A 114,602-nucleotide genomic window follows, 5' to 3' on the forward strand; every position below is an offset into this window, starting at 1 on the left:
ACGCCACGGGCCTTGAGGATCTGGATGGCGTTGAAGTTGCCTGGGCTGATGTCGATCTGGCCTTGCTGGAACAGCGACGCCAGCTGACCGGGGTTGGCGGCGACGGCGGCCAGGTTGGGCTTGAGTTTGGCCAGCAGTTCAAAGGCCGGTTCGATGTTGCTGTCCGAGCCGCCATGCAGTTTGGCCAGCTCGACCATGAAGCCGGTGCCCAGGGAGGAGTTCATGTTGGTGATGCCTACCCGGCCCTTGTACTCGGGCTTCCACAGGTCCATCCAGGAGTCGGGAGGGGTCTGGATAGTGTCAGGGTTATAGGTCAGGCCAACGATCTGATAGAAGATGCTCGGCCCCATCGGGTCTTGGGCTTCGGGCATCAACTGCTGATAGTAGGCGCTGTCCGCCACCGGGTAGGGCTCGATCAAGCCCTGTTCGATGGCGGTCAGGGCAGGGCCCGGATCGTGCAACATGACGTCGATGGGCGGATGTTCACGGGAGGCCATGACCTTGGAGATCTGGTCGACAGAGATCATCGGGTCGAGAATGATGTTCGCGTCTTTCATGTGTTCCAGCGCGGCAGGCACCAGCACGGCCTTGTGTGCTTCTTCCCAGCTGCCGGTAAACGTCGCGAACACCAGATTGCGCGCCTGCGCCATGGTCAACTGCGGGAACAGCTGCAGTGCACCCAGAGCCAGGGCGGATTGCATGATGCGTCTGCGGGAAATATCCATCGTCGATTCCTCGTGCGGGTCAGTTCAGGGCTACAGGCTGGGCGCGGTAAACGTGGTGATCGCATGGGCGCTGATAGGCCGCAGGCCCACCTGAGTGCCGGGCTTCAATGGCTCGGCACCCAGGCCGCGCGGCGAAGCAATCTTGATCCGCTGTCCGCCGGGCGTGAGCATTTCGTGGACGATCGAAGGGCCCAGCGGCAGGCCGAGTTCGACCTGTGCGGGGAATCCGTCGCCTGCCTCCGTCAGCTCCAGATTCTCCGGACGAATGCACGCCACCACGGCGCTGCCGGGCTGGGCGTCGCGCGGCGTACGGCAGGCCAGCAGGCTGCCGTCGGCCAGGCGTATCCGGGCCGACTCCCCGGCGTAGCTTTCCAGGGTCCCGGGCAGCACGTTGGCGCTGCCGACGAAGGTATTGACGAACAGGCTGCTGGGCGAATCGTAGATCTTCGATGGCGCGGCGAACTGCTCCAGCCGGCCGGCGTTGAGCACCGCCACGCGGTCGGCCATCGACAGCGCTTCCTCCTGGTCGTGGGTGACCATCACGCAGGTCACGCCCGACTGGCGCTGGAGCCGCTTGATCTCGATCTGCATGTCCATGCGCAGGCTTTTGTCCAGGGCCGAAAACGGTTCGTCGAGCAACAGGATGCGCGGTTCCACGGCCAATGCCCGGGCCAGCGCCACGCGCTGCTGCTGGCCACCGGAAAGCTGGCGCGGATAGCGGTCGGCCAGATGACCCAGCTGGATCATCTCGAGCATTTCATCGATGCGCTGCTTGCGCCGCGAGCGTGGCACGCCGCGCGCATCCAGACCGTAGGCGATGTTTTCGGCCACGCTCAGGTGAGGAAACAAGGCGTAGTTCTGGAACACGATGCCGATGTCGCGGTGATGCGGGGGCAGGTGGTCGATGAGCTTGCCGCCGATCACCACCTTGCCCGAGGTCTGCGGCTGGAACCCGCCGATGATGCGCAGCAGGGTGGTTTTGCCACAGCCGGAGGGGCCCAGCAGCGCCACCAGTTCGCCGGCGGCTACTTCCAGGGTGATGTGGTCGACCGCCGGAGCTGCACCGGCGTACTGATGGAAGATGTCGTCCAGGGTAAGGTCGAAACCGGCGGTGGCAGTCGTCATGCGGTGGCTCGCAGTGCTGAACTAGGTTATCTGGCTCGAAGCAATGCATGTGCCAAGCAGGACAGAGCCGGTCATCCCACGGTTTAACTCGTTGTTTTAAATGAACCGATAGCTGGATGCGGGTTACCTTGGTATCAGGATTGTACACAAAATAGTTAACTAAATATTGCACTGAATCAGTGCTCTATCTAATCATGTTCACCATTATGTCGCTCGCCAGCCGCCTTGACCTGCTTGCCCGCACCCGCTGTTACGGGCCCTGCGTCCGGCGGCGCGGATCTTGCTGAAACAGCGGTATCAGCCTTTCGCAGTGGAGTGACCCATGGATATTCATCGTCTCAAGGCGCAGCAGATCGCTCACCTGGTCAACACCCGTCAGCTGAGCGCGGTCGAGGTGGCGACAGCGGTGTGCGATCGTCTCGAGCGGTTGAATCCGTCGCTCAATGCGTTCATCGATTACCAGCGGGCCGACGTGCTGGCTCGAGCGCGTACCAGCGACCAGCGGGTCGCCGCCATGCAATACCTGCCTTTGGCCGGCGTACCGTTCAGCGTCAAGGACAACCTCTGGTTGGGCGGCCGACCGGCGAGTTTCGGTTCCAGGGTGTTTGCCGACTTCGTGGCGCCGCGCGATTCGTGGTGCGTGCAACGCCTTGGCGAACTGGGCGGCGTGGCGCTCGGGATGACCAACTGTTCCGAGTTTGCCTGCAAGGGCATCACCACCAATCCGCTGCACGGCACCACCCGCAACCCGTGGAACCTCGAGCTGACCCCCGGCGGGTCGTCGGGCGGCGCGGTGGCTGCAGTGGCGGCCGGGTTGGGACCATTGGCCCTGGCCACCGACGCCGGCGGCTCCACCCGGCGACCGGCCGCGCACACCGGGCTGGTCGGCTTCAAGCCGAGCCTGGGTGCCGTGCCCAATCCCTGGGGGTTCGCCGACCCGAACCATCTGCTCTCAGTGATCGGCCAACTGGGACGCGATGTCGAGGACGTTGCACTCATGGCCCGCAGTTTGTTCGCCTGGTGCCCCTCCGACCCGTTGTCGCAGCCACATTTTAGCGCTCAGTCGCTAGCCCCGACGCCGCGAGCGCCGCGCTCGCTGCGCATTGCCTGGTCGCCAGATCTGGGGCTGGGCCTGCCACTGGACAGCGATGTTGCCAGTGCGATGGTTGCCGCGCTGGCGACGCTGGAGCGCGATGGCTGGTCCATCGAGCTGGCCAGCCCGCGCTGGCCAGGCGGCCTGGAAGGCTATGCGCTGCTGGGCTTGCAGCACACGGCGCTGGCTGCGCAATTCGGTGCGCTGGCGGATGAGCAGTTGCAGCAGCTGGATCCGGATATTCTGGCGCAGATAGAGCTGGGCAGAGCGTTGTCCGGGGTGCAAACCGCGCGTCTGCTAGCGTTGCGCAATGGGTTGTCGATCACCCTGGCCGCGTTTTTCGATGACTACGATCTGCTGTTGTGCCCGACCGCGCCGGTGGAAGCCTGGGCCGTGGGGCAACTGGGCCCCGCGACCATTGGCGGTCAGCCCGCCGGGCCGCGCGGACATGCCGGTTATACCCCGGTGTTCAACTACTGCGGGGTACCCGCACTGTCGTTGCCCTGCGGGTTCGGCAAGCAGGGACTTCCGGTAGGCCTGCAGGTGATCGCCCCGCGCTACATGGACGGGCGCGTGCTTCAGGCCGCCGCGGAAATGGAGCGCGTGCTGGGCCTGTCGTTCGAGGCGCCCATGCTGCGCAACCAAGGTATCCCCCAACCCCTGTAGCAGCGGCGCAAGCCGCGTCGGCGGCACATGCGGTTTGGCAGGCACACCGCGGTGAACCCGGACGCGGCTTGCGCCGCTGCTACAGGAGGGCCTGCAAGCCCGCTGGCAAGCCTTGGTTGGGCTTGGCGGGTGGGCGGGCGAAGCTGCCTTGGGTGGCCCGACCCGCCTGCAGGCGGTGCAACAGCTGCGCCTGGGCCACGCCGCACGACACGCCGTCCACCACCGGAACCGGCAACCGCCCGGCCAACCCACGTGCCAGCCCGGCCAACGGCGCACCGGCGAGGATCAGCACGTCGGCGCCATCTTCGTTCACCGCCAGGTGGCTCAGCTCCAGCAGGCGCTCGGCATGATCCTCCTGCACGCTGCCGGCATCGCGCAGCGGGCGGTCCAGATGGCGAATGCTGGCCAGACGGTCGAGCATGCCGTTCTGTGCCACGCACTCGCGGTACCAACTGGTGATGCGCCGGGAGATGGCGATGATCGAGATCCTCTGGCCCAACTGGGCGGCCGTCATCAGCGCCGCTTCGGTCATGCCCACCACCGGCACGTCCAGTACCTCCTTGAGCGCAAGCAGCCCGGGATCACCGAATGCCGCCACCAGTACTGCGTCGTAGCTGCCCAGACGCTCCCCGGCAATGATCGTCGCTGCGTGCGCGCCGAGCAGGGCTTCGAAGCGGGTTTCGATGTAGGCCACGCCACTGGGTGCCGTGGCCATCTGGATCTGCGTGTCCGTTGCTGCTGTGCGGCGCGCTTCCGTCTCGATCAGGTCGGTGACGCTCTGGGAGATATTGGGGTTGATGATCAGCAGTCTCATGGCGACTCCGGGCGGTCGGGTGGCGTTAGCCGAAAATAGCGTGCAGGTCGACCTCGGCCTCATCTTCCAGCGACAGGTCGAGCGTGGCCTCGATATGGTCGAGGTGGCCCAGCATCAAGCCGATGGCTGCCTCGACCTCACCCTGTTCCATGGCCTCGACGATTTCGGTGTGCTCATGGTTGGGGCAGGCAGGCACGTTCGGCGAGTCGTACAGCAGAATGATCAAGCAGGTCAGCGAGGACAGCTCGCGCATCAGTTTGACCAGGGGCGGGCTGTCGACCATCTGCGCGATCAGCAGATGAAACTCGCCGGACAGGCGAATCACCGCGCGCTTGTCGCCTGTCTCGCGCGCGGCGCGTTCTTCGGCCACATGGGCGTGCAGGCGACGAAACTGCTGGCTGTCGGCCTTGGCCACCAGGCTGCGGATCAGCGCGGGCTCGAGAATGCGTCTGGCCTGGAAAATATGCCGGGCTTCTTCCACCGAGGGGCTGGCGATGAAGGCGCCGCGATTGGGGATAGTGGTGACGATCCCTTCGTGGGCCAACCGCGCGAGCACCTCGCGGATGCGTGTGCGATTGACCTGGAACACCCCGGCCAACTTCTCTTCCACCAGCTTGGTGCCGGGGATCAGGCGATGTTCCATCACGGCGTTGAGGATGCGTTCGTAGATACCGTCGCGCGTGTTCCCAGTGCCCAGGATCTGCCCAGTGCTGCGGGCCTTGCGAGGTGCAGGAGAAAGTGTTTCCGAGTTGAGCACGTGCGCGATCCTCGTCAGCCTGATTACGGTCAATGGTGGATTGTCACAAAATGGTGAGCGATTGTCCAAGCATGCACCGTCGCAACTCATTCGCCGCCACGGACTGCTTTATTGAGCCTGCTCATCTCGTCACCACGGGAGCCGCCGCCGAACGTGAAAGCGCCACCGCGCGATCACACAAGCCCCGCCGTACAGGGCCTGGATACCAAAGGCGCCCATAGAAAGCAATGCGGTTTTCAAGCGATGCCACAAACCTGGCATAACCGTTGCAAACTCTTTGCCACAAAGCCTCAGCCTTTAGTGACAATTGGAGAAGCCCGATGCCAGCTATTCGTTCGTCCACTACCTTGCTCAAGCGTGCCGTTTCGGCCTTGGTGTTGAGCCTCGGCATGATGGCCATGTCCCACGCCGACGAAGCCAAGCCGGTCAAGCTCGGTTATGCCAAATGCGCCCACTGCACGCCGTTGTCCCTGACGCCGCAAAACGCCACCGGGGTGAAACTCGACGCCATTGCCTTCAACACCGGCAACGATGTACTCACAGCGCTGCTGTCCAAGAGCATCGACGTGGCGCAGGTCACCTACCTGCATTACGCCACGGCGCTGGACAAGGGGTTCGACGTGGTGGCCGTGTCCGGGCAGATCAACGGCGGCTCGCAGATTCTGGTGGGCAACGACCTGCCGGTGCAGGCAGGCGACTGGGTCGGCTTGAAGGCGCTCATCGACAAGTACAAGGCCGAAGACAAGCCGTTCCGGGTCGCCGCCTCGCGCGGCAATGCGCAGGATATTCATATGCGTGGGGCGTTTCTCAAGCACGGCATCGATATCAACAAGGATGTGCAATTCATCAACATCCCCAACCCGTCTGACCACGTGCAGGCACTGCGCCGCGGCGAAGTGGAGCTGATCACTTCGGTGGACCCGTTCGCCACCCAGATCCGCGAGGTCAAGGCGGCCAAGTTCTTCGACTTTCCCTACGACCAGGCGGCTGGCAAGTTGACCAACCTGATCGTTACCCGCTCCGATGTGATCGAGGACAACCGCAAGGGCGTCGAGGAAACAGTGCGTTCCATCGTCAAGGTCAATGACCTGATGGCCAACGACAAGCCGCTGTTCATCGACACCATCCAGAAAGTCACCGGCCTGGACAAGGCCATCGCCACCGGCGCAGTCGACAACCTCTACCCCGACTACGCCATGCACCGCGCCTCGGCCGTAGCCATTGCGCAAATGATGCGCGACCTCAAGTACATCAGCACCGATGTCAGCGAGCAGGTAGAGAAGAACCTGGACTACAGCTTTCTGGAAGCGGTGACCGGCAAGCCGAAAACCGAGCTGGGGTATTGAGATGAAAAGTACCGCCATCAAGGCGCACGGGGTCGGGCGAGGGCATGGCCCGTCCCTGGCCCGGCGCCTGTACAAGCGCATCGAACGCGGCATCGTGCCGGTATTGCTGCTGGTCGGCTGGGAGATCTTTTCCCGCTCCGGGATTTTGCCGCGCGCGCTCCTGCCGGCGCCGTCCCAAGTCATCATCGCCTGGGCAGACTGGGTCTTTGCCACCGATGGCAATACGCAAAGCTACAGCGGCCACTGGATTCTCGATGTGGCGGCCAGTTCGTTCCGGGTGTTCGCAGGCTTTGCCCTGGCCGCCTTGCTGGGCATCGGCGCGGGCATGGCCATCGGTTGGTCGCGCACCGCAGAAAACCTGTTCGAGCCGGTGCTGCAGATTCTGCGCCCGATCCCGCCGGTGTCCTGGATTCCCCTGGCGATCATCTGGTTCGGCATTGCCGACAAGCCGGCGATCTTCCTGGTGTTCATGGGCGCATTCTTCCCGGTGCTGTTGAGCACCATTCACGGCGTCAAGAACTGTGACCGCAACCTGTTGCGGGCAGGCGCCATGACCGGTGGTACGCCAAGCAGACTACTGCTTTACATCGTCTTCCCGGCGGCGCTGCCGAGCATCTTCTCCGGCCTGCGCATCGCCATCGGCTCGGCGTGGATGCTCACCGTCACCGCGGAAATGGTCGCGGTTAAAAGCGGCGTCGGTTACGTGCTGTGGGATTCCTATTACTTCCTGCGTTACGACATCGTCATCGCTTCCATGGTCAGCATCGGCCTGCTGGGCTTTCTCAGCGACTATGCGATCAAGCGCGTGGGTGCGTACCTGCTGCGCTGGCAACGTGGTTCCACTTTGCAGAAGGAGGGCTGAGGCATGGCACTGATCACCATCGACCGCGTCTCGCGCGTGTTCGAAGACCCCAAGCGACCCACCGGCATCGTGGCCCTGGACGATGTCAGCCTGACCGTGGCACGCAACGAATTTCTCTGCCTGCTGGGCCCCAGTGGCTGCGGCAAGTCGACCCTGCTGAACATGATCGCCGGCTTCGATCACCCTACCCAGGGCACGGTCAGCGTGGGCGGGCAGTCGATCACCGCACCGGGGGCAGACCGTGGCGTGGTGTTCCAGCAAGCCAACCTGATGCCTTGGTTGCCGGTCTGGGAGAACGTTGCGTTCCACTTGAAGATGCGCGGTGTGGGCAAGGAGATACGCCGGGAGAAGGCGCAGAAATTCATCGAAATGGTGGGCCTGGCCGGCTTCGAGAATCACTTCCCCAGCGAGCTGTCCGGCGGCATGAATCAGCGCGTGGGTATTGCCCGAGCCTTGCTGATGAACCCTGAGGTGATCCTCATGGACGAGCCCTTCGGTGCGTTGGACGAGCAGACCAAGATGGACATGCACGCCGAGCTGATCCGGATCTGGCGCGAAAGTCAGAGCACCATCGTGTTCGTCACCCATGGTATCGATGAGTCGCTGGCCCTGGGTACCCATGTCGCCGTGATGTCGGCACGTCCGGGACGCATTCGCGAGCTGCTGCCGATCGAGCTCGAACGTCCGCGCGACCCGACCAGCAAGGCCTTCAATGACTACAAGCGGCATATCCTGTCGCTGCTGCGGCCGGAACCTGTGCGGGAAAGCGCCTGAGATGAAGACGCTGATCACCGGCAGCAGTGGCTTCGTCGGCCTGGCGTTGAGCGAGCACTTGCTGGCGGCGGGTGAAGAAGTGATCGGTTTCGACCTGGGGCCGATTCCAGACGCCGCGCGAGCGGTTTTCGCCGAGTTGCCGGGACGCTTCATCGAGCATCAGGGCGATGTGCGCGATGCAAGCGACCTGCGTACGCTCATGGGTCGTCATCGCCCCCAGCGAGTGGTGACCCTGGCCGCCATCACCGCCGACGCCGAGCGCGAGCGATTGGCGCCCCAGGCGATCTTCGAAGTGAACGTGGGCGGGGTGCTTGCGGCCATCGGCGCGAGCGCCGAGTGCGGCGTGTCGCGGCTGGTGCACATCAGCTCGGGCTCGGTCTACGGCACCACCGGGCGTCACGCGCCGTTGCTCGACGAAGCACGTTCCGCCTTGGCCCCCGAGGGCCTGTACGGCCAATCCAAGCGCAGCGCCGAGGACGCGGCGCGGCGCCTTGCCCAACTGCATGGGTTGCCCTTGGTTATCGGCCGCCTGGGCACTTGCTTCGGGCCCTGGGAAGCCGACACCGGCGTGCGCGACACCCTCAGCGCACCGCTGCAGTTGTTGCAAGTGGCCCGCCGTGGCGGCACGGCGATCCTGGCGCGCGACAGCCTGCGCGACTGGCTGTATGTCCGCGACGCCGCGCGGGCTATCGGCTGCCTGCTGGACCAGCCGCAGTGGCGATATCCCCTCTATAACCTGGCGGCGGGTTTCCAATGGCCGCTCAGTCAATGGTGCACGCGCCTGGCCACACGCTTCCCGGACTTTCGCTGGCGTCTGGCGGCGCCGGGTGAAACACCGAACATCGAGCTGTACGCCGACTACGACCGGGCGAGCATGGCGCTCGACCGTCTGCGCGAAGACTGCGGTTTCGTTCCGCGATTCGACATCGACGCTGCCGATCACGACTTTCATCACTGGCTTGCCCACGTGGTAGGCCCCCAGACAACGGTGAACCCATGACCCCCACCCTTTTGGCGAACTCATCGAGCATGGCGGGCCAGGTGTGCATCGTCACCGGTGCGGCCTCCGGCATCGGCCGCGCCATTGCCTGGCACCTGGCAAGCCACGGTGCCTGCGTGGTCATCGCCGATGTCACCACGGCTGTCATCGAGGGCGGCGAGCCAACCGCCGACCTGATTCGCGCCGCTGGCCACCAGGCCCTGTTCGTGCAGACTGACGTTGCCGACAGCGCTCAGGTCGAAGCCCTGGTCAAGACCACGGTAGCGCGCTTCGGGCGCCTCGATGTGCTGGTCAACAACGCCTGCATCCGCCACGCCCGGCCCTTGCTCGAGCTCGACGAGGCCGACTGGCAGCGTGTCCTGGACGTTAATCTGGGGGGTGTCTACCGCTGTTGCCGGGCTGCCGTGCGGCAAATGGCCGGCCAGGCGCTGGTGGGCGAAACCCGCGGGCGCATCGTCAACCTGTCTTCGCAACACGGCATGATTGCCGCACCCCAGGACTTGGCCTATGGCGTGAGCAAGGCGGCTGTGGATTACCTCACCCGGCAGGTCGCCAGCGACTATGCCGAGCAGCGCATCGTCTGCAACGCGGTGGCGCCCGGCAAGATCCAGACCGGCGCCGGTGGCCGGGCGGTCGACCCGGCGGTGATGGAGCGGGCCACGCGGCGTACCCCCTGGCCGCGGTTGGGCCATCCCGACGATGTCGCCAAGGCCGTGCTGTTTCTGGCCAGCGCCGAGGCCAGCTTCATCACCGGCACCACGTTGATGGTGGACGGCGGGTGGATGGCCGCATGATCGACAACCCACTGGATCTACTGATTACCGGCGCCGTGCTGCTGGACCCGGTCGACGGCCTTGCGCAGTCCGCAAGCCTGGGCATCCGTGGCCAACGCATCGCCCACGTCGGGCCTGCCGACCAGCCTGCGCCCAAAGCCGTGCGGCATCTGCACTTGCCGGGCCGAGTGGTGGTGCCCGGCTTCGTCAATACCCATTACCATGCCGGCCTGAATTTCGTCCGGGGGGTGGCGCCGGACTGCGGCTTCGCGCCGTCCTACACCCCCGGCCTGCCACAGGCTTCATGGCTCAGCCCGGAAGAAGCACTGGCGTTGTCCCGCCTCGGTGCACTCGAAGCGCTGCGGGCGGGTTGCACCACGCTTGTGGACAGCTTCGTGCATGCCGAGCACACCGTGGCAGGCATGGCCGAAACGGGTATGCGGCTGTTTGCCAGCCAACGTCTGGCCGATGTCGATTTCGCCTCGGTGCTGCAGGGCACGCGGCGCTTCGACCTGAAGCGTGGCCTGGCCCAGCTGGATCACGCCGAGGCCTTCGTCGAACGCTGGGCAGGGCAGGCCGACGGACGTATCCAGGCCCACCTGACCGCTCACGCACCCGACACCTGCTCGCTGGACTTCCTGCGCCAGATCGATGCCTTGGCCCGCCGCCATGGTCTGCAGATCAGCACGCACCTGGCGCAGAGCCAGGACGAACTGGATTGGGTGCGTGCTACCCACGGCCGCTCGCCGGTGCAACTGCTCGATGAGCTGGGCATGCTCGATTCGCGCCTGCTGGCCGGTCACTGCATTCACGTGGATGACGAGGACATCGTACGCATCGGCGCCTCCGGTGCGCATGTCGTGCACATCCCGGTCGGCAACGCCATGTCCGGACGGGTGGCGCCGACGCGCCGCCTGCTGCAGGCCGGCGCGCGCCTGTGCCTGGCGACCGACACCATGCACGGCGACATGATCGAGGTCATGCGCTGGGCGCTGGCGGTAGGGCGGTTGAGTGCCGGGCGGGTGGCCGACGACTGGCAACCACGCGACGTGCTGCGCATGGCCACCGTCAACGGCGCCGCGGCGCTGGGTTGGGGCGAGCATCTGGGTCGATTGGCGGTCGGCCAGTTGGCTGACCTGGCCATCCTCGACTATCGACAGCTCCACCTCACTCCCTGCATCGATGCGTTGGGCAGTTTGGTGCACAACGCCACCGGGGCCGACGTCGAAACCGTGATCGTCGACGGTCGAGTGGTGATCGATCAAGGCCGCTCGACCCAGGTCGACGAAGCCTGTGTACGTGCCGCAGCCGACACCGTTTGCCGCGGCCTGTGGCAACGTTGCGAAAAGCCTTTGCGCGCCTATCCTTCCTCGCACGCGATCACTGGAGGTCCAGCATGACCCGCCGTATTCGCCTGGGCGTGCTTACGCCTTCCTCGAACACCGCACTGGAGCCGCTGACCCAGGCGTTGATAGCCAGCCTGCCGGAAGTCAGCGTGCATTTCTCACGCTTCAGTGTCACCCAGATCGCCCTCAGCGCCGACGCGCTGGGCCAGTTCCAGCGCGAGCGGATTCTGGACGCGGCGCGCTTGCTGGCCGATGCCCATGTCGATGTCATCGGCTGGAGCGGTACCTCTGCCGGATGGCTGGGTTTCGATACCGACGTGGCGCTGTGCCAGGCCATTACCGAGGCCACGGCGATACCGGCGACGACCTCGGTGCTGGCACTGAACAAGGCGCTGCACCGCTTCGGCATTCGCCGCCTGGGCCTGGTCTCGCCGTATCTGGCGGATGTGCAGGCAAGGATCGTTGCCAATTATGCCGCTCTGGGTATCGATGCCAGCGCCGAAAGCCACCTGTCGCTGCAGGACAATTTTTCCTTTGCCGAAGTGGACGAAGCTATCCTGGATCGTCAGGTGGCCGAGGTGGTCGCGGCCGGTGCCGAGGCCATCTCCACCTTCTGCACCAACCTGCACGCCGCCCACCGCGCCGAGTCCTGGGAGCGCCAGCACGGGGTACCGGTGTTCGACACGGTGACGACGGTGCTCTGGGACATGTTGAACATGACCGGCGTGGACACACGTCGCTTGACCGGCTGGGGCCGGCTACTGCTTGAAGAGGCTTGATATGCAACCTTTCGATACGGTTATTCGCAACGCTCGCGTGGTCACTGCCGCAGACACCTTCACCAGTGACATCGGCATTCGCGACGGGCGCATCGTTGCCCTGGCCCTGGAGCTGCCTCCGGGCCTTGCGGAAATCGACGCGGCCGGCCGGCACGTGACCCCGGGCGGCATCGACAGCCATGTGCACCTGGACCAGCCCACCGGCGACGGCTCGGTCATGGCCGACGACTTTTTCAGCGGCACGGTGTCGGCGGCCTGCGGCGGGACCACCACGGTGATTCCTTTCGCCTGTCAGCAGAAGGGTGAAACCCTGCGTGCAGCAGTGGATGACTACCATCGCCGGGCAGGCAACAAGCCGGTGATCGACTACGCCTTTCACCTGATCGTCACCGACCCCACGCCGCAGGTCCTGCGTGAGGAATTGCCGGCACTGATCGCCGAGGGCTATACCTCGTTCAAGATCTACATGACCTACGACGCGCTGAAACTGGGCGATCGAGAGATTCTCGAAACCCTGTCCGTGGCCCGCCGCGAAGGCGCCATGGTCATGTTGCATGCCGAGAACAGCGACTGCATCGCCTGGCTCACCGAGCGGCTGCTGGCGGCCGGGCTCAGCGCGCCGCGCTACCACGCCAGCTCGCGACCGATGCTGGTGGAACGCGAGGCCACGCACCGGGCCATTGCCTTGGCCGAACTGGTGGATGTGCCCATCCTCATCGTCCACGTGTCGGGTCGCGAGGCCGTGGAGCAGATTCGCTGGGCGCAGAACCACGGCTTGAAGGTGTATGCCGAAACCTGCCCGCAATACCTGTTTCTGACCGCCGACTCGCTGGGCTGCGACGACAGCTTCGAAGGCGCCAAATGCATCTGCAGCCCACCGCCTCGGGACGCTGCAAACCAGCAGGTGATCTGGGACGGGCTGGAAAACGGTTCGTTCGAGATCTTCTCGTCCGACCACGCGCCGTTTCGTTACGACGGCCCCGATGGCAAGAAGGCCCACGGCGAAGACGTGTCGTTCGACCAGATCGCCAACGGCATTCCCGGTGTGGAAACACGCATGGCGTTGTTGTGGTCCGAAGGCGTGCGCACCGGGCGCATCACGGCGCAAAGTTTCGTCGCGCTGACGTCGACCAACGCTGCGAAGATGTACGGGCTGTACCCGCGCAAGGGCAGTATCGCCATCGGCGCGGATGCCGATCTGGTGATCTGGGACGAAGGGCAGCCGGTGTCGATCAGCAACGAGATGTTGCACCACAACGTCGACTACACCCCTTACGCCGGCATGCAGCTGAGCGCCTGGCCGGCCATCACCCTGTCGCGCGGCGAAGTGGTATGGGACGGTGAGCCTCGGGGCGAAGCGGGGCGGGGCCAGTTTTTGCCCTGCGAGCGTCCGGCACCGGCGCAGGTGCGTCGGCGCAACACCGAGTTGCCGCTGTGAGCGCGGTCGAGCAGGTGGCGCAGCGGCTCATACGCGCCTGGCGCGAGGGTCGGCGGCAGCCGGTCGAAGGTTTGCGTCTGGACAGCGAGGCGCAGGCGTATGACGTGCAGCGGCGGGTGGCCGAGGCGATGGGCTGGTTCGCCCACGCGCCCGCGCGGGCCTGGAAACTGGGCGGTGCGCCGGGCAGCCTCATCAGTGCGGCAGGCGTGCCGGCCGGTACCGTACGCGCATCCGGGTGGCAGGTGCCGCCCGGGCACTGCCACGCGTTGGGTATCGAAGGCGAGCTGTTCGTGCGCTTGTCCCGGGATCTGGACGAACACACCGACCTGGCCGCCGCCTATGCGGCCATCGACGCCTGGATGCCGGGCATCGAGTTGTGCGATACGCGCTGGGTCGACGGCATCCAGGCCGATACCCTGCTGCGACTGGCCGACCAGCAGCTCAACCGTGAGTTGATCGTTGGCCTGCCTGTAACGCTGGCGTCCATCCCCGACTGGTCGGCCCAGGCCGCAACGCTGCGTATCGACGGCGAACAAGTGGTGCGTGGCCTGGGCAGCCATCCGTTCCGCGAACCGTTGAACTCCCTGCCATGGCTGGCGCGACACGCTGTCGCACTGGGCAACCCGCTGCGCGCGGGCGATCTGATCGCCACCGGAAGCTGGACCGGTATCCACTGGGCGCCCCCAGGCGCCAGCATCGAAGTCGACTTCCCCGGCATCGGCAGCGTAACCCTCGCCACCTGACCCACCGCGTTGCGCCCTTCGCGGCCACGGACCGCTCCTACAGTGGTCATGCGCTGCCACGGGGATCGAGCGCCATCTCCCGTAGGAGCGGTCATCGGCCGCGAAAGGTGCGCCGCGGTATGCTTGCCGCCTGCGCTGGCCCTTTCGCGGCCACGGACCGCTTCTACAGTGGTCATGCGCTGCCACGGGGATCGAGCGTCATCTCCCGTAGGAGCGGTCATCGGCCGCGAAAGGTGCGCCGCGCTATGCTTGCCGCCTGCGCTGGCCCCTTCGCGGCCATGGACTGCTCCTACAGTGGTCATGCGCTGCCACGGGGATCGAGCGCCATCTCCCGTAGGAGCGGTCATCGGCCGCGAAAGGTGCGCCGCGGTGCGCTTGCCGCCTGCGCTGGCCCCTTCGCGGCCACGGACTGCTCCTACAGTGGTCATGCGCTGCCACGGGGATCGAGCGCCATCTCCCGTAGGAGCGGTCATCGGCCGCGAAAGGTGCGCCGCGGTGCGCTTGCCGCCTGCGCTGGCCCCTTCGCGGCCACGGACCGCTCCTACAGTGGTCATGCGCTGCCACGGGGATCGAGCGCCATCTCCCGTAGGAGCGGTCATCGGCCGCGAAAGGTGCGCCGCGCTATGCTTGCCGCCTGCGCTGGCCCCTTCGCGGCCATGGACCGCTCCTACAGTGGTCATGCGCTGCCACGGGGATCGCGCCATCTCCCGTAGGAGCGGTCATCGGCCGCGAAAGGTGCGCCGCGGTGTGCTTGCCGCCTGCGCTGGCCTCTTCGCGGCCACGGACCGCTCCTGCGGGGAGGGGGTGTGGCGCCGGTCATTGCCCCCGCGCATTCGCCGGGAAAAAAGAGTAGAGTGGCGCGCTTTTCCGATCTGCCCAAAGTTTTTTCATGAAAAGTTCCGCACCCGCTGCACCCAAGCGCTTCACCCTCAAGGTCGCCCTCTGGCTGCTCGACAGCCCCCGCCTGGGCCACAAGGTCAACGTCAAGCACCTGGCCGGGCGCATGCTCAAGCAGCCCGCGCGCGAAGGCGTGGTGGTCGCGCAGAGCCGCCTCGGCCAGTTGATGTGCCGCGATTGTGGCAACGCCCGTGACCAGCGCATCGGTCAGCAACTCCTGCGGCAGGCCGCCCGCGCCGGCGATGCGGGCGCACAGAACGCACTGAGCGATCTGCGTCGCGACTGACACTCGGTTTGCCCCAGGCGGCCAATGGCCTCAGACTGCCGCTCATCGAATTCGCATGAGAGCACACCATGGCCCTGGACGTGACCAGCCTGTTGATTGGCCTGCTGGCTGCCGCCTTGCCGTGCCTGGCGCTGGCCTGGCAGCTGCAGCGCAGGAGCACCGCCGCCCTGGCCCAGGTCGCCTTGCTCGACGAGCGCCTGAGTAACGCCCAATTGGCTCAGGACGGCCTGAGCGCGCAGCTCGACGCCTGCCGCGATGAGGTCAGCGATCTGAGCCAGGCCAACTCGGCCAAGCAAGCTGAACTGGCCGGCCTGCGCCGCGAGGTCGAACTGCTGCAGAACGAACGCGACAATGCCCGCGATGCCGCCCACGCCTGGAGCCTGGAGCGCAGCACCCGGGAAACCGAGTTGCGTCGCCTCGATGCCCAGTGCGCCGGACTATCAGCCGAATTGCGCGAACAGCAGGACAGCCACCAGCAACGCCTGAACGACCTGCAGGGTTCACGGGACGAACTGCGCGCGCAGTTCGCCGAACTGGCCGGCAAAATCTTCGACGAGCGCGAGCAACGTTTCGCCGAAAACAGCCAGCAACGCCTGGGCCAGTTGCTCGATCCCCTCAAGGAGCGTATCCAGTCGTTCGAAAAGCGCGTTGAAGAGAGCTACCAGAACGAGGCCCGCGAGCGCTTTTCCCTGGGCAAGGAACTGGAGCGCCTGCAACAGCTCAACCAGCGCCTGAGTACCGAAGCCACCAACCTGACCCAGGCCCTCAAGGGTCAGAAAACCCAGGGCAACTGGGGCGAGCTGATTCTGGAGCGGGTGCTCGAGCATGCCGGGCTGGAGAAGGGCCGCGAGTACCAGACCCAGGTCAGCCTCAAGGGCCCGGATGGCGAGCGCTTCCAGCCCGACGTGCTGATCATGCTGCCCGGCGACAAGCAGGTGGTGGTCGATTCCAAGGTCAGCCTCACTGCCTATCAGCAATACATCGCCGCCGAAGACGGTGCCATTGCCCAGGCGGCCTTGAAGCAGCACGTGCTGTCGCTGCGCAATCACGTCAAGGGCCTTTCCGGCAAGGACTACAGTCGCCTGGACGGTTTGCACAGCCTGGATTTCGTCCTGCTCTTCGTGCCCATCGAGGCGGCATTCTCGGCCGCGTTGCAGGCCGAGCCCAACCTGTTCCAGGAGGCCTTCGACCGGCAGATCGTCATCGTCAGCCCGACCACCCTGTTGGCCACCCTGCGCGTCATCGACAGCCTGTGGAAGCAGGAGCGGCAAAGCCAGAACGCCCGCGAGATCGCCGAGCGCGCCGGATGGCTGTATGACAAGTTCGTGTTGTTCATCCAGGACCTCGACGAAGTCGGCAACCGCCTGCAGCAGTTGGACAAGGCCTACGGCGCGGCGCGCAACAAGCTCACCGAAGGACGTGGCAACCTGGTCAGCCGCAGCGAGCAACTCAAACTGTTGGGCGCCCGCGCCAGCAAGAGCCTGCCGCCTGACCTGCTCGAGCGCGCCATGACCGAGGCCCATCAAGACAGCGGCGCCGAGGCCGACGCCGACGGCGTGTCAGTGCCGGCCCAGGTGCCGGTTGAGTAGCGCTCGCAAGGCCGCAGGCTTCACCGGTTTGGCCAGGTAGTCCAGGCCGGCGGCGTGCACCAGGGCGACGGTTTCGGGGCGCGCGTCGGCGCTGATCACCACGCCCGGCACCGGCTCGGCCAGCGCAGTGCGCAGCCAGGCCATCAGTTGCGTACCGGTTTCTCCCTCGTCCAGGTGGAAATCCACCAGCGCCAATTGCGGCCGCTTGCCGGCGGCCAGCAGTGCTGCGCACTCCTGGCGATTGCGTGCGGTCCATACCTCGCACCCCCAGCGGCTGAGCAAGCTGTGCATGCCCAGCAGGATGCTGTCTTCGTTGTCGACGCAGAGCACCCGTGCACCACCCAGCGGTTGGCTCATGGGCGTCGGGGCGGGCAGGGCGGTTGCCGTGTCTGCGCCGGCCAGGGGCACGGTCACACTGAACACGCTGCCATGGCCAGGCCATGAGCGCACCTGCAGCGGATGGCCGAGCACCCGGCACAGGCCGTCGGCAATTGCCAGGCCCAGCCCCAGGCCTTTCTCGGCACGGGTCTGGTGACTGTCCAGGCGCTTGAATTCTTCGAAAATCATTTCCAGCTTGTCGCGGGCAATGCCCGGGCCTCGGTCCCACACCTCCAGGCTCAGCGCACCTGGCTTGCGCCGCACACCCAGCAGGATCGGACCGCGTCCATAGCGGAAGGCGTTGGTGAGGAAGTTCTGCAGTACACGGCGCAACAGCTTGATATCGCTGTCCACCCGCAGCGCGCTGCCCCGCAGGCGAAAGTCCAGGCCCTGTTCCCGAGCCTGGGCCTTGAACTCAGGGCCCAAGGCGTCGAACAGTTCGTTGAGCGCGAAGCCCTTGCGGTCCGGGCTGATCTTGCCGTTCTCCAGGCGGGAAATATCCAGCAGGTCGCTGATCAGGTCTTCGGCCGAACGCAAGGAGTTGTCCATGTGCTGCACCAGCTGGCTGGCTTCGGCCGACAGGCCCGGCTGATGAGACAGCGCTGCGGAGAACAGCCGCGCCGCGTTGAGCGGCTGCATCAGGTCGTGGCTGACCGCTGCCAGGAAGCGCGTCTTGGACTGGTTCGCCGACTCGGCATGGCCCTTGGCTTCGGTCAGCGCCTGGTTCAGCTGGGACAGCTCATGGGTGCGCTCGGTTACCCGCTGTTCCAGGCCTTCGTTGGCGTCCTTGAGCGCCTGCGCTGCTTCGCGGTAGGCGGTGATGTCGGTGAAACTCATGACGAAGCCACCGCCCGGCATCGGGTTGCCGATCAGCTCGATGACCCGCCCGTTGGGAAACAGGCGCTCGGAGGTGTGCGCGCGACCCTGACGCATCCAGTGCAGGCGCCGGGCAACGTGTACCTGCGCCTCGCCGGGCCCGCACAGGCCGCGCTCGGCGTTGTAGCGGATGATGTCGGCAATCGGCCGGCCCACGCTGATCAAGCCTTCCGGGTAATTGAACAGCTCCAGGTAGCGGTGATTCCAGGCCACCAGGCGCAGCGACTGGTCGATCACGCTGATGCCCTGGGTGATGTTCTCGATCGCGCCCTGCAGCAGGGCACGGTTGAACTGCAGCACTTCGCTGGCTTCGTCGGCGATACGCACCACGTCTTCGAGCTGCATGTCGCGGCCTTCGATGGCCGCCTTCACCACCGCGCGCGTCGACGAGCTGCCCAGCACGCCTGCCAGCAGCCGTTCGGTATGGGCTATCCACTGGCCATCGGCATTCTGGTTGGGGTTGAAACCCTTGCCTTGCCGATAGGCGTAGCGCAGAAAGCTTTGCCGTGCGCGCTCCTCGCCGACGAAGCGTGCCGCCAGGTTGAGCAGGTCATTGATCTGCACCGCCAGCAGCGAGCGGCCATGGGGCCCGGCATTGATCTCCTGGCCGATGAATCGCCCGGCTTGCCAATGTTCGCTGACGCGGGTACGCGAGAGCACCGAAACCCAGGCGAACAGAATGAAATTGCCGGCCAGCGACAGCACCACCCCTTGGGTCATGGGGCTGATGGGCAGGCCGAACGGGTTGCCGTGAATCCAGGCCAGGCCGGGGAACACGTCCAGCGGCAGGTTCAAACTGTGCGCCGCCACCGGCAGCACCAAGGTGTAGAACCAGAGAAAGATGCCCACCGCCAACCCGGCGAAAACCCCGCGACGGTTGGCCTGTTTCCAGTACAGCGCACCGAGCATTGCCGGGGTCAGCTGGGTTACGGCGGCAAAGGCAATCTGGCCGATGGTGGCGAGGCTGGCGGTGGAACCGAGCAGACGGTAGCTGACGTAGGCCAGCAGCAGGATCACCACGATGCTCACTCGGCGGACGCTGAGCATCCACTGGCGAAACACTTCGAAGGGCCGTTCCGCGCTTTGCCGACGCAGCAGCCAGGGCAGCAGCATGTCATTGGAAACCATGGTCGACAGCGCTACGCTGGCGACGATGACCATGCCGGTCGCCGCCGAAGCACCGCCGATGAAGGCCAGCAAGGCCAGGGCCGGGTGGGCTTCGGCCAGTGGCAGGCTGATGACGAACGAGTCGGGAATCACCGAGCTGGGCAGCAGCATCTGCCCGGCCAGGGCAATCGGCACCACGAACAGTCCGGCCAGGATCAGGTAGGCGGGAAACACCCAGCGCGCCAGGCGCAGGTCCTGCGGGTCGGTGTTCTCCACCACGGTGACGTGGAACTGCCGCGGCAGGCAGAGAATGGCCATCATCGCCACGCCGGTCTGCACCACCATCGAGGGCCAATTGATCGTCTCTTGCCAGTACGCCTCCAGGCGCGGCGCCAGCATGGCCTGGTCGAGCAGGTCCTCGAAACCGTCGTACAGCCCATAGGTGACGAAGATGCCCACGGCGAGGAACGCGAACAGCTTGACCAGCGCCTCGAAGGCGATCGCCAGGACCATGCCGCGGTGGTGCTCGGTAACGTCCAGCGTGCGTGTGCCGAACAGGATGGTGAACAGCGCCAGCACCAGCGTGACCACCATGGCGGTGTCCTGTACGCGGGTACCGGTGGCGTCGGCACCGGCGCCGATCAGCAGGTTCACGCCCAGCACGATGCCCTTGAGTTGCAGGGCGATGTAGGGCAGCACGCCGACCAGGCAGATCAGCGCCACCACCACGGCGAGGCTCTGCGACTTGCCATAGCGCGCCGCGATGAAGTCGGCAATCGAGGTGATGTTTTCCTGCTTGCTGATCATCACCATTTTCTGCTGCACCCAGGGGGCCAGCAGCATCAGCAGCACCGGCCCCAGGTAGATCGGCAGGAACGCCCACAACTGCTCGGCCGCCTGGCCCACCGCGCCGAAGAACGTCCAACTGGTGCAGTACACCGCCAGCGACAGGCTGTAGACCCAGGCCCGCACACGGGGCGGCAGCGGCGTGCTGCGGCGGTCGCCATAGAAGGCGATGGCGAACATCACGGCCATGTAGGCCAGGGCGACGGTGGCGATCAATCCGCTGGACAACGACATCGGTGACTCCGGAACGGGGCAGGCGGAAGCCCGGCGAAGCGGGCACCCGCCAGTCTCGCACGGCGCATGCGATGGCGTCAGCGCCGACCATGGTCGCAGCCACTGTCATCGAGTTGGGCGATAGGCGGTATAGCGTTATGCTGTGCGCCGACGATGCCGCCGCTGCCCGCGGCCTCGTCCCCTCGCCAGAGCCCAGTCCACGCGGCATCATTCAGGTACAGGATCGATGAGTCAGCAGTCGCAGTTCGCCTTGCTCGGCAAGCGCCGTTTCCTGCCGTTTTTCGTGACCCAGGCCCTGGGTGCTTTCAACGACAACATCTTCAAGCAATCGCTGATCCTGACGATCCTCTACAAGCTTGCCATCGAGGGCGACCGCAGCGTCTGGGTCAACCTCTGCGCGCTGCTGTTCATCCTGCCGTTCTTTCTGTTCTCGGCGCTGGCCGGGCAGTTCGGCGAAAAGTTCGCCAAGGACCGCCTGATCCGCGCCATCAAGCTGGCCGAGATCGTCATCATGGCGGTGGGTGCGGTCGGGTTGGCATTCGACCAACTGTGGTTGATGCTGGTCGCGCTGTTCGCCATGGGGACCCACTCGGCGCTGTTCGGCCCGGTCAAGTACTCGATCATGCCTCAGGCCCTGCGACCCGAAGAGCTGGTAGGGGGCAATGGCCTGGTGGAGATGGGCACGTTTCTGGCGATCCTGGCCGGCACCATCGGAGCGGGCATGATGATGTCGTCCGCCAACCACGCCGGCGTCGTCGCCACCGCCGTGCTGTCGGTCGCCGTACTGGGCTATGTCGCCAGCCGCAGCATCCCGCCAGTCAGCGCTGCCAATCCGGGGCTGGTGCTGGACTGGAACATCGCCCGGCAAACCTGGTTCACCCTGCGCCTGGGCCTGGGCCAGACCCGCGCGGTGTCGCGCTCGCTGGTCGGCAACTCTTGGTTCTGGTTCGTCGGCGCGGTCTACCTGACCCAGATTCCCGCCTATGCCCAGCAGTGGCTGGACGGCGACGAAACCGTGGTCACCTTGATCCTCACCGTGTTCTCGGTGGGCATCGCGCTGGGTTCGATGCTGTGCGAGCGGCTGTCTCGGCACAAAGTCGAGATGGGCCTGGTGCCGCTGGGTGCGCTCGGCCTGACGCTGTTCGGGCTGCTGCTGTGGTGGCATTCCAACGGCGTCGTGCAGGCCGCGCAGCCACAAGGCTGGCTAACGGTGCTGGGTCATGATCAGACCTGGTGGGTATTGCTGGATATCCTCGGCCTGGGCGTCTTCGGCGGGTTCTACATCGTTCCGCTGTACGCGCTGATCCAGTCACGTACCGCCACCGAGCAGCGCGCGCGGGTCATCGCTGCCAACAACATCCTCAATTCGCTGTTCATGGTGGTGTCGGCCATCGTGTCCATCCTCTTGCTCAGCGTGGCGAAGCTGAGCATTCCCCAGCTGTTCCTGGTGGTGTCGCTGGCCAATCTGGCCGTCAATGCGTACATCTTCAGCGCGGTGCCCGAGTTCGCTTCGCGCTTCCTGCTCTGGCTGCGGGGTGGTTGATCGCTGCGGCGCCGCCGCTGTACCGAGCAGGCCTACAGCGATTCGGGCCGTCCCAGCACCACGCTGAGCGCGTTGCGTGCGTCGTCGAGCTGGACCAGCGTGGCATGCCGGGCACCCAGGGCATCACCGTTCTCGATGGCCGTCAGAATTGCCTTGTGCCGCGGCAGGGCCAACTCATGCAGGTTGGGCCGCTGGTTGGAATGCCGCAAGGCCTCACGCAAGGCCAGCGACAGCATGTTGCACAGGTGCGCGAGCAGGTCATTATGCGTGGCATCGGCGATGCGGCTGTGGAAATCCAGGTCCGGCTGCAGCACGTCATCGACCGACCCGGCCGCCTCCATGCGCTGGTAGGCCTCGCCGATCGAAGCCACTTCGGCCTCGGTGGCGTGCTGGGCGGCCAGCGCCGCCGCTGCCGGCTCGATGATGCTGCGCACGCTGGTCAACAGAGCGAAGAACTCGTTCTGCGGCGTGCTCTGCATCACCCAGTGCAAGACATCGGGGTCGAGCATGTGCCACTCACGGCGCGGCTTCACCACCGAACCCACCCGCGGCCTGGAGTACACCAGGCCCTTGGCCACCAACACACGGGTCGCCTCGCGCAGCACCGGACGACTGACCGCGTATTCTTCACACAGCAGGGCTTCGGCGGGCAGCCGATCGTCAGGCTTGAAGCGGCCGGAGACGATCTGCATCCCCAACTCCTGGACGATCCGCGAGTGCATGCTTTTGCGATCTGAAGGCTTGCGATAATCCATGGGGTGCATTCGGTCCTTGGGGCAGGTAATGCGCGATGATAGCACCTGCGCGCCAAGTCTTCGGACGGGGTGTCAGAGCCCTTGCTGCAGGTTCTTGCGCAGCGACAGCAGGCTGGTCTGCAGCGCGCGCAGTTCGGCACTGCTGTGGCAGCTGGCCTTGACGATGTTGAGCGGCACCGACTCGGCCTTCTCGCGCAGCGCACGACCCTGCGGCGTGAGCTCGACGATGACCACGCGCTCGTCGTCCTTGCTGCGGGTACGGCTGAGCAAGCCTTCGGCTTCCAGGCGCTTGAGCAGCGGCGTCAGCGAGCCGGGGTCGGTCAGCAGGCGAGTACTGATTTCGCCCACGGTCATGCCGTTCTTTTCCCACAACACCATCATGGTCAGGTATTGCGGGTAGGTCAGGCCCAGTGCCTGCAACAAGGGCTTGTACACCTTGGTCATCAGCAGCGATGTCGAGTACAGCGAGAAGCACAGCTGATTATCCAGCAGCAGGCTGTCGTCGACGCTGACTGCCTCGTCGTGAGTGGATTCGGTGTTCATGCTGATCCTTTTTCCAATGGTGCAAGTGCATTAGGCGATCCGCCGTTCGCAGGTTTCGGCGCTTCGCTCGTTCCTTCGTGAAGCTGGTGTTGATTTCGAGCTACAAACACCGTGCATAGTTCGTTCGAGGTTGTGCAGCACTTCTACATCCTTCGGCGGCGGTCACACTGGTAGGATGCACGGCTGGATGAGGCGCGGCGGATAGAGAGAGACAGTATGTTCGAAACATTGCTCTACATTGCCTTGGGTGCGGTGATGGGCACGCTGGGTGGGGTGTTCGGCATCGGCGGGGGCTTGATCGCGATCCCGGCACTCGGCGTGCTGTTCGGCGTGGACCAGCAACTGGCCCAGGGCACGTCGCTGGTGATGGTCGTGCCCAATGTGCTTCTAGCATTATGGCGCTATCACCAGCGTCGTCCCATACCCTGGCGCAATGCCTTGCCATTGGCCAGCGGCGGACTGGTGTTCGCCTGGCTTGCCTCGGTGCTCGCGGCAGGGCTGGACCCGGCGTCGATGCGGGTGGGCTTCGTGGCCTTCCTGTTGGTGCTGGTAGTCTACAACATTGCGCAGATGTTCCTGCGCCCCGTGAACGGTACGGGCGAGATCCGTCATTCCTGGCCGTGGCTGGGCGTACTGGGTGGTTTTTCCGGGGTGATCGGCGGTTTTTTCGGGGTCGGCGGCGCCGTGCTGGCCACGCCCGTGCTGACCAGCGTCTTCGGGACCACCCAGATCATGGCTCAGGGCCTGTCGCTGGCCCTGGCCGCGCCCAGCACCAGTGTGACACTCCTGACCTATGCCGTGCACGATCATGTCGATTGGGCCATGGGCGTGCCGATGGCCATTGGCGGCCTGTTGAGCATCAGCTGGGGGGTGAAGATCGCCTATAGCCTGTCGGAAACGGTCCTGCGCGGCAGCTTCTGCGTGTTTCTGCTGCTGTGCGCCATCTTGCTGCTGTTCAAGGTCTGAGGCCTGGCTCACCACACCAGGTGCCGGCTCGGGTGGATTAATGCCACAATCGGCGCTTTCATACGTCGTGACGAGCCTCCAGGTGGAAGACCAAGACACCCTGCAACCCCGCGAACGCACCGAGCTCATATTGGCCGAGGTGCACGACGCCTGGGGCATGATCCGCGTGCTGGAAGTCGCCGACTACCGCTTCCTCGAATTCGGCGATGCCATCGAACAGAGCTGCACGTTCACGGCCGACCCCAGCTGGCTGGAATACGACTACACCCGCGCCATGCTGGTGGGCGCGCTTTGCCATGCGCAACCTGAAAGTGCGCTGTTCCTGGGTCTGGGCGCCGGTACCCTGACCCAGGCCTGCCTGAAGTTCCTGCCTCTGGAAGACGTCGAGTGCATCGAACTGCGCCCGGACGTGCCTCGCCTGGCCATCGAATACATGGGCCTGGAAGACGATCCGAGGCTGTACATCCGCGTCGGCGACGCGCTTGAACTGCTGCCCACTGCCGAAACCGCCGACCTGATCTTCGTCGACCTGTACACCGACCACGGCCCGGCCCCCGCCCACCTGGCCTGGCGGTTCCTGGAACAGTGCCAGCAACGCCTGAACCCCGATGGCTGGCTGATCATCAACCAGTGGGCCGGTGACGACGGCAAGCCGCTCGGGGCCGCCTTGCTGCGCGGTCTCTACCAGCGTCACTACTGGGAATTGCCAGTCAAGGAGGGCAACGTGATCGTCATGGTGCCGGCCGATGTCGAGCAGGTATTGGACATGGCCGGCCTGTGCCAGCGTGCCGAGGCCCTCGCGCCCCGGCTGGGTTACTCGCTGCAGGGCCTGATCGACCTGGTGCGCCCGGCCAGCTGAGGCAGTGCGGCGCACCACTGGCGACGCTACTGGCCCTGGAACAGGGCAGGGCGCTGCTGCTGCATGGCCGCCAGACCTTCACGCGCGTCCTCGCTGGCGAACAGGCGCCCGCTGGTTGCCGCCAACTGGAGGCTGGCGGCGCCTTCACCTTCGCTCACGGCCAGGCGTGCCGACGCCAGGGTCGCCTGCACGCCCAGCGGTGCCTGTCGGGCAATCCGCTGAGCAAGCTGCAGGGCGTTGGGCAGCAGGTCTTCGCTGGCCATCACTTCCTGCACCAGACCCAGGCGCAAGGCTTCATGGGCATCGAACTCATCGCCGGTCAGCAACCAGCGCATGGCGTTGCCCCAGCCGGCTATCTGCTGCAGGCGCAGCGTGGCGCCGCCGAACGGGAACAAGCCGCGCTGCACTTCCATCTGGGCAAAACGGGTATTGCTCGCGCACAGGTTGATATCGGCCGCGAGCATCAGCTCGATTCCCACGGTCAGGCAATAACCCTGGGCTGCGACGATCACCGGCTTGCTCACCACCGGCCCACCCGAGACTCGCCAGGGATCGCAGCCCCCAGGGGGTACCTGCCAGCCCTGGCTCAGGCGCGTGCTCACCTCGGCCAGGTCCAGCCCCGCAGTGAAGTGCTCGCCATGGCTGAACACCAGGGCCACGCGTGCCGCCGGCTCGCGCTCGAACGCGCCGTAGGCCAGGCTCAGGGCGTCGAGCATGGGCAGGTCGAAGGCGTTGCGCTTGGCAGTACGGTCCAGGCCGATGAGCATGACGTGCTCGCGCAGCTCGCAGCTGACCTTGCCGGGGCAGGGGGTAGGCATGACGGCATCCTCGGAATGGTTTGAGTGAAAGGTTTCAGCTGCCGCACCTGCGCAGGCGCCTCTGCTAAAATAGACTGCGCCGCCGATTCGCGCAAAGCCCGTGTGGCTCAGGCGTGCACGCGGCACGATGGTTCAAAAAAGTCTCACGTCGCGGCCATTTTCAGGTATAGTGCGCGCCGGTCTTTAACCAGGCCACGTTTAGGTAGCGCAATCCCCCGAAGACAGCTTCGGCTGCATGTCCGTTCCGCGGACTCTCCCTAACGATTCTTTCATTCAATCGTTTTCGCAAATCCCCGCCGACAAAGCTGCCAGGGTGACTCTCGAGTCTTACAAGGCATGCGCAGCTTTGGAGCATGGGTCTTTGCGGATGCACTTAGAGGCAGACCCATGACCCAGGAAATCGGCGGCTTCGCCGCTCTCGAACTTCATCCGAACATTGTTGCTGCTGTAGTCGCTACCGGCTACGAAGAGCCTTCGGCTATCCAGCAACAATCGATCCCGATCATTCTCGCCGGTCATGACATGATCGGCCAGGCGCAGACAGGCACCGGCAAGACCGCGGCCTTCGCTCTGCCGATCCTGCATCGTATCGACCCGAGCAAGCGCGAGCCGCAAGCCCTGATCCTGGCGCCAACCCGTGAGTTGGCGCTACAAGTAGCCACTGCATTCGAAACCTACGCCAAGCAGATGCCTGGCGTTACCGTAGTGGCCGTGTACGGCGGTGCCCCGATGGGCCCGCAGTTGAAAGCAATCCGCAACGGCGCGCAAATCGTCGTCGCTACCCCCGGCCGTCTGTGCGACCACCTGCGCCGTGACGAGAAGGTCCTCGCCACCGTGAACCACCTGGTGCTCGACGAAGCCGACGAAATGCTCAAGCTGGGCTTCATGGATGACCTGGAAGTCATCTTCAAGGCCATGCCCGAGACTCGCCAGACCGTACTGTTCTCGGCCACCTTGCCGCAGTCGATCCGCGCGATCGCCGAGCGTCACCTGCGTGACCCCAAGCACGTCAAGATTCAGACCAAGACTCAGACCGTCACCGCGATCGAGCAGGCTCACCTGCTGGTTCACGCCGACCAGAAGACCTCGGCTGTCCTGCGCCTGCTGGAAGTCGAAGAATTCGACGCCCTGATCGCCTTCGTGCGCACCAAGCAAGCCACGCTCGACCTGGCCAGCGCCCTGGAAGCCAAAGGCTACAAGGCCGCGGCACTCAACGGTGACATTGCCCAGAACCAGCGTGAGCGTGTCATCGAGTCGCTCAAGGATGGCCGCCTGGATATCGTCGTCGCCACCGACGTCGCTGCCCGTGGCCTGGACGTACCGCGCATCACTCACGTGTTCAACGTCGACATGCCGTACGACCCCGAGTCCTACGTGCACCGTATCGGTCGTACCGGCCGTGCCGGTCGCGAAGGCCGTGCGCTGCTGCTGGTCACCCCGCGTGAACGCCGCATGCTGCAGGTGATCGAGCGCGTGACCGGGCAGAAGGTTGCCGAGGTTCGCCTGCCCAACGGCCAGGCCGTGCTGGATGCGCGCATCAAGAAGCTGACCAACAGCCTGGCTCCGCTGGTCGCAGACGCCGAAAGCACTCATGGCGAGTTGCTCGATCGCCTGACCGCTGACATCGGTTGCACCCCGCGCGCCCTGGCCGCAGCCCTGCTGCGCAAGGCCACCAATGGCCAGGCGTTGACTCTGGATGCGGTCGAGAAGGAGCAGCCTCTGGTTCCGACCAGCGCTCCGCGCGAACGCACCAGCAGTGGTGATCGCCCTGAGCGCAGTGACCGTGAGCGCCGCGCGCCAATGCCCCTGGGCGAAGGCCGCGCACGCTGCCGTACGGCCCTGGGTGCTCGCGACGGCATCGCCGCGAAGAACCTGCTGGGCGCCATCCTCAACGAAGGCGGGCTGGCCCGTGAAGCCATCGGTCGCATCCAGGTGCGTGACAGCTTCAGCCTGGTCGAGCTGCCGGAAGATGGCCTGGAGAATCTGTTGAGCAAGCTCAAGGACACCCGTGTCGCTGGCAAGCAGCTGAAACTGCGTCGCTATCGCGAAGACTGATTGCCCATAGTCTTCAGGCATAAAAAATCCCCGACTGGTTCGGGGATTTTTTTGTCTCGATCGCGGCTCGTTCATCGCCAGCTCGAGCTCGCTCCTGTGGGAGCGGGCTCTGCCCGCGAAGCGGACACCGCCGATCAATCAGTTCTTGGCTGGCGGCACTTGGGTAGCCGGAGTGGTACCTGGTGCGACCGGCATGCTCGAATCGGACTTGGTAGCTTCCTGAGCTGCAGCCTTGTTCGATTCCATGGCCGCTTCGTTGGCCTTGGCGTTTTCTTTGGCGGCGTCATTCATCTTGTCTTGAGCCGAATCCATTTTCTCTTGCGCTTCCTGACGGTGCTCGGCAGCGTCCTGGGCCTTGTCTTCGGATTTCTTGTCGCAGGCAGCCAGACCAAGGGTGGCAGCCAGCATCAGGGAGTAAGCGAGTGTCTTGCGCATGATGTTTCTCCTTATTGGGTATCTACGAGGCTAAGAGGGTGTGCGCCGGATATAAGTTCCGTCACTGCGGTTATATATAAGTATCGGATCGCAATGAGGTTTTTCCATGACCTTGCTGTACCGTTCAAGCATCCACCCGGTTTTCACGGCGGCCTTGGGTGAAAAGGTCGATGCACGAGCCCTGGCGGGCTCGCCTGTCGAAGCCACCCTTGAAATCCCGATCGGCGGCCCCATCTCCTTGTCATCCCGCCGCTCATCGGCGGCACCTGCCATCTGATTGGAGTTTGATGACCATGAGTGTGGAAACTCAAAAGGAAACCCTGGGCTTCCAGACCGAGGTGAAGCAACTGCTGCACCTCATGATCCATTCGCTGTATTCCAACAAGGAAATCTTCCTTCGCGAATTGATCTCGAACGCCTCCGACGCTGTCGACAAGCTGCGTTTCGAAGCGCTGGCCAAGCCTGAGCTGCTCGAAGGTGGCGGCGAGCTGAAAATTCGCATCAGCTTCGACAAGGACGCCAAGACCGTCACCCTGGAAGACAACGGTATCGGCATGAACCGTGACGATGTAGTGACCCACCTGGGCACCATCGCCAAGTCCGGCACTGCGGACTTCATGAAGAACCTCACCGGCGACCAGAAGAAGGACTCGCACCTGATCGGTCAGTTCGGCGTGGGCTTCTATTCGGCCTTCATCGTCGCCGACCAGGTTGACGTGTACAGCCGCCGCGCCGGCAGCCCTGCCAGCGAAGGCGTGCATTGGTCCTCCAAGGGCGAGGGCGACTTCGAGGTTGCCAACGTCGAGAAGGCCGAACGCGGCACGCGCATCGTTCTGCACCTGAAAAGCGCCGAAGATGAATTCGCCGATGGCTACCGTCTGCGCAACATCATCAAGAAGTACTCCGACCACATCGCCCTGCCGATCGAGCTGCCCCAGGAAAGCTCGCCCGCCGAAGGCGACGAGGCACCGGCGCAGGAGTGGGAAACCGTCAACCGCGCCAGCGCCCTGTGGACCCGTCCGCGTACCGACATCAAGGACGAGGAATACCAGGAGTTCTACAAGCACGTCGGTCACGACTACGAAAACCCGCTGAGCTGGAGCCACAACAAGGTCGAAGGCAAGCTGGAATACACCTCGCTGCTGTACGTACCTGCGCGCGCGCCGTTCGATCTGTACCAGCGCGAAGCACCGCGTGGCCTCAAGCTGTACGTGCAGCGCGTGTTCGTCATGGACCAGGCCGAATCCTTCCTGCCGCTGTACCTGCGCTTCATCAAGGGTGTGGTCGACTCCAACGACCTGTCCCTGAACGTTTCGCGCGAGATCCTGCAGAAAGACCCGATCATCGACTCGATGAAGACGGCGCTGACCAAGCGTGTGCTCGACATGCTCGAGAAGTTGGCCAAGAACGAACCCGAGCAGTACAAGGGCTTCTGGAAGAACTTCGGTCAGGTCCTCAAGGAAGGTCCTGCGGAAGATTTCGCCAACAAGGAAAAGATCGCCGGCCTGCTGCGCTTCGCTTCCACCAGCGACGACAGCGGCGAGCAGAGCGTTGGCCTGGCTGACTACCTGGCACGGGTCAAGGAAGGTCAGGACAAGGTCTACTACCTGTCCGGCGAGTCCTACGCACAAGTCAAGAACAGCCCGCACCTGGAAGTCTTCCGCAAGAAAGGCATCGAAGTGCTGCTGTTGACCGATCGTATCGACGAGTGGCTGATGAGCTACCTGACCGAATTCGACGGCAAGGGCTTCGTCGACGTTGCCCGTGGCGACCTCGACCTGGGCAAGCTGGATTCCGAGGAAGACAAGAAAGCCCAGGAAGAAATCGCCAAGGACAAGGAAGGCCTGGTCGAGCGCCTGAAAGCGGCGCTGGGCGATTCGGTCAGTGAAGTGCGGGTTTCCCATCGCCTCACCGATTCGCCGGCGATCCTGGCCATCGGCGAGCAGGACCTGGGCATGCAGATGCGCCAGATCCTCGAAGCCAGTGGGCAGAAGGTGCCTGACTCCAAGCCGATCTTCGAATTCAACCCCAACCACCCGCTGATCGCCAAGCTGGATGTGGAGCAGAGCGAAGATCGTTTCGCCGACTTCTCCCATATCCTGTTCGATCAGGCGGCCCTGGCGGCCGGTGACAGCCTCAAAGATCCTGCCGGTTACGTTCGGCGCCTGAACAAGCTGCTGGTCGAGTTGTCCGTTTAAACAGTCCAGGTAAAAAGCCCGCTTCGGCGGGCTTTTTCGTTTTCAGTCATGACCTTTTGGAGATGCAAGCGTGAGCACATTGACCGTTCAATCCGTTGTCTACCAAATCGACGGGCAGGCGTACGAAAGCCGCCTGGTCTACGACACCGATATCGTGTCGCCACGTCCGGGCCTGGTGATGGCGCCGAACTGGATGGGCGTCAGCGAAGGTGCCGAACGCATTGCCCAGTCGGTGGCTGCCAAAGGCTATGTGGTGTTGCTGGTCGACTTGTATGGCCAGGGCGTGCACCCGGGCAACAACGATGAAGCAGCGGCTGCCATGATGCCGCTGAAGAACGACCGTGCCTTGCTGCGCAAGCGCATGCAGGTTGCGCTGCAGCAACTGCACGAGCAGACGCATGCCGCTGTCGATCCGGCGCAATCGGCGGCCTTCGGTTTCTGCTTTGGCGGGTGCTGTGCGCTGGAGCTGGCACGTACGGGCGCGGCGCTCAAGGCAACCGTCTCGTTCCATGGCACACTCGACACGCCCAACCCGGCCGATGCCCATGACATCAAGGGTTCGGTCCTGGTGCTGCACGGTGACGCCGATCCCCTGGTGCCTGCCGAACAGCTGCCGGCCTTCCGTTCCGAGATGAACTCGGCGGGTGTGGATTGGCAGTTGACCAGCTACGGCGGAGCCTACCATTCGTTCACCGACACCGAGGCCAACAACCCGGGTGTGCAGATGTACGATGCGAAAGTCTCGGCTCGCGCCTTTCAGGCCATGCACAACCTGCTCGAGGAAGTGTTTCAGGCCTGATTCGCAGGCCCATGGGGGCGGTACGTGGCCGCGAAGAGGGGCGAACCGCCACCCATGTGCCTGGCTGCTAAGCCTCGGCCAGGTACGTCTCGATATCGATCACTGCACTGGTCATCAGCTTGTGCACCGGGCAGTGGTCGGCCACTCGGTCCAGGTCATGACGCTGCGCTTCCGTCAGGTTGCCGAGCAAGGTGAGCTTGACCTGCAGGCGGTATTTGCCAGTGGGCTCCTCGCTCGCATCGCGTTTGACCTCCACATTCACACCCGTGAGCGGGATGTTCTTGCGCTGGGCATAGAGCTTCAGGGTCAGGGCCTTGCAGGCACCCAGTGCGGCGTCGAAATAGTCATGGGGAGAGGGCGCCGAACCTGCCCCACCCAGGGCTTCCGGCAAGTCGGTGTGAAAAGAGTGGCGGCCATCGATGTCGATGCTGTGGCGAAATCCGTCGCCAGGTTCGGTAGTCACGGTGATAGCCATGGAAATCCCTTCGTTGGAGTGCTCGAGTCACACTGTATAGAGGGTTGCGCCATCCGGGGGGTTCAACCGCAGTCAATCGACCGATTTCAGGCAAAAAAAACGGCGCCCGCAGGCGCCGTCCTTCAGTAGGGCTGCGAGCCTTACTGACCCTGCCAACGCTTGAGTACCAGCGTGGCATTGGTACCGCCGAAGCCGAAGCTGTTGCTCATCACCGTATTGATTTCGACGTTTTCCTGGGTGACGGTCTGCACTGGCAGATCGGCCACGGCAGGGTCCAGTTCGTCGATGTTGGCTGACCCGGCAATGAAGTTGCCTTCCATCATCAGCATGCAGTAGATGGCTTCGTGCACGCCAGCGGCGCCCAGCGAGTGCCCGGACAGGCTCTTGGTCGAGCTGATGGCCGGATACTTGCCGGCGAAGACTTCCCGCACACCCTTCATCTCGGCCACGTCGCCCACCGGTGTGGAGGTGCCGTGAGTGTTCAGGTAGTCGATCGGGGTATCGACGGTGGACAGCGCCTGCTGCATGCAGCGGATGGCGCCTTCGCCGCTTGGCGCGACCATGTCGTAGCCATCCGAGGTGGCACCGTAGCCAACGATCTCGGCATAGATGTGGGCACCACGGGCCAGAGCGTGTTCCAGCTCCTCGACCACTACCATGCCGCCGCCGCCGGCGATGACGAAGCCATCGCGGTCGCTGTCGTAGGCACGCGACGCTTTTTCAGGCGTGTCGTTGCGCTTGCTGGAAAGGGCACCCATGGCGTCGAACAGGAACGACTGGCTCCAGTGTTCCTCTTCGCCGCCGCCGGCGAACACCACGTCCTGCTTGCCCATCTGGATCTGCTCCATGGCCGTACCGATGCAGTGCGCGCTGGTGGCACACGCCGAGGCGATGGAGTAGTTCAGGCCCTTGATCTTGAAAGGGGTGGCCAGGCAGGCCGAGACGGTGCTGCTCATGGTGCGGGTGACCCGGTACGGACCGACGCGCTTGACGCCTTTCTCGCGCAGGATGTCCAGCGCTTCCATCTGGTTCAAGGTAGAGGCGCCGCCCGAACCGGCGATCAGGCCGGTACGCGGGTTGGAAACCTGCTCGTCGGTGAGGCCGGAATCCTTGATGGCATCCTGCATTGCAAGGTACGCGTAGGCGGCGGCATGGCCGACGAAACGGTACACCTTGCGGTCGATCAGCTCTTCCAGGTTGAGGTCGATGGAACCGGAAACCTGGCTACGCAGACCCATTTCGGCATATTCCGGGTTGAAGCGGATGCCAGGGCGGCTTGCACGCAGGTTTGCGGAGACGGTGTCTTTGTCATTGCCCAGGCACGAAACGATGCCCAGACCAGTGATAACAACGCGGCGCATGCGGATAACCCTTAGAAATTTTCGGTGGATGTAAAGACGCCGACCCGAAGGCCGTCGGCGGTGTAGATCTCGCGGCCGTCGACGCTGACCGAGCCATCGGCGATGGCCATGTTCAGCTTGCCCTTGAGCACGCGCTTGATATGAATGTTGTACGTGACCTTCTTGGCCGTCGGCAGCACCTGGCCGAAGAACTTCACTTCACCCGAACCCAGCGCACGGCCACGGCCGGGTAGGTCCTGCCAGCCGAGGAAGAAACCCACCAGCTGCCACATGGCATCCAGGCCGAGGCAGCCCGGCATCACCGGATCGCCCTCGAAGTGGCAAGCGAAGAACCACAGGTCCGGATTGATATCCAGCTCGGCGACCAATTCACCCTTGCCGTACTTGCCACCTTCGGCGCTGATATGGGTGATGCGGTCCACCATCAGCATATTCGGGGCGGGCAGTTGCGCGTTACCTGGGCCGAACAGCTCGCCACGACTGCAGCGCAGCAGATCTTCCCGAGTAAAGGCGTTTTGTTTGGTCATGCGAGCTCCTCAATAGTCCCTGGTGGCAGGGGGCAGATCTTCCCGACCGACCAGAAGAATCAACGCCTGGGTCGGCAGCCTACACATAGACTATTGCGTTGTAGTGAAAGTCACAGCGCAAGCGATACGGAAGTACACTTGTTCACTGAAATTATAATGCCAGACAGCAGGCTTTGTCCGAATGGATGTACAAGACTGCCGCACTTTAGCATTTCTTGCCAGCAACTGGCGCTGTCACGAGGACATCCGGCATCCCTTCCACGGCGCTGGTTCAGCTCGTCCAGCGCAGCAGAACCTGTTGCAGATCTGCCCGTTTGAACGGTTTCGCCAGGTAATCGTTCATTCCGGCATCCAGGCAGGTGGCGCGGTCGCCCAGCAGCGCGTTGGCGGTCAGGGCGATGATCGGCAGCTCTGCGCGGCCAGCAATCTGGCGAATCTGCCGCGACGCCTCGTAGCCGTCGAGGACCGGCAGGCGGCAGTCCATCAGCACCGCCGAATAGAGGTGCGCACGCACCTGGCTGACCGCTGCTGCTCCGTCGCTGACGACATCGACGGCGTAGCCCAGGCTGCGCAGCATGGCTTCGATCACGGTCTGGTTGACCGCGTTGTCTTCCACCAGCAAGACACTGTGGCCGACGCCGTCGTCGTTGCCGGACAGGTTGGGCGCCGCTGCGGGGCGGGCCAGGCTCTGCTGGCTCAGCGCCAGCGGCATTTCCAGGGTGAACAGCGAGCCTTGCCTTTCCTTGCTTTGCGCACGCAGCGTGCCCCCCATGCGTTCGGCCAGCGTACGCGCGATCGGCAGCCCCAGGCCGGTGCCGCCGTAACGGCGCGAAATCGAACTGTCGGCCTGGGCGAACGCGTCGAACATGCTTTCCAGTCGATCTTCGCCGATGCCGATGCCAGTATCGCGCACGGTGCAGGTCAGCCAGATCAATTGATGATCCAGCACCTGCCAGCGCACACCGATGTCCACACCGCCTTCATCGGTGAATTTCAGCGCATTGCCGATCAGATTGACCAGGATCTGCCGGATGCGCGTCGGATCGCCCTCGACCTGCAACCCCTCGATGCCCTCGGCCAGCGTCAATTCCAGCGCCAGCTTGCGTTGCCTGGCGGTGTGCTGGAAGGCCTGCACGCAACTGGTGATCAGCTCGTGCAGGCTGAAACCGATGTGCTCCAGTTCCATCGCCGCCCGCTCGATGCGGGAAAAATCCAGAATGTCGTTGATGACCTTGAGCAGGTGTTCGGTGGACTCGGTGGCCACCTGAGCGTAATCGCGCTGTTCATGGCTCAGCACGGTGGTTTCGAGCAGCTGCAGCATGCCCAGCACGCCATTCATGGGGGTGCGCAGCTCGTGGCTCATCATCGCCAGGAAATCCGACTTGGCGCTGTTGGCGCGCTCGGCCTCCTCGCGGGTCTGGATCAGTTGCTGCATGGCCTGATGCTGTTCGTGGCTGGCCTTGGCCAGGGCGCTGGCAAGGTTGTTGATATGCCCGGCCAGATGCCCCAGCTCGCTGTCGTCGACGATGGGCAGCGGCCGGTCGAACTCGCCCTGGCCTATGGCCTTGACTACGCGGCTCATTTCACTGATGGGCTGGGCCAGGCTGCGCGCCAGCCGCCGGGCCAGCAGATAGGTGAACAACAGTGCAAACAAAGCCAGCACGCCGGCCTTGAGGACGATTTCCTGCTGGCGCTCGCTGAAGGCGTCGTCGGACATGCCGACGATCACCCGGCCCAGGTAATCGCCGCTGCTGGCACTGCCCATGTGCTGCTGCACCTGAGCCTGATGGTCTTCCAGGAATGCGCCACGGATCTGGATCGGTGCCTGGAACACTTCGACATGGGCCGACCGGTGCTCGTTTCTGACTCGCTGTTCGACATAGGCCAGGCGCCGGTCGGTCTGGTCCTGAATCTCCAGGAAACGTACGTGAGGGGTAGCCAGGGTTGCGCCGAGCAGCCCTTCGAGTACCGCGGCATTGTCGGTGACCACGCCGTATTCCGCGGCGGGGGCGAGTTGGTTGGCGATCAACTGGCCGGTGTGATTGAGTTCCTGGCGCAGGTCCTGCAAACGCACGAAGGTGAAGAAACCGATCAGTAGCAGGGTCAACAGCAGGGCCGGCCCGACGCTGATGATCTGGGTGCGTGTATGAATGTCGCGGTTCAGGCGCAACTTCATGTCGGGGCGCAGGGCAATGGGAAAGTGGCGGACACGACAGGGCCTGAATCGAGTTGAACAGTCAGGCATGTTAACCGGTCAGAGCGACAATTCCAGTCGTATTGTTACCGGGGCGCAGGTCGGACTGGTCGTGTCGAGGTGGCTCCGTATAATGCCCCTCATCGCCCTCAACTCGACCAAATGGATGGGATATGACTCAAGAGCAGCCGATAGCCGTGCTGGGAGGAGGTAGTTTCGGCACCGCCGTGGCCAACCTGCTGGCCGAGAACGGCCATTCGGTCCGTCAGTGGATGCGCGACCCGGAGCAGGCCGAGTCGATTCGCCTGAACCGGGAAAATCCGCGCTACCTCAAAGGCATCAAGATCCTGCCGGGGGTGATCCCGGTCACCGACCTGCCCGCGACCATCGCCGGCAGTGCGCTGATCTTCGTCGCGCTGCCCTCGAGCGCCCTGCGCAGCGTGCTGGCCCAGCATGCCGATCAGCTGAGCGGCAAGATGCTGGTCAGCCTGACCAAGGGCATCGAGGCGCAGACCTTCAAGCTGATGAGCGAGATTCTCGAAGAGGTTGCGCCAGACGCGCGTATCGGCGTGTTGTCCGGCCCCAACCTGGCCCGCGAGATCGCCGAACATGCCCTGACCGCCACGGTGGTGGCGAGCGCCGACGAAGCCCTCTGCGAGCGCGTCCAGGCCGTGCTGCATGGGCGTACGTTCCGCGTCTATGCCAGCAGCGACCGCTTCGGCGTCGAGTTGGGCGGCGCGCTGAAGAACGTCTATGCGATCATCGCCGGCATGGCTGTGGCATTGGGCATGGGCGAGAACACCAAAAGCATGCTGATTACCCGTGCCCTGGCCGAGATGACGCGTTTTGCCGTCAGCCAGGGCGCCAACCCCATGACCTTTCTCGGTCTGGCCGGTGTGGGCGACCTGATCGTGACCTGCTCGTCGCCCAAGAGCCGCAACTATCAGGTAGGGTTTGCCCTGGGCGAAGGCCTGAGCCTGGAGGACGCCGTGTCGCGCCTGGGCGAGGTGGCCGAAGGGGTCAACACGCTCAAGGTGCTCAAGGCCAAGGCTCAGGAGCTTCAGGTGTACATGCCGCTGGTGGCGGGCTTGCACGCAATCCTGTTCGAAGGGCGTACGCTGAACCAGGTGATCGAGCTGCTGATGCGGGCCGAACCCAAGACCGATGTCGATTTCATTTCCACCAGTGGCTTCAACTGAGGAACATGTCATGAACCGTCCTTTCAACGACCCGGGCCGCGAGGCCATCCTTTTGCGCGTGCTCTGGATGCTGGTGTTCGTGCTGGTCTGGCAGGTTGCCCAGTTCCTGCTCGGCGCGCTGGTGCTGGTGCAACTCATCCATCGCCTGGTCCAGGGCGCGCCGAACGCTGCCATGATGGCCTTCGGCGACAGCCTGAGCCGCTACCTGGCCCAGATCGGTCGCTTCGGCAGCTTTCACACCGAGCAGAAACCCTGGCCGTTTTCCGATTGGCCACAGGCGCGTCCTGCCGACGGCGAAGCAGCCTATGACGCAGGCGCGGCTCGTCCCGTGGCCGACGAGCCCAAGCCATGAAGCTCTGGGTACTGCGCCACGGCGAAGCCGTCAGCCATGCCCGCAGCGATGCCGAGCGGGCCTTGACCTCGGTGGGCGAACGACAGGTGCTGGCCAGCGCGGCGCGCCTGCACGATCAACCTCTGGATGCCATTCTCGCCAGCCCGTATGTACGCGCGCAGCAGACCGCCGCTCTGGTCCACGGCGTGCTGCACGGCGCCCCGGCGGTGCAGACCGTGCCGTGGCTGACGCCTGAAAGCGATCCGCTGGAGGTGGCCGGGCACTTGCAGACGCTGGGTCTGGAGAACGTGCTGCTGGTCAGCCACCAGCCGCTGGTGGGCAATCTGCTGAGCCTGCTGGTTCACGGCAACTTGCGCGAGCCGGAACCCATGCAGACCGCCAGCCTGGCCGAGCTGCACGGCGACTGGCCCCTGGCCGGGCTGATGTCCCTGTACGCCGTTCACCATCCCTAACCTGTCAGGAATCCTCCCATGAGTTTGTGGCGCACCGAACCGGATCTCGAACGCTTGAATGCGGCGCAGAAAAATACCATCGGCGAGTTGCTGGATATCCGCTTCGAAAGCTTCGATGCGCACTCCCTGACTGCCAGCATGGCCGTTGATGCCCGGACTCACCAGCCGTTCGGTCTGCTGCACGGTGGCGCCTCGGTGGTGCTGGCAGAAAGCCTGGGCTCCATGGCCAGTTTTCTGTGCATCGACACCGAGCGTTTCTACTGTGTAGGCCTTGAGGTGAACGCCAACCATCTGCGCGGGTTGCGCAGCGGCCGGGTGACGGGCGTGGCCCGTGCGGTGCACATTGGCCGCAGCACTCACGTCTGGGACATTCGCCTGCAGGGCGACGACGGCAAAGCCAGTTGCATTTCGCGCCTGACGGTGGCCGTGGTGCCGCTGGGGCAGAACCCGCCGGCCCGCTGAGTCATGACTGCGCCGGTCCGCGAAATCCGCCTGTCGCTGCCTCATATCGAGCTGGCCGCCCAGGTCTACGGACCCGAAGACGGCAGGCCGGTGCTGGCGCTGCACGGCTGGCTGGACAACGCCAACAGCTTTGCCCGCCTGGCGCCGAAGCTGACCGGGCTGCGCATCGTCGCCCTCGACCTGGCCGGGCATGGACACTCCGGGCATCGTCCGGTCGGCGCCGGTTATGCCCTGTGGGATTACGCCCACGATGTGCTGCAGGCGGCCGACCAGCTGGGGTGGCAGCGCTTTTCCCTGCTGGGGCACTCGCTGGGCGGGATCGTCGCCACCTTGCTGGCGAGTGCCTTGCCCGAGCGAATAGAGCGCCTGGCGCTGATTGACGGCGTGGTACCGCCGCTGGGCGCTGCCGAGGAGGGACCACAGCGCCTGGGCGAAGCCCTGCATGCGCAGCAGGCGTTGGGTCATAAGCGCAAATCAGTGTATGCCGACATCGATCGGGCCGTGCTTGCGCGCATGCACGGTCGTATCGCCGTCAGCCACGAGGCTGCCGAATTATTGGCGTCGCGAGGGCTTGAAAGGGTGGCAGGTGGATTCAACTGGCGTAGCGACAGCCGTCTGACGCTGCCATCGCCGGTGCGCTTGAGCGAAGAACAGGCACTGGCGTACGTGCAGGCGATTCGTTGCCCGAGCCTGTTGATCCTCGCCGAGCAGGGCCTGCTGGTGAAAAATACTGCGCTGCTGGCCCGATTGGGGCTCCCCCTGCAGGCGCTGCCCGGAGGCCATCACCTGCACCTGAATGACGACACCGGGGCCAGGCTTGTCGCAGACTGTTTCAATCGCTTTTTTGCGATACCTTGACTTGCAGCAGGCAACTGCCGAGGCTTGTCAGGTTGAAACAGGAGAAGACCTTGATGGAACTCGCTGCTACGCTCGTTTACAGCCCTCCGGGCCACCACGCCTTGCTGCCCTCATGAATGCCTCGAAGCGGCTGCTACCGGTACTCGCCGCTCTGCTGGGCAGCGCCGTCCTGAGCACCTCGGCCATGGCCGCCGAGCTGCCCGCGCCGCCGGACGCCAAGGTCGTCGACCAACGTCCTGCGGTCGACAAGGAGCGCATCTATCCGCTGGGGTCGCTGCGCAAGATCAGCGGCAAGCTGCGCATGGACGGCCAGGTCAACGCCAGAGGCCAGGTCAGCGCCACCACGTATGAACTTCCCGAAACCCAGACCGCGCGACAAGCCTTCAACGATGCCCGCGAGGCGCTGCAGCAGGGGGGCGCGCACACGCTGTACTGGTGTCAGGCGCGCGACTGCGGTGAAAGCAGCCTGTGGGTCAACGATGTCTTCGACGGCGCGCGGCTGTCGGGGGCCGACGATCAGCAGGCGTTCGTGCTGCTGCGCCAGGCCGCTCCAGACGACAACACCCTCACCGCCATCTATGCCATTACCCGTGGCAACCGTCGCGCCTATCTGCACGTCGAAAACTTCGTTGCCGATGCGCCACTGGGCGAGTTGTTGCCCACCCCGGCCACGGTGCTGCACGAATTGCGCAGCACCGGCGATCTCGATTACCCAGCCATGGGCGAAACGCCCGACGACACCTGGGTGGCCTTGCTGGCCCGCAGCCTGCAACTCGACAGCTCGATTCGGGTGAGCGTATCCGGGGTATCGAACGCTGCGGCCGCTGCATGGCGCGATGCGCTGGTCGCCAAGGGTGTGCGCGCGGCTCGCTTGGAAACCGGTACCGAAAGCGTCAAGGGGCTGCATCTGGAAATCATTCGTTGAGCCTGCGTCGCCTTTGGAGCATTGATGCCGAGTAACGATCGCCTGCTGGTACAGATTGTCTTGCTGGCACTGCTTGGCGCCTGCCTATGGGTACTGGCGCCGTTTTGTTCAGCCCTGCTGTGGGGTGCGATCCTGGCCTACGCCAGTTGGCCGCTGATGCGGCTGCTGACCCGCTGGCTCAATGGCCGCGAGTCGCTGGCAGCCGGTATTCTCACCGGCTGCTGGATGCTGCTGGTGGTGTTGCCGCTGGTCTGGCTTGGCTTCAACCTGGCCGATCACGTGCGCGATGCGACGGCGTTCATTCGTGACGTGCAGGTCGATGGGCTGCCCGATGCGCCTGGCTGGCTGGCCGGCATTCCTCTGGTCGGTGCGAGCCTGGTCGGTATCTGGGACACCCTCGACGAGCAGGGCGCGGCGTTCCTGGCCAGCGTAAGGCCGTACCTGGGGCAAGTCGGCAATTTCCTGCTGGCGCGCAGCGCGCAGATCGGCGGCGGGATCCTCGAACTCACGCTGAGCCTAGTCTTCGTGTTCTTCTTCTATCGCGACGGGCCGCGCATGGCAGCTTTCGTGCTCCGGCTGCTGGAACGTCTGATCGGAGAGCGTGCCGGGTACTACATCGATCTGGTGGCGGGTACGGTGCAGCGGGTGGTCAACGGGGTGATCGGTACCGCCGCCGCCCAGGCCATCCTGGCCTTGATCGGCTTCCTGATCGCCGGCGTGCCCGGGGCATTGGTCCTCGGCATCGTCACCTTCCTGCTCAGCCTGATTCCCATGGGGCCGCCGCTGGCGTGGATTCCGGCCACCGCCTGGCTGGTGTGGCAGGGCGACTATGGCTACGCGATATTCCTCGGTATCTGGGGCACCTTCGTCATCAGTGGCGTGGACAACGTGCTCAAGCCCTACCTGATCAGCCGCGGCGGCAACTTGCCGTTGGTGATCGTGCTGCTGGGAGTCTTCGGCGGGCTGCTGGCTTTCGGCTTCATCGGCCTGTTCATAGGTCCGACCCTGCTGGCAGTGGCCTACAGCCTGCTGCACGACTGGACCCATACCGAACACAAGCCACTCTAGACGCTTTGCAGGAGCGGCCCGTGGCCGCGAAAAGAGCGGCGCGGTGTGTCAGATAAGCAGGGTTGGCCCTTTCGCGGCCGATGACCGCTCCTACGCGGATTTCGCAACCCTTGCAGGAGCGACCCGTGGCCGCGAAAAGAGCGGCGCGGTGTGTCAGATAAGCAGGGTTGGCCCTTTCGCGGCCGATGACCGCTCCTACGCGGATTTCGCAACCCTTGTAGGAGCGGCTCGTGGCCGCGAAAAGAGCGGCGCGGTGTGTCAGGCGGACCATGCCGCTGCATTCGCGGGCAGAGCCCGCTCCCACAAGGTGCCTGCAGTTCATAGGCTTCCCACAAGGTGACGAGCGCATGGCGGGGATCATTTTGGATACAGCGGGGGTAACCCGGCGTTTTCCGCGGAGGGCTCAAGGGGCGGGTCGGTGCGCAGGAGGCTGCCGATCGCCCGCCACAGCTCTTCGCCTTGCCAGTATTGGCCGCTTTCGCTGTAGAGCGCGCCATTGAGCCCATCCAGAGCGTCGGACAAAGGCACGAAGCGCGCCGTCATGTCGGCCAGCGTCTCCGGCTGCTGCCGGGCCCAGGCATCCAAAGCCTGGCGGGTGGCCTGGGGGTCGTTGGCCTGGCAGGCGCGCTTGAGGTCATCGAGCAGAGTGCGCGGGCTTGGTCCGCTTTGGGCTGCGCGCAGGACCGCCGGCTGCCCACGGGCGCGCCACCACAGGGCGAAGCCGATCATCGTGGTGAACGCCAGCATGACGCTGACCAGCTTCCACGGCCAGGCCACGTCCGGCTCGGCATCACGGTTACCGACCGGCGCATCGACCATCAGCCCGGCGTTGCCGGCAACCTCCAGACTGCGCGCCGGCAGACCGGTACGCTCCAGATGGTCCTCATGGGTGTTCCACCAGACCATCTCGACGCTCGGCAACTGCAGGGTGCCACTGCGCGCCGGCACCAGTGCCTCGCGTTCCTGGCGGCTGCCGATCAAACCTCGTTCACCGATCTGGTTGTTCAACTGGGGCTGATCCGGGTAGCGTCGCAAGCCTTCCACTTCGGTACCGGGCAACGCCGGCAGTTGCGCACTGGACAGCCCCTCGGCCTTTACCTCCAGTGTGCGAGTCAGAGAATCACCAACCTGGCTGCTCGGCGGGTCGGGGTTCCAGCTTTCACTCAGGCTCAGGCTGCGTGCCGGCAACCACGGCGTGTCGGCGGGGTAGGCCGCTGGGACGCCCTTGACCGTCAGGGACATCTGCGCGGACGTCACCTTCATCAGCTTGCCGGGCCGCGGCGTGCTGTTGGCGCTGTCGCCAGGTGCGGTTGGCTCGACGGTGGTGGCGGTGAATGTCAGGGCAGGAATAATCAATTCGCCACTGCGTTGCGGATAAATCGCATAGCGCATCTCGATGACCCCGTGGCGGACGCCGTCGATGATCTTCTCGAAGGTGCGCGATCCGCCCAGCGGCTCGATGCGCGCCTCGGCCAGTTGCAGAGGTGTGAGGCTGCTGTCGTCGTACAGGGGCACCGAGTGATAGATGCGCAAGGTCAATACTGCCTGGGCCTGCACATAGACACTGTCTTCATCCAGGCTGGCGTCGATGAACACCGGGGCCATGTTCGCGCGCGACGGCGGGTCGCTGTGCAGCACCTGCAGGACGATCGGGTGGCTGCGCAGTTCGCCCAGTTGCAGCGCAGCGATGGTAACGCTGCCGGTCTGTCGCGGGAGCAGGGTGATAATCCAGCGGGTGGTGGCCTGGCGGTCGCCGTCCAGGCTGGTCAGGCGATTGACCTGGCGCGTGTCGCGCACATCGAACGAGCCTTCGAGTGGCGTCAGGTCGGGCTTGCCGAATTGCGTGACGTCGGTGGTTTCCAGGGTCAGCTCGACCGTTTCCCCCGAGTTGAGACGCGAGCGATCGACGCTGGCCACCAACGTGGCGGCATGCGCGCATTGGCCAAGCACGGCCAGGGTTGCACTGATGCAGAGGGCGCTGAAGCGACTCATCGAATCTTGTCCTGATGTTGTTGCTGTTCATACCAGAATTTGCGCCGCAACAGCTCGGCCGGGTCGTCCGGGATCTGTCGCAGCCACTGCTCCAGGGCTTGACGCTGTTCGGCATCCAGGGTGGCCTGGGTTGGTCGTGACGGTGGCCGGGTCGTGGATTCGTCGCTCGGTGGCTGCGCCGGTGCCGAGGATTGTGCCTGATTCTGTTCTCCCCCCGCCTGACCCGAGGGGTTTTCCCGGCTGCTCTGCGCGTCGTTGTTGCCTGGGGAAGCGTCGGCGGCCGTGGACGCGTTCGGATCCTCGGCGTCCGGCGCCGTGGCGCCTGGTGCGCGGGGCTGGGCGGCCTGTTCTGCGGAAGCGGCGGGAGGCTCGGCCGGGGCCTGGCGCAGAAGCTGTTCCACCAGCGTGCGGTTGTCCAGCGCCGGCTGCAGGTCCGGCTGGCGCTCCAGCGCCTGCTCATAGGCGTCGAGGGCAGCTTCCAGTTCGCCGCTGCGCGCCAGGGCGTTCCCGCGGTTGTAGTGGTCGCGGGCGCTGTCGCCCTGGGCGAACCGCTCGGCGGCCGCTTCGTAGTCGCCCGCTTCGTACAGCGCCATGCCTTGCCACTGCGCATCGGCGAAGCGCCGCGCGGCCTGGGCCGGACGCTGCTGTTCGAGCAGGGCCTGGCCTTGCTGATCGCGGCGCAGCCAAAGGTCCTGAACATCGAAGGCATAACCTGGCTGCGGCACGATCAGCAGGCATAACGGCAAACAGAACAGCCAGCCGCGGCGGCCAGCCAGCGCCGCCAGCAACAGCAGAGGCAGCAACAGCCAATGACCTTGATCGGCCCAGCTGTCCAACTGCTGCGTCGTGCCGTTGCCGCGCAACAGCGTGGGGCGATCGAGCAAGCCGAGGTTGCGCAGGTCCAGATCATCCAGACGCGCTTGTCGGTACAGGCCGCCGACATCGGCAGCGAAGCTGCGCAGGCCGACACTGTCCAGGCGCGGCAAGCGAATCGCGCCTTGCTCGTCCTTGAGAAACTCACCGTCTTCCTGCTTCACGGGCGCCCCGTCACGGGTGCCGATACCCAGGATCAACAACTGTGGCGAGTGATTGTCCAGTCGCTGGGAAATCCCGCGACGTTCCGCTTCGGACAGCTGCGATGCCAGCAGCAGGATGCGGCCCTGACCCTGTTCGGCCTGGTCGAGCAGTTCCAGTGCGCGCTGCACGCCGAGGTCGGCGCGCTGGCCTTCGACTGGCATGATCGAGGGCTTGATCGCCTCCAGCAGGTTGCGACTGGTTCCCAGGTCGTCGGACAGCGGCACCAGCACGTGCGCGCTGCCGGCGTAGACGATAATGGCCGTCTGCGCATCGCGGCGTGCGTCGAGCAGGTCCAGCAGCTTGCGCCGCGCCTGCTCCAGGCGATTGGGTGCGACATCGGTGGCCAGCATCTCCGGGCTCAGGGCGAGCACCACCACCAACGGGTCGACGACGGTCCTGCCCGGCTGTTCGATACGCTGCCAGCTGGGTCCGAGCAGGGCCACCGCGGTCAACAGCCAGGCCAGGCCCAGTACTATCCAAGGCGCCTTGCTCTGCCTACCGCTGCCACCGTCCAGCAGGACTCCGTGAAAGTGGCGGGGCAGCAGCAATTGCCAGCGACCCGCGCGTTTCTGCCGGTGCCACAATTGCCACAGCAGCCAGACCAAAGCTGGCCAGGCCAGCAGCCACCAGGGGCGGAACCAATGCGGCCATGCGTCGATCATTTGCGCCTCCGCAATTGCAGCCGCTGCAAGCGCTCGCGCCACTGCGGAGCTGTCGGCAGAAAGCGACGCTTGCGCAGGAACAGCTGCAGCGGGTTGTTCGGCCAGTTCTGGCGCACGACCAGCAACACGCTGAGCAGCAACGCAGCGCTCAGCGGCCAGCTATACAGCGCTTGCGCCGGTCGCGCCTGGGTGGGCTTCTGGTCGACCGGTTCGAGGGTGTCTAGGCTGGCGCCGATGGCTTGCAGCTGGTCGCCGTCGCGAGCACGGAAGTACTGGCCGCCGGTGATCTGCGCGATCTCGCGCAACGAGGGCTCGTCCAGATCCAGGCTGGGATTGAGGCCGAGCATGCTCAGCGCGCCATCGGCACTGGGGTCGGCACCGATGCCGATGGTATGGATGCGCACATGCTCCTGGGCCGCCAGGCGGGCGGCAGTGATGGGATGGATCTGACCGCCGTTGTTGGCGCCGTCGGTGACCAGAATGAGCACCCGGCTTTGCGCCGGGCGCAGGCGCAGACGTTTGAGCGCCAGGCCGATGGCGTCGCCGATGGCTGTATTCTTCCCGGCAATGCCGATGCGTGCTTCGTCGAGCCAGGTACGCACGGTGCGTCGATCGAAGGTCAGCGGTGCCTGCACGTAGGCCTTGCTGCCGAACAGGATCAGCCCGACCCGGTCGCCCTGGCGATGTTCGAGAAAGTCACCGAGCAGGCGCTGCACCAGCTCCAGCCGACTGATGTCTTCGTTCTGCCAACGCATGTCGGGGTAGTCCATGGATCCGGACACATCCACGGCCACCAGCAGGTCGCGCCCGCTGGCAGCGATGGGCAGGGGGTCGCCCAGCCATTGCGGGCGCGCCGCCGCGATCAGCAGCAGCAGCCACAGCAGCACGTACGGCGCCTGTTGCTGCCAGGTCGGCAGGCTGATGCGTGCCCGGCGCCCGGCCAGCCCCTCGAGTTCATCGAGGAAGCTGACCTTGAGCGCCGCCTCGCCGCTGTCGGCGGCCGGCAGCAGCACGCGCAGTAGCCACGGCAGCGGCAGCAGGGCGAAGACCCACAGCCAGGCGAACTCAAACATGCTTGCGTATCCAGGTTTCGACCGACTGCTGCAGGCCGGCGATGGCCTTGTCGTCCAGCTTGCACTCAGGCTTGTAGACCCCCTCGACCAGTACCATCCAGCGCGTCAGACCGGCAGCCGGGCAGCGGTTGTCGAGGAAGGCCAGCCACTGGCGGCCATTGAGCACATGGCTGTTGGCGTTCGGGTAGTGGTTGCGGCACAGGCGCTTGAGCAAGCCGTTGATCTGCTGCAGCCACGCTCCGGCAGGGGCGCCATCGTAGGGTCTGGGCAAGCGCGCCAGCTCTTCCAGCGCGCCTTGGCGCACCGGATCCAGGGGTTGCTCGACGGTGGCCGGCATCACGGCTTTGCGCCGCCAGCGGTGACGCCAGTGCCAGGCAGCCCAGCCCAAGGTCGGCAGCAGCACGACCAGCAGCCACCAGCCAGGCGCCGGTGGCCACAGGCCGATAGGCGGCGGCGCGATCAATGGCTGCAACTGCTCAAGGGTACTCATTTGAGTTTGCCCGGCCGCTGCGGGTTGAGGTACTCGCGTAGCTGCTCGATCATCTCGCTCTGCGTGCTCAGGGGCATCAACAGTACACGCAGTTTTTGCCCCAGACGTTCCCATCGGGCGATGCGCGCCTCGCTCAACGCGCGGTAGGCCAGGCGCATCTCCGGGTTCAGTGTATCGATTTCCATCTGCCTGCCGCGCTGGGCGAAACGCAACAGCCCGGCAGCCGGCAGCGCATGATCGAGCGGGTCGGAAACCGGCAGCAACAGCAGGTCGCAGTGGCGCGACAGCAGGCTGAGCTGCTGCTCGGCGCCATCGGTCAGCGCGCGCTCATCACAGATGACGATGGCCAGGCTGCCGGGGCGCAACACTTCGCGCGCCCGACGCAGGGCCATGCCCAGCGCGTCCTTTTCCGGCAGCGCTTCGGTGTGCAGCGACTGGTTCACCCGCACCAGGCGGTTGAGCAACTGCAGCAGGCTTTGCTTGCTGCGCCGGGGCTTGATCTCGTAGTGCTCGCCGTCGCCGAATACCAACCCGCCGACTCGATCGTTGTGCCCCAGCGCGGCCCAGCCTATCAACGCCGCGGCCTGGGCAGCGAGCACCGACTTGAACATCTGGCCCGAACCGAAGAACAACCGCCGGCTCTGCTCGACGAGAATGAAGATGGGCCGCTCGCGCTCCTCGTGGAACAGCTTGGTATGCGGCTCCTGGGTGCGCGCCGTGACCCGCCAGTCGATGCTGCGCACATCGTCACCCGCCTGATACACGCGCACCTGGTCGAAGTCCACGCCGCGGCCGCGCAGTTTGGAGTGGTGCAGGCCGATCAACGGGCTGCGCTGGGCCGGGGTGGAGAACAGCTGCACTTCGCGCACCCGATGGCGCATTTCGATCAGCTCGGCCAGGCTGATGCGAATGCCAGGCTCTGGCCGCGGCTCCTGGGTCATGGGGCTAGGCGACGGCCACGACGTCGAGGATGCGCTGGATCACGCGGTCCTGATCGACCCCGGCGGCTTCCGCCTCGAACGACAGGATGATGCGATGACGCAGCACATCGAACAGCACCGCCTGGATGTCTTCCGGGCTGACGAAATCGCGCCCCGCCAGCCAGGCGTGGGCGCGTGCGCAGCGATCCAGGGAAATGGAGCCCCGCGGGCTGGCGCCATAGGCCAGCCATTCGCCGAGCTCGGCGTCGAATTTGCTCGGGGTGCGCGTCGCCATGACCAGCTGCACCAGGTATTCCTCCACCGCATCGGCCATGTACAGCCCGAGGATCTCCTTGCGTGCGGCAAAGATGGCCTGCTGGCTGACACGCCGCTCGGGCTTGGTTTCGCCGTTGAGCGCCTCACCGCGAGCCTGCTGCAGGATGCGCCGTTCCACGGCTGCATCCGGGAAGCCGATCTTGACGTGCATCAGGAACCGATCGAGCTGTGCCTCGGGCAGCGGGTAGGTGCCTTCCTGCTCGATCGGGTTCTGCGTCGCCATCACCAGAAACAACGGCGACAGGTCGTAGGTACTGCGACCGACACTGACCTGACGTTCGGCCATGGCCTCGAGCAGGGCCGACTGCACCTTGGCCGGCGCACGGTTGATCTCGTCGGCCAGCACCAGGTTGTGGAAGATCGGCCCCTGCTGGAACACGAAGCTGCCGGTCTCGGGTCGATAGATCTCGGTGCCGGTGATGTCGGCCGGCAGCAGGTCCGGGGTGAACTGGATACGGTGGAACTGAGCCTCGACGCCTTCGGCCAGTTCCTTGATGGCTTTGGTCTTGGCCAGCCCCGGCGCGCCCTCGACCAGCATGTGACCGTCCGCCAGCAGCACGATCAGCAGACGCTCGACCAGTTTCTCCTGGCCAAGGATCTGCGTTGAAAGAAAGGTTCGCAGCGCCATCAGCGCTTCACGATGTTCCATCGTCGACGGTTCCTGAAAAAGGGACCGAGTACGCAGGTGAGGGCGTCTTGGCCGGGGGTCACTACTTTAATGCATTGGCGGGTGGCAGAGAAATCGGTGTGTTCGATCGGGCACCTCTGGATCCCGTAGGAGCGGCCAGTGGCCGCGAAGAAGCTTGCACGGCCAGAGAGATCGTTTGGGTTGGCCGGCCATTTCGCGGCCACTGGCCGCTCCTACACGTATACAGATATACAGAGCTGCGGAGAGCGAGGTCAGCCGATTTCCAGCGTACCCACGCCCTCCAGCAGAATCCTCAACGTCTCTTCGATCTGCGCCAGCTCTGCCGCGTCGCTGGCATGCACGATCTCCAGCAGGTCATCCCCACCGAACACCGCGGCATCCCCGGCTGCCACGGCCACCAGCAGGCGGTCGGCGCTCAACGTGACCTTGAGATCGCGCAGCAGGTAAGGGTCGTCGCCGAGGGTGATCTCCAGCTCTTCTTCGTCCGGAAAGCGCGTCATCAGAAACATTTCGTCTGCGCTGCCGTGGCAGCACAGCAGCGCCATGTCGTCTTCTTCCTCGTCACGGGGGTTGGCCAGCAGCAGAGTGGCGGTGATGCGCATACGGGGGGAACCTGTCATATGAATATGCCATGATTATACCCGACTACTGTCCGATCGGCTGGAACGCCCGTACCAGCGGTCTCGTACGACAACTCCTGCATGACCGAATATGTCGCCGCACCGCAAGAGTGCATGCCGGGCTCTGGGTAAGCTAGGTCGTTGGACCTCTTGAAATGTCGCCCCGCAGCGCCGGATTGGCTATGGTTGATCCGAACCGGGGTGACTTGCGACGCTTCACCCAATAACAAAGCCCAAGCGGAGTACCACAGATGGCGTTCTTCACCGCAGCCAGCAAAGCCGACTTCCAGCATCAACTGCAATCGGCCCTGGCTCAGCACATCAGCGAACAGGCACTGCCACAAGTGGCGCTGTTCGCCGATCAGTTCTTCGGCATCATCTCGTTGGACGAGCTCACCCAGCGGCGCCTCAGCGACCTGGCCGGTTGCACCCTGTCGGCCTGGCGCCTGTTGCAGCGCTTCGATCATGCCAAGCCAGAGGTGCGCGTCTACAACCCCGATTACGAACGTCACGGCTGGCAGTCCACCCACACCGCCGTCGAAGTGCTGCATCACGACCTGCCGTTCCTGGTGGACTCGGTGCGCACCGAGCTCAACCGGCGCGGCTACAGCATCCACACCCTGCAGACCACCGTGCTCAGCGTGCGCCGCGGCAGCCAGGGCGAGCTGCTCGAAGTGCTGGCCAAGGGTGCCCAGGGCGAAGACGTCCTGCATGAATCGCTGATGTACCTGGAAATCGACCGTTGCGCCAACGCCGCCGAGCTCAGCGTGCTGGCCCGGGAGCTGGAGCAGGTGCTGGGCGAAGTGCGGATGGCGGTGCAGGACTTCGAGCCGATGAAGGCCAAGGTCCGCGAAATGATCACGTTGGTGGAACAGACCGCGTTCGCCAGCGACGAGCAGGAAAAAGCCGAGATCACGGCGTTCCTCGAATGGTTGACCGACAACCACTTCACCTTCCTGGGCTACGAAGAGTTCGTGGTCGATGCCGATGCGCAGGGTGGCCAGCTGCGCTACGACCCGCAGTCGTTCCTGGGCCTGACCCGGCTGCTGCGTGCCGGCCTGAGCAGCGAAGACCTGCATATCGAAGACTACGCCGTGCAGTACCTGCACGAGCCGATGCTGCTGTCCTTCGCCAAGGCTGCGCACCCCAGCCGTGTGCATCGCCCGGCGTATCCCGACTACGTGTCGATCCGCCAGATCGACAGCGATGGCAAGGTACTCAAGGAATGCCGCTTCATGGGCCTGTACACCTCGTCGGTGTATGGCGAGAGCGTGCGCGAAATCCCCTACATCCGGCGCAAGGTCGCCGAGATCGAACGCCGCTCCGGTTTCCATGCCAAGGCGCACCTGGGCAAGGAACTGGCCCAGGTGGTCGAGGTGCTGCCGCGCGACGACCTGTTCCAGACCCCGATCGACGAGCTGTTCAGCACCGTCATGTCGATCGTGCAGATCCAGGAACGCAACAAGATCCGCGTGTTCCTGCGCAAGGACCCCTACGGGCGCTTCTGCTACTGCCTGGCCTACGTGCCGCGCGACGTGTACTCCACCGAAGTACGGCAGAAGATCCAGCAGGTGCTCATGGAGCGCCTCAAGGCCAGCGACTGCGAGTTCTGGACGTTCTTCTCCGAATCCGTGCTGGCCCGCGTGCAGTTGATCCTGCGCGTGGACCCCAAGAGCCGTCTGGACATCGACCCGCAGCAACTGGAAAACGAAGTGATCCAGGCCTGCCGTTCGTGGCAGGACGACTACGCCAGCCTGACCATCGAAAGCTTCGGCGAGGCCGCCGGCACCAATGTGCTGGCCGATTTCCCGAAAGGCTTCCCGGCCGGTTTCCGCGAGCGCTTCGCCGCGCATTCGGCAGTGGTCGACATGCAGCACCTGCTGGCGCTGTCCGAATCGCGCCCGCTGGTCATGAGTTTCTACCAGCCTCTGGCGCAGGGCGGCGAACGCCAGCTGCATTGCAAGCTGTACCACGCCGACACGCCACTGGCGCTGTCCGACGTGTTGCCGATCCTCGAGAACCTGGGCCTGCGCGTACTGGGCGAATTCCCCTACCGCCTGCGTCATCGCAGTGGTCGCGAGTACTGGATCCACGACTTCGCCTTTACCTACAGCGAAGGCCTGAATCTGGACATCCAGCAGCTCAACGACACGCTGCAGGATGCCTTCGTGCACATCGTGCGCGGCGACGCCGAGAACGATGCGTTCAACCGCCTGGTGCTCACCGCAGGCCTGCCATGGCGCGACGTCGCCTTGCTGCGCGCCTATGCGCGCTATCTCAAGCAGATACGCCTGGGCTTCGACCTCGGCTACATCGCCAGCACCCTGAACAACCACACCGATATCGCCCGGGAACTGACGCGGCTGTTCAAGACCCGCTTCTACCTGGCGCGCAAGCTGGCCGGCGATGACCTGGACGACAAGCAGCAACGCCTGGAACAGGCCATCCTGAGTGCCCTGGACGACGTTCAGGTGCTCAACGAAGACCGCATCCTGCGTCGCTATCTGGACCTGATCAAGGCCACCCTGCGTACCAACTTCTACCAGCCCGATGCCAACGGCCAGGTCAAGTCGTACTTCAGCTTCAAATTCAACCCCAAGCTGATTCCCGAACTGCCCAAGCCGGTGCCCAAGTTCGAGATTTTCGTCTACTCGCCGCGGGTCGAAGGCGTTCACCTGCGCTTCGGCAACGTCGCCCGCGGCGGCCTGCGCTGGTCGGATCGCGAGGAAGACTTCCGCACCGAGGTGTTGGGCCTGGTCAAGGCGCAGCACGTGAAGAACTCGGTGATCGTGCCGGTGGGCGCCAAGGGCGGGTTCGTCCCGCGCCGGTTGCCGCTGGGCGGCAGCCGCGACGAGGTGCAGAACGAGGCGGTGGCCTGCTACCGCATCTTCATCTCCGGTCTGCTCGACATCACCGACAACCTCAAGGATGGCAGCGTGGTGCCGCCGGCCAACGTCGTGCGTCACGACGATGACGACCCGTACCTGGTGGTGGCTGCGGACAAGGGCACCGCGACCTTTTCCGACATCGCCAACGGCATTGCCATCGACTACGGCTTCTGGCTTGGCGATGCGTTCGCCTCCGGCGGCTCGGCGGGCTACGACCACAAGAAGATGGGCATCACCGCCAAGGGTGCCTGGGTCGGCGTGCAGCGCCACTTCCGCGAACGCGGCATCAACGTGCAGAAAGACAGCATCACCGTCATCGGCATCGGCGACATGGCCGGCGACGTGTTCGGCAATGGCTTGTTGATGTCCGACAAGCTGCAACTGGTGGCGGCATTCAACCACCTGCACATCTTCATCGATCCCAACCCCGAGCCGGCCAGCAGCTTCGCCGAGCGTCAGCGCCTGTATGACCTGCCTCGTTCGGCGTGGAGCGACTACGACACCTCGATCATGTCCGCCGGTGGCGGCATCTTCTCGCGCAGTGCCAAGAGCATTGCCATCAGCGCGCAGATGAAAGAGCGCTTCGACATCAAGGCCGACAAGCTGACCCCGACCGAGCTGCTCAACGCGCTGCTCAAGGCACCGGTCGACCTGCTGTGGAACGGCGGTATCGGTACCTACGTCAAGTCCAGTGACGAGAGCCACGCCGATGTCGGCGACAAGGCCAACGACGCCCTGCGCGTGAATGGCAACGAACTGCGCTGCAAAGTGGTGGGCGAGGGCGGCAACCTGGGCATGACCCAGCTGGGCCGTGTCGAGTTCGGCCTCAACGGCGGCGCGACCAACACCGACTTCATCGACAACGCGGCCGGGGTGGATTGCTCCGACCACGAAGTCAACATCAAGATCCTGCTCAACGAAGCCGTGCAGGCCGGGGACATGACCGAGAAGCAGCGCAACCTGCTGCTGGGCAGCATGACCGAGGAAGTCGGCCATCTGGTGCTGGGCAACAACTACAAGCAGACCCAGGCGCTGTCTCTGGCGGCGCGCAAGGCCTACGAGCGACTGGCCGAGTACCGCCGCCTGATGGCCGACCTGGAGGCGCGTGGCAAGCTGGACCGTGCCATCGAATTCCTGCCGACCGAGGAGCAGCTCAACGAGCGCGTCGCGAACAAGCAGGGCCTGACCCGAGCCGAGCTGTCGGTGCTTATCTCCTACAGCAAGATCGACCTCAACGAAGCGCTGCTGGCTTCGGCAGTACCCGACGACGTCTATCTTACCCGCGACATGGAGACGGCCTTCCCGCCGTCGCTGGTCAGCAAGTACGCCGAGGCCATGCGCAGCCATCGCCTCAAGCGCGAGATCGTCAGCACCCAGATCGCCAACGACCTGGTCAACAACATGGGCATCACCTTCGTGCAGCGCTTGAAGGAGTCCACTGGCATGACCCCGGCCAGCGTGGTCGGGGCCTACGCCATCGTGCGCGACATCTTCCACCTGCCGCACTGGTTCCGCCAGATCGAGGCGCTGGACTACCAGGTATCCGCCGATGTCCAGCTGGCTCTGATGGACGAGCTGATGCGCCTGGGTCGACGGGCCACCCGCTGGTTCCTGCGCAGCCGCCGCAACGAGCTGGACGCCGGTCGCGATGTGGCGCATTTCGGTCCCCACATCGCAGCGTTGGGGCTCAAGCTCGACGAACTGCTCGAGGGTCCGACCCGCGAGCGCTGGCAGACCCGCTACCAGGGTTATGTCGAGTCTGGCGTACCGGAGCTGCTGGCGCGCATGGTTGCCGGCACCAGCCACCTGTACACGCTGTTGCCGATCATCGAAGCGTCGGACGTCACCGGCCAGAATGCCGCCGAAGTGGCCAAGGCGTTCTTCGCCGTGGGCAGCAAGCTGGACCTGACCTGGTACCTGCAGCAGATCAGCAGCCTGCCGGTGGAGAACAACTGGCAAGCGCTGGCACGCGAGGCCTTCCGCGACGACATCGACCTGCAGCAGCGTGCAATCACCATTTCCGTGCTGAAAATGCAGGATGCGCCGGGTGACGTCGAAGAGCGTCTGGACCTGTGGCTGGAACAGCACGAGGTGATGGTCAAGCGCTGGCGTGCCATGCTCGACGAGATCAAGGCCGCCACGGGTACCGACTACGCCATGTACGCAGTGGCGAATCGCGAACTGATGGACCTGGCGTTGAGCGGAGGCGTGCAAGTCAGCTGAGGCGAGGTTGGCTTTTTCGCGGCCGATGACCGCTCCTACGGGTTACCCGTAGGCGCGGTCATCGGCCGCGAAGCGCTCAGCGCCCATCTCCGACCCGATCACCGCCCACAAAAAAACCCGTCATTCGACGGGTTTTTTCGTTCAGCTCATTTCAGCGTGGCATCAAGCCTGAACCACCGGAATGTTCGCGTTGGCCGCAGCATCGCGGAACTCGGCGATCTGGTCGAAGCTCAGGTAGCGGTACACATCGGCAGCCATGCTGTCGATGCTGGCCGCGTAGCCCATGTACTCTTCGACCGTCGGCAGCTTGCCCAGAATGGACGCGACAGCGGCCAGCTCGGCGGAGGCCAGGTACACGTTGGCACCATCGCCCAGGCGGTTCGGGAAGTTACGGGTCGAGGTGGACACCACGGTGGAGTTGGGTTCCACGCGTGCCTGGTTACCCATGCACAGCGAGCAGCCCGGCATCTCCATGCGTGCGCCAGCCTTGCCGTAGATGCCGTAGTAGCCTTCTTCGGTCAGCTGATGGGCATCCATCTTGGTCGGCGGCGACAGCCACAGGCGCGTCGGCAGTTGCCCCTTGACCTTGTCGAGCAACTTGCCGGCAGCGCGGAAGTGGCCGATGTTGGTCATGCACGAACCGATGAACACCTCGTCGATCTTCTCGCCCTGAACGGTGGACAGCAGACGTGCATCGTCCGGATCGTTCGGTGCACACAGGACCGGCTCTTTCAAGTTGCTCAGGTCGATCTCGATGATCTCGGCGTATTCGGCGTCGGCATCGGCACTCAGCAGTTCCGGGTTGGCCAGCCACGCTTCCATGGCCTGGGCACGACGTTCCATGGTCCGCGCATCGCCGTAGCCTTCGCTGATCATCCAGCGCAGCAGGGTGATGTTGGACTTCAGGTATTCGGCAATGGCCTTTTCCGGCAGCTTGATGGTGCAACCGGCGGCAGAACGCTCGGCCGAAGCGTCGGACAGTTCGAACGCCTGTTCCACGGTCAGCTCGTTCAAGCCTTCGATTTCCAGGATGCGGCCCGAGAAGGCGTTGATCTTGCCTTTCTTCTCGACGGTCAGCAGGCCTTTCTGAATGGCGTAGTACGGAATCGCGTGGACCAGATCGCGCAGGGTGATGCCTGGTTGCATGGTGCCCTTGAAGCGCACCAGCACCGACTCGGGCATGTCCAGCGGCATGACGCCGGTAGCGGCCGCGAAGGCCACCAGGCCGGAACCGGCCGGGAACGAGATGCCGATCGGGAAGCGGGTGTGCGAGTCACCACCGGTGCCGACGGTGTCCGGCAGCAGCATGCGGTTCAACCAGCTGTGGATGATGCCGTCGCCTGGACGCAGGGATACGCCACCACGGGTGCGGATGAAATCCGGCAGGGTGTGATGGGTGGTCACGTCGATCGGCTTCGGATAGGCCGCGGTGTGGCAGAAGGACTGCATGACCAGGTCGGCGGAGAAGCCCAGGCATGCCAGGTCTTTCAGCTCGTCGCGGGTCATCGGGCCAGTGGTGTCCTGGGAACCGACGGTAGTCATCTTCGGTTCGCAGTAGGTGCCGGGACGCACGCCCTGGTTCTCGGGCAGGCCGCAGGCCTTGCCGACCATCTTCTGCGCCAGGGTAAAGCCCTTGCCGGTGTCGACCGGGGCTTCGGGCAGCTTGAACAGATCGGTTGGGCCCAGGCCGAGTTCGGTACGCGCCTTGTCGGTCAGGCCGCGGCCGACGATCAGCGGGATACGGCCGCCTGCGCGGACTTCGTCGAGCAGTACCGGGGTCTTGAGCTCGAACGTGGTGATCACTTCCTCGCTGTCGTGCTTGCAGACCTTGCCCTGGTGCGGGTACAGGTCGATCACGTCACCCATGTTGATGTTCGACACGTCGAACTCGATCGGCAGGGCGCCGGCGTCTTCCATGGTGTTGTAGAAGATCGGGGCGATCTTGGTGCCGAAGCAGAAACCACCAGCGCGCTTGTTCGGCACGTACGGGATGTCGGTACCGAAGAACCACAGCACCGAGTTGGTCGCCGACTTGCGCGACGAACCGGTACCGACCACGTCACCCACGTAGGCAACCGGGTAACCGTCGGCGTACATCTGGGCAATCTGCTTCATCGGGCCGATCGAGCCCTGCACGTCGGGCACGATGCCTTCGCGGGCCATCTTCAGCATGGCCAGGGCGTGCAACGGGATGTCCGGGCGCGACCAGGCGTCGGGCGCAGGCGAAAGGTCGTCGGTGTTGGTTTCGCCGGTGACCTTGAAGACGCGCAGGCTGATCTTGTCGGCCAGGGTCGGACGCTTCTTGAACCATTCGCCGTCCGCCCAGGATTGCAGTACGCCTTGAGCGTGGGCATTGCCGTTCTTGGCTTTTTCCGCAACGTCGTGGAAGGCATCGAACATCAGCAGGGTGAACTTGAGCTGTTCGGCAGCCACCGGCGCCAGGGTGGCGTCGTCGAGCAGTTCGACCATGGTGGCGATGTTGTAGCCACCCTGCATGGTGCCGAGCAGTTCAACGGCACGCTTGCTGTCGATCAGCGGCGAAGTGACTTCGCCCTTGGCCAGGGCAGAAAGAAAACCGGCCTTGACGTAGGCGGCTTCGTCGACGCCCGGTGGCACGCGGTTGGTGATCAGGTCGACCAGGAAAGACTCTTCGCCGGCGGGAGGGTTTTTCAGCAGCTCGACCAGGCCTGCGGTTTGTTCGGCGTTAAGCGGCTGGGGCACGATACCCTGGGCGGCACGCTCTTCGATGTGTTTGCGATAGGCTTCAAGCACAGTTATTACCCTCATCAGTGGTCCCGGAAGGGACGCTCATCCAGAGAACGCCTGCATCCATGCGTACGGTCTTTTCGGCCGTTCAGTCAGGAGGGCAGGTGTTCCATGCAGAAGCTGTTTTCAAAGTTTTACGCCGGTAGAAGGGAAATCTGATGAGGGCTGGCACCGGACGAGCGGTGCCAACACCCTTCTACTGGATCAACTGTGCTCGTGACGCTTTGAAAACAGCTTCCAATGGACATTGGCGCCTAAAAAGGCTGCATGATTCTACTTTATTTCGCGCAGGAAGTTAAGTTAAGCCCCACGATTTCTGGGGTGACCCCTGTTAGACAAAGGACTAACATGCGCCCGGTGTTCCACCGTCCAGCGTGCCGATCCACCATGTCCAACCATTCCATCAAGACGCCCTGCGTGGGCCTGTGCTCCACCGTCTACGGTGACCTGGTATGCCGGGGCTGCAAGCGCTATCACCATGAAGTCATCCACTGGAACGGCTATGACGAAGCGCAGAAACGCGCAGTGTGGATCCGTCTGGAGCAGTTGCTGGTGCAGGTGATGGTGGCCAAGGTGGAAGTGTTCGACCCATCGAAACTGCGCCAACAACTGGAACAACGCAAGATCCGTTTCGTCGAGCGGCAGTCGGAATACTGCTGGGCCTACCAGTTGATCGCCCGCGGCGCCCGCGTGATCAACAACCTGGAGGCTTACGGTCTGGTGCTGCTGCCCGAGTTCCGCGACTGGGATCTGCCGCAGCTGCGCGATGCCATCGATCGGGAGTTCTTCATTCTGTCCGAGGCGCATTACCAACGTTATATCGCGCCGGCGTTCGTGCGCGAGCTGACCGAACAGCGCATTATCTGAAGTTGACCCTGCGCTGAGGCCTTCGCGGGCAGAGACCCGCTCCCACAGGGTCCGCACCAGTCTCTGTGGGAGCGGGTCTCTGCCCGCGAAGAGGCCCGCCCTGACACACTCACAACCCCGGACACCCCCATGCTCATAGTCGCCGACGAAAACATCCCGCTGCTCGACGCATTCTTCGAAGGCTTCGGTGAAATCCGCCGCTACCCGGGCCGAGCGATCGACCGGACGGCTGTCGCCGATGCCGATGTCCTGCTGGTGCGCTCGGTAACCCAGGTCGATCGCACCCTGCTCGAAGGCAGCAAGGTACGCTTCGTTGGCACCTGCACCATCGGCACCGACCACCTCGACCTCGATTACTTCGCCGCAGCCGGTATCCACTGGGCCAGCGCCCCGGGATGCAATGCCCGAGGCGTGGTCGACTACGTGCTCGGCAGCCTGCTCACCCTGAGCGAAATCGAAGGGCTGGCGTTGCCCCAGCGCTGCTACGGCATCGTCGGCGGCGGCCAGGTGGGCGGGCGGCTGGTACAGCTACTGCGCGGCCTGGGCTGGGATGTGCGGGTGTGCGACCCATTGCGTGCGGCAAGTGAGGGCGGCGACTTCGTCAGCCTGGAACACATCGTCGAGCACTGCGACGTGATCAGCCTGCACACGCCCCTGACCCGCGACGGCGACCACCCCACCTGGCACCTGTTCGACGGCTCGCGCCTGCGCGCGCTCAAGCCGGGTACCTGGCTGATCAATGCCGCGCGCGGCCCGGTGATCGACAACGCTGCATTGCTTGAAGTGCTGCTCGAACGCGAAGACCTGCAGGCGGTGCTCGACGTCTGGGAGCACGAACCCGCAGTCGACCGTGCGCTGGCCGACTGCTGCGTGATCGGCACTCCGCACATCGCCGGCTACAGCCTCGACGGTCGCCGTCGTGGCACGGCGCAGATCCATCAGGCGTTGTGCGGCTTTCTCGGTCGCAGCGTCGATGTCCACCTGGACGACCTGCTGCCCAGACCCTGGCTCGGCGAAGTCAGCCTGAGTGCCGACAGCGACCCGGCCTGGGCGCTGGCCATGCTCTGTCGTGGTGTCTACGACCCGCGACGCGACGATGCCGATTTGCGTCGCAGCCTGGCCGTCGACAGCCCGCAAGACCTTCCTCATGAAGCCGACGATGCCCGGCAGCGGCTGGCCTTCGACCAATTGCGCAAGCACTACCCGCCGCGTCGCGAAATCGAAGGGCTACGCGTGCGCATCGACGGTCCTGCACCGGAGCTCGAACGCATCGTCGTAGCTCTGGGGGCGGTGCTGGTCCGGACCGACACCTGAGACTGGGTGCCAGAACGTCGAAACCCGGCATCAGGGCCGGGTCTCGTGGGCAGCAGGGCGGTTGGGTCGATCAGTCTTTGCCGACCGGCTTGACCACATGCCCTTCCAATTCGCGGCAGGCGTCCTGCACCATGTTTTCAGTGATGGGTACTTCACGCCCCTGTTCATCGATGATCGCGCCCCCAACGGGCTCCTGGGGTTTCACACGTAGCACGTCGATGCGTTTAGGCGTGTCGTCATGCGAGCTCATGGCCTGTCTCCTCTTCAGATGTGTGCGCCGTCTGTTTCGGGCTGCTTCCTAGCTGACTTTGTCCGTTTGCTGGAGTTCCACTGTAGTCGATCGGGCGTCTGGGTGTAGGCTTGCAGATCATCTGAAAACGGATCACCTCCCTTGCAGCTATTGTCTTCGGGTCAGCGTCGCGGTTTGCGCCTGGCCTGGCGCTTCATGCGCCCCTATCGCTGGCAGGCCATCGGCGCGCTGCTGGCACTGCTGGTAACCGCCGGCATCACCCTGTCCATGGGCCAAGGCATTCGCATGCTGGTCGACCAGGGCTTCATGACCCAGTCGGCACACCTGCTCAATCGTTCCATCGCCGTGTTCATGGTGCTGGTACTGGCCCTGGCCACGGGAACGTTCGCGCGCTTCTATCTGGTGTCCTGGATCGGCGAGCGCTGCGTCGCCGACATCCGCAAGCAGGTGTTCGACCATTTGGTCCACTTGCATCCGGCGTTCTACGAAAACAACCGCAGTTCGGAAATCCAGTCAAGGCTGACTACCGACACGGCGTTGCTGCAATCGGTCATCGGCTCGTCGCTGTCGATGTTCCTGCGCAACCTGCTGATGGTGGTCGGCGGGGTGGTGCTGTTGTTCGTCACCAACCCCAAGCTCACCAGTATCGTGGTAGTCGCCCTGCCGCTGGTACTGGCGCCGATCCTGATGTTCGGGCGGCAGGTACGGCGTCTGTCGCGGCAGAGCCAGGACCGCATTGCCAATGTCGGCAGCTACGTGGCCGAAACCCTGACCCAGATCAAGACCGTGCAGGCCTACAACCACCAGGCCGAAGACCAGAAACGCTTCGCCGTCACCGTGGAGCAGGCGTTCGACACGGCCCGGCAACGCATCGTCCAGCGTGCATGGCTGATTGCACTGGTGATCGTGCTGGTGCTGGGTGCCGTCGCGGTGATGCTCTGGGTCGGCGGCATGGACGTGATCGGCGGGCGCATTTCCGCAGGCGAACTGGCCGCGTTCGTGTTCTACAGCCTGATCGTGGGCAGTGCCTTCGGCACCTTGAGCGAAGTGGTCGGTGAGCTGCAGCGCGCCGCCGGTGCCGCGCAGCGCATTGCCGAGCTGCTGCAGGCGCGCAGCGACATCCAGCCGCCCAGCGTCGGTCTGCAACAACTGCCGCCGCGGGTCACGGGGGCGCTGGCGCTCGACGAGGTGATATTTGCCTACCCTGCGCGCGACGCGGCACCCGCCATTCGAGGCCTGAGCCTGCAGGTCAGGCCGGGCGAGACCCTGGCCCTGGTCGGGCCCTCGGGCGCAGGCAAGTCGACGCTGTTCGATCTGCTGCTGCGTTTCTACGACCCGCAGCAGGGCCGCATTCTCATCGACGGGGTGGACCTGCGTCAGTTGGATCCGCAGGACGTGCGTCGGCAGTTCGCCACGGTGTCGCAGACCCCGGCGCTGTTCTTCGGCAGCGTCGAGGACAATATCCGCTATGGCCGGGCCGACGCCACGACCGAGCAGGTCGAGGACGCCGCGCGCATCGCCCATGCCCACGACTTCATCATGCAACTGCCGCAGGGCTACCAGACGCCGCTCGGCGATGCTGGCCTGGGGCTTTCGGGAGGCCAGCGTCAACGCCTGGCGATTGCCCGCGCCTTGCTGGTCGATGCCCCGATCCTGCTCCTGGACGAGGCTACCAGCGCCTTGGATGCGCAAAGCGAACACCTCATCCAGCAGGCCATGCCGACGCTGATGCAGGGTCGCACCACACTGGTCATCGCCCACCGCCTGGCCACGGTACAGAACGCCGACCGTATTGCAGTCATGGATGAGGGGTGTCTGGTGGCGCTGGGAACCCACGCCGAGCTGGTGGCCAGCAATGCGCTCTACGCGCGCCTGGCCCACTTGCAGTTCGGTCGCTAGCGCAAGCGGCCCCCAAGGTTGGGGGCCGCGATCATCAACGGTATTGGCAGAGGTAGGCGGTTTCCACTTCCACGGTCAGTTGGAATTTGCTGTTGGCAGGCACGTTGAACTGGCTGCCGGCGGCGAAGGTTGCCCATTCGCTGGCATCGGGCAGCTTGACCGTGAGGGCGCCGGAAACCACGTGCATGATTTCGCTCTGGGCTGTACCGAATTCATACTCGCCCGGTGCCATGACGCCGATGGTGGCAGGGCCGTCCGTTTCGGAGAAAGCAATGGACTTCACGGTGCCGTCGAAGTACTCGTTGACCTTGAACATGAGGCGGTTCCTTGCGGAGGATTGGAAAGGGCTGGCCAGTATGCCCAAGCCCCGACGGGTCGTCATCCGCTTTACGGCGCGAGCACCATGGGCAGCAGCCGCGCCGTGTTGCGTGCGTCTTCGAGGGCGCGGTGCTGCTGGCCGCAGAACTGCAGTCCGGCCAGTTGCAGGGCACTGGTCAGGCCGAGCGGCCGCGGCAGCTGGCGAGCCTTGGCAAAGCGCTGCTTGAGGTTGATGTGGGGCACTCGCGCCAGTGCGCTTTCCAGGTTGAGCCGCTGCCAGTCCTGCAGCAACTGCAGCCGGTCGTAGTCGCCCCAGCTGACCCAGCCCTGCAGTTGCCCGCGGTGGGGTGACAGCCACTGCTCGAAGCTTTTCCACACCTGGGTCAACACCGCCGCGGCGTCCACGTCCGCTTGCTCGATGTGGGTCAGCGTTCGACAGAACGGGGTCAGGCTGGGGCGTCGCAACGGTTTGACGAATCGCTGGAAGTGATCCACCTCGCGTCCGTCGCGGTTGACCAGGCTTGCACCGATCTCGATGATTTCCATTTCAGTGACCGGCCAACCACCTTCATCGGTGGTGGCTTCCAGGTCGACGACCAGCCAATGCGGCATACCAGGCTCCCAGGCACATGCGCTTAGAGCCTAGAGCACAACCGCAGGCAAAGAGTTCCGATATCCCTGCAACCGCGCAATAGCGCAGTTCGATGCTGCCTGCCGCAGGCGGACGGGGGAGTGCCGGGCACCGGCACAGGGTTTAGCAGTTGTCAGCCCGACGTAAAACCCCTAGCGTACGTGCTTCGCGAAACGGCTGGTGGGGGTTTTCTGTCTTGAAGTACGGTTATGTTAAGGCGGCCCTGCCACGTCTGTTGCTGGCTGCACTGGTTCCATGGGTAGCGGCCCTGTGGGCATCGGGCACGCAAGCGGCCCAGGAAGTACGCATCGGCGCGGCGCATTTTCCGCCGTACGTCGTGCACCCCGAACAGGGTCGCAACGAAGGCCTGTTGCCCTCGCTCATCGAACAGCTCAACCAGGTGCAGACCACCTGGCACTTCGTTCTGGTGCCGACTTCGATCGCGCGCCGCTATCAGGATTTCGAACGCGGCCGGGTCGACATGGCGATCTTCGAGAACCCGCTGTGGGGGTGGCAGCGCATCAAGCACAGTGCGGTCGATCTCGGGCTGGAGGATGCCGAGGTGTTCGTGGCGCTGAAGCAGGGCAATGACCAGGACTTCTTCGCCGATCTGAATGGCAAGCGCATGGCGCTGTTCTACGGTTATCACTACGCGTTCGCGGATTTCGACGCCAACCCGCAGTATCTGCTGCGCAGGTTCAACGCCTTGCTGACGTATTCCCACGAAAGCAACCTGATGATGGTGGTGCGCAAGCGGGCCGATATTGCGATGGTCACCCGGTCATTTCTGAGCGATTTCGTCGCACGCAACCCGGATATCGGCTCGCAGTTGCTGGTTTCGCAACGGCTGGACCAGATCTACCGACACTACGCGCTTATTCGCCCCGGTGCGCCGATCAGTGCCGAGGAGTTCACCACCCTGATGCAGCAGATGCACGCCAGCGGCAGATTGCTGCCTATCTTTGCGCCAGCCAAAGTGGCCGTGCTGGCGCAACCTGCTCGCCGTGTGGTGGTGCGCAACCCTGCAGCCAAGCCCTGAAAGGCCTAGCGATAGGATTGACGCCCCGAGACGCGAGAGACATACGCCCGGCTTTCGCGTTCAGCTTCCTCGCGGGTCGCGAAGGGGCCTTCCAGAGTCTTTTCCCGAGTGCTGAAAAAATAGAAACCGTTGACCGTGCTGAATCGTTCGGCACGAAAGTGCGTGGTTTCAACAAGGTCCTGCGCACGCTTGCCAAACATGATGTGCGTCCTGTGTAGAAATGGATCTTGGAGGTGGATCGGGCGAGTTCGCCGCCGGCATCATCGTTGGCAAACGATGATGCCGGCGGCGAGAGCTTAAAGCATTTCCTCGGGCCGCACCCACTGGTCGAACTCGGCTTCGCTCAAGTAGCCCAGGGCCAGTGCCGATTCGCGCAGTGTCAAGCCTTCAGCGTAGGCCTTCTTGGCGATCTCGGCGGCCTTGTCGTAGCCGATGTGCGGGTTGAGCGCGGTGACCAGCATCAAGCCACGCTCGAGGTGCTCGCCCATCTGCTGCGCATCCGGCACCAGACCGGCGACGCAGTGTTCCTGGAAATTGCGACAGCCATCGGCCAGCAGCTTGATGGACTGCAGCAGGTTGTGAATGATCACCGGCTTGTACACGTTGAGTTGCAGGTGACCCTGGCTTGCGGCGATGCCGATGACCACGTCGTTGCCCATGACCTGGCAAGCCAGCATGGACAGCGCCTCGCACTGGGTCGGATTGACCTTGCCGGGCATGATCGAGCTACCCGGCTCATTGGCCGGCAGTTTGATCTCGGCCAGCCCTGCCCGAGGCCCCGAACCCAACAGGCGGAAATCGTTGGCCAGTTTCATCAAGGCCACGGCGAGGGTCTTGAGTGCTCCCGAGAGGCTGGTCAACGGCTCATGGCCGGCCAATGCCGCGAACTTGTTCGGCGCGGTGACGAACGGCAGCCCGGACAGCGCCGCCAGCTCGGCGGCGATGGCTTCACCGAACCCCTTGGGTGCATTGAGCCCGGTACCCACCGCAGTGCCGCCCTGGGCCAGTTCACACACGGCGGGCAGGGCGTTGCGGATGGCCTTCTGGGCGTATTCGAGCTGCGCCACGTAGGCCGAGACTTCCTGGCCGAAGGTAATCGGTGTGGCGTCCATCATGTGCGTGCGGCCGGTCTTGACCAGCTGCATGTGGCGTCCGGCCAGCTCGGCCAGGCCCTCGCCGAGCACCGCGATTGCCGGCAACAAGTCAGCCTGCACGGCTTGCACTGCGGCGATGTGCATGGCGGTGGGGAAGCAGTCGTTGGAGCTCTGTGAACGATTGACATGATCGTTGGGATGCACTGGCGACTTGCCGCCGCGGCCCTTGCCGGCCAGTTCGTTGGCGCGCCCGGCGATCACCTCGTTGACGTTCATGTTGCTCTGGGTGCCGCTGCCAGTCTGCCAGACCACCAGGGGAAACTGATCGTCATGCTCGCCTGCAAGCACTTCGTTGGCGGCTTGCTCGATCAGTCGGGCGATGTCGGCCGGCAGGTCACCGTTGCGATCGTTGACCCGCGCCGCGGCCTTCTTGACCAGCGCCAGGGCATGCGAAACCGGCAGCGGCATGCGCTCCTCGCCAATGGCGAAGTTCACCAGCGAACGTTGGGTCTGGGCGCCCCAGTAGGCCTCTTCAGGAACTTCGACCTGTCCCAGGCTGTCTGTTTCGATACGACTCATGCGGTTCATGCTCCTTGTTGTCGATCTCGCGTCACACCCTGAAGATGCACGGGCGGGTCTCGCTGCAGTTCATCGGCAGCCTTGCTGTTAGGGTACGTACCTGGCGTCAGGTTCCATGAAACTGCACCTGCAGTTCGCAGTCTGGGGTTGAGAGAGGCACGAGCTTGAGCGCAAAATGATCGTTTCTGGGGTTTTACCTCGCCTGCTAGATAAGGAAACTCGATGACTCGTTTTCGCGCCATCTGCACCGCGGCAGTTCTCGTCTGTGCCAGTGGCCAGGTACTCGCCGACACCGCCAGCCACAACGCCAGCGCCGAAGCCTTCCTGATGATGGCTCATGCGGACAAACTGGGTACGCCGGTGTACATGCAAGTGCAGCAAATGTTCGCTCAGCGCTTCGAGCAGACCAAAGCCCCGGCCAGCAAGCAGGCAACCCTGGAAACCTACCAGGCCAAGGCCAATGCCGCGTTGGACCAGGCCATCGGCTGGCCCAAGCTCAAGCCAGACATGGTCAAGCTCTACACCACCAACTTCTCCGAGCAGGAGCTCAAGGACCTGGTCAAGTTCTACCAGTCGCCGCTGGGCAAGAAAGTCCTGGAAAAAATGCCCGCCGTGACCCAACAGTCCGCCCAGCTCACCCAGCAGAAGCTGGAAAGCGCAGTGCCAGTGGTCAACAACCTGTTGGCTGACATGACCAAGGAACTGGATCCACAGGGCGCTGCCAAGGCTGCGGCCGGTCCGGCCAAGCCAGCGAAGCCGTAACGGAGTCGTTGCTGATGTCTATGAAGGAACGCATCGTATCCACCCTGCAGATGCTGCAACCCGCGCATCTGCAGGTGCTGGACGAAAGCCACATGCACAGCCGGGGCACCGAGACCCACTACAAGGCGGTGCTGGTCAGTGAGCGCTTCGCCGGGCTCAACAGTGTCAAGCGTCACCAGTTGGTGTACGGCACGCTCGGCGAACTGATGGGCGAGTTCCACGCGCTGGCGCTGCACACCTATACGCCCCAGGAATGGGCGCAGGCAGGGGCCGCACCGGCGTCGCCCACCTGCGCTGGCGGTGGGCACTAGGCAACGGAATTTGCTAGAATCTGCAACCCGCCAGCGGCATGCCGTTGGCGGGTTTTTTCATTTCTGTTCACAGACCTGTCGCCTGGCTCGTCCGGTGAACTGTCCCCCAAGAAAATCCGGTCCGGCCCTTGCGCGGTCGACCACCTGGAGCGTTTTACCCATGACCCAAGCGATCGTCGTGGCGGCACTGTACAAGTTCGTCACCCTGGAAGATTACGTCGAAATGCGTGAGCCGCTGCTGCAGGCCATGCTCGACAACGACATCAAAGGCACCCTGCTGATTGCTGCGGAAGGCATCAACGGCACCGTGTCCGGCACCCGCGAAGGCATTGATGGCCTGCTGGCCTGGCTCAAGCTAGACCCACGCATGGACGACATCGACCACAAGGAATCGTACTGCGACGAGCAGCCGTTCTATCGCACCAAGGTCAAGCTGAAGAAGGAAATCGTCACCCTCGGCGTCGCCGGTGTCGACCCCAACCGCACGGTTGGCACCTATGTCGAGCCGCAGGACTGGAATGCGTTGCTCGACGACCCGCAAGTCCTGCTGATCGATACTCGCAACGACTACGAAGTTGCCATCGGCACCTTCCACGGCGCCGTGGATCCCAAGACCGCGTCTTTCCGCGAATTTCCCGATTACATCAAGGCTCATTTCGACCCGGCGGTGCACAAGAAGGTCGCCATGTTCTGCACCGGCGGTATCCGCTGCGAAAAGGCGTCTAGCTACATGCTTGGCGAAGGCTTCGAAGAGGTCTATCACCTCAAGGGCGGCATTCTCAAGTACCTGGAGCAAGTGCCCCAGCAAGAGAGCAAGTGGGAAGGTGATTGCTTCGTCTTCGACAACCGCGTCACGGTGCGCCACGACCTCAGCGAGGGCGATTACGATCAGTGCCATGCCTGCCGCACACCGATCAGTGTCGAAGATCGTGCCAGCGAGCACTACGTGCCCGGCGTCAGTTGCCCGCACTGCTGGAACAGCCTGAGCGAAAAGACCCGCAAGAGCGCCATTGATCGTCAGAAGCAGATCGAACTGGCTCGCGCGCGCAATCTGCCGCACCCTATCGGCCACAACTATCGCAAAGCTGCCCAGGATTGAGCCCATGTCGCGCAACCGCCTGATCTACGTGATGGACCCGATGTGCTCCTGGTGCTGGGGTTTCGCGCCCGTGGCCCAGGCCCTGATCGATCAGGCCGAGGCGGCAGGGGTCAAGACCCATATCGTAATGGGCGGGCTGCGCAGCGGCGGCGCGGCGCTGGAGCCGACCACCCGCAACTACATCATCGAGCACTGGCATGCGGTGCACGAGGCCAGCGGCCAGGCCTTCGAGTTCGAGGGCGCACTGCCGGCAGGCTTCGTCTACGACACCGAGCCGGCTTGCCGAGCGATCGTGGCGGTGCGCGAACTGGCCCCCGATCTGGCCTGGCCGTTGGTCAAGCTGATCCAGCAGGCGTTCTACACCCTGCGCCTGGATGTGACCCAGCCGGTGCAGTTGGCTGCCCTGGCCGAACAGGCCGGTGTGCCGCGCATCGAGTTCGTCGAGGCGTTCGACAGCGATCGCAGGGTACAAACTACCCAGGCCGATTTCGCCTGGGCGCAGGGGCTGGGCATCGCCGGCTTTCCGACCTTGCTCGCCGAGCGCGATGGCCAGCTGGCTTTGCTGACCAATGGTTACCGACCGTTGGCCGATCTTGCGCCGTTGTTGGCGCGCTGGCTGGAACGTGCTGCCGATGCATGAGCGACCGGGCCCCGTCGGGGTGGCAGGGTCGCAAACCACGCCCGTGGCAGACCGCCTGAGTTGGGGCGAAATACGCCGATTGGCATTGCAGCACAAGCGTACGCTGTGGACCGCCAATGGCGTCGCCGTACTCGCTACCTTGTGCAGCGTGCCGATACCCCTGCTGTTGCCGCTGCTGGTCGATGAGGTCTTGCTCGGGCATGCCGGCAGTGCCACGCGCTGGATGAGTCAGGTGTTGCCCGCCGCCTGGCAGATCCCCGTCGGCTTCATAGGGCTGATGCTGGTGATCAGTTTCACCCTGCGTTGTGGGTCATTGCTTTTCAACGTCGTGCAGGCGCGGCTGTTCGCCGGCCTGGCCAAGGACGTGGTCTATCGCCTGCGCCTGCGTCTCATCGAACGGCTCAAGCGCATCTCCCTCAGCGAATACGAAAGCCTGGGCAGTGGGACGGTCACTACCCATCTGGTCACCGACCTGGAAACCCTCGACAAATTCGTCGGCGAAACCCTGAGCCGCTTCCTGGTGGCGATGCTGACCCTGGCCGGCACCGCGGGCATCCTGATGTGGATGCACTGGAAGCTGGCGCTGCTCATCCTGCTGTTCAACCCCCTCGTGGTGTACGCCACGGTGGTGCTGGGCAAGCGCGTCAAACACTTGAAGAAGCTCGAGAACGACAGCACCGCGCGCTTCACCCAGGCGCTCGGCGAAACCCTGGACGCCATCCAGGAAGTCCGCGCCAGCAACCGTCAGGGTTATTTTCTGGGCCGCCTCGGCCTGCGCGCTCGCGAAGTGCGCGACTTTGCGGTCGCCTCGATGTGGAAGAGCGACGCGTCGGGCCGCGCCAGCGCGCTGCTGTTCCAGTTCGGCATCGATATCTTCCGCGCTGCAGCCATGCTCACGGTGCTGTTCTCCGACCTCAGCATTGGCCAGATGCTGGCAGTGTTCAGCTATCTCTGGTTCATGATCACCCCGGTCGAACAGCTGTTGAATCTGCAATACGCCTACTATGCTGCAGGTGGTGCGCTGAAGCGGATTAATGAATTGCTCGCTCGCGCCGATGAACCCAGGTATCCGGGCGGCAGCGATCCGTTCCGCGATCGCGAGACGGTGGGTATCGAGATCCGTGGCCTGACCTTCGCCTATGCCGAGGACAAGGTGCTGGACCGCCTGGACCTGAGCATCGCGCCCGGTGAAAAGGTCGCCATCGTCGGCGCCAGCGGGGGTGGCAAGAGCACGCTGGTGCAATTGCTGCTCGGGCTCTATACGCCACAGGCCGGGGAGGTGCGCTTTGGTGGCACGCTGCAGCAGGCGATGGGCCTGGAGACCCTGCGCGATAATGTCGCGGTGGTATTGCAACATCCATCGCTGTTCAACGATACGATTCGTGCCAACCTGACCATGGGGCGCACTGCCAGCGACCATGCCTGCTGGAATGCACTGCAGATCGCCCAGTTGGACAGCACCGTGCGGGACATGCCCCACGGCCTGGACAGCATTGTCGGCCGGTCCGGCGTACGCCTTTCCGGGGGTCAGCGGCAGCGTCTGGCGATTGCTCGAATGGTGCTGGCCGAGCCCAAGGTGGTCATTCTCGACGAAGCCACCTCTGCGCTCGATGCCGCCACCGAGTACAACCTGCACCAGGCCCTCGCGCGTTTCCTGCGAGGGCGCACTACCTTGATCATTGCCCACCGGCTCTCTGCGGTGAAGCAGGCCGACCGCGTGCTGGTGTTCGACGGCGGCCGGATCGCCGAAGATGGCGATCACCAGCAGCTTATCGCCGAGGGCGGGCTGTATGCGCGTCTGTACGGTTATCTGCAACAGGTCTGAGTCCGCGGCTGGCGGCGCGCCCAGCCATGAAAAAAAAGATTCGGCACCGACGAAAACTGTGCCGGTCCTTTCCGAAACTAGCCTAGAGTGTGCCAGTGGTGATTGAAGTTCTGACTTGGACGTTGCCTGGATCGCTGAAGCAAGGAACCTCATGAAGCACACACAGACTCTCGATACACCGAGATTGCTGGGGATTGTCTGGCCATTCATCGCCGTCGTGGGGTTGATGGCAATGCTGGGTTGCATCAGCCTCTACGCACTGTCCGCGGTGCGCAGCTATGTCGCGGGCGAAAGCTTCTGGTCCAAGGGTCAGAAAGACGCGATCTACTACCTGAACCTGTATGCCGACAGCCGTGACGAGGAAGTCTTCCAGAAGTACCTGCGCGCCATCGCCATTCCCCAGGGCGGTCATCAGCTGCGCCTCGCCCTCGACCAGCCCGAGCCCGATCTGGCGGCTGCACGGGCGGGCATCCTGAAGGGCAACAACCACCCTGACGACATGCAGAACATCATCTGGCTGTACCGTCACTTCAGCGATGTGAGCTACATGTCCAGGGCCATCGCGCACTGGAAGATCGGCGATACCTACCTGGTCGAACTCGACGCCCTGGCGCAGCAGATGCACGCGGCGCAACAGGCCGGCACCGCCAGCGAAGCGGACATGGCGCGCTGGAAGCACCAGATCATGCTCATCAATGACGCGGTGACGCCCGCCGCCATGGCCTTCAGCGCGGCATTGGGCGAGGGCTCGCGCGCGGTGCAGTACCTGCTGGTGGTCAGCAACCTGCTGGTGGCGCTGCTGTTGATCGTGCTGGCGCTGTGGCGCACGCGCAAGCTGCTCAACCAGCGCCATGCCTTCGCCTATGCCCTGCAACTGGAAAAGGACCGCGCCCAGGTAACCCTGGCGTCCATCGGCGATGGGGTGATCACTACCGATGTCGAGGGCGCGATCCTCTACATGAACCCGGCCGCCGAGCGACTGACCCACTGGAGCGCCGATCAGGCCGTGGGGCTGCCGCTGGCGGCGTTGTTCAACCTGCTCGACGAAAACGCCGAGAAGGACAGCTTCACCCTCATCGACCACATCGTCAGTGGCGACCTGCGCGGCGGCAGCGAACACGCCAAGCTGATCCAGCGCCTGGACGGCAGTACGGTCTCGGTGACGCTCGTCGGCGCGCCGATCCAGACCGACCAGCACATCAGCGGTACCGTGCTGGTGCTGCACGACATGACCCAGGAGCGGCAATACATCGCCAACCTGTCGTGGCAGGCCACGCACGATGCATTGACCGGGCTGGCCAACCGCCGCGAGTTCGAGTTCCGTCTCGAGCAGGCGCTGGCCGCGCTGCAGCGTTATCCTGGCTGCCACTCGCTGATGTTCCTCGACCTGGACCAGTTCAAACTGGTCAACGACACCTGCGGTCACGCGGCGGGCGACGAACTGCTTCGCCACATCTGCGCACTGCTGCAGTCCGGGCTGCGCGAGGGTGACACCCTGGCGCGCCTGGGCGGTGACGAGTTCGGCATCCTCATCGAGAACTGCTCGGCCGCCGAATCGGAGAAACTGGCCGAAACACTGCGCCACACCGTGCAGAACCTGCACTTCGTGTGGAAGGGGCGCCCGTTCGTCACCACCGTCAGCGTTGGCATGGTGCACCTGACCCAGGCGCCGATCACCCTCGAAGCCTCGATGCGCGCCGCCGACATGGCCTGCTACCTGGCCAAGGAGCGCGGTCGCAACCGCGTTCAGGTCTACCACGCCGCCGACAGCGAACTGACCGTGCGGGTCGACGAGATGGCATGGGTCCAGCGCCTGCACATGGCCCTGGAGGAAAACCGGTTCTGCCTGTATGCACAGGAGATCGCCGCCCTGGGGATACAGGACGGACCGCCGGGTGGGCACATCGAGATCCTCCTGCGCCTGAGCGATGAAACCGGCCGCATCATCATGCCCGAAGTGTTCATCCCGGCTGCCGAACGGTACGGCCTGATGACCGCCCTGGACCGTTGGGTGGTGCAGAACGTATTCAAGGTGGTGCGCCAGACTCTCGACCAGCCCGACCAGGGGCCGTTGGCAGTGTGTGCGATCAACCTTTCCGGCATCAGCATCGGTGATGACGAGTTCCTCGAGTTCCTGCGTGAACAATTTCGCCTGCACGCCATTCCGGCCGAGCTGATATGTTTCGAGATTACCGAGACCAGCGCCATCGCAAATCTTGGCAGCGCAATCCGTTTTATCAATGAATTGAAGGGCTTGGGTTGTCACTTTGCACTCGACGACTTCTGCGCCGGTATGTCTTCGTTTGCCTATTTGAAACATTTACCTGTCGATTATTTGAAAATCGACGGCAGCTTCGTTAAAGATATGTTGGACGACCCGATCAATCGGGCGATGGTGGAAGTGATCAACCATATTGGCCACGTCATGGGCAAGCGCACCATTGCCGAGTTTGTCGAGACGCCTCTGATAGAACAGGCCTTGCTGGAAATTGGTGTGGACTACGCACAAGGATATTTGATCGAGCGACCGCAGGTTTTCACCTGTGACAGTCTGCGCCGTCACCTGGGCAGACTGCGGCCGTTGCGCTTTGGCGTTCCCGACACTTTCCGATAAGGGCAATTTGCCGCTGTTCTTCACTTAATTAAATGGAGGTTTGCCAGTGAACGATCCTTTTATTCGCCTGGGTCCGCTGATGGACGCAAAAAGTTATCCCGAGTGGGCACAGAAACTGATCGAAGACTGTGCGCCGAACAAGCGTCGGGTCGTCGAGCATGAGGTTTACGCGCGCATGCGCGACAACCAGCTGAGCTCGCGCACCATGCGTCATTACCTGATCGGCGGCTGGCCCGTGGTGGAGCAGTTTTCACTGTACATGGCGCAGAACCTGACCAAGACGCGTTTTGCCCGGCATCCGGGCGAGGACATGGCGCGGCGCTGGTTGATGCGCAACATTCGAGTCGAACTCAATCACGCCGATTATTGGGTGCATTGGAGCCAGGCGCATGGCGTCAGTCTCCAGGATCTCATCACCCAGGACGTGCCGGCCGAGCTGCACGCGCTCAGCCATTGGTGCTGGCAGAGCTGTGCCACCGACTCGCTGGCGGTTGCCATGGCAGCCACCAACTATGCCATCGAGGGTGCAACCGGCGAGTGGTCGGCGGTGGTCTGCGCCGACGACACCTATGCCCAGGCGTTTCCCGAGCAGAACCGCAAGCGCGCCATGCGCTGGCTGAGCCTGCATGCCCAGTACGACGACGAGCATCCGTGGGAAGCCCTGGAGATCATCTGCACCCTGGTTGGCAACCATGCCACCGAACTGCAGCAGGCCGAGCTGCGCAACGCCATCTGCAAGAGCTACGACTTCATGTTCCTGTTCCTGGAACGCTGCATGGCGCTGGAGCTGCAGCGCACCACCACCCTGGACAAAAGGGTCGTGGCTTGAAACAGGGTAGGGGCATGACGCAGGACTAGCAGGATCGCCTCAGGCGGCACCACGGTTGCGCGACAGGCTGGCTGGCCGGTCGTTACAGCGGCGGGTGCCCGCCCTGAGGACACATTTCACTGGGCGTCCAACGCCCGGCCATTGACCCCGATACTGTCGGGTCCCATCAGGTACAGATACACCGGCATGATCTGTTCGGGCAACGGGTTGCGGCCAGGCTCCTCGGCCGGATAGGCCTGCGCGCGCATGGCCGTGCGCGTGGCACCGGGGTTGATGCTGTTGGAACGTACCGCGCTGACACCTTCCAGCTCGTCGGCGAGGGTCTGCATCAGGCCTTCGGTGGCGAACTTCGACACGCCGTAGGCGCCCCAGTGGGCGCGCCCCTTGCGACCGACACTGCTGGAGGTGAACGCCACCGAGCCATCTGCCGCCTGCTTGAGCAGAGGCAGCAGTGCGCGAGTGAGCATGAACGTGGCGTTCACGTTGACCTGCATCACTTGGACGAACTCGTCGTCGGGCAGCACGTCGAGTGGTGTGCGCGGGCCAATGATCGAGGCGTTGTGCAGCAGGCCGTCGAGGCGGCCGAAGGTGGTCTCGATCATCTGTGCCAATTGCGCGTACTGTTCGCTTCGCGCGCTCTGCAGGTCGAAGGTGATGACCACCGGCTGGGCATGCCCGGCGGCTTCGATTTCGTCGTACACGGTGGTCAGGTTGGATTCGGTCTTGCCCAGCAGCAGCACGGTGGCGCCATGGGCGGCGAAGGTTTTCGCGGCGGCAGCGCCAATGCCGCGGCCGGCACCGGTCACCAGGATGATGCGCCCGGCCAGCAGGTCGGGGCGGGCTGAGTAATCGAACATGGAAACTCCTGGAAAGTAGTACGGTTCAGCAGCCGCAAAGGGCCTGGTCGAGCACGCGGCGCAGATCCGACGGGTGATCGACCACCACGTCGGCGCCCCAGTGATCCGGGTTGTCGTCGGGATGGATGTAGCCGTAGCGCACTGCGGCGGTCCTGGTCCCGGCATCGCGGCCCGACTCGATGTCGCGCAGATCATCACCGACGAACAGCACGCTGGCCGGGTCCAGGTCGAGTCTGCTGCAGGCCAGCAGCACGGGTTCGGGGTCCGGCTTGCTGCGCGTTACATGGTCGGGGCAGATCAGCACCGCCGAACGCTGTGCCAACCCCAGTTGCTGCATGATGGGCTCGGCGAAGCGCAACGGCTTGTTGGTCACCACGCCCCAGATCAGCTTGGCCTGCTCGATATCCGCGAGCAGTTGCGCCATGCCTTCGTAGAGATGGCTGTGGACCGCGCAGCCGTGTTGGTAGCGCTCGAGGAACTCCAGGCGCAAGGCTTCGAACTCAGCTGACTCGGGTGCCAGGTCGAACGACGCCTGGATCATGGCCTTGGCGCCACCGGAGATCACGTCGCGCACACGCTGCTGGTCGATTGGCGCCAGGCCGCGTTCGGCGCGCATGGCCTGGCAGATGGCGACGAAGTCCGGCGCGGTATCGAGCAGCGTGCCGTCCATATCGAAAAGTACCGCTCGAAGGCGCATGCTCATTCCTCGCGAAGGGTCTGGATCATGTAGTTGACGTCGACGTCCGAAGCCAGCTTGTAGTGCTTGGTGAGCGGGTTGTAGGTCAGGCCGGTGATGTCCTTGACGGTCAGTCCGGCCTCGCGGCTCCACGCGCCGAGCTCGGAAGGGCGGATGAATTTCTTGAAGTCGTGGGTGCCGCGCGGCAGCAGCTTCATGATGTACTCGGCGCCGATGATCGCGAACAGGTACGCCTTGGGGTTGCGGTTGATGGTCGAGAAGAACACCTGGCCGCCAGGCTTGACCATGCGGAAGCAGGCGCGGATCACCGACGAAGGGTCTGGCACGTGTTCGAGCATTTCCAGACAGGTGACCACATCGAAGCGCTGCGGGCATTCGGCCGACAGGGCTTCGGCGGTGATCTGGCGGTATTCCACTTCCACCCCGGATTCCAGCTGGTGCAGGCGGGCAACCGCCAGCGGCGCCTCGCCCATGTCGATCCCGGTGACCTTGGCGCCGCGCAGGGCCATGGCCTCGCTCAGGATACCGCCGCCGCAACCTACATCCAGGACCTGCTTGCCCGCCAGGTTGACGCGCTCGTCGATCCAGTTGACGCGCAACGGATTGATGTCGTGCAGCGGCTTGAACTCGCTGTTGCGATCCCACCAACGGTGCGCCAGGGCTTCGAACTTGGCGATTTCAGCGTGGTCGACGTTGCTCATTGGGTGTCCTCTAAACGATGTGATTCTTGAATTCTGTAGGGCCGGGCGGCGCAGTCGTCATCGCTCGGCGGCGATACGCTCGCCCCAGGCGCATGCCTTGTCACGCAGCAGGTGCTCGTCCAGGCGGGTCAGGCGACCTTCGTCGAGCAGTTGCCTGCCGGCGACCCAGACATGCCGGACACAATCGCGGCTACTGGCGTAGATCAGTTGCGACACCGGGTCGTAGACCGGCTGCTGAGCCAGTCTGGACAGGTCGAACGACGCCAGGTCCGCAGCCTTGCCAACCTCCAGCGAGCCGATGTGCGTCTCCATGCCCAGGGCTCGGGCGCCATTGAGGGTGGCCATGCGCAGTGCGCGATGGGCATCCAATGCGGTCGCCGAACCGGTCACGGCCTTGGCCAGCAGCGCTGCGATGCGCGTGTCGCCGAGCAGGTCGAGGCTATTGTTGCTCGCCGCCCCATCGGTGCCCACGGCCACATTGACGCCGGCCTGCCAGAGCTTTTCCACCGGACAGAAGCCACTGGCCAGCTTGAGGTTGGACAGCGGGCAGTGCACGACGTTGCTGTTGCTTTCCACCAGCAGCGCGAGGTCGGCGTCGTCTACCTGAGTCATGTGCACCGCCTGGAAGCGCGGCCCCAGCAGGCCGAGGCGAGCCAGCCTGGCCAGCGGACGCTCGCCGCTCTGTTGCAGGGCATCGTGCACTTCGCCTGCGGTTTCGTGAACGTGCATGTGGATGGCGGCGTCCAGCTCGTCCGCCAGCACCCGGATCTTCTCCAGGTTCTCGTCGCTTACCGTGTAGGGCGCATGGGGGCCGAAGGCAATGCTGACGCGTGGATGGTGCTTGAGGTCGTTGAACAGCTCGACACCCTTGTGCAGCGCCTCGTCGGCATCACGCGCGCCGGGAATGGGGAAGTTCAGCACCGGCACGGTGATCTGTGCGCGCATGCCACTGGCGTGCACGCGCTCGGCGGCCACTTCGGGAAAGAAATACATGTCGGAAAAGCAGGTGATGCCGCCTTGCAGTTGCTCGGCAATGGCCAGGTCGGTGCCGTCGCGGACGAACGCCTCGCTGACCCAGCGTGCCTCGGCGGGCCAGATGTGTCGTTCGAGCCAGGTCATCAGCGGCAGGTCGTCGGCCAGGCCGCGGAACAGCGTCATGGCCGCGTGCCCGTGGGCATTGACCAGCCCCGGAGCGAGCAGCTGGCCCGGCAGTTCGCGGGTTTCTCGCGCCTGCAGCCGGGCGGCTGCGCTGCGCGGGCCGATGAATGCAATCTGGCCGTCGCGGATACCCAGGGCATGGTCTTCGAGCACGACACCGGCGGGCTCGACCGGTACCAGCCAGGTGGGCAGTAGTAGCAGGTCCAGGGCGGTATCGACATCGGGCATGGCAAGTTCCGGGGCTTCGGCAGGTGATGGCGAAGTATACCCGAGCGTCTTGGACGGGGGCTCGCTATAATCGAGCGCTTTTGGTGTCTGAGTACGGAGTGGGGCATGCGTGATCGATTGTTGGCGGCGGAACGGGTCAAAGCCGTTGATTGGCGAGGTGACGCGTTGCACCTGCTCGACCAGCGCGCGCTGCCTGCGCAGCAGGTCTGGCGCCCCTGTATCGATGCACCCGGCGTGGCCGACGCGGTCCGCATCGGGGTCGTGGCCGGTGCCTCGGCCGTTGCCATCAGCGTTGCCTATGCGGTAGTGCTGGCGGCACGCCTGCACCGTGCGGCCGGGCCTGACTGGCGCACCGCGCTGGACGAGGACCTGCGCCTGCTGGCGGCGATCCGCCCGGCCACCGCCGACCTGTTCTGGGCGCTGGAGCGCATGCGCGAGCGCCTTGGCCGGGTGCGTGCCGGCGAGGACCCGCTGCCCGCGCTCGAGGCCGAAGCCCTGGCCATTCACGAAAGCGACCGCGAAGCCAACCTGACCATGGCTCAGTTGGGCGTGGAATTGATCCGTCGGCACCAGGGCAATCTGCAGACCGTGCTGACCCACGCCAATCCCGGTGCCCTGGCCAGCGGCGGGTTCGGCACGGCGCTGGGGGTGGTGCGCGCCGCGTTCCACGACGGCATGCTCGAACGTGTCTATGTCGACGAAACCCGGCCGGGCCTGCAAGGCTCGCGGCTGACCGCCTGGGAGCTGTCCAGCGAGGGTGTCCCGGTGACCGTGGCCGCCGACTCGGCAGCTGCGCACCTGATGAAAAGCAAGGGCATCACATGGGTAATCGTCGGTGCCGAGCGGATCGCCGCCAACGGCGATATCGCGGCCCGGATCGGCACCTACCAGCTGGCGGTCTGCGCGATGCACCACGGTGTGCGTTTCATGGTGGTAGCCACCAGTGCGGCGATCGACATGGCGCTGGAGAGCGGCGATGACATTCCCCTGCTCGAACGCGATGGCCGAGAACTTCTGGAAGTGTCCGGGACACGCATCGGCGCGGATGTCGAAGCGTTCAATCCGGTCCACGACGTGACGCCGGCCGACCTGATCGACGTGATCGTCACTGAAAAGGGCATCGTCGAGCGGCCTGATACGGCCAAGCTGGCGCAGCTGATGTGTCGCCGGCGCCTGCATTGAGTCCGTCGCACCGACAAATCGGCCTTTTTTCGATGCGGGCCTGGCCTAGCAGCGCCGCAGCGCCGTGTGAGAGGCTTGATCTCACTCGATCAAGGGTCCTGTCAGGGTTTAAGGGGATAGGTGTCTGACGGCGATTGTGCTACCATCCGGCGGTTTTCGGGGGTGCATCGCGGTGTCCCCCCAACGCCGCAGGTCCAAGGCGTAACTCGTTGATTTGTCGTAAGTCGCCGTTGGCATCGGCCAGCGGTGGCAAGCTTCGTTCTTCTCACAGGGAGGCAACGGAGTTTCACCAGAAAAAGGAATCAGGCTTCTCATGGGCGAACTGGCCAAAGAAATCCTCCCGGTCAATATCGAAGACGAGCTGAGACAGTCCTACCTCGACTACGCCATGAGCGTGATCGTCGGTCGTGCACTGCCTGATGCACGTGATGGCTTGAAGCCCGTGCATCGCCGCGTTCTGTTTGCGATGAGTGAGCTGGGCAACGATTGGAACAAACCCTACAAGAAATCGGCCCGTGTGGTCGGTGACGTGATCGGTAAGTATCACCCGCACGGTGATACCGCGGTCTACGACACCATCGTGCGCATGGCCCAGCCGTTCTCGCTGCGCTACCTGCTGGTCGATGGCCAGGGCAACTTCGGTTCCGTGGACGGCGACAACGCCGCCGCCATGCGCTACACCGAAGTGCGCATGACCAAGCTGGCCCACGAGCTGCTGGCCGACCTGCACAAGGAAACCGTCGACTGGGTGCCCAACTACGACGGCACCGAGTTGATCCCTGCGGTCATGCCGACGCGCATCCCCAACCTGCTGGTCAACGGTTCCAGCGGTATCGCCGTGGGCATGGCGACCAATATCCCGCCGCACAACCTGGGCGAGGTGCTCGACGGCTGCCTGGCGGTCATCGACAACCCGGACGTCACCATCGATGAACTGATGCAGTTCATTCCCGGGCCGGACTTCCCGACTGCCGCCATCATCAACGGTCGCCAGGGCATCATCGAGGCGTACCGCACCGGTCGTGGCCGGATCTACATGCGCGCCCGCTCCCATGTCGAGGACATCGACAAGGTCGGCGGTCGCCAGCAGATCGTCGTCACCGAGCTGCCGTACCAGTTGAACAAGGCCCGCCTGATCGAAAAGATCGCCGAGCTGGTGAAAGAGAAGAAACTCGAAGGCATCTCCGAGTTGCGCGACGAGTCCGACAAGGACGGCATGCGCATCGTCATCGAGCTGCGCCGCGGTGAAGTGCCGGAGGTGATCCTCAACAACCTCTACGCCCAGACCCAGCTGCAGGCCGTGTTCGGGATCAACATCGTTGCCCTGATCGACAACCGTCCGCGCATTCTCAACCTCAAGGACCTGCTCGAAGCCTTCGTTCGCCACCGCCGTGAAGTCGTCACCCGGCGCACCGTGTTCGAACTGCGCAAGGCGCGCGAGCGCGGCCACATTCTCGAAGGCCAGGCGGTTGCGCTGTCCAACATCGATCCGGTCATCGCCCTGATCAAGGCCTCGCCAACGCCGTCCGAGGCCAAGGAAGCGCTGATCAGCACGCCGTGGGAGTCCAGCGCCGTGGTGGCCATGGTCGAGCGTGCCGGTGCCGAGTCCTCGCGTCCGGAAAACCTCGATCCACAGTACGGCCTGCGCGACGGCAAGTATTTCCTCTCGCCGGAACAGGCCCAGGCCATCCTCGAGCTGCGCCTGCATCGCCTGACCGGTCTGGAGCACGAAAAGCTCCTGGCCGAGTACCAGGAGATCCTCAACCAGATCGCCGAGCTGATCCGCATCCTCAACAGCGCCGAGCGCCTGATGGAAGTGATCCGCGAGGAACTGGAACTGATCCGCTCCGAATATGGCGATGTGCGGCGGACCGAGATCCTCGATTCGCGCCTCGACCTGACGCTGGGCGACATGATCCCGGAAGAAGAGCGCGTGGTGACCATTTCCCACAGTGGTTACGCCAAGACCCAGCCGCTGTCGTCCTACCAGGCCCAGCGCCGGGGCGGCAAGGGCAAGTCGGCCACCGGCGTCAAGGACGAGGACTACATCTCGCACCTGCTGGTCGCCAACAGCCATGCCACGCTGCTGCTGTTTTCCAGCAAGGGCAAGGTCTACTGGCTCAAGACCTATGAAATTCCCGAGGCGTCCCGTGCTGCGCGCGGCCGTCCGCTGGTCAACCTGCTGCCGCTGGATGATGGCGAGTACATCACCACCATGCTGCAGATCGACCTCGAGGCCCTGCAGGCCACCGCCGGCGCCGACGAAGACCTCGACGACGCCGACGATACCGTCATCGAAGGCGAAATCGTCGAGGCCGAAGAAGTCGTCGAAGCCGTTGAAGGCGACGAGGGCGACACCCCCGAACTGGTGGCCGAGCCTACCGGTGCCTATATCTTCATGGCGACCGCCTTCGGTACGGTCAAGAAGACTCCATTGGCGCAGTTCGCCCGTCCGCGCTCCAGCGGCTTGATCGCCTTGAAACTCAAGGAAGGCGACACTCTGATCGCTGCAGCCATCACCGACGGCGCCAAGGAAGTCATGCTGTTCTCCGACGCCGGCAAGGTGATCCGCTTCGCCGAAGGCGTGGTGCGGCAGATGGGCCGTGGTGCCCGCGGTATCCGCGGCATGCGCCTGGGCAAGGGCCAGCAGCTGATTTCCATGCTGATCCCCGAATCCGGCGCGCAGATTCTCACCGCCTCCGAACGCGGCTTCGGCAAGCGCACGCCGTTGAGCAAGTTCCCCCGTCGCGGCCGTGGCGGCCAGGGCGTGATCGCCATGGTCACCAAGGAGCGCAACGGCAAGCTGGTCGGCGCGATCCAATCCCAGGAAGGTGAAGAGATCATGCTCATCTCCGACCAGGGCACGCTGGTGCGCACCCGTGTTGGCGAAGTCTCGAGCCTGGGCCGCAACACCCAGGGCGTGACCCTGATCAAGCTGGTCACCGACGAGAAGCTGGTGGGCCTGGAGCGAGTCCAGGAGCCATCGGAAGTCGAGGATGACGAGCTGGAAGAGGGTGTCGAAGGCGTTGAAAGCGCCGAAGGCGGCGATGCGGTCGATTCCGAAGTGGCTCAGGGTGATGTCGAGCCCGATGCCGCCGACGAAGCGCCCGAGGAGTAAGCTGTAGGGCAGGGGATTGGGCGGTGCGCCCTTCGCGGGCAGAGCCGCTCCCACAAGTTCTCCGTTGCATCGGGAGCCTCGTGGGAGCGGTCAGCCGCCGCGAAGACAGCACTGCCGATCTTCCGGCGGACACACCCGGGCCAGGCCCGAATTCAAGCAGAGCGAGAGTGGATGTGAGCAATCGAGCCTTTAACTTCTGCGCAGGCCCCGCTGCGCTTCCCGAAGCTGTGCTGCAGCGCGCCCAGGCGGAAATGCTGAACTGGCGTGGCAAGGGCCTTTCGGTGATGGAGATGAGCCATCGCAGCGAGGACTACACCGCCATCGCCGAAAAGGCCGAACAAGACCTGCGCGACCTGCTTGGCGTCCCGTCCAACTACAAGGTCCTGTTCCTGCAGGGTGGCGCTAGCCAGCAGTTCGCCGAAATCCCTCTGAACCTGCTTCCCGAAAGCGGCACGGCGGACTACGTCGAAACCGGTATCTGGTCGAAGAAGGCCATCGAGGAGGCGCGTCGCTATGGCAACATCAATGTCGCTGCCAGCGCCAAGCCCTACGACTACCTGGCCATCCCCGGCCAGAACGAGTGGAAACTGACGCCCGGCGCGGCCTACGTCCATTACGCTTCCAATGAAACCATCGGTGGCCTGCAGTTCGACTGGGTGCCGCAGACCGGTGATACGCCACTGGTCGTCGACATGTCCTCGGACATTCTCTCGCGCCCTGTCGACGTGTCCCAGTTCGGCTTGATCTATGCCGGCGCGCAGAAGAACATCGGACCCAGCGGCCTGGTCGTGGTGATCGTGCGCGAAGACCTGCTGGGCAAGGCGCGCAGCGCCTGTCCGACCATGCTCGACTACCGGATCGCTGCCGACAACGGTTCGATGTACAACACGCCTGCGACCTACTCCTGGTACCTCTCGGGCCTGGTGTTCGAGTGGCTCAAGGAGCAGGGCGGCGTTGCGGCCATGGAAGCCCGCAGCCGTGCCAAGAAAGACCGCCTGTACGGCTTCATCGATGCCAGCGATTTCTACAGCAACCCGATCTCGGTCAACGCCCGGTCCTGGATGAACGTGCCGTTCCGCCTGGCGGACGAGCGTCTGGACAAGGCATTCCTGGCCGGCGCCGATGCGCGCGGTCTGCTCAACCTCAAGGGTCACCGTTCGGTCGGTGGCATGCGCGCCTCCATCTACAACGCCCTGGGCCTTGACGCCATCGAAGCGCTGGTCGGCTACATGGCGGAGTTCGAAAAGGAAAACGGCTGATGTCCGAACATGAACTCAAGGCCTTGCGGGTACGCATCGACAGCCTCGACGAGAAGATTCTCGAGCTGATCAGTGATCGCGCCCGCTGCGCCGAAGAAGTCGCGCGGGTCAAGATGGCCGCGCTGGCCGAAGGCGAAGTGCCGGTGTTCTATCGGCCCGAACGCGAGGCGCAAGTGCTCAAGCGGGTCATGGAACGCAACAAGGGGCCGCTGAGCAACGAGGAGATGGCGCGCCTGTTCCGCGAGGTCATGTCATCCTGCCTGGCGTTGGAGAACCCGCTCAAGGTCGCCTACCTGGGCCCCGAAGGTACCTTCACCCAGGCAGCTGCCATGAAACACTTCGGCCACGCTGTGATCAGCAAGCCCATGGCGGCGATCGACGAAGTGTTCCGCGAGGTGGTTGCAGGCGCGGTGAACTTCGGTGTGGTGCCGGTGGAAAACTCCACCGAAGGCGCGGTGAACCACACCCTCGACAGCTTCCTCGAACACGACATGGTGATCTGCGGCGAAGTCGAACTGCGCATCCACCACCACCTGCTGATCGGCGACAACACCAAGACCGACAGCATCAGTCGCATCTATTCCCACGCACAGTCGCTGGCGCAATGCCGCAAGTGGCTGGACGCGCACTACCCGAACGTCGAGCGCATCGCGGTCGCCAGCAATGCCGAGGCGGCCAAGCGGGTCAAGGGCGAATGGAACTCGGCGGCCATCGCCGGCGACATGGCTGCCGGCCTGTATGGCCTGGAGCGCCTGGCCGAGAAGATCGAAGACCGTCCGGACAACGCCACACGGTTCCTCATCATCGGCAGCCAGGAAGTGCCGCCTACCGGCGACGACAAGACCTCGATCATCGTGTCCATGAGCAACCGGCCGGGTGCGTTGCACGAGCTGCTGGTGCCGTTTCACGACAACGGCATCGACCTTACCCGAATCGAGACACGGCCATCGCGCAGCGGCAAATGGACCTACGTGTTCTTCATCGACTTCATCGGCCATCACCGCGACCCGTTGATCAAGGGCGTGCTGGAGCAGATCAGTCAGGAAGCCGTGGCACTCAAGGTGCTGGGCTCATACCCCAAAGCGGTTCTTTAACAGAAGGGTTAGTACGCATGACCGATTTCCTTGCCCTGGCCCAGACCGGCGTTCAACAACTGTCCCCCTACGTTCCCGGCAAGCCGGTGGATGAGCTGGCCAGAGAGCTGAACCTGGATCCGGCCAACATCATCAAGTTGGCCAGCAACGAGAACCCGTTGGGTGCAAGCCCCAAGACCCGTGCCGCGATCGAACGCGAACTGGCCGAACTCACACGCTACCCCGACGGCAACGGTTTCGACCTCAAGACCCTGCTGGCGCAGCAGTGCCGCGTACAGCTGGACCAGGTGACCCTGGGCAACGGCTCCAACGACATTCTCGAACTGGTCGCCCGAGCCTACCTGGCACCGGGCTTGAACGCGGTGTTCAGCGAGCACGCCTTTGCCGTCTATCCATTGGTCGTGCAGGCCGTGAATGCCGGTGCGCGGGTCATCCCGGCCAGGCAGTTCGGCCATGACCTGCCGGCGATGCTGGCAGCGATCGACGACAAGACCCGCGTGGTGTTCCTGGCCAACCCGAACAACCCGACCGGTACCTGGTTCGGCCCGCAGGCGCTGGAAGACTTCCTCGCCGCGGTCCCGCCCAGCGTGGTCGTGGTGCTCGACGAGGCCTATATCGAGTACGCCGTCGGTGGCGAGCTGCCGGACGGCCTCGACTACCTGGCGCGCTACCCGAACCTGCTGGTCTCGCGCACCTTTTCCAAGGCCTATGGCCTGGCTGGGCTGCGGGTAGGCTATGGCTTGTCTTCGCCGGTCATTGCCGATGTGCTCAATCGTGTCCGCCAGCCGTTCAACGTGAACAGCCTGGCATTGGCTGCCGCCTGCGCCGCGCTGACGGACACCGACTACCTGCAGCGCAGCCGCGAACTCAACAGTGCCGGCATGCAGCAGCTGGAGGCGGGGTTCGCCGAGCTGGGCCTGGACTGGATTCCTTCCAAGGGCAATTTCATTGCCGTGGACGTGGGTCGCGTTGCCGGGCCGGTCTATCAGGGCCTGCTGCGCGAAGGGGTGATCGTGCGCCCGGTGGCCGGCTACGGCATGCCCAACCACTTGCGCGTGACCATCGGCCTGGCCACGGAAAACAGCCGTTTCCTGGAGGCATTGCGCCTGGTGCTGGCCCGTGTCTGAGTTCACGCAATTGCAACCGGGCGCTGCCAGAATAGGCCGCCTGGTGGTTGTGGGGCTGGGACTGATCGGCGGCTCGTTCGCCAAGGGCATCAAGCAAAGTGGCTTGGCCGACGAAGTGGTGGGGGTCGATCTCGATTCGCGCGCCTGCCTGCGGGCCGTCGAGTTGGGTGTGGTCGACCGCTGCGAAAGCGACCTGGCCCGTGCCTGTGTCGGCGCCGACGTGATCCAGTTGGCGGTGCCGATCCTGGGCATGGAAAAACTGCTGGCGGCCCTGGCCCGGCTTGACCTGGGCCGAGCCGTGATCACCGATGTCGGCAGCGCCAAGGGCAATGTGGTACGGGCCTTTCGCGACGCTTTTGGCGGGGACCTGTCACGCTTCGTTCCGGGCCATCCGATCGCCGGTTCAGAGCAGAGCGGGGTAGAGGCGGCCAATGCCGAGCTGTTCAAGCGGCACAAGGTGATCCTCACGCCGTTGGCCGAAACCGCGCCCGATGCGTTGCAATGCGTCGATGGCCTGTGGCGCGCCCTGGGTGCGGACGTCGAGCACATGCAGGTCGAGCGTCACGACGAGGTGCTTGCCGCCACCAGTCACCTGCCGCACCTGCTGGCGTTCGGCCTGGTCGATTCGCTGGCCAAGCGCAGTGAAAACCTGGAAATCTTCCGCTACGCTGCGGGCGGTTTCCGTGATTTCACGAGGATCGCCGGCAGTGACCCGGTCATGTGGCACGACATCTTCCTCGCCAACCGCGAGGCTGTACTGCGCACACTCGATACATTTCGCAGTGATCTCGACGCCCTGCGCGACGCGGTCGATGCAGGGGATGGGCATCACCTGCTGGGCGTGTTCACACGCGCCAAGGTGGCCCGCGAGCATTTCAGTAAAATCCTGGCCCGTCGGGCCTATGTGGACGCTATGAACTCCAACGACGACCTGATCTTCCTGGGCAAACCCGGTGGCAGCCTCAAGGGCCGCATTCGCGTACCGGGTGACAAATCCATTTCGCACCGCTCGATCATGCTCGGCTCCCTGGCCGAGGGCACTACCGAAGTCGAAGGCTTCCTCGAAGGCGAGGACGCCCTGGCGACCCTGCAGGCCTTCCGCGACATGGGCGTTGTCATCGAAGGTCCCAACCAGGGCCGGGTGACCATCCATGGTGTCGGTCTGCACGGCCTGCAGGCCCCGCCCGGGCCGATCTACCTGGGCAACTCCGGGACCTCGATGCGCCTGCTCGCCGGCATTCTTGCGGCGCAGAGCTTCGACACCACGTTGACCGGCGACGCCTCGCTGTCCAAGCGCCCGATGAACCGCGTGGCCAATCCACTGCGGGAAATGGGCGCGGTCATCGAGACGGCTGCCGAGGGTCGTCCGCCGATGGTCATTCGCGGCGGGCAGCGGCTCAAGGCGCTCGACTACACCTTGCCGATGGCCTCCGCACAGGTCAAATCCTGCCTGCTGCTGGCCGGATTGTGGGCCGAAGGCAGGACGACCACCACCGAGCCGGCACCGACCCGCGACCACACCGAGCGGATGCTGCGCGGCTTCGGTTATCCGGTCGAGGTCAATGGCCCGCAGGCGTCGGTCGAGTCCGGCCACACGCTGAAGGCGACCCACATCGAAGTGCCCGGCGATATCTCGTCTTCCGCATTCTTCCTGGTGGCCGCCTCGATCGCCGAAGGCTCGGACCTGACCCTCGAGCACGTGGGTATCAACCCGACGCGCACCGGTGTCATCGATATCCTGCGCCTGATGGGTGCCGACATCACCCTGGAAAATCAGCGTGAAGTGGGTGGCGAGCCGGTTGCCGACCTGCACGTGCGGGCGGCTCGACTCAAGGGTATCGAGATCCCCGAGGCGCTGGTCCCCCTGGCAATCGACGAGTTCCCGGTGCTGTTCGTGGCTGCGGCCTGCGCCGAAGGGCGCACCGTGCTGCGCGGCGCCGAAGAGCTGCGCGTCAAGGAATCCGACCGTATCCAGGTCATGGCCGACGGCCTGCAGGCGCTCGGTGTGAAATGCGAGCCGACCGCAGACGGCATCATCATCGACGGCGTCGGTCATGGGCTGCCGGCCATGGGCGGCGGCGAGGTTCACGGCCACGGCGATCACCGCATCGCCATGGCCTTCAGTGTTGCCTCGCTGCGCGCCAGTGCGCCGATCCGCATCCACGACTGCGCCAACGTCGCCACTTCGTTCCCCAACTTCCTCGGTCTCTGCGCCCAGGTGGGTATCCACGTGGCCGAAGAGGGCGCGTCGTGAACCAGGCGCCGGTCATCACCATCGACGGGCCAAGCGGTTCGGGCAAGGGCACCATCGCCGGTATCCTCGCCAAGCGCCTGGGCTGGAAGCTGCTCGATTCAGGCGCGTTGTATCGCTTGCTGGCCTATGCGGCACGCAACCATGGCGTCGATCTGAGCAACGAAGCGTCGCTGATGGTGATGGCAGCCCATCTCGATGTGCAGTTCATCGCCGCCGCCGACGGCCAGCCCCAGCGCATCGTGCTGGAAGGCGACGACGTCACCCGCGACATCCGCAACGAGCAGGTGGGTGCCGGCGCCTCCCAGGTTGCTGCCCTGCCAGCAGTGCGCGACGCGCTGTTGCAGCGCCAGCGAGCATTCCAGGAGTCACCGGGCCTGGTGGCCGACGGTCGCGACATGGGCACGGTGGTATTCCCCGAAGCGGCATTGAAGGTGTTCCTCACCGCCAGCGCGGAGGAACGTGCCCGCAGGCGTTACTTGCAGTTGAAGGCAGCGGGCAACGATGTTAGTCTGTCGAGTCTGCTAGATGAGATACGTGCACGCGATGAGCGTGACACCCAGCGCGCAGTGGCCCCGCTCAAGCCGGCGGCCGATGCCATACAGCTGGATTCCACGGAGTTGTCCATCGAGCAGGTGTTGGAACGCATCATGAGCGAGATCGCACTACGCGACATCGCCGGGTGACGAAGAAGCCATACGGGAACCCAGTCAACATCCCGGTGGCTTTCTTTTACTTGAACGAAACCCACGTTGTCTGGAGCGTGGCTGATGGGCGTATGTTTCGCCCAAATCTACAGGAATTAAAATGAGCGAAAGCTTTGCAGAACTCTTTGAAGAAAGCCTAAAAACTCTCAATCTTCAGCCAGGCGCAATCATCACCGGTATCGTTGTCGATATCGACGGTGACTGGGTTACTGTCCACGCCGGCCTGAAGTCCGAGGGTGTCATCCCGCTCGAGCAGTTCTACAACGACGCTGGCGAACTGACCATCAAGGTCGGTGACGAAGTTCACGTTGCGCTGGACGCGGTAGAAGACGGCTTTGGCGAAACCAAGCTGTCCCGCGAAAAAGCCAAGCGTGCCGAGTGCTGGATCGTTCTGGAAGCAGCTTTCGCCGCCGAGGAAGTGGTCAAGGGCGTTATCAACGGTAAGGTTAAGGGCGGCTTCACTGTCGACGTTAACGGCATCCGTGCGTTCCTGCCTGGTTCCCTGGTCGATGTCCGCCCTGTGCGCGACACCACCCACCTGGAAGGTAAAGAGCTCGAATTCAAGGTCATCAAGCTGGACCAGAAGCGCAACAACGTTGTCGTTTCCCGTCGCAGTGTCCTGGAAGCCGAGAACTCCGCCGAGCGCGAAGCTCTGCTGGAATCCCTGCAGGAAGGTCAGCAAGTCAAGGGTATCGTCAAGAACCTCACGGATTACGGCGCATTTGTCGATCTGGGTGGCGTCGATGGCCTGCTGCACATCACCGACATGGCCTGGAAGCGCATCAAGCATCCATCGGAAATCGTCAACGTTGGCGACGAGATCGATGTCAAGGTCCTGAAGTACGACCGCGAGCGCAACCGTGTTTCCCTGGGCTTGAAGCAGCTGGGCGAAGATCCATGGGTTGCCATCAAGGCACGTTACCCAGAGAGCACCCGCGTCATGGCGCGCGTCACCAACCTGACCGACTACGGCTGCTTCGCAGAGCTGGAAGAAGGCGTGGAAGGCCTGGTACACGTTTCCGAAATGGACTGGACCAACAAGAACATCCACCCTTCGAAAGTCGTACAAGTCGGCGACGAAGTGGAAGTCATGGTTCTGGACATCGACGAAGAGCGTCGTCGTATCTCCCTGGGCATCAAGCAGTGCAAGTCGAACCCGTGGGAAGACTTCTCTGGCCAGTTCAACAAGGGTGACAAGATCTCCGGCACCATCAAGTCGATCACCGATTTCGGTATCTTCATTGGTCTGGACGGCGGCATCGACGGTCTGGTTCACCTGTCCGACATCTCCTGGAACGAAGTGGGCGAAGAAGCCGTACGTCGTTTCAAGAAGGGCGACGAGCTCGACACCGTCATCCTGTCGGTAGATCCAGAGCGCGAGCGCATCTCCCTGGGCATCAAGCAGCTGGAAGAAGATCCGTTCTCCGACTACGTGTCTGCCAATGACAAGGGCGCCATCGTTCGCGGTATCGTCAAGGAAGTTGACGCCAAGGGCGCTGTCATCACCCTGGCCGACGACATCGAAGCCACTTTGAAAGCTTCCGAAATCAGCCGTGACCGCGTTGAAGACGCGCGCAACGTTCTGAAGGAAGGCGAAGAAGTCGAAGCCAAGATCATCAGCGTCGACCGCAAGTCCCGCGTCATCCAACTGTCGATCAAATCGAAAGACGTTGAAGACGAGAAAGAAGCTATCCAGAGCCTGCGCGAGAAGCCAGCCACTTCGGATATCGCTGCTGGTCCGACCACTCTGGGCGACCTGCTGCGTGCTCAGATGGAAAAGCAGAACTAAGTTCTGTTTGACCTGTAGAAAAAGGGCGACTTTGGTCGCCCTTTTTTGTGCCTGCGATTCGTGCCGTGTCGAGAGTTGAACGCGGCGGGCGCCGAACTAACCCCGACCTCGGATGCTCAAAGGGATAAGTGAATACCCAAGGATCTCCAGGGATGAAAACCGTAGTAACCGCAGTGCTGTTCGTCGTAGTGGGTCTGACATCCGCATGCTCCACCACGTCGGTGGTCAAACGAGATTATCGGGGCATGCAGGCATTGCAGATCAATTGCAGTGGCCTGGGCTCGTCCTGGGGCAAGTGCTATGACAAAGCGCAGCATGCCTGCCGCGCGATGGGCTACAAAGTCCTGGCGAAGACTTCCGATATCAAGGAAGAGCCCGAAGACGGCTTCCTTGGCTGGAATCCGGGCATGGCCAGCCGAACCATGTTCGTGCGCTGCAACGGTCAAGGTTGAGTAGCCCTTGAAGTTGCTCCAGCTGACCTGCGGCTGGTAAATGACATACGAATGGTTACAAACTTTTCCGTCACGTCTCTGACACCCGCCTGAAGTAAATTAGCAATCGGCCATCTACTTGGATAGGGTAGGTGGTGTATTGCCAGTCATCGTTTTCGATTGAATTCCTGCTCCTTGAACCCGTGTCCCTCCCAGAAGTAGACAAGGCCCGAGTCATGAAATTTACCCTGCTCATCGCAGCATTGCTGCTGGTGACCGCCTGCGCCGCCACCTCCACGTCCCATGGCAAGCGCGGCAGTCGTGGAATGCACATCACCTGTTCCGGGCTGACCTCGTCCTGGGCCCAGTGCGAGAAAGAGGCCGAATCGGCCTGCGGGCCTGCCGGTTACCGTACCCTCGCCAAGTCCAGCGACGTCAAGGAAGAACCGGACGACTATGTCTTCGGCCTCAACCCCGCGGGTTATTCCACGCGCAGCATGATCGTCAAATGCCGCAAGAGCACTGCGTTCAAATAGGGCACGCACAACTCATTTTCAAGAAGTCAAGAGTCGGGCTGTTCAAATCTGTCAAGCCATGCTAAAACCTTCTAAGCACTGATCTAGCTGCTTGATAAAGAAGGGAAAAATATGACGAAGTCGGAATTGATCGAACGTATTGTCACCCATCAAGGTCTACTTTCATCCAAGGATGTGGAATTGGCCATCAAGACCATGCTCGAGCAAATGTCGCAGTGCCTGGCCACAGGTGACAGGATCGAGATACGTGGTTTCGGCAGCTTTTCCCTGCACTATCGCGCCCCTCGGGTCGGGCGCAATCCCAAGACCGGGCAGTCGGTGAGCCTGGATGGCAAGTTCGTTCCGCATTTCAAGCCCGGCAAGGAGTTGCGCGATCGGGTGAACGAAGACGAAGAGCTCGCTTGATCGACGTTAGAGGAGAAGGCTTTGCGTAATCTCAAGAAGTTGCTGCTGGTGCTGATTTTCCTGGCAGTCGCTGCTGTCGTGCTGGTGTTCGTACTGGAGAACCAACAGGCCGTTGCGTTGAGCGCTCTTGATTGGTCCACCCCGTCGTTGCCAGTGTCTGTGTTCGTGTTGGCAGGCGTGCTGGCAGGCATGCTGATCGGGCCATTGTTCGGCTGGTATATCGCCCTGAGCAGCAAGCACCGTTGGCGCAAGCAGCTGCGCGCCAAGGCCCGGGCGGAGCAACGTGCAACCCTGGCCGCCGCATCCACCGATTCGAAAGCCACTGTTGCCGCACCCCAGCAGGCGGTGGTCAAGTAATACGTCCTGAGGGTTCCGTATCCACTGCGGAAACATCGCGTATTACCGCGTGTCCTGAGCGAACGGCATTTCCTGCGCCGTGCCAGCGCGTTCTGTTGCACAATAGCCGCAGACCGTTTTCCAGGACCCACAATGTCATTTCCATTCCGTTACGGGCGACACCTTCCAGGCGCCGTGCTGGTTCTTGCATGGCTCGGCATGGCAGGGTGTTCTTCCCCCAAGACCGCCATCTACGAACATGAAAATTTTGCTGACTCAGGCACGTTTTCTCGCAACTACCCGGTCAGCGATATCGCCTCCTGTGAAGCCGCGCGTCGGGCATTGCTGAGCCAGGGCTACATCATCACCAGCAACGATCCGCGTCAGGTGAGTGGACACAAGAGCTTCCAGCAGACCGGCGAGAGTCACCTGGAGATCAGTTTCAACGTGGTCTGCGTCGCCGATGCCAACAGCGAGCACAGCTCCACGCTGTTCGCCAATGCGCTGCAGGATCGCTATGCGCTGAAGAAGGTCAACAACTCGGCCAGCGTAGGCGTGGGGGTGCTGGGTTCGGTCTCGATGCCGATCGGTTCCACCGACGATTCCATGGTCAAGGTGGCCAGTGAAACGGTGGCGTCGGACAAGTTCTACGACCGTTATTTCTCTCTGGTGGAGAGCTTCATGCCCGTGCAGGCGAAGAAGGTCGTATCGACCCCGCCTGTCAAGGATGAGCTGGGCATGCCGGACACTGCACCTGCGGCCCCCGCTGCATCTTCATCTACGGCGCCTGCGACTGCGAAGCCAGTCGTGCCTGTAGCCGCGCCGCTGGTTCCGCCTACTCCGCCCGCTCAGGCGCAGCAGGCAGAGGTGGTGCCCGAGCAGGAGGCTTCGCAGCCTGTCGCGCCCCCGGCACAACCGGCCCCCATCGAAGTCATCCCGGTTCCCGAGGCCACCGAGGCGACGCCTGAGGCCGTACCGCAGGCGCCCTCTGTAGAGGCGCCCGTTTCGCAGCCCTGAGCGAGCGCTGGGGTCACTGACGGCTGGCGCGGCGGTACTCGCCGGGCGTCATTGCGCACCAGCGCTTGAAGGCGCGCTGAAAAGCCTCGGCCGATGTGAATCCCAGCAGGTAGGCTATTTCGCCGAATGCAAGTTCGGTGTCGCGGATGTAGGTCTGCGCCAAGTCACGGCGGGTGTCGTTGAGAATCGAGCGGAACTGCGTGCCCTCGTGGGTCAGCTTGCGCCGCAAGGTCCAGGCCGGCATCTTCAGGCAGGCAGCGATTTCGTCCAGCGTCGGCTCGCGTCCGCCGTTGAGCTGTGAACCCAGCAGTTGGGCGACCCGCTCGCCAACGGTGCGCACGCGCGTCAAACGCTCCAGTTCCTGTTCACACAGCTGCAACAAATGCTGCCAGGTGCTCGGGCAGTGCTCGGGGTTGCGCAGGTTCAGGCTGGCATGGGTCAGGCGCAGCTGGTTGTGCTCGCAGTTGAAGGCGGTATGGGCGGGGTAGTGTGCTGCATAGCCGGGCGGGTCGAACTCGATTTCCATCCGCTGTGCAATCACGTTCTGCCCGGCAAGTACAGTCAGCTGCTGCAGCCAGCCGGTCAGCAGCGAGTCCACCACAAAACGGTTGTAGGCATTGTAGGGACTGATCGAATAGAACCGCAGCCAGGCGCCTTCGCGGTCTTCGTGAAAACTCGATTGCCCGCGATAGTTGGCGGCGTACAGGGGTTCGAAACGAATCAGCGTACGGGCTGCCTCGCGCACTGTCGGTGCCTGCGCGGCCGTGACGCCGGCCAGGCCTGCCTGGCTCAGGCGGCTTGCCTGGCCGATGCGCAGGCCCAGCGCGGGGTCGCCGGTAAGGGCGATCGCCGCATGGCCCAGGCGCATGTAGCGGGCGATGGTCAGTCGCGCTCCGGCGACGTTGAGCCGGCTTGGCTCCAACCCATACTGGGCCAACAGGGGCAGCGGGTCGTGGCCATGGCTGCGCACTGCCTGTGCCAGGCTCTGGGTGAAGCCGACCGACAGGTCGCCGAGTTTGATCCGCTGGCCGCTCACGCGCCTACAGCCACAGATTGATCAGGCGCGCGCCACGCCCGTCGCCGACCTGGCCGAAACGCTCGCGTTGGCGGGCGAAGCTGTGCCCTTCGTAGAACTGATTCCAGAAGTGCCCGCCCATGAACACGGTCATGCTTGCCAGTGGCGCGCTTTCTGCGACCAGCCGTTGCCAGGCCTGGGCCTCGCTGACCTCGCCGGGCAGCAGGGCGGCATCGCTCGGCGTTGCGTCGATGCGAAAGCCGCGCCAGGGCTCGGACCAGCGCCCACGCCCGAGTACCGAGGCGGGCACCGCGAGCAGCTGCACGTCTTGCTGGCGCAACTGGGCGTGACTCGCCGGATGCCAGCTGTCGGTGCCGATCAGGACGGCCAGTTTGCCCGCCGGGGTGTCGAACACGTTGAACGGTGCGTCACCCAAGGGTTGCACGTAGCGGCGAGTGGGATGGCTGGTGAAATGCTGGAGCTGTGGCTGGCCCAGCACGGAGCCATCGGGCGCGAACACGACACTGGCGTTGTACAAGGCGCCGTTCCCGGTTCGCAGGCGACCCTCCACGACAGAAGGCTTGGGCAGGATGATCGAGCCTGCCACCAGGGTCACCCTGAATTGCCTGGCCAGGCCGCCAAACAGCTGCTGGTACTGCTCGGCCATGCTCGCGGCCTTCATGCGCAGGTAGGCGTCGGCGAAGCGGTCTTCGCCCTCGGCCATGGCCCAGCCGCCGAGCAGGCGCAATGGATTGCTGGCGGCCAGCCACTGTTCGGCATCGCGACGCTGCACCACCTGGTAGAACTCGTTCTTCTCGCCCACCGCCCATAACCAGGTACCGATGTGCTCGGGCAAGACCACGATGGTCTTGCTGCCGACAAGGCCTGCATCCTGGGCATGCTGCAGGTATCCGGCCAGTTTCAGGCGCAGGCGCTCGACGCTCTGGTAATCCGCCGGGAACAGCTCGGGCTGGATCCCCAGCAGATTGCCGCGCTCGGACGGCGCGCCGTCGACACCATCGAGCTCGATGCGCAGGTCGGACAGGTAGTGCCCGGCGGGGCGCTGGGTCGTCCACAGCGCGTAGGTACTCAACGCCGCCAGGCAAAGCAGGGCAACCACCGACATCAGGATTTTGCGCATGAGGGACAACAACCAGCTCCTGTTCGTGAATCCGCACTAGGGTAGACGTCGCGTGCAGCATGATCAATGACTTGTCATTTCAGGTCATTGAGGCGTGCGGCTCGGGTGTCTACTGTTTGACCCTACCTGTGACCGAGCCCGCCGCAAGAGGCTTGGCACTTTTCCGTGATCCGCCTGTGGAGTTCCCATGGCCGCTGCTTCCTATCCTCATCTGCTGGCACCGCTGGACCTGGGCTTCACCACCCTGCGCAACCGAAGCTTGATGGGCTCCATGCACACGGGTCTCGAGGAAAAGCCCGGTGGCTTCGAGCGCATGGCGGCGTATTTCGCCGAGCGTGCGCGGGGTGGGGTCGGCCTCATCGTCACCGGCGGCATCGCCCCGAACGAAGAGGGCGGGGTGTATGCCGGGGCGGCGAAGCTGAGCACGCCCGAGGAAGCGCAGCGGCATGAAATCGTCACCCAGGCCGTGCACGCGGCGGGCGGCAAGATCTGCCTGCAGATACTGCATGCCGGGCGCTATGCCTACAGTCCCAAGCTGGTGGCACCCAGCGCCATCCAGGCGCCGATCAACCCGTTCAAGCCGCTGGAACTGGACGAGCAGGGCATTCGGAAACAGATCGCCGATTTCGTCAGCTGTGCCCGGCTGGCCCAGTCGGCCGGCTACGACGGCGTTGAAATCATGGGGTCGGAAGGCTACTTCATCAACCAGTTCCTGGCGGCTCACAGCAACCAGCGCAGCGATCGCTGGGGCGGCAGCTATGCCAATCGCATGCGCCTGGCGGTGGAGATCGTCGGGCAGGTGCGGCAGGCGGTCGGGCGCGAGTTCATCATCATCTTTCGCCTGTCGATGCTCGACCTGATCGAAGGCGGCAGTGTCTGGGAGGAAGTGGTCGAACTGGCGCAGGCCGTCGAGGCCGCCGGGGCCACCCTGATCAACACGGGCATCGGCTGGCACGAAGCGCGCATTCCGACCATCGCCACCAAGGTGCCACGTGCGGCGTTCAGCAAGGTCACCGCCAAGCTGCGTACGGCGGTGCGCCTGCCGCTGATCACCACCAATCGCATCAACACCCCGGAGGTGGCCGAGCGCGTTCTCGCCGAGGGCGACGCGGATATGGTTTCGATGGCCCGGCCGTTTCTGGCCGACCCCGAATTCATCAACAAGGCTGCGGCCAGCCGCGGCGACGAGATCAACACCTGCATTGCCTGCAATCAGGCCTGCCTGGACCACACCTTCGCCGGCAAGTTGACCAGTTGCCTGGTCAACCCACGCGCCTGCCATGAGACCGAACTCAATTACCTGCCCGTGACTCAGGTGCGTCGGATCGCCGTGGTCGGCGCCGGGCCGGCAGGGCTGGCCGCAGCGACCGTGGCGGCCGAGCGCGGACATGCGGTGACCCTGTTCGATTCCCGTGATGAAATCGGCGGTCAGTTCAACGTGGCCAAGCGCATTCCCGGCAAGGAAGAATTCAACGAAACCCTGCGGTATTTCGATCGTCGGCTGACCCGCCTCGGCGTCGACGTGCGCCTGGGTGCGCGGGTCGATGTCGCTGCGCTGGTCAAGGGTGGCTTCGACGAGATCGTGCTGGCCACCGGGATTGCCCCGCGGCTGCCCGACATCCCGGGCATCGACCACCCCATGGTGCTCGGCTACCTCGACGTGCTGCTCGAAAGGCGGCCCGTGGGCCCGCGTGTGGCGGTGATCGGCGCCGGTGGCATCGGCTTCGACGTCAGCGAGTTCCTGGTGCATCAGGGGCCGTTCACCAGCCTCGATCGCGAGGCCTTCTGGCAGGAATGGGGTATCGACCTGACCCTGCAGGCCCGCGGTGGCGTGGCCGGGGTTGCGGCGCAGACCCATGCACCGGCGCGCGAGGTGTATCTGCTGCAGCGCAAGGCCGGCAAGGTGGGCGACGGCCTGGGCAAGACCACTGGCTGGATCCATCGCGCCGGTCTGAAGAACAAGGGCGTGCGCATGGTCAACAGCGTCGAGTACCTGAAGATCGACGACGACGGCCTGCACGTTCGGGTCGCCGGGGGCGAGCCACGGGTGCTGCCAGTGGACAACGTAGTGATCTGCGCAGGGCAGGATCCGTTGCGCGAGCTGGAGCAGGGGCTGCGCGAAGCCGGGCAGCACGTGCACCTTATCGGCGGCGCCGACGTGGCCGCCGAACTTGACGCCAAACGGGCCATCGATCAAGGCTCGCGCCTGGCGGCGGTGCTGTAGAATCGGCTGCCGCGCCGGACCCGACGCGGCCCTCTTCGTTTCCTTTGGCTGGCCAGGCATCCATGCTTCTCGATCTACCGCGTGCACCGCTGCAACCCTTGCGACTTTCCTGGCTCGGCGCGGCCGGCATAGAGGCTGCCGTGCTGCGCCTGGACCTCGTCGACCCGCTCATCAGCGGCAACAAGGCATTCAAGTTGCAGCATCACCTGCTGGCCGCCCAGGCCAGTGGCTGCAGCGGCATCATCAGCCTGGGCGGGGCCCATTCCAATCACCTGCATGCCCTGGCTGCCGCCGGCAAGCGCCTGGGCCTGCGCACGGTCGGGCTGCTGCGCGGCCATGCTCAGGCCACGCCGACCGTGAGCGACTTGCAGCAATGGGGCATGGAGCTGCACTGGCTGGGTTACGAGGGCTATCGTCAGCGCCACCGGGACGACTTCTGGGCCCCATGGCAGGCACGCTACCCCGATCTGCGGCCGGTACCCGAGGGCGGCGGTGGGTTGCTGGGGGCCAAGGGCTGCGCCGTCCTGCCCTTGCAGGTGCAGGCGCAGCTCGCAGACATGGGGTGGGACGATTTCGATGGGTGGTGGCTGGCCGTGGGTACCGGTACGACATTGGCTGGCCTGGTCCTCGCCGAAGCCGGCCGCCGCTGGGTGTACGGGGCGGTGGCGGTAGGGCCGAAGCATGGCGTGAACGAGCAGGTCAATGCACTGTGTGGCGACCAGGGTCATAGCTTGATCGACGGCAGTCGTGGCGGCTTTGCCAGGATGGACAGCGAACTGCTCGCGTTCATGCACGCCTGTGAAGCCGAGTCGGGCATTCCATTGGAACCGGTGTACACGGCCAAGGCGCTGTGGGCTTTGCGCGATGCCTGTGCGGCAGGCTCGCTGCGGCCGGGTTGTCGTCTGGTGTTCGTGCACACCGGTGGCTTGCAGGGATGGCGCGCCGCCCCCTGAACGGTCAGTCGCGGTGCGGCAGCATGCGTCGCAGGGTGTTGTCATGGCGCAGGTAATGGTGGGCCAGGCCCAGCACGCCGTGCAGGCCGATCAACCAATAGCCCCAGCCGGCAATGCTCATGTGCCATTCCTGCAAGCGTCCGCCGAGGTCGCGGTCCTCGGCGATCAGGTGGGGCAGTTCGATGCCCCAGAACGATACGGACCTGTTCTGTGCGCTGAGGATCAGCCAGCCCAGCAGCGGCAGGCCGATCATCAGTGCGTAGAGTGCGGCGTGCATCAGGCTCGCCAGACGCGTCTGCCACATCGGCAGCGGCGGCACGATGCGCGGCGTGACACCCAGGCTGCGCACCAGCAGACGCAGCCAGACCAGCAGCCCCACGCTCAGGCCCAGCATGAAGTGGAACTGCACGATCAGCGCGCGTGCGCCACTGCCTCTGACGAACTGGCCACGCAGCTCGATGCAGGCATAGGTGGCGGCCAACAGGACAAGCATCGACCAGTGCAGGGCGATGGACAGGCTGCCATAGCGGGCGTGGGTGTTTCTCCAGTTCATCGGGTGACTACTCGGGCGGTCATGCACAGGGTATCGGGCCGGCCGTGGACATCTTTAGCCGCCCCTGCGATTCACACGCCCGACAGGGCCGGCCAGGCATCGGCGACCAGGAAAACCCGTTCGGCTTCCTGCCAGTCGCCGTGGTCGTCGCGGGTCAGGCGCACGAGCATCTGCGCCGCGGCGAGCGGGTCCAGTTGCTGCATCCAGGCCTTGAGCTGGTCGGGTGCCCAGGCGTCGGCGGCGGCGAGCCGTGCCGGCGCCAGCCAGGCATCGCGCGGCAACGGCTGCCAGCGACCCTCCGGGCGTTGCTCGACGAAAATGGGCCAGTCGCGCTGATGCACCCAGCTGCCGCGCAGATGATCAGGATGGGCGTGCTCGGGTGCCTGGGCCTGACCGGGCCAGGGATAGAACAGATAGCCGCCGAGCCACAGGTGCGCGTCGAACTGCTCGATGCCCAGGGCCAGCATGGCCTCGCGACCCTCGCTGGAGGTGGAGATGGGTAATTGGTGCTCTGTCAGGTGGGTCAGCTTGCGACCCAGCCGATCCTGGCTGTTGGGGCCCAGCCACTGGAAAACATCGCGACCGTCGGCGGCGACCGGGCCCAGGTAAAGCTTGATCGCCAGTTCCAGGTGATGCACCCCATCACGGTCGCGGATCACCATGTCGAGTTCGCCCAGGGTGTGCTTGTCACGGCGGATCGGCAGGTTGGCCGCCAGCGGCTCGATACCGGGAGCCTGCTGCAGGGCGAACTGCCAGAGGCGCTCGTAGTAGAGGCCCAGGCGCCGGGTAGGGGCCTGCGCCAGCCAGTCGAGCAGCGGTTGGCTGGCGTCGTCCAGACCGTTCAGCCACGCCTGCAGGTGCTCGGGCTGTTCGGCCCAGGTGCTGCCTGCCAGTGGATGACGTTGCTGCCAGGGCGCCGTGTGCAGCAGGGGTGGGGCGAGGATGACCCACGCCAGGTCGCGCACCTGGGGCTGGCGCAGGCGGCGCGGAAAGTCGGCAAGGGCAGCGAATGGATTCATGGGACGGTCCCGGTCAATGGCGCGGTGGTGGAAAGGGTTTTGTGCGGCAACGGCTTTACTCCATAATCCAGATCCGTATTTGTGTCCGCAACCGGCGGTTGCGCGACAGCGTTGTGGAATGTGCCTGGCGCATCCCGATAGCCAGACCAGACCCGAGCAGGAGCCTCATGGAGCAATTTCGCAACATCGGTATCATTGGCCGCCTCGGCAGCTCGCAGGTGCTCGATACCATTCGCCGCCTCAAGCGCTTCCTGCTGGACAGGCACATGCATGTCATTCTCGAGGACACGATCGCCGAAGTGCTGCCGGGGCACAACCTGCAGACGTCATCGCGCAAGATGCTGGGCGAGGTCTGCGACCTGGTCATCGTGGTCGGCGGCGACGGCAGCCTGCTGGGCGCAGCGCGGGCACTGGCGCGACACAACACGCCGGTGCTGGGGATCAACCGCGGCAGCCTGGGGTTTCTTACCGACATCCGCCCCGACGAGCTCGAGGTCAAGGTGGCCGAGGTGCTCGATGGTCACTATCTGGTCGAAAACCGTTTTCTGCTCGAGGCCGAGGTTCGCCGCCATGGCGAGGCCATTGGCCAGGGCGACGCGCTCAACGATGTGGTGCTGCACCCCGGCAAGTCGACCCGCATGATCGAGTTCGAGATCTACATCGACGGCCAGTTCGTCTGCAGCCAGAAGGCCGACGGCCTGATCCTGGCCACGCCGACCGGCTCCACCGCCTACGCGCTGTCGGCGGGTGGGCCGATCATGCATCCCAAGCTCGATGCCATCGTGATCGTACCCATGTACCCGCACACCCTCTCGGGTCGGCCGATCGTCGTCGACGGCAACAGCGAGATGAAAATCGTTGTCTCAAAGAACATGCAGATCTACCCGCAGGTTTCGTGCGATGGCCAGAACCATTTCACTTGCGCTCCGGGCGACACTGTCACGGTGCGCAAGAAATCGCAGAAACTGCGCCTGATCCACCCTCTGGACCACAACTACTACGAAGTGTGCCGGACCAAACTCGGCTGGGGCAGCCGGCTCGGCAATACCGGAGGCGATTGATGCTTGACCCGGCGCGAAGTTATGACCTGATCGGCGATGTGCACGGATGCGCGCATACCCTCGAACATCTGCTCGACCGGCTGGGCTATCAGAAACACGGTGGCGTGTGGCGGCATGCCTCGCGCCAGGCGCTGTTCCTGGGCGACATCATCGACCGCGGGCCGCGTATCCGCGAGTCGCTGCACATTGTCCACGACATGGTCGAGGCCGATCAGGCGCGCTGCATCATGGGCAATCACGAGTTCAATGCGTTGGGCTGGAGCACCCCGGCATTGCCCGGCAGCGGCAAGCAGTACTTGCGCGAGCACGTGCCGCGGCACGAGCGTCTGCTGCAGGCGACGCTGGACCAGTTCGCCCACCACCCCGGCGACTGGCACGATTTCCTCGGCTGGTTCTACGAGTTGCCGCTGTTCCTCGATGCCGAGCGCTTTCGCTTGGTGCACGCGTGCTGGGATGCCGGCCTGATCGAACCTTTGCGCCGCCAGCACCCGGATGGCTGCATCGACGCCCATTTTCTCCAGGCGTCGGCGGTCAAGGGCAGCTTTGCCTGCCAGGTCTTCGATCGTCTGTTGCGCGGCACCGACATGCGCCTGCCCGACGGCCTGACGCTGACGGGCGCCGATGGCCTGAGCCGTGCGTTCTTTCGCACCAAGTTCTGGGAAGACGACCCGCAAACCTACGGCGACGTGGTATTCCAGCCCGATGCACTGCCTGACGATGTAGCCTGCGCGCCGTTGAGTCCTGAACAGAAAAGCGCTCTGCTGCGTTATGGGGTCGACGAGCCATTGCTGTTCGTCGGTCACTACTGGCGCAGCGGGCGACCGGCGGCGATACGCCCGAACCTGGCCTGCCTGGACTACAGCGCAGTGTTGTACGGCAAACTGGTGGCGTACCGCCTGGATCAGGAAACCCGCATCGATCCGCGCAAGTTCGCGTGGGTCGAGGTCGAGCGCCCGGAGGCGTTTTGATGAGTGCAATTGCTGTAATGCGTCTGCCGCTGAACACCGATCTGAGTGGCTTCGTGGGCCTGTTGAGGCGTCTGAAGGTGCCCCATCGCGTCAGCGAGGAGCAGGGCAGTCAAGTGTTGTGGGTACCCGACGAGCGTCTGGCCCAGGATGTTCGCGAGCTGTACCAGCGCTACCCCGAGGGCAATGCCGAGGTCGATCCTGAATTGATGGCGCGGCATGCGCCGGTGCGCGGTCCGGGGTTTGCCCAGCAGCTCAAGTCCAGCCCCGCCACCGCCCTGGTGCTGCTGGCCTGTCTGGTGGTGGCGGGGTTGACACTTCTGGGCGAGAACCTGGGCAACCTGCGCTGGCTGACCTTTCTCGATTTTCAGGTCAACGGTGAATACATCTATTTCACGCCCTTGGCCGATACCTTGGCCAGCGGCCAATGGTGGCGGCTGTTCAGCCCCATGCTGATTCATTTCGGCTTGTTGCATCTGGCGATGAACGCCTTGTGGTACTGGGAGCTTGGGCGACGCATCGAGGCGCTGCAGGGGCGCATCAACCTGATCGGTCTGACCCTGTCGTTCAGCCTGGTCTCCAACGTGGTCCAGTACCTGGTCAGCGGGCCCAGTCTGTTCGGCGGTTTGTCGGGCGTGCTGTATGGCTTGCTGGGGCACTGCTGGCTGTACCAGTGGCTGGCGCCCAACCCGATCTACCGCCTGCCGCGCGGCGTGCTGGTGATGATGCTGGTGTGGCTGGCGCTGTGCATGAGCGGGCTGGTCAGCGTGCTGGGCTTCGGCGAAATCGCCAATGGCGCGCACGTCGGTGGCCTGCTGATCGGCTGCGCGACCGGCCTGGTCGGCGGCTTTCTGGCCCGCCGCAAGATTCGCTGAACGCAAGCCGCCTCGGCGGTGGGGGTGGTTGGAAATTGGTCGGCTGCTCTTTCGGTCTGGGGTAACTGCGGGCACAATGCGGGTCCTTTTTTTGGCTGGCCATGCCTGGGGCCTCGAAATGATCAATACGCCGTATTACCTCATCGACAAACAGAAGCTCTTGGGCAACCTGGAGAAGATCGCCTACGTGCGTGAACACTCCGGGGCCAAGGCGTTGCTGGCGCTCAAGTGCTTCGCCACCTGGTCGGTGTTCGACCTGATGGAGCAGTACATGGACGGCACCACGTCGTCGTCGCTGTACGAGCTCAAGCTGGGTCGGCAGAAGTTCGCCGGCGAAACCCACGCCTACAGCGTGGCCTGGGCCGACGACGAGATCGAGGAGATGCTCGCCAACTGCGACAAGATCATCTTTAACTCGATCGGCCAACTGCAGCGTTTCGCCCAGGCGTCCCAAGGCAAGACCCGCGGTCTGCGGGTCAACCCGCAGGTGAGCAGCTCCGACTACCTGTTGGCCGACCCGGCGCGTCCGTTCAGCCGTCTGGGCGAATGGGACCCAGCCAAGGTCGAGACGGTGATCGAGCAGATCTCCGGCTTCATGTTCCACAACAACTGCGAGAACGGTGATTTCGCCCTGTTCGACCAGATGCTGGGGACCATCGAAGAGCGCTTCGGTCACCTGCTGCACAAGGTCGAATGGGTCAGCCTCGGTGGCGGCATTCATTTCACCGGCGAAGGCTATGCTCTGGACGAGTTCTGCGCCCGGCTCAAGGCCTTTTCGCAGAAGTACGGCGTGCAGGTGTACCTGGAGCCTGGCGAGGCGGCGATCACCAACAGTGCCTCGCTGGAAGTCACCGTGCTCGACACCCTCTATAACGGCAAGCACCTGGCCGTGGTCGACAGCTCGATCGAAGCGCACATGCTCGACCTGCTGATCTACCGGCTCAATGCGAAGCTTGCGCCCAGCAGCGGCGAACACACCTACATGGTGTGCGGAAAATCCTGCCTGGCCGGGGACATTTTCGGCGAATACCCGTTCGAGCGCCCTCTGGCCATCGGTGATCGCCTGTCGTTCGTCGACGCGGCGGGCTACACCATGGTCAAGAAGAACTGGTTCAACGGCTTGAAGATGCCGTCCATCGTAGTGAAACAACTCGACGGTACAGTCGAGGTGGTTCGTGAGTTTGGTTTCGAAGACTACCTGTCCAGCCTTTCGTGAGCGGACAGCCGAGGAGAAGTGAATAAATTGAAGAAGAACGTTCTTATCATTGGTGCAGGAGGTGTTGCCAAGGTGGTGGCCCACAAGTGCGCGCAGCACAACGATGAACTTGGTCGTATTGCCATCGCGTCGCGCAACATCTCCAAATGCCAGGCCATCATCGACAGCGTCAAGGCCAAGGGCAGCCTCAAGCAGCCCGCCGAGATCAAGGCGTTTGCGCTCGATGCGCTGGATGTCGAGGCGACCAAGGCGCTGATCGTGGAAACCGAATCGCAGATCGTCATCAACGTCGGTTCCGCCTTTCTGAACATGTCGGTACTGCGTGCCTGCATCGACACCGGCGTGGCCTACCTGGACACCGCCATCCACGAAGAACCGGGCAAGGTCTGTGAAACGCCGCCCTGGTATGGCAACTACGAGTGGAAACACCTGGAAGAGTGCCAGCAGAAAAACGTGACGGCCATTCTGGGTGTGGGCTTCGATCCAGGCGTGGTCAATGCCTATGCCGCGCTGGCGCAGCAACAGCATTTCGATCGGATCGATTCGATCGATATCCTCGACGTCAATGCTGGCTCCCACGGCAAGTATTTCGCCACCAATTTCGATCCGGAAATCAATTTTCGCGAGTTCACCGGGCAGGTCTGGAGCTGGCAGAACAGCCAGTGGACCAGCAACACCATGTTCGAAGTCAAACGCACCGATGACCTGCCGGTAGTGGGTTCGCAGAACCTTTACCTGACCGGGCATGACGAAGTGCATTCGTTGTCGAAGAATCTCGATGTGCCCAACGTGCGCTTCTGGATGAGCTTCGGTGAGCATTACATCAATGTGTTCACGGTGCTGAAGAATCTCGGTTTGCTGTCCGAGCAGCCGGTGACGACTGCCGAAGGCCTGCAGGTAGTGCCGCTCAAGGTGGTCAAGGCAGTCTTGCCGGATCCGTCGTCGCTGGCGCCGGGCTATACGGGCAAGACCTGCATCGGCGATCTGGTCAAGGGCACTCGCAACGGCCAGCCGCACGAAATGTTCATCTACAACGTTGCGGATCACGAAGACGCCTACGCCGAAACCGACAGCCAGGGTATTTCCTACACCGCGGGTGTGCCGCCCGTGGCTGCGGCCCTGCTGGTTGCCCGCGGCGAATGGGACGTGCAGCGCATGGCCAACGTCGAAGAGCTGCCGGCCGAGCCGTTCCTCAGGGCGCTCGACGCCATGGGCCTGCCGACGCGCATCAAGGACGCCTCCGGCGACCGTGCCTGGGATGCCAGTGCGTAATCTGTTGTAAATGCTGTTGTAGGAGCGGTCTGTGGCCGCGAAGAGGGCCCCGCGGATTGTCTGGTGGACCGCGGTGTCTGGTTCGCGGCCACTGGCCGCTCCTACAGGAAGCTGGGCAGAGTGATTCCCGAGAGTAGCAACTGGGGTCGCGGTATTTAGTGGATTAACCGTTCGTCTGGCGCGAGTCGGGAATTTTGGAACATCACGTTGCTGTCAGCGGCCTGATATTTCGTAACGTTCCCACTCTCGTGCGAGGCAATGACAATGATCAAGACTGACCGTAAATGGATGGTGGCGCTGTGCGCCGCCGGCGTGGCAATGGCGTTGAGCGGTTGCGCTCGCGATCCAGAAAAACGCTCGGTTTCCGAACTCGCCGTGAGCGGCACCAAGAGCATGTTCCGTACCGATTCGGACATGCAGACCGTCCTGAACAAATTCGCCAGCTTCGATGCCAAGGCCGTGGAGAAGATCACGGCAGTCGAGGCACGGCAGCAACCTACCATCGCCGACGCCGTGAAAGGCGTTCTAGCCGATGAGAAACGCGACAGCACCCCGACTGCACTGGTCCCCGGCGTCACCACCCGTGACATCACCGTACCTGGCGCCGCAGGCTCTTTGCCAGCAACCGTCTACACGCCTGAAGGCACCGGCCCGTTCCCGGTGGTCCTGTATTTCCACGGCGGTGGCTGGGTGTTTGCCGATCGCAAGGTGTATGACGGCGGCGCACGCGGGATCTCCAAGCAAGCCAATGCCGTGGTCGTCTCCGTGGACTACCGCCGCGCGCCCGAAAACAAGTTTCCTGCAGCTCACGAAGATGCACTGGCGGCCTATCGCTGGTTGAGCAAGAACGCCGCGTCGCTCAACGGTGATGCGAAACGCCTGGCCCTGGCCGGTGAAAGCGCTGGCGGCAACCTTGCCGTGGCAACCGCCGTGGCCGCACACAAGGCCGGGTTGACCGCACCCAAGCACGTGCTGTCGGTGTATCCGGTCGCTCAGTCCAATACCGAAACCGAGTCCTATCGCAAATACGCCGACGCCATGCCCCTCAACCGTCCGATGATGCTGTGGTTCATCGACAACGTGACCAAGGGTCCGGCCGACGTGAAGGATCCACGTATCGACCTGGTGCATGCCAACCTCAAGGGCCTGCCACCGGTGACCGTGATCAACGCCGAGATCGACCCACTGCGTGACGATGGTGCCCAGCTGGAACAGGCGCTGCGTACTGCAGGCGTCAGCGTCGAGCGCAAGGTCTATCCAGGCGTGACCCACGAATTCTTCGGCACCGCAGCCGTGGTGAAAAAAGCCGAAGAAGCGCAGGCCTATGCCGGTGAGCGTCTGAAAGCCGACCTGGCCAAATAACAACAACATCCACCGTGATAAAGACCTGAACCGAGCCGAGGTGTGCACATGAGCCATTCTTCAGACACTCAATATCCAGACAGTCAATTGCCAGACAATCGACTGACCGTCACTCCGCTGGTATTTCAGCCCTCATTCGAGCAGGTGCCCGACGACGAGGAAGACACCAGCCGAGAGCTGACAGAAGTGATGCGCAGCATTCTGGACACGACGTTCGAAGATGGCGGCCACGCGTTGCGTGGCGTGCATGCCAAGGCTCATGGGTTGGTACGCGGGCACGTCACGGTGCTCGATGGTCTTCCTGCGCCGTTGGCGCAGGGGGCTTTTGCCACCCCTGGAAGGTTGCCTGTAGTAATGCGTTTTTCTACCAATCCCGGTGATCTGCTGGACGACAAGGTTTCGACCCCACGGGGCCTTGGCTTGAAGATCGTTGGGGTACAGGGTGCACGTTTGCCGGGCAGCGAGGGAGACGTCACCCAGGATTTCGTCATGCAGAACGCCAAGGCGTTCACGGCAGCCACGCCCAAGGCTTTCCTGAAGAATCTCAAGCTGCTGGCCAAGACCACCGACAAAGGGCCGGGCCTGAAGAAAGCCTTTTCGGCACTTCTGCGCGGTGTGGAATCGGTGATCGAAACCATGGGCGGCGAGAGCGGCACGCTGAAGAGCATGGGTGGGCATCCGCTGACCCATGTGCTCGGTGAAACCTTCTACAGTGTGGTGCCGTTTCTGTATGGCGAGCATTACGCCAAGCTGGCGGTAGTGCCGGTGGCACCGTCGCTGACCGAGTTGACGGATCAAGCCGTCGACTTGGACGATAAGCCGGACGGCCTGCGTGAAGCGGTCAGTCATTATTTTGCAAGCCATGGGGGTACGTGGGAAGTGCGTATCCAACTGGCCACCGATCTCGACGAAATGCCGATCGAGGACGCTTCGAAAGTCTGGTCCGAAGAATTGAGCCCCTATGTCACTGTGGCGCGTATCGAGGTGCCGGCGCAGGCGGCCTGGAGCGAAGAGGCTATTCAGACCATCAACGAGCAGATGTCATTCAGCCCGTGGCACGGGCTGGCCGCGCACCGTCCTCTGGGTGGCGTCATGCGCGTGCGCAAGCCGACCTATGAAATGTCCGCAGGCTTTCGCGCCCAGCACAACGGCTGCCCCATTCACGAGCCGCGCTGAACCCCTCGGCCTTTGGTCAATGGCCGGCTGACGCGTAGGCGGGAAACCGGGTGGTGAAGGTAGTGCCGGCCTCGGCGCTGGAAACCACCTCGACTATGCCGCCGTGGGCCTTGGCGATCTCGCTGACGATGAACAGGCCAAGGCCCACGCTACGGACTTCGCGACCCGCTTCGGAGCCCCGCGTCATGGGCGAGAAGATCGAGCTCAACTGCGCTTCGTCGATCGCTTTGCCCTGATTGTGTACGGTGATTTCGACCGCGCCCTGGGCTGCCGCGACTCGCACCTCGATCGGAGTGGTGCCATCGCCATAGGTCATGGCATTGGACACCAGATTGCCCAGCAGCTGTGCCAGACGGTCTGCATCGGCCTGGCAGAACAGCGCTTCGTCGCTGGCGCTGAAGACGATCGTCCGTTGCGGGTAGAGCAGGCGCAGTGAATCCACGGCGGCGGCAATGGCACGGTCCAGCTGCACCGGCGCACGGCTGACGGCCAGGCCTTGGCCGATGCGAGCCTGGGTGAAGTCGAGAAGATCGTTGATCAGGCGCTGCGACCGAGCAGTCGCATCGCTTATATGGCCAAGCATGGTGCTCTGGCGCTCGGTCATGTCCAGAGAACGCAAATACTGCGCGGCCATGGACACGACCTGCAGCGGGTTGCGCAGATCGTGGCTGACGATGCCGATCATCTGCTCGGCGAACAGTGCGCGGTCGACCGCCAGTTCCCGTTGCCGATTGAGTTCGTGCTCGAGCACCACATGCCGCTGCAGCGCGTCTTCGGCCTGACGCTTGGCCTGCAGCAGTTCCTGTTCGAAACGGATTCGGTCGGCGACGATGAATGCCGATATCTCGTCGAACACCTGGCCCTGGTGATCGCGGCGACCGGCATTGAGCACCATCGGCGAGACTTTGCCATCGGCCGTCAGAAAGTCCAGCTTGACCTCGGCAATCGAGCGCTGCATTACCAGCAACGGCATCCAGTGCGTTTGATAGAAGATGCGGCCGCCCACGGTGAGCAGCTCCTGCAGCTTGCGCACCCCGATCAGCTGTTCGCGGGTGTAGCCCAGCCAGTGGCAGAAGGTCTGGTTGACCTGAAGGATCAGGCCCTTGTCGTTAGTCAGCAGCAGGGCGCATGGCGCTTGCTGGTAGAGCGCCTCGGCGTCGGGCTCGGCGGTCATGCGTGCAGGCGGCCGCAGGTCTGGGTCAGGAACGTCTGGATGGCGTCGATGCAGGCTGCGGGCTGGCTCAGGTGCGGGCAGTGGCCCTCGTTCTCGATGACCACCATGCGGCAGTCGGTGATAGCTTCGGTCAGGTATTGGCCAACGGCCTTGGGCGCAATGAAGTCGTCCGAAGACTGGATCACCAGCACCGGCTCGCGCAGCTCGCGCACGTCCGCACGGCTATCGGTGAGGAAGGTGACGCGGGCAAAACGCTTGGCGATGTCCGGGTCGGTCTGACAGAAACTGTTGGTCAGCTCGACGCCCAGTTCCGGATGTTCGGGATTGCCCATGATGCTCGGCGCCATGGCACTGGACCAGCCCAGGTAGTTGCTTTCAAGGGTCGCGAGCAGGGCATCGATATCGTCGCGGCTGAAGCCGCCGGGGTAGTCCGCATCGGTAATGTAGCAGGGCGATGGGCCAACCATGGCATGGGCGCCGATCAGTCCGGGGCTGCGCCTGGCGGCCATGGCGCCGGCCATCGCGCCGACCGAGTGACCGATGAACACCACCGGGCCCTCGCCGAACTCCTGGATGATCTCGACGATGTCGTCGGCGTAGCCTTCCAGTGTCGAGTACTTGTCGATGTCATAGGCGCCGACATCCGAATTGCCGCAGCCGACCATGTCGAACAACACGGTCCGGTAATGCCTGGCAAACATCGGCTCGACCAGCCGCCACATGTTCTGGTCGCAGCCAAAACCATGGGCGAACACCAGCGTCAACGGACCTTGGCCCCTGACCACCACATTGTTGCGAGCCTGAACCGACATTCGTGAAATTCCTGTTTTCGCAAGCGAGCATGCGGGGTCAATCGGACCGCTAGTCTACCGGAGCATAGCCACAAGCGTCAGGCTCGCCAGCGCTTTCAAACGGTGTTTTTTCTCACGTGTTCGAGCAACGCCTGCAGCGGGTGACGAACCGTGTGGCCTTCTTCGCGCTTGACCTGGCTGCGGCAGGAGTAACCGTCGGCAAGCAGATTGCCAGCGTCATGATAACGGGCCAGCAATGGCTGCCAGGACTGCCCGTAGATGACCTTGGAGGTGGCGACATTGCGTGCTTCATGGCCGTAGGTACCGGACATGCCGCAACAGCCACTCGCCAGCACCTGCAGGGTCGCGCCCAGACGGCTGAACACCTGTTGCCAATGGGTGATGCTGCCGGGCTCGTTGGTCTTTTCGGTGCAGTGCGGCAACAGCTGGTAGACCCCAGCGGTGCCGGGCCGGTCGGTCTGTGGCAGCACCTGGGCGAGCCACTCCTGGGGCAGCAGTACGGTAGGGGCGTGGTCCTGGCCCAGGGTCTTGGCGTACTCCTGGCGATAGACCAGGGTCATGGCCGGGTCCAGGCCGACCAGGGCGACACCGCTGGCCTGCAATTGGCGCAGTGATTGCGCGTTGTGCCGCGCGGCCTTGTCGAAAGCACCGAGAAATCCCTGCACCTGCAGCGGCTTGCCGTTGGCCGCGAAGGGCGCCAGGTAGATGTCAAAACCCAGTCGTGCGATCAGTTCGAGCCAGTCGGCCATGACCGGTGTGTCGAAGTAACGGGTGAAGGCATCCTGCACCAGGACCACGCTGCGCTGACGCTGCTCGGTGGTCAGCCGGGCGAGCTGCTCGGCGCTCGCCGGGCGTACGTTCCAGTCCCGGCAGTGAGCCTGGAAATCGACCAGGCTGAGCAAAGGGCTGTCGACCATGCCGGCCACGTGTTGCAGCGCATGACGCACCGGCGAGAACGACATGACCGCGTTGTAGGCCCTTGGAAAGCGTGCCAAATACGGAATGCTGAATTCCAGCGAACCTATCAGGTAGTCCTTCAGCGGCCGTAGGTAGCGGCCATGGTAGAGCTGCAGAAAGCGCGAGCGGAATTCCGGCACGTTGACCTTGACCGGGCACTGTCCTGCGCACGACTTGCAAGCCAGGCAACCGGCCATGGCGTCGTAGACCTCATGGGAAAAGTCTTCGCGGCCCATTCGCCGAGCCAGGCTGTTGCGGGCACGTTCGAACAGGCTGCCGCTGGCGGTGTGCAATACGTTGGCGCCGTGCAGGCCCTGCAGGCGCAGCCATTCGCGGATCAGCGAGGCACGTCCCTTGGGCGAATGAATGCGGTTGCGTGTGGCTTTCCATGACGGGCACATGGCGTCGTTCGGATCGAAGTTGTAGCAGGCACCGTTGCCGTTGCAGTGCAACGCACTGTCGTAGCTGCGCCAGACGCGTTCGTCGATGCGGCGATCCAGCTCGCCGCGCAGGGTCACCTCGTCGACCTGGGTCAGGCGCGCACTGGCGACGCTGGCCGGCGTGGCGATCTTGCCGGGGTTGAGCTGGTTGAACGGGTCAAAGGCGGCCTTGAGCGCCTGCAGGGCAGGGTACAGCTCGCCGAAATACTCGGGCACGTATTGCGAGCGCAGGCCTTTGCCGTGCTCGCCCCAGAGCAAGCCGCCGTGGCGCTGCGTGAGGGCCGCGACCTGATCGGAAATGGGCCGGATCAGGGCCGCCTGGCGCGGATCCTTCATGTCCAGGATCGGCCGCACGTGCAGCACCCCGGCATCGACATGGCCGAACATGCCGTATTGCAGGCCGTGACTGTCTAGCAACGCGCGAAATTCGCCGATGTAGGCCGCCAGGTTGTGCGGCGGGACTGCGGTGTCCTCGACGAACGGCTGCGGCCGGGCCTCGCCCTGGACATTGCCGAGCAGGCCGACCGCTCGCTTGCGCATGGCATACACGCGACCCACCGCCAGCGCGCCGACCGCCAGGGTGTGCCCCAGGCGCCGTACCGTGGCGTCCTGTTGCAGGTGGGCGATGAACTGCTCGACACGCTGCTCGACCACGTCCAGGTCGTCGCCGCTGAATTCCACCAGGTTGATGCCCAGGGTCGGCGCCTGCACGTCGGTGGGGAAGTATTCGGCCACGCCATGCCAGACGATGTCGTTCATCGCCAGCAAGAGGACTTTGGAGTCGACGGTTTCGATCGACAGCGGCTGGTGCGCCATCAATGCGTTGGCATCGTTCAGCGCGTCCATGAAGCCGGCGTAGCGCACGTTCACCAGGATCGAATGCTTGGGGATCGGCAGCACGTTCAACTTGGCCTCGACGATGAAGCCCAGCGAGCCTTCCGAACCGCACAGCACGCTGTTCAGGTTGAAACGCCCGTCGGCCTCGCGCAGGTGGGCCAGGTCGTAGCCGGTGAGGCAGCGGTTGAGCTTGGGAAACACCGTGTCGATCAACTCGGCCTGCTCGTCGGCGATGGTCGATGCGCAGCGGTAGACTTCGGCGATCCGCCCGTCGCCATCCCGATTGGCCTGCAATTGCGCGGCATCGAGGGTAAGGCTGTGCAGGCGCTCGCCACCCAGCAACAGGGTGGTCAGTTCCAGCACGTGGTCACGGGTCTTGCCGTAGGTGCAGCTGCCCTGGCCGCTGGCGTCGGTGTTGATCATGCCGCCAATGGTCGCGCGATTCGAGGTCGACAGCTCCGGTGCGAAGAACAGGCCGTGGGGTTTCAGGGCCGCATTGAGCTGGTCCTTGACCACGCCGCTCTGCACCCGCACCCAGCGCTGCTCGACGTTGATCTCCAGCACCTGGTTCATGTGCCGGGAGAGATCCACCACCAGGCCATCGGTCAGCGACTGGCCGTTGGTGCCAGTACCGCCGCCGCGCGGGGTCAGCACAACGCCGCGATGTTCCGGCTGGCTGGCCAGGTGCGCGAGCAGTTGCACATCGGCCTCATGCCGGGGGAACACCGCCGCCTGGGGCAGGCGCTGATAGATCGAGTTGTCAGTGGCCAGGACCGTGCGGGTGGCGTAGTCGTCGACGATCTCGCCCTGGAAACCCGCACCTTCGAGCTGGCGCAGCAGTGCCTGGTAGGGCGCAAGAGGGGCTTTCTGGCGGGACAGTTCGGCGATCATGGCAGGCGGTATCCGGCTGGTTTGAAGGGTCTGCATTCGAAATATGCGGGCTGGCAGTGGGCACTGCTTACCGCGGTCGCTCTGCAGAGAGAGGCCTGCCCATGCTGCAGGTTGCTTGCAACACAGGGGGTGTGGACGTATTTTCGCGAATGCACGACGAGCTGGCAAACGTATATCCTTCGGTTTTTGCATGAGTTCAATGAATGAATCCCAGACGGCTCACGCCCTCCATGTCGTTGTTGCTGGCGTTCGAAGCGGCCGGCCGCCACGGCAGTTTCACTCGGGCGGCGGCCGAGTTGGCCCTGACCCAGAGTGCAGTGAGCCGACAGGTGCAGGCGCTCGAAGCGCTGCTGGAAGTGACGCTGTTCAGGCGTGACGGCAGGCACATCGAGCTGACGGCGGCGGGCGCGCTGTATCAGCACGAACTGGCCGGAGCGCTGGCGCGCATTCGTGGTGCTACCCTGCAGACCATTTCGCACCGTGCCGAGGCCGATACCCTGCACCTGGCGGTGCTGCCGACCTTCGCTTCCAAATGGCTGATGCCGCGGATGGGCGATTTCTACGCTCGCCATCCCGGCAGCCTGGTGCATATCCATTCGAGAATCGTGCGTGGGGACCTGTCCGAAGGCGCGCAGGACATGAGCGCGATCATCTGCGCGGGGTCGGGGCAGTGGCCGGGCTATATGGCGCACCGGCTGCTTTCAGAGAAGCTGGTGGTGGTGGCCAGCCCCAGGGCCCTGCCTGGGCATGCGCACGTGTCGGTGCAGGACGCCGCTCGGCAGCTGTTGCTGGGTGTAGTGTCGCGCCCCCACGCCTGGTCGGACTGGTTCGCCAGCGTCGGGCTGGCAGGGTCGCCGAGCATGCGTCTGGGGCCGAGCTTCGAGCACACCGCGCATCTGATTCAGGCCGTCATCGCCGGCATCGGGATCGGGCTGGTGCCGCGCATCCTGGTGCAGGACGAGATCGCCCAGGGTGAGTTGGTGACCTTGTTCGAACCCATGGAAAGCGGGCGCGGCTACTACCTGGCGTACCCGACGCACAACCAGCAGCTGCCGTCGCTGGTAGCCTTCCGCGAGTGGTTGTTGTCCATTCCATTTCCGGACAGTTGATCGGGTACCCGATCCCCTGTGGGAGCGGTCATCGGCCGCGAAGGGCGCCCTGCGTATTATCTGCCGTACCGCGGCGCTCATTTCGCGGCCACAGACCGCCCCTACATGTTCTGTAGCAACTTCGCCGACCAACCATCGAAGCGGCCAGCTGTCAGAGTGCCACTGACCATGAGGAATAGCCGTGTTTCATATCTATGCGACTGTCGCCTTTCTGTATGTAGCGCTGCGTTTCGTCTACCCGCTGCCCCTGGGCCCTGGCTGGCGCGTGCTGATCGGCCTGGCACTGCTGGCCGCGTCCAAGTACCACATGCTGATCCTCGCCTTCACCGGGACGATGTACTCGCCCGAAGTGCCGTACGCGGTCGCCTATGGCGCCGGGTGGGCCTTCACCGCGTTTGCCCTGTTGTTCGTGTTCGTGCTGGTGCTGGACCTTGGCATCCTGTTCACCCGTCTGGTCCGGCGCCATCGCCCGTCGCGTGAAGCCCTGGTAAAGTGGCGCTGCGGAGTCGCGGCCCTGGCGGTAGCAGTCTCGGGTTTCGGCGTGGCCCAGGCCACCCGCGTGCCGGAGGTGCGTCAGCTGGAGCTGGAGATTCCCGGGCTTGCCGCGTCGATGGACGGCTTCCGGCTGGTGCAGTTGTCCGACCTGCACATCAGCGTGCTGTTTCCCGAGCCCTGGGTGGAAGAAGTGGTCAAGCGCAGCAACGCGCTGTCGCCTGATCTGGTGGTGATCACCGGCGACCTCATCGATGGGACCTTGCAGGCGCGGGCCACCGATGTGCGGCCTTTGGCGCAACTGCGCGCCCGCAATGGCGTGATCGCCATCCCCGGCAACCACGAATACTATTTTGGCAACGAAGGCTGGATGGCCAGATTCCGCGAAGCCGGCATGCACAGCCTGATCAACCAGCATGAAGTGGTTGGCGACGCGCGCGGGCAGTTGGTCATCGCCGGTATCACCGACAAGGTCGCCACCCAGTACGGCGGCAGTGCGCCGGACCTGGAGCTGGCCCTGCGCGGCGCACCGGCCGGGGCACCGATCGTCTTGCTCAACCACCGACCTGCGGGGATCGATGAGGCGATCGCTGCCGGGGTCGACCTGCAGCTTTCCGGGCACACCCACGGCGGGATGATTCGCGGCTTCGACCAGGTAGTGGCCAGGGCCAACGAAGGGTTCGTCTCGGGTTTGTATCGCCGCGCCGGCCTGCAGTTGTACGTCAGCAACGGCAGCGGGTTGTGGAACGGCTTTCCGATCCGCCTGGGCGTGCCGTCCGAGATCACCGAGTTCACCTTGCGTGCGGTACCGTCCGGCCAATGAAACGGCAGCTGATTGGAATCAACGGCGCAGGCCGTACTCACTTGTCTGACGCGTGTTCAATCACAACAGGGGCGAGCAGATGAGCAATGCATTCAAGGTAGGCGATGCGGTGCGCTGGAATTCCGAAGCGGGCGAGATCCACGGCAAGGTGACCAAGGTCCACGTCAAGGATGTGGAATTCATGGGCAAGCACCGCCCGGCGTCCAGGGACGAACCGCAGTACGAGGTGAAGAGCGACAAGACCGGGCATTCGGCGCTCCACCACGCCGGTGCCCTG

Annotated in this window: 98 protein-coding genes and 2 pseudogenes (2 of these 100 only partly in view); 63 read left to right on the forward strand and 37 right to left on the reverse strand. The window is 63.9% G+C overall.

Features of this window, described 5'->3' with window-relative positions:
• On the reverse strand, nt 1-725 hold the 5' portion of the coding sequence (locus tag IFT44_RS07770; protein WP_192049657.1) for an ABC transporter substrate-binding protein. It extends 322 nt beyond the left edge of the window; 725 of the gene's 1,047 nt are visible here — the first part of the coding sequence; its start codon is at nt 723-725; its stop codon lies off the left edge, out of view.
• A 30-nt stretch (nt 726-755) separates the two neighbouring features.
• Nucleotides 756-1,850 carry an ABC transporter ATP-binding protein gene (locus tag IFT44_RS07775; protein ID WP_192175696.1) on the reverse strand — a complete coding sequence of 365 codons (1,095 nt, stop codon included), beginning with the start codon at nt 1,848-1,850 and terminating at the stop codon, nt 756-758.
• Nucleotides 1,851-2,172: 322 nt separating this feature from the next.
• On the opposite strand from IFT44_RS07775, the gene IFT44_RS07780 reads away from it, so the two are divergent.
• Nucleotides 2,173-3,609 carry an amidase gene (locus IFT44_RS07780; protein WP_197976843.1) on the forward strand — a complete coding sequence of 479 codons (1,437 nt, stop codon included), beginning with the start codon at nt 2,173-2,175 and terminating at the stop codon, nt 3,607-3,609.
• Between the two features lie 79 nt (nt 3,610-3,688).
• Here the strand turns inward: IFT44_RS07780 and IFT44_RS07785 are convergent, their stop codons facing one another.
• Nucleotides 3,689-4,423, reverse strand: coding sequence for an aspartate/glutamate racemase family protein (locus tag IFT44_RS07785; protein ID WP_192136880.1), 735 nt, complete (start codon nt 4,421-4,423; stop codon nt 3,689-3,691).
• Nucleotides 4,424-4,448: 25 nt separating this feature from the next.
• Nucleotides 4,449-5,180 (reverse strand): GntR family transcriptional regulator, encoded by a 732-nt coding sequence (locus IFT44_RS07790; protein WP_342214274.1) that lies wholly within the window; start codon nt 5,178-5,180, stop codon nt 4,449-4,451.
• 320 nt (nt 5,181-5,500) lie between these two features.
• On the opposite strand from IFT44_RS07790, the gene IFT44_RS07795 reads away from it, so the two are divergent.
• From IFT44_RS07795 to rmuC, 11 genes are all read left to right on the forward strand, one after another.
• Entirely contained in the window at nt 5,501-6,526 is a 1,026-nt protein-coding gene (locus IFT44_RS07795; protein WP_192175698.1) for an ABC transporter substrate-binding protein, read from the forward strand.
• A gap of 1 nt (nt 6,527) precedes the next feature.
• Nucleotides 6,528-7,388: an ABC transporter permease gene (locus tag IFT44_RS07800; RefSeq protein ID WP_122479152.1), complete on the forward strand. Its 861-nt coding sequence runs from the start codon at nt 6,528-6,530 to the stop codon at nt 7,386-7,388.
• Between the two features lie 3 nt (nt 7,389-7,391).
• Nucleotides 7,392-8,162: an ABC transporter ATP-binding protein gene (locus tag IFT44_RS07805; protein WP_122479151.1), complete on the forward strand. Its 771-nt coding sequence runs from the start codon at nt 7,392-7,394 to the stop codon at nt 8,160-8,162.
• A 1-nt stretch (nt 8,163) separates the two neighbouring features.
• Nucleotides 8,164-9,162 carry an NAD-dependent epimerase/dehydratase family protein gene (locus tag IFT44_RS07810; RefSeq protein ID WP_192175699.1) on the forward strand — a complete coding sequence of 333 codons (999 nt, stop codon included), beginning with the start codon at nt 8,164-8,166 and terminating at the stop codon, nt 9,160-9,162.
• Nucleotides 9,159-9,956 (forward strand): SDR family NAD(P)-dependent oxidoreductase, encoded by a 798-nt coding sequence (locus tag IFT44_RS07815; RefSeq protein WP_199861479.1) that lies wholly within the window; start codon nt 9,159-9,161, stop codon nt 9,954-9,956. The genes IFT44_RS07810 and IFT44_RS07815 overlap by 4 nt, the downstream gene beginning before the upstream one ends.
• Nucleotides 9,953-11,335, forward strand: a complete 1,383-nt coding sequence (locus tag IFT44_RS07820; RefSeq protein WP_192175700.1) for an amidohydrolase family protein — start codon at nt 9,953-9,955, stop codon at nt 11,333-11,335. The genes IFT44_RS07815 and IFT44_RS07820 overlap by 4 nt, the downstream gene beginning before the upstream one ends.
• A complete protein-coding gene (locus tag IFT44_RS07825) occupies nt 11,332-12,060 on the forward strand; it encodes a maleate cis-trans isomerase family protein (protein WP_192175701.1) in 729 nt (242 codons plus the stop codon). Before IFT44_RS07820 ends, IFT44_RS07825 begins: the two co-directional genes overlap by 4 nt.
• A 1-nt stretch (nt 12,061) precedes the next feature.
• A complete protein-coding gene (gene hydA / locus IFT44_RS07830; protein WP_122479146.1) occupies nt 12,062-13,498 on the forward strand; it encodes a dihydropyrimidinase in 1,437 nt (478 codons plus the stop codon).
• The gene (locus IFT44_RS07835) at nt 13,495-14,241 is read left to right on the forward strand and encodes a fumarylacetoacetate hydrolase family protein (protein ID WP_192175702.1); all 747 of its coding nucleotides are present in this window, start codon (nt 13,495-13,497) and stop codon (nt 14,239-14,241) included. Before hydA ends, IFT44_RS07835 begins: the two co-directional genes overlap by 4 nt.
• Nucleotides 14,242-15,130: 889 nt before the next feature.
• Nucleotides 15,131-15,424: a sel1 repeat family protein gene (locus tag IFT44_RS07840; RefSeq protein WP_122479144.1), complete on the forward strand. Its 294-nt coding sequence runs from the start codon at nt 15,131-15,133 to the stop codon at nt 15,422-15,424.
• A gap of 182 nt (nt 15,425-15,606) precedes the next feature.
• Complete coding sequence (gene rmuC / locus IFT44_RS07845; RefSeq protein WP_185794194.1) at nt 15,607-17,013, forward strand: DNA recombination protein RmuC; 1,407 nt, start codon at nt 15,607-15,609, stop codon at nt 17,011-17,013.
• Here the strand turns inward: rmuC and IFT44_RS07850 are convergent.
• Nucleotides 16,984-20,454, reverse strand: coding sequence for a hybrid sensor histidine kinase/response regulator (locus tag IFT44_RS07850; protein ID WP_192053975.1), 3,471 nt, complete (start codon nt 20,452-20,454; stop codon nt 16,984-16,986). The two genes, rmuC and IFT44_RS07850, sit on opposite strands and share 30 nt — an antisense overlap.
• Nucleotides 20,455-20,680: 226 nt before the next feature.
• Here IFT44_RS07850 and IFT44_RS07855 point away from each other — a divergent pair.
• Nucleotides 20,681-21,985: pseudogene (locus tag IFT44_RS07855) on the forward strand (MFS transporter); the annotation flags it as partial.
• Nucleotides 21,986-22,029: 44 nt separating this feature from the next.
• Here the strand turns inward: IFT44_RS07855 and IFT44_RS07860 are convergent.
• Together IFT44_RS07860 and IFT44_RS07865 are read right to left on the reverse strand one after the other, a co-directional pair.
• Nucleotides 22,030-22,752, reverse strand: coding sequence for a FadR/GntR family transcriptional regulator (locus tag IFT44_RS07860; protein WP_122479140.1), 723 nt, complete (start codon nt 22,750-22,752; stop codon nt 22,030-22,032).
• A 72-nt stretch (nt 22,753-22,824) separates the two neighbouring features.
• A complete protein-coding gene (locus tag IFT44_RS07865; RefSeq protein ID WP_192057506.1) occupies nt 22,825-23,295 on the reverse strand; it encodes a MarR family winged helix-turn-helix transcriptional regulator in 471 nt (156 codons plus the stop codon).
• 216 nt (nt 23,296-23,511) lie between these two features.
• Between IFT44_RS07865 and IFT44_RS07870 the strand changes: the two genes are divergently transcribed.
• Together IFT44_RS07870 and IFT44_RS07875 are read left to right on the forward strand one after the other, a co-directional pair.
• Nucleotides 23,512-24,261: a sulfite exporter TauE/SafE family protein gene (locus IFT44_RS07870; RefSeq protein WP_192057505.1), complete on the forward strand. Its 750-nt coding sequence runs from the start codon at nt 23,512-23,514 to the stop codon at nt 24,259-24,261.
• 157 nt (nt 24,262-24,418) lie between these two features.
• A complete protein-coding gene (locus tag IFT44_RS07875; RefSeq protein WP_192057782.1) occupies nt 24,419-25,120 on the forward strand; it encodes a spermidine synthase in 702 nt (233 codons plus the stop codon).
• Between the two features lie 26 nt (nt 25,121-25,146).
• Here the strand turns inward: IFT44_RS07875 and IFT44_RS07880 are convergent, their stop codons facing one another.
• Nucleotides 25,147-25,938 (reverse strand): crotonase/enoyl-CoA hydratase family protein, encoded by a 792-nt coding sequence (locus IFT44_RS07880; RefSeq protein WP_192053981.1) that lies wholly within the window; start codon nt 25,936-25,938, stop codon nt 25,147-25,149.
• A 353-nt stretch (nt 25,939-26,291) separates the two neighbouring features.
• On the opposite strand from IFT44_RS07880, the pseudogene IFT44_RS07885 reads away from it, so the two are divergent.
• A pseudogene (locus IFT44_RS07885) lies at nt 26,292-27,993 on the forward strand (DEAD/DEAH box helicase).
• Between the two features lie 138 nt (nt 27,994-28,131).
• On the opposite strand, the gene IFT44_RS07890 reads toward IFT44_RS07885, so the two are convergent.
• Nucleotides 28,132-28,428, reverse strand: a complete 297-nt coding sequence (locus IFT44_RS07890; RefSeq protein WP_122479134.1) for a hypothetical protein — start codon at nt 28,426-28,428, stop codon at nt 28,132-28,134.
• A 106-nt stretch (nt 28,429-28,534) separates the two neighbouring features.
• Here IFT44_RS07890 and IFT44_RS07895 point away from each other — a divergent pair, with 106 nt between their 5' ends.
• From IFT44_RS07895 to IFT44_RS07905, 3 genes are all read left to right on the forward strand, one after another.
• The gene (locus IFT44_RS07895) at nt 28,535-28,705 is read left to right on the forward strand and encodes a hypothetical protein (RefSeq protein ID WP_192057504.1); all 171 of its coding nucleotides are present in this window, start codon (nt 28,535-28,537) and stop codon (nt 28,703-28,705) included.
• A 16-nt stretch (nt 28,706-28,721) separates the two neighbouring features.
• Complete coding sequence (gene htpG, locus IFT44_RS07900) at nt 28,722-30,626, forward strand: molecular chaperone HtpG (RefSeq protein WP_192053985.1); 1,905 nt, start codon at nt 28,722-28,724, stop codon at nt 30,624-30,626.
• Nucleotides 30,627-30,696: 70 nt separating this feature from the next.
• Nucleotides 30,697-31,425, forward strand: a complete 729-nt coding sequence (locus IFT44_RS07905; RefSeq protein ID WP_122479133.1) for a dienelactone hydrolase family protein — start codon at nt 30,697-30,699, stop codon at nt 31,423-31,425.
• A gap of 67 nt (nt 31,426-31,492) precedes the next feature.
• Here the strand turns inward: IFT44_RS07905 and IFT44_RS07910 are convergent, their stop codons facing one another.
• The 4 genes from IFT44_RS07910 to IFT44_RS07925 all read right to left on the reverse strand — a co-directional run bounded on the left by IFT44_RS07910 (nt 31,493) and on the right by IFT44_RS07925 (nt 35,964).
• A complete protein-coding gene (locus tag IFT44_RS07910) occupies nt 31,493-31,900 on the reverse strand; it encodes an OsmC family protein (protein ID WP_122479132.1) in 408 nt (135 codons plus the stop codon).
• 140 nt (nt 31,901-32,040) lie between these two features.
• Nucleotides 32,041-33,261, reverse strand: coding sequence for a beta-ketoacyl-ACP synthase I (gene fabB / locus IFT44_RS07915; RefSeq protein WP_122479131.1), 1,221 nt, complete (start codon nt 33,259-33,261; stop codon nt 32,041-32,043).
• An 11-nt stretch (nt 33,262-33,272) separates the two neighbouring features.
• Complete coding sequence (gene fabA / locus IFT44_RS07920) at nt 33,273-33,788, reverse strand: 3-hydroxyacyl-[acyl-carrier-protein] dehydratase FabA (RefSeq protein ID WP_122479130.1); 516 nt, start codon at nt 33,786-33,788, stop codon at nt 33,273-33,275.
• 271 nt (nt 33,789-34,059) lie between these two features.
• Nucleotides 34,060-35,964, reverse strand: coding sequence for an ATP-binding protein (locus tag IFT44_RS07925; protein ID WP_122479129.1), 1,905 nt, complete (start codon nt 35,962-35,964; stop codon nt 34,060-34,062).
• A 191-nt stretch (nt 35,965-36,155) separates the two neighbouring features.
• Here IFT44_RS07925 and IFT44_RS07930 point away from each other — a divergent pair, with 191 nt between their 5' ends.
• The 7 genes from IFT44_RS07930 to IFT44_RS07960 all read left to right on the forward strand — a co-directional run bounded on the left by IFT44_RS07930 (nt 36,156) and on the right by IFT44_RS07960 (nt 41,298).
• Entirely contained in the window at nt 36,156-37,181 is a 1,026-nt protein-coding gene (locus IFT44_RS07930; protein WP_122479127.1) for an NAD(P)H-dependent glycerol-3-phosphate dehydrogenase, read from the forward strand.
• Nucleotides 37,182-37,191: 10 nt separating this feature from the next.
• Nucleotides 37,192-37,533, forward strand: coding sequence for a DUF4389 domain-containing protein (locus IFT44_RS07935; RefSeq protein WP_122479125.1), 342 nt, complete (start codon nt 37,192-37,194; stop codon nt 37,531-37,533).
• Complete coding sequence (gene sixA, locus IFT44_RS07940) at nt 37,530-37,985, forward strand: phosphohistidine phosphatase SixA (RefSeq protein ID WP_192175704.1); 456 nt, start codon at nt 37,530-37,532, stop codon at nt 37,983-37,985. Before IFT44_RS07935 ends, sixA begins: the two co-directional genes overlap by 4 nt.
• 18 nt (nt 37,986-38,003) lie before the next feature.
• A complete protein-coding gene (locus IFT44_RS07945) occupies nt 38,004-38,447 on the forward strand; it encodes a hotdog fold thioesterase (protein ID WP_122479121.1) in 444 nt (147 codons plus the stop codon).
• A 3-nt stretch (nt 38,448-38,450) separates the two neighbouring features.
• Nucleotides 38,451-39,305 (forward strand): alpha/beta fold hydrolase, encoded by an 855-nt coding sequence (locus IFT44_RS07950; RefSeq protein WP_192175705.1) that lies wholly within the window; start codon nt 38,451-38,453, stop codon nt 39,303-39,305.
• Between the two features lie 112 nt (nt 39,306-39,417).
• Nucleotides 39,418-40,230 carry a DUF4892 domain-containing protein gene (locus IFT44_RS07955; protein WP_192103802.1) on the forward strand — a complete coding sequence of 271 codons (813 nt, stop codon included), beginning with the start codon at nt 39,418-39,420 and terminating at the stop codon, nt 40,228-40,230.
• A 24-nt stretch (nt 40,231-40,254) separates the two neighbouring features.
• Complete coding sequence (locus IFT44_RS07960; protein WP_122479115.1) at nt 40,255-41,298, forward strand: AI-2E family transporter; 1,044 nt, start codon at nt 40,255-40,257, stop codon at nt 41,296-41,298.
• 357 nt (nt 41,299-41,655) lie between these two features.
• Here the strand turns inward: IFT44_RS07960 and IFT44_RS07965 are convergent, their stop codons facing one another.
• The 7 genes from IFT44_RS07965 to IFT44_RS07995 all read right to left on the reverse strand — a co-directional run bounded on the left by IFT44_RS07965 (nt 41,656) and on the right by IFT44_RS07995 (nt 49,099).
• Nucleotides 41,656-43,290 (reverse strand): BatD family protein, encoded by a 1,635-nt coding sequence (locus IFT44_RS07965; RefSeq protein WP_192175706.1) that lies wholly within the window; start codon nt 43,288-43,290, stop codon nt 41,656-41,658.
• Nucleotides 43,287-45,029 (reverse strand): VWA domain-containing protein, encoded by a 1,743-nt coding sequence (locus IFT44_RS07970; protein WP_192175707.1) that lies wholly within the window; start codon nt 45,027-45,029, stop codon nt 43,287-43,289. Before IFT44_RS07970 ends, IFT44_RS07965 begins: the two co-directional genes overlap by 4 nt.
• Nucleotides 45,026-46,102, reverse strand: coding sequence for a vWA domain-containing protein (locus IFT44_RS07975; protein ID WP_122713125.1), 1,077 nt, complete (start codon nt 46,100-46,102; stop codon nt 45,026-45,028). Before IFT44_RS07975 ends, IFT44_RS07970 begins: the two co-directional genes overlap by 4 nt.
• The gene (locus tag IFT44_RS07980) at nt 46,095-46,592 is read right to left on the reverse strand and encodes a DUF4381 domain-containing protein (RefSeq protein ID WP_122479108.1); all 498 of its coding nucleotides are present in this window, start codon (nt 46,590-46,592) and stop codon (nt 46,095-46,097) included. Before IFT44_RS07980 ends, IFT44_RS07975 begins: the two co-directional genes overlap by 8 nt.
• On the reverse strand, nt 46,589-47,533 hold the full coding sequence (locus tag IFT44_RS07985) for a DUF58 domain-containing protein (protein WP_122479107.1): 945 nt from the start codon (nt 47,531-47,533) through the stop codon (nt 46,589-46,591). The genes IFT44_RS07980 and IFT44_RS07985 overlap by 4 nt, the downstream gene beginning before the upstream one ends.
• A 4-nt stretch (nt 47,534-47,537) precedes the next feature.
• Nucleotides 47,538-48,497: an AAA family ATPase gene (locus IFT44_RS07990; protein ID WP_122479105.1), complete on the reverse strand. Its 960-nt coding sequence runs from the start codon at nt 48,495-48,497 to the stop codon at nt 47,538-47,540.
• 251 nt (nt 48,498-48,748) lie between these two features.
• Nucleotides 48,749-49,099, reverse strand: a complete 351-nt coding sequence (locus IFT44_RS07995) for a hypothetical protein (RefSeq protein ID WP_192053999.1) — start codon at nt 49,097-49,099, stop codon at nt 48,749-48,751.
• 269 nt (nt 49,100-49,368) lie between these two features.
• On the opposite strand from IFT44_RS07995, the gene IFT44_RS08000 reads away from it, so the two are divergent.
• Complete coding sequence (locus tag IFT44_RS08000; RefSeq protein WP_122479101.1) at nt 49,369-54,228, forward strand: NAD-glutamate dehydrogenase; 4,860 nt, start codon at nt 49,369-49,371, stop codon at nt 54,226-54,228.
• Nucleotides 54,229-54,390: 162 nt separating this feature from the next.
• Here IFT44_RS08000 and acnB read toward each other — a convergent pair whose 3' ends face one another.
• Entirely contained in the window at nt 54,391-57,000 is a 2,610-nt protein-coding gene (gene acnB, locus IFT44_RS08005) for a bifunctional aconitate hydratase 2/2-methylisocitrate dehydratase (protein ID WP_192175751.1), read from the reverse strand.
• A 381-nt stretch (nt 57,001-57,381) separates the two neighbouring features.
• Between acnB and IFT44_RS08010 the strand changes: the two genes are divergently transcribed.
• Both IFT44_RS08010 and pdxB read left to right on the forward strand, forming a co-directional pair.
• Nucleotides 57,382-57,861 carry a DUF1289 domain-containing protein gene (locus IFT44_RS08010; RefSeq protein WP_122479098.1) on the forward strand — a complete coding sequence of 160 codons (480 nt, stop codon included), beginning with the start codon at nt 57,382-57,384 and terminating at the stop codon, nt 57,859-57,861.
• Nucleotides 57,862-57,990: 129 nt separating this feature from the next.
• Nucleotides 57,991-59,175: a 4-phosphoerythronate dehydrogenase PdxB gene (pdxB, locus tag IFT44_RS08015; protein ID WP_192175708.1), complete on the forward strand. Its 1,185-nt coding sequence runs from the start codon at nt 57,991-57,993 to the stop codon at nt 59,173-59,175.
• A gap of 70 nt (nt 59,176-59,245) precedes the next feature.
• On the opposite strand, the gene IFT44_RS08020 is transcribed toward pdxB, so the two are convergent.
• Nucleotides 59,246-59,425 carry a PA1571 family protein gene (locus IFT44_RS08020; protein ID WP_122479095.1) on the reverse strand — a complete coding sequence of 60 codons (180 nt, stop codon included), beginning with the start codon at nt 59,423-59,425 and terminating at the stop codon, nt 59,246-59,248.
• 141 nt (nt 59,426-59,566) lie between these two features.
• Here IFT44_RS08020 and IFT44_RS08025 point away from each other — a divergent pair, with 141 nt between their 5' ends.
• Nucleotides 59,567-61,324, forward strand: coding sequence for an ABC transporter transmembrane domain-containing protein (locus IFT44_RS08025; protein WP_274604394.1), 1,758 nt, complete (start codon nt 59,567-59,569; stop codon nt 61,322-61,324).
• A gap of 34 nt (nt 61,325-61,358) precedes the next feature.
• Here IFT44_RS08025 and ppnP read toward each other — a convergent pair whose 3' ends face one another.
• Nucleotides 61,359-61,640: a pyrimidine/purine nucleoside phosphorylase gene (gene ppnP / locus IFT44_RS08030; RefSeq protein ID WP_122479092.1), complete on the reverse strand. Its 282-nt coding sequence runs from the start codon at nt 61,638-61,640 to the stop codon at nt 61,359-61,361.
• Between the two features lie 71 nt (nt 61,641-61,711).
• Nucleotides 61,712-62,254 (reverse strand): exonuclease domain-containing protein, encoded by a 543-nt coding sequence (locus tag IFT44_RS08035; protein WP_192057495.1) that lies wholly within the window; start codon nt 62,252-62,254, stop codon nt 61,712-61,714.
• Between the two features lie 215 nt (nt 62,255-62,469).
• Between IFT44_RS08035 and IFT44_RS08040 the strand changes: the two genes are divergently transcribed.
• Nucleotides 62,470-63,312, forward strand: coding sequence for a substrate-binding periplasmic protein (locus IFT44_RS08040; RefSeq protein WP_192175709.1), 843 nt, complete (start codon nt 62,470-62,472; stop codon nt 63,310-63,312).
• Nucleotides 63,313-63,317: 5 nt separating this feature from the next.
• On the opposite strand, the gene IFT44_RS08045 is transcribed toward IFT44_RS08040, so the two are convergent.
• Both IFT44_RS08045 and IFT44_RS08050 read right to left on the reverse strand, forming a co-directional pair.
• Nucleotides 63,318-63,512, reverse strand: coding sequence for a DUF6316 family protein (locus tag IFT44_RS08045; RefSeq protein WP_122479086.1), 195 nt, complete (start codon nt 63,510-63,512; stop codon nt 63,318-63,320).
• Between the two features lie 96 nt (nt 63,513-63,608).
• Nucleotides 63,609-64,985: a class II fumarate hydratase gene (locus IFT44_RS08050; protein ID WP_192175710.1), complete on the reverse strand. Its 1,377-nt coding sequence runs from the start codon at nt 64,983-64,985 to the stop codon at nt 63,609-63,611.
• Nucleotides 64,986-65,207: 222 nt separating this feature from the next.
• Between IFT44_RS08050 and IFT44_RS08055 the strand changes: the two genes are divergently transcribed.
• The 7 genes from IFT44_RS08055 (at nt 65,208) to IFT44_RS08085 (ending at nt 73,065) form a co-directional block, all read left to right on the forward strand.
• Nucleotides 65,208-65,747: a DUF2059 domain-containing protein gene (locus IFT44_RS08055; protein ID WP_122479082.1), complete on the forward strand. Its 540-nt coding sequence runs from the start codon at nt 65,208-65,210 to the stop codon at nt 65,745-65,747.
• A gap of 14 nt (nt 65,748-65,761) precedes the next feature.
• On the forward strand, nt 65,762-66,058 hold the full coding sequence (locus IFT44_RS08060; RefSeq protein WP_192175711.1) for a BolA family protein: 297 nt from the start codon (nt 65,762-65,764) through the stop codon (nt 66,056-66,058).
• A gap of 160 nt (nt 66,059-66,218) precedes the next feature.
• Nucleotides 66,219-67,157, forward strand: coding sequence for an oxygen-dependent tRNA uridine(34) hydroxylase TrhO (gene trhO, locus IFT44_RS08065; protein ID WP_192175712.1), 939 nt, complete (start codon nt 66,219-66,221; stop codon nt 67,155-67,157).
• 4 nt (nt 67,158-67,161) lie between these two features.
• Nucleotides 67,162-67,797, forward strand: coding sequence for a DsbA family protein (locus IFT44_RS08070; RefSeq protein WP_192136503.1), 636 nt, complete (start codon nt 67,162-67,164; stop codon nt 67,795-67,797).
• Nucleotides 67,790-69,622: an ABC transporter ATP-binding protein gene (locus IFT44_RS08075; RefSeq protein ID WP_122479074.1), complete on the forward strand. Its 1,833-nt coding sequence runs from the start codon at nt 67,790-67,792 to the stop codon at nt 69,620-69,622. Before IFT44_RS08070 ends, IFT44_RS08075 begins: the two co-directional genes overlap by 8 nt.
• A gap of 151 nt (nt 69,623-69,773) precedes the next feature.
• Nucleotides 69,774-72,236: an EAL domain-containing protein gene (locus tag IFT44_RS08080; protein WP_192136504.1), complete on the forward strand. Its 2,463-nt coding sequence runs from the start codon at nt 69,774-69,776 to the stop codon at nt 72,234-72,236.
• 46 nt (nt 72,237-72,282) lie between these two features.
• The gene (locus IFT44_RS08085) at nt 72,283-73,065 is read left to right on the forward strand and encodes an iron-containing redox enzyme family protein (RefSeq protein ID WP_192175713.1); all 783 of its coding nucleotides are present in this window, start codon (nt 72,283-72,285) and stop codon (nt 73,063-73,065) included.
• Between the two features lie 116 nt (nt 73,066-73,181).
• Here the strand turns inward: IFT44_RS08085 and IFT44_RS08090 are convergent, their stop codons facing one another.
• Genes IFT44_RS08090 through IFT44_RS08105 form a run of 4 tightly spaced genes read right to left on the reverse strand, consistent with a single transcriptional unit; the run spans nt 73,182 to nt 76,706 of the window.
• A complete protein-coding gene (locus tag IFT44_RS08090; protein WP_192175714.1) occupies nt 73,182-73,922 on the reverse strand; it encodes a YciK family oxidoreductase in 741 nt (246 codons plus the stop codon).
• A 25-nt stretch (nt 73,923-73,947) separates the two neighbouring features.
• The gene (gene mupP, locus IFT44_RS08095; RefSeq protein ID WP_122479067.1) at nt 73,948-74,619 is read right to left on the reverse strand and encodes an N-acetylmuramic acid 6-phosphate phosphatase MupP; all 672 of its coding nucleotides are present in this window, start codon (nt 74,617-74,619) and stop codon (nt 73,948-73,950) included.
• 2 nt (nt 74,620-74,621) lie between these two features.
• The gene (ubiG, locus tag IFT44_RS08100) at nt 74,622-75,320 is read right to left on the reverse strand and encodes a bifunctional 2-polyprenyl-6-hydroxyphenol methylase/3-demethylubiquinol 3-O-methyltransferase UbiG (RefSeq protein ID WP_122479065.1); all 699 of its coding nucleotides are present in this window, start codon (nt 75,318-75,320) and stop codon (nt 74,622-74,624) included.
• A gap of 57 nt (nt 75,321-75,377) precedes the next feature.
• Nucleotides 75,378-76,706, reverse strand: a complete 1,329-nt coding sequence (locus IFT44_RS08105; protein ID WP_192175715.1) for a TRZ/ATZ family hydrolase — start codon at nt 76,704-76,706, stop codon at nt 75,378-75,380.
• Nucleotides 76,707-76,811: 105 nt separating this feature from the next.
• On the opposite strand from IFT44_RS08105, the gene mtnA reads away from it, so the two are divergent.
• From mtnA to IFT44_RS08170, 13 genes are all read left to right on the forward strand, one after another.
• Entirely contained in the window at nt 76,812-77,888 is a 1,077-nt protein-coding gene (gene mtnA / locus IFT44_RS08110) for an S-methyl-5-thioribose-1-phosphate isomerase (protein WP_122479062.1), read from the forward strand.
• A gap of 313 nt (nt 77,889-78,201) precedes the next feature.
• Complete coding sequence (gene gyrA, locus IFT44_RS08115) at nt 78,202-81,006, forward strand: DNA gyrase subunit A (protein ID WP_185793811.1); 2,805 nt, start codon at nt 78,202-78,204, stop codon at nt 81,004-81,006.
• A 173-nt stretch (nt 81,007-81,179) separates the two neighbouring features.
• Nucleotides 81,180-82,265 (forward strand): 3-phosphoserine/phosphohydroxythreonine transaminase, encoded by a 1,086-nt coding sequence (gene serC / locus IFT44_RS08120; RefSeq protein ID WP_192175716.1) that lies wholly within the window; start codon nt 81,180-81,182, stop codon nt 82,263-82,265.
• On the forward strand, nt 82,265-83,359 hold the full coding sequence (pheA, locus tag IFT44_RS08125) for a prephenate dehydratase (protein WP_122479059.1): 1,095 nt from the start codon (nt 82,265-82,267) through the stop codon (nt 83,357-83,359). The genes serC and pheA overlap by 1 nt, the downstream gene beginning before the upstream one ends.
• A 17-nt stretch (nt 83,360-83,376) precedes the next feature.
• Entirely contained in the window at nt 83,377-84,486 is a 1,110-nt protein-coding gene (gene hisC, locus IFT44_RS08130; RefSeq protein WP_122479057.1) for a histidinol-phosphate transaminase, read from the forward strand.
• Entirely contained in the window at nt 84,479-86,740 is a 2,262-nt protein-coding gene (locus IFT44_RS08135; RefSeq protein ID WP_446730941.1) for a bifunctional prephenate dehydrogenase/3-phosphoshikimate 1-carboxyvinyltransferase, read from the forward strand. The genes hisC and IFT44_RS08135 overlap by 8 nt, the downstream gene beginning before the upstream one ends.
• Nucleotides 86,737-87,423: a (d)CMP kinase gene (cmk, locus tag IFT44_RS08140; RefSeq protein ID WP_122479056.1), complete on the forward strand. Its 687-nt coding sequence runs from the start codon at nt 86,737-86,739 to the stop codon at nt 87,421-87,423. The genes IFT44_RS08135 and cmk overlap by 4 nt, the downstream gene beginning before the upstream one ends.
• Before the next feature lie 121 nt (nt 87,424-87,544).
• The gene (rpsA, locus tag IFT44_RS08145) at nt 87,545-89,233 is read left to right on the forward strand and encodes a 30S ribosomal protein S1 (protein WP_122479054.1); all 1,689 of its coding nucleotides are present in this window, start codon (nt 87,545-87,547) and stop codon (nt 89,231-89,233) included.
• A 152-nt stretch (nt 89,234-89,385) separates the two neighbouring features.
• On the forward strand, nt 89,386-89,685 hold the full coding sequence (locus IFT44_RS08150) for a hypothetical protein (RefSeq protein WP_122479053.1): 300 nt from the start codon (nt 89,386-89,388) through the stop codon (nt 89,683-89,685).
• Nucleotides 89,686-89,900: 215 nt separating this feature from the next.
• Nucleotides 89,901-90,200 carry a hypothetical protein gene (locus tag IFT44_RS08155; RefSeq protein ID WP_185793807.1) on the forward strand — a complete coding sequence of 100 codons (300 nt, stop codon included), beginning with the start codon at nt 89,901-89,903 and terminating at the stop codon, nt 90,198-90,200.
• 111 nt (nt 90,201-90,311) lie between these two features.
• Nucleotides 90,312-90,605 carry an integration host factor subunit beta gene (ihfB, locus tag IFT44_RS08160; RefSeq protein ID WP_043187734.1) on the forward strand — a complete coding sequence of 98 codons (294 nt, stop codon included), beginning with the start codon at nt 90,312-90,314 and terminating at the stop codon, nt 90,603-90,605.
• A gap of 21 nt (nt 90,606-90,626) precedes the next feature.
• Nucleotides 90,627-90,962 carry a lipopolysaccharide assembly protein LapA domain-containing protein gene (locus IFT44_RS08165; RefSeq protein WP_192175717.1) on the forward strand — a complete coding sequence of 112 codons (336 nt, stop codon included), beginning with the start codon at nt 90,627-90,629 and terminating at the stop codon, nt 90,960-90,962.
• 132 nt (nt 90,963-91,094) lie between these two features.
• Nucleotides 91,095-91,958: a DUF2242 domain-containing protein gene (locus IFT44_RS08170; protein WP_192175718.1), complete on the forward strand. Its 864-nt coding sequence runs from the start codon at nt 91,095-91,097 to the stop codon at nt 91,956-91,958.
• Between the two features lie 13 nt (nt 91,959-91,971).
• Here the strand turns inward: IFT44_RS08170 and IFT44_RS08175 are convergent, their stop codons facing one another.
• Complete coding sequence (locus tag IFT44_RS08175) at nt 91,972-92,994, reverse strand: AraC family transcriptional regulator ligand-binding domain-containing protein (RefSeq protein ID WP_192057481.1); 1,023 nt, start codon at nt 92,992-92,994, stop codon at nt 91,972-91,974.
• A gap of 4 nt (nt 92,995-92,998) precedes the next feature.
• Nucleotides 92,999-94,114, reverse strand: a complete 1,116-nt coding sequence (locus tag IFT44_RS08180) for a nitrilase-related carbon-nitrogen hydrolase (RefSeq protein ID WP_185794191.1) — start codon at nt 94,112-94,114, stop codon at nt 92,999-93,001.
• Between the two features lie 187 nt (nt 94,115-94,301).
• On the opposite strand from IFT44_RS08180, the gene IFT44_RS08185 reads away from it, so the two are divergent.
• Nucleotides 94,302-96,338 (forward strand): NADPH-dependent 2,4-dienoyl-CoA reductase, encoded by a 2,037-nt coding sequence (locus IFT44_RS08185; RefSeq protein ID WP_192175719.1) that lies wholly within the window; start codon nt 94,302-94,304, stop codon nt 96,336-96,338.
• 62 nt (nt 96,339-96,400) lie between these two features.
• Nucleotides 96,401-97,291: a 1-aminocyclopropane-1-carboxylate deaminase/D-cysteine desulfhydrase gene (locus tag IFT44_RS08190; protein ID WP_192175720.1), complete on the forward strand. Its 891-nt coding sequence runs from the start codon at nt 96,401-96,403 to the stop codon at nt 97,289-97,291.
• Between the two features lie 4 nt (nt 97,292-97,295).
• Here IFT44_RS08190 and IFT44_RS08195 read toward each other — a convergent pair whose 3' ends face one another.
• A complete protein-coding gene (locus IFT44_RS08195; protein ID WP_192175721.1) occupies nt 97,296-97,844 on the reverse strand; it encodes a cytochrome b in 549 nt (182 codons plus the stop codon).
• Between the two features lie 71 nt (nt 97,845-97,915).
• A complete protein-coding gene (locus IFT44_RS08200; RefSeq protein WP_192136514.1) occupies nt 97,916-98,863 on the reverse strand; it encodes a DUF1853 family protein in 948 nt (315 codons plus the stop codon).
• Between the two features lie 167 nt (nt 98,864-99,030).
• On the opposite strand from IFT44_RS08200, the gene IFT44_RS08205 reads away from it, so the two are divergent.
• The 7 genes from IFT44_RS08205 to IFT44_RS08235 all read left to right on the forward strand — a co-directional run bounded on the left by IFT44_RS08205 (nt 99,031) and on the right by IFT44_RS08235 (nt 106,790).
• The gene (locus IFT44_RS08205) at nt 99,031-99,924 is read left to right on the forward strand and encodes an NAD(+) kinase (protein WP_122479037.1); all 894 of its coding nucleotides are present in this window, start codon (nt 99,031-99,033) and stop codon (nt 99,922-99,924) included.
• A complete protein-coding gene (locus IFT44_RS08210; RefSeq protein WP_192175722.1) occupies nt 99,924-100,892 on the forward strand; it encodes a metallophosphoesterase in 969 nt (322 codons plus the stop codon). The genes IFT44_RS08205 and IFT44_RS08210 overlap by 1 nt, the downstream gene beginning before the upstream one ends.
• On the forward strand, nt 100,892-101,764 hold the full coding sequence (locus tag IFT44_RS08215; RefSeq protein WP_122479034.1) for a rhomboid family intramembrane serine protease: 873 nt from the start codon (nt 100,892-100,894) through the stop codon (nt 101,762-101,764). The genes IFT44_RS08210 and IFT44_RS08215 overlap by 1 nt, the downstream gene beginning before the upstream one ends.
• A 118-nt stretch (nt 101,765-101,882) precedes the next feature.
• Nucleotides 101,883-102,980 carry a carboxynorspermidine decarboxylase gene (locus IFT44_RS08220; protein ID WP_122479703.1) on the forward strand — a complete coding sequence of 366 codons (1,098 nt, stop codon included), beginning with the start codon at nt 101,883-101,885 and terminating at the stop codon, nt 102,978-102,980.
• Nucleotides 102,981-103,007: 27 nt separating this feature from the next.
• Nucleotides 103,008-104,252, forward strand: coding sequence for a saccharopine dehydrogenase family protein (locus IFT44_RS08225; protein WP_122479033.1), 1,245 nt, complete (start codon nt 103,008-103,010; stop codon nt 104,250-104,252).
• A 264-nt stretch (nt 104,253-104,516) separates the two neighbouring features.
• Nucleotides 104,517-105,614, forward strand: coding sequence for an alpha/beta hydrolase (locus IFT44_RS08230; protein ID WP_244652110.1), 1,098 nt, complete (start codon nt 104,517-104,519; stop codon nt 105,612-105,614).
• A 48-nt stretch (nt 105,615-105,662) separates the two neighbouring features.
• Complete coding sequence (locus tag IFT44_RS08235; RefSeq protein WP_122479031.1) at nt 105,663-106,790, forward strand: catalase family protein; 1,128 nt, start codon at nt 105,663-105,665, stop codon at nt 106,788-106,790.
• A 16-nt stretch (nt 106,791-106,806) separates the two neighbouring features.
• Here the strand turns inward: IFT44_RS08235 and IFT44_RS08240 are convergent, their stop codons facing one another.
• The 3 genes from IFT44_RS08240 to ydiJ form a co-directional block, all read right to left on the reverse strand.
• A complete protein-coding gene (locus IFT44_RS08240) occupies nt 106,807-107,964 on the reverse strand; it encodes a PAS domain-containing sensor histidine kinase (protein ID WP_192175723.1) in 1,158 nt (385 codons plus the stop codon).
• Nucleotides 107,961-108,776 carry an alpha/beta fold hydrolase gene (locus IFT44_RS08245; RefSeq protein WP_192175724.1) on the reverse strand — a complete coding sequence of 272 codons (816 nt, stop codon included), beginning with the start codon at nt 108,774-108,776 and terminating at the stop codon, nt 107,961-107,963. Before IFT44_RS08245 ends, IFT44_RS08240 begins: the two co-directional genes overlap by 4 nt.
• Before the next feature lie 95 nt (nt 108,777-108,871).
• Entirely contained in the window at nt 108,872-111,901 is a 3,030-nt protein-coding gene (gene ydiJ / locus IFT44_RS08250) for a D-2-hydroxyglutarate dehydrogenase YdiJ (protein ID WP_192175725.1), read from the reverse strand.
• A gap of 203 nt (nt 111,902-112,104) precedes the next feature.
• Between ydiJ and IFT44_RS08255 the strand changes: the two genes are divergently transcribed.
• The 3 genes from IFT44_RS08255 to IFT44_RS08265 all read left to right on the forward strand — a co-directional run.
• Nucleotides 112,105-113,010 (forward strand): LysR substrate-binding domain-containing protein, encoded by a 906-nt coding sequence (locus IFT44_RS08255; protein WP_192054026.1) that lies wholly within the window; start codon nt 112,105-112,107, stop codon nt 113,008-113,010.
• A 181-nt stretch (nt 113,011-113,191) separates the two neighbouring features.
• A complete protein-coding gene (locus IFT44_RS08260; protein ID WP_192175726.1) occupies nt 113,192-114,325 on the forward strand; it encodes a metallophosphoesterase in 1,134 nt (377 codons plus the stop codon).
• A 79-nt stretch (nt 114,326-114,404) separates the two neighbouring features.
• Nucleotides 114,405-114,602: the 5' portion of a DUF2945 domain-containing protein gene (locus tag IFT44_RS08265; protein WP_192136517.1), read on the forward strand. The gene runs 12 nt beyond the window's last position; only the first 198 of its 210 coding nucleotides appear in the window; its start codon is at nt 114,405-114,407; its stop codon lies beyond the right edge, outside the window.

It is taken from the genome of Pseudomonas sp. CFBP 13710, assembly GCF_014842235.1.
GTDB lineage: Bacteria > Pseudomonadota > Gammaproteobacteria > Pseudomonadales > Pseudomonadaceae > Aquipseudomonas > Aquipseudomonas baltica.

Bases quoted from the DNA above. Each gene is read 5' to 3' on its own strand.
- IFT44_RS07775 (WP_192175696.1), bottom strand. From the start codon at position 1,850: ATGACGACTGCCACCGCCGGTTTCGACCTTACCCTGGACGACATCTTC.
- IFT44_RS07780 (WP_197976843.1), top strand. From the start codon at position 2,173: ATGGATATTCATCGTCTCAAGGCGCAGCAGATCGCTCACCTGGTCAAC.
- IFT44_RS07785 (WP_192136880.1), bottom strand. From the start codon at position 4,423: ATGAGACTGCTGATCATCAACCCCAATATCTCCCAGAGCGTCACCGAC.
- IFT44_RS07795 (WP_192175698.1), top strand. From the start codon at position 5,501: ATGCCAGCTATTCGTTCGTCCACTACCTTGCTCAAGCGTGCCGTTTCG.
- IFT44_RS07800 (WP_122479152.1), top strand. From the start codon at position 6,528: ATGAAAAGTACCGCCATCAAGGCGCACGGGGTCGGGCGAGGGCATGGC.
- IFT44_RS07805 (WP_122479151.1), top strand. From the start codon at position 7,392: ATGGCACTGATCACCATCGACCGCGTCTCGCGCGTGTTCGAAGACCCC.
- IFT44_RS07810 (WP_192175699.1), top strand. From the start codon at position 8,164: ATGAAGACGCTGATCACCGGCAGCAGTGGCTTCGTCGGCCTGGCGTTG.
- IFT44_RS07815 (WP_199861479.1), top strand. From the start codon at position 9,159: ATGACCCCCACCCTTTTGGCGAACTCATCGAGCATGGCGGGCCAGGTG.
- IFT44_RS07820 (WP_192175700.1), top strand. From the start codon at position 9,953: ATGATCGACAACCCACTGGATCTACTGATTACCGGCGCCGTGCTGCTG.
- IFT44_RS07825 (WP_192175701.1), top strand. From the start codon at position 11,332: ATGACCCGCCGTATTCGCCTGGGCGTGCTTACGCCTTCCTCGAACACC.
- hydA (WP_122479146.1), top strand. From the start codon at position 12,062: ATGCAACCTTTCGATACGGTTATTCGCAACGCTCGCGTGGTCACTGCC.
- IFT44_RS07840 (WP_122479144.1), top strand. From the start codon at position 15,131: ATGAAAAGTTCCGCACCCGCTGCACCCAAGCGCTTCACCCTCAAGGTC.
- IFT44_RS07850 (WP_192053975.1), bottom strand. From the start codon at position 20,454: ATGTCGTTGTCCAGCGGATTGATCGCCACCGTCGCCCTGGCCTACATG.
- IFT44_RS07860 (WP_122479140.1), bottom strand. From the start codon at position 22,752: ATGGATTATCGCAAGCCTTCAGATCGCAAAAGCATGCACTCGCGGATC.
- IFT44_RS07865 (WP_192057506.1), bottom strand. From the start codon at position 23,295: ATGAACACCGAATCCACTCACGACGAGGCAGTCAGCGTCGACGACAGC.
- IFT44_RS07870 (WP_192057505.1), top strand. From the start codon at position 23,512: ATGTTCGAAACATTGCTCTACATTGCCTTGGGTGCGGTGATGGGCACG.
- IFT44_RS07875 (WP_192057782.1), top strand. From the start codon at position 24,419: ATGATCCGCGTGCTGGAAGTCGCCGACTACCGCTTCCTCGAATTCGGC.
- IFT44_RS07880 (WP_192053981.1), bottom strand. From the start codon at position 25,938: ATGCCTACCCCCTGCCCCGGCAAGGTCAGCTGCGAGCTGCGCGAGCAC.
- IFT44_RS07890 (WP_122479134.1), bottom strand. From the start codon at position 28,428: ATGCGCAAGACACTCGCTTACTCCCTGATGCTGGCTGCCACCCTTGGT.
- IFT44_RS07895 (WP_192057504.1), top strand. From the start codon at position 28,535: ATGACCTTGCTGTACCGTTCAAGCATCCACCCGGTTTTCACGGCGGCC.
- htpG (WP_192053985.1), top strand. From the start codon at position 28,722: ATGAGTGTGGAAACTCAAAAGGAAACCCTGGGCTTCCAGACCGAGGTG.
- IFT44_RS07910 (WP_122479132.1), bottom strand. From the start codon at position 31,900: ATGGCTATCACCGTGACTACCGAACCTGGCGACGGATTTCGCCACAGC.
- fabB (WP_122479131.1), bottom strand. From the start codon at position 33,261: ATGCGCCGCGTTGTTATCACTGGTCTGGGCATCGTTTCGTGCCTGGGC.
- fabA (WP_122479130.1), bottom strand. From the start codon at position 33,788: ATGACCAAACAAAACGCCTTTACTCGGGAAGATCTGCTGCGCTGCAGT.
- IFT44_RS07925 (WP_122479129.1), bottom strand. From the start codon at position 35,964: ATGAAGTTGCGCCTGAACCGCGACATTCATACACGCACCCAGATCATC.
- IFT44_RS07930 (WP_122479127.1), top strand. From the start codon at position 36,156: ATGACTCAAGAGCAGCCGATAGCCGTGCTGGGAGGAGGTAGTTTCGGC.
- IFT44_RS07935 (WP_122479125.1), top strand. From the start codon at position 37,192: ATGAACCGTCCTTTCAACGACCCGGGCCGCGAGGCCATCCTTTTGCGC.
- sixA (WP_192175704.1), top strand. From the start codon at position 37,530: ATGAAGCTCTGGGTACTGCGCCACGGCGAAGCCGTCAGCCATGCCCGC.
- IFT44_RS07945 (WP_122479121.1), top strand. From the start codon at position 38,004: ATGAGTTTGTGGCGCACCGAACCGGATCTCGAACGCTTGAATGCGGCG.
- IFT44_RS07950 (WP_192175705.1), top strand. From the start codon at position 38,451: ATGACTGCGCCGGTCCGCGAAATCCGCCTGTCGCTGCCTCATATCGAG.
- IFT44_RS07955 (WP_192103802.1), top strand. From the start codon at position 39,418: ATGAATGCCTCGAAGCGGCTGCTACCGGTACTCGCCGCTCTGCTGGGC.
- IFT44_RS07960 (WP_122479115.1), top strand. From the start codon at position 40,255: ATGCCGAGTAACGATCGCCTGCTGGTACAGATTGTCTTGCTGGCACTG.
- IFT44_RS07965 (WP_192175706.1), bottom strand. From the start codon at position 43,290: ATGAGTCGCTTCAGCGCCCTCTGCATCAGTGCAACCCTGGCCGTGCTT.
- IFT44_RS07970 (WP_192175707.1), bottom strand. From the start codon at position 45,029: ATGATCGACGCATGGCCGCATTGGTTCCGCCCCTGGTGGCTGCTGGCC.
- IFT44_RS07975 (WP_122713125.1), bottom strand. From the start codon at position 46,102: ATGTTTGAGTTCGCCTGGCTGTGGGTCTTCGCCCTGCTGCCGCTGCCG.
- IFT44_RS07980 (WP_122479108.1), bottom strand. From the start codon at position 46,592: ATGAGTACCCTTGAGCAGTTGCAGCCATTGATCGCGCCGCCGCCTATC.
- IFT44_RS07985 (WP_122479107.1), bottom strand. From the start codon at position 47,533: ATGACCCAGGAGCCGCGGCCAGAGCCTGGCATTCGCATCAGCCTGGCC.
- IFT44_RS07990 (WP_122479105.1), bottom strand. From the start codon at position 48,497: ATGGAACATCGTGAAGCGCTGATGGCGCTGCGAACCTTTCTTTCAACG.
- IFT44_RS07995 (WP_192053999.1), bottom strand. From the start codon at position 49,099: ATGCGCATCACCGCCACTCTGCTGCTGGCCAACCCCCGTGACGAGGAA.
- IFT44_RS08000 (WP_122479101.1), top strand. From the start codon at position 49,369: ATGGCGTTCTTCACCGCAGCCAGCAAAGCCGACTTCCAGCATCAACTG.
- IFT44_RS08010 (WP_122479098.1), top strand. From the start codon at position 57,382: ATGTCCAACCATTCCATCAAGACGCCCTGCGTGGGCCTGTGCTCCACC.
- pdxB (WP_192175708.1), top strand. From the start codon at position 57,991: ATGCTCATAGTCGCCGACGAAAACATCCCGCTGCTCGACGCATTCTTC.
- IFT44_RS08020 (WP_122479095.1), bottom strand. From the start codon at position 59,425: ATGAGCTCGCATGACGACACGCCTAAACGCATCGACGTGCTACGTGTG.
- ppnP (WP_122479092.1), bottom strand. From the start codon at position 61,640: ATGTTCAAGGTCAACGAGTACTTCGACGGCACCGTGAAGTCCATTGCT.
- IFT44_RS08035 (WP_192057495.1), bottom strand. From the start codon at position 62,254: ATGCCGCATTGGCTGGTCGTCGACCTGGAAGCCACCACCGATGAAGGT.
- IFT44_RS08045 (WP_122479086.1), bottom strand. From the start codon at position 63,512: ATGTTTGGCAAGCGTGCGCAGGACCTTGTTGAAACCACGCACTTTCGT.
- IFT44_RS08050 (WP_192175710.1), bottom strand. From the start codon at position 64,985: ATGAGTCGTATCGAAACAGACAGCCTGGGACAGGTCGAAGTTCCTGAA.
- IFT44_RS08055 (WP_122479082.1), top strand. From the start codon at position 65,208: ATGACTCGTTTTCGCGCCATCTGCACCGCGGCAGTTCTCGTCTGTGCC.
- IFT44_RS08060 (WP_192175711.1), top strand. From the start codon at position 65,762: ATGTCTATGAAGGAACGCATCGTATCCACCCTGCAGATGCTGCAACCC.
- trhO (WP_192175712.1), top strand. From the start codon at position 66,219: ATGACCCAAGCGATCGTCGTGGCGGCACTGTACAAGTTCGTCACCCTG.
- IFT44_RS08070 (WP_192136503.1), top strand. From the start codon at position 67,162: ATGTCGCGCAACCGCCTGATCTACGTGATGGACCCGATGTGCTCCTGG.
- IFT44_RS08075 (WP_122479074.1), top strand. From the start codon at position 67,790: ATGCATGAGCGACCGGGCCCCGTCGGGGTGGCAGGGTCGCAAACCACG.
- IFT44_RS08080 (WP_192136504.1), top strand. From the start codon at position 69,774: ATGAAGCACACACAGACTCTCGATACACCGAGATTGCTGGGGATTGTC.
- IFT44_RS08090 (WP_192175714.1), bottom strand. From the start codon at position 73,922: ATGTTCGATTACTCAGCCCGCCCCGACCTGCTGGCCGGGCGCATCATC.
- mupP (WP_122479067.1), bottom strand. From the start codon at position 74,619: ATGCGCCTTCGAGCGGTACTTTTCGATATGGACGGCACGCTGCTCGAT.
- ubiG (WP_122479065.1), bottom strand. From the start codon at position 75,320: ATGAGCAACGTCGACCACGCTGAAATCGCCAAGTTCGAAGCCCTGGCG.
- IFT44_RS08105 (WP_192175715.1), bottom strand. From the start codon at position 76,706: ATGCCCGATGTCGATACCGCCCTGGACCTGCTACTACTGCCCACCTGG.
- mtnA (WP_122479062.1), top strand. From the start codon at position 76,812: ATGCGTGATCGATTGTTGGCGGCGGAACGGGTCAAAGCCGTTGATTGG.
- gyrA (WP_185793811.1), top strand. From the start codon at position 78,202: ATGGGCGAACTGGCCAAAGAAATCCTCCCGGTCAATATCGAAGACGAG.
- pheA (WP_122479059.1), top strand. From the start codon at position 82,265: ATGTCCGAACATGAACTCAAGGCCTTGCGGGTACGCATCGACAGCCTC.
- hisC (WP_122479057.1), top strand. From the start codon at position 83,377: ATGACCGATTTCCTTGCCCTGGCCCAGACCGGCGTTCAACAACTGTCC.
- rpsA (WP_122479054.1), top strand. From the start codon at position 87,545: ATGAGCGAAAGCTTTGCAGAACTCTTTGAAGAAAGCCTAAAAACTCTC.
- IFT44_RS08150 (WP_122479053.1), top strand. From the start codon at position 89,386: ATGAAAACCGTAGTAACCGCAGTGCTGTTCGTCGTAGTGGGTCTGACA.
- IFT44_RS08155 (WP_185793807.1), top strand. From the start codon at position 89,901: ATGAAATTTACCCTGCTCATCGCAGCATTGCTGCTGGTGACCGCCTGC.
- ihfB (WP_043187734.1), top strand. From the start codon at position 90,312: ATGACGAAGTCGGAATTGATCGAACGTATTGTCACCCATCAAGGTCTA.
- IFT44_RS08170 (WP_192175718.1), top strand. From the start codon at position 91,095: ATGTCATTTCCATTCCGTTACGGGCGACACCTTCCAGGCGCCGTGCTG.
- IFT44_RS08180 (WP_185794191.1), bottom strand. From the start codon at position 94,114: ATGCGCAAAATCCTGATGTCGGTGGTTGCCCTGCTTTGCCTGGCGGCG.
- IFT44_RS08185 (WP_192175719.1), top strand. From the start codon at position 94,302: ATGGCCGCTGCTTCCTATCCTCATCTGCTGGCACCGCTGGACCTGGGC.
- IFT44_RS08190 (WP_192175720.1), top strand. From the start codon at position 96,401: ATGCTTCTCGATCTACCGCGTGCACCGCTGCAACCCTTGCGACTTTCC.
- IFT44_RS08195 (WP_192175721.1), bottom strand. From the start codon at position 97,844: ATGAACTGGAGAAACACCCACGCCCGCTATGGCAGCCTGTCCATCGCC.
- IFT44_RS08200 (WP_192136514.1), bottom strand. From the start codon at position 98,863: ATGAATCCATTCGCTGCCCTTGCCGACTTTCCGCGCCGCCTGCGCCAG.
- IFT44_RS08205 (WP_122479037.1), top strand. From the start codon at position 99,031: ATGGAGCAATTTCGCAACATCGGTATCATTGGCCGCCTCGGCAGCTCG.
- IFT44_RS08210 (WP_192175722.1), top strand. From the start codon at position 99,924: ATGCTTGACCCGGCGCGAAGTTATGACCTGATCGGCGATGTGCACGGA.
- IFT44_RS08215 (WP_122479034.1), top strand. From the start codon at position 100,892: ATGAGTGCAATTGCTGTAATGCGTCTGCCGCTGAACACCGATCTGAGT.
- IFT44_RS08220 (WP_122479703.1), top strand. From the start codon at position 101,883: ATGATCAATACGCCGTATTACCTCATCGACAAACAGAAGCTCTTGGGC.
- IFT44_RS08230 (WP_244652110.1), top strand. From the start codon at position 104,517: ATGATCAAGACTGACCGTAAATGGATGGTGGCGCTGTGCGCCGCCGGC.
- IFT44_RS08235 (WP_122479031.1), top strand. From the start codon at position 105,663: ATGAGCCATTCTTCAGACACTCAATATCCAGACAGTCAATTGCCAGAC.
- IFT44_RS08240 (WP_192175723.1), bottom strand. From the start codon at position 107,964: ATGACCGCCGAGCCCGACGCCGAGGCGCTCTACCAGCAAGCGCCATGC.
- IFT44_RS08245 (WP_192175724.1), bottom strand. From the start codon at position 108,776: ATGTCGGTTCAGGCTCGCAACAATGTGGTGGTCAGGGGCCAAGGTCCG.
- ydiJ (WP_192175725.1), bottom strand. From the start codon at position 111,901: ATGATCGCCGAACTGTCCCGCCAGAAAGCCCCTCTTGCGCCCTACCAG.
- IFT44_RS08255 (WP_192054026.1), top strand. From the start codon at position 112,105: ATGAATCCCAGACGGCTCACGCCCTCCATGTCGTTGTTGCTGGCGTTC.